Annotated in this window: 116 protein-coding genes, 3 rRNA genes, 2 pseudogenes and 2 other annotated features (1 of these 123 running past the window's edge); of the genes and pseudogenes, 36 read left to right on the top strand and 85 right to left on the bottom strand. The window is 41.1% G+C overall.

The features are described 5' to 3' along the window. The 5 genes in view from bioD to SJY16_RS16820 are tightly spaced (at most 3 nt apart) and all read right to left on the bottom strand, a layout consistent with a single transcriptional unit that may run on beyond the window. A protein-coding gene (gene bioD, locus SJY16_RS16800) for a dethiobiotin synthase (RefSeq protein WP_377890972.1) crosses the window boundary here: on the bottom strand, positions 1 to 566 show its 5' portion. It extends 127 nt beyond the left edge of the window; only the first 566 of its 693 coding nucleotides appear in the window; it begins with the start codon at positions 564 to 566; its stop codon lies off the left edge, out of view. Then, a complete protein-coding gene (bioF, locus tag SJY16_RS16805) occupies positions 567 to 1742 on the bottom strand; it encodes an 8-amino-7-oxononanoate synthase (protein WP_377890974.1) in 1176 nt (391 codons plus the stop codon). Further along, positions 1723 to 3090 (bottom strand): adenosylmethionine--8-amino-7-oxononanoate transaminase, encoded by a 1368-nt coding sequence (gene bioA / locus SJY16_RS16810; RefSeq protein WP_377890976.1) that lies wholly within the window; start codon positions 3088 to 3090, stop codon positions 1723 to 1725. Before bioA ends, bioF begins: the two co-directional genes overlap by 20 nt. A 3-nt stretch (positions 3091 to 3093) precedes the next feature. Next, positions 3094 to 3855: a 6-carboxyhexanoate--CoA ligase gene (locus tag SJY16_RS16815; RefSeq protein WP_377890978.1), complete on the bottom strand. Its 762-nt coding sequence runs from the start codon at positions 3853 to 3855 to the stop codon at positions 3094 to 3096. Further along, positions 3845 to 4333: a hypothetical protein gene (locus tag SJY16_RS16820; RefSeq protein WP_377890980.1), complete on the bottom strand. Its 489-nt coding sequence runs from the start codon at positions 4331 to 4333 to the stop codon at positions 3845 to 3847. Before SJY16_RS16820 ends, SJY16_RS16815 begins: the two co-directional genes overlap by 11 nt. A 229-nt stretch (positions 4334 to 4562) precedes the next feature. Here SJY16_RS16820 and SJY16_RS16825 point away from each other — a divergent pair, with 229 nt between their 5' ends. Then, the gene (locus tag SJY16_RS16825; RefSeq protein ID WP_377890982.1) at positions 4563 to 4838 is read left to right on the top strand and encodes a hypothetical protein; all 276 of its coding nucleotides are present in this window, start codon (positions 4563 to 4565) and stop codon (positions 4836 to 4838) included. Here SJY16_RS16825 and SJY16_RS16830 read toward each other — a convergent pair. Continuing rightward, complete coding sequence (locus SJY16_RS16830) at positions 4800 to 5819, bottom strand: serine hydrolase domain-containing protein (RefSeq protein WP_377890984.1); 1020 nt, start codon at positions 5817 to 5819, stop codon at positions 4800 to 4802. The two genes, SJY16_RS16825 and SJY16_RS16830, sit on opposite strands and share 39 nt — an antisense overlap. Before the next feature lie 136 nt (positions 5820 to 5955). Beyond that, on the bottom strand, positions 5956 to 6426 hold the full coding sequence (locus tag SJY16_RS16835) for a DinB family protein (RefSeq protein WP_377890985.1): 471 nt from the start codon (positions 6424 to 6426) through the stop codon (positions 5956 to 5958). A 230-nt stretch (positions 6427 to 6656) separates the two neighbouring features. On the opposite strand from SJY16_RS16835, the gene SJY16_RS16840 reads away from it, so the two are divergent. Beyond that, the gene (locus tag SJY16_RS16840) at positions 6657 to 7136 is read left to right on the top strand and encodes a site-2 protease family protein (RefSeq protein ID WP_377890987.1); all 480 of its coding nucleotides are present in this window, start codon (positions 6657 to 6659) and stop codon (positions 7134 to 7136) included. A gap of 36 nt (positions 7137 to 7172) precedes the next feature. Here the strand turns inward: SJY16_RS16840 and bioB are convergent, their stop codons facing one another. Next, positions 7173 to 8177, bottom strand: a complete 1005-nt coding sequence (bioB, locus tag SJY16_RS16845; RefSeq protein ID WP_377890989.1) for a biotin synthase BioB — start codon at positions 8175 to 8177, stop codon at positions 7173 to 7175. A 213-nt stretch (positions 8178 to 8390) separates the two neighbouring features. Here bioB and SJY16_RS16850 point away from each other — a divergent pair, with 213 nt between their 5' ends. Continuing rightward, positions 8391 to 9005, top strand: coding sequence for a class D sortase (locus SJY16_RS16850; protein ID WP_377890990.1), 615 nt, complete (start codon positions 8391 to 8393; stop codon positions 9003 to 9005). Positions 9006 to 9131: 126 nt separating this feature from the next. Here the strand turns inward: SJY16_RS16850 and SJY16_RS16855 are convergent, their stop codons facing one another. Next, a complete protein-coding gene (locus SJY16_RS16855; RefSeq protein WP_377890991.1) occupies positions 9132 to 9458 on the bottom strand; it encodes a VOC family protein in 327 nt (108 codons plus the stop codon). 82 nt (positions 9459 to 9540) lie between these two features. Next, on the bottom strand, positions 9541 to 10533 hold the full coding sequence (locus SJY16_RS16860) for a tryptophan--tRNA ligase (protein ID WP_377890993.1): 993 nt from the start codon (positions 10531 to 10533) through the stop codon (positions 9541 to 9543). Between the two features lie 46 nt (positions 10534 to 10579). Further along, positions 10580 to 10828: a binding site (T-box leader), on the bottom strand. A 464-nt stretch (positions 10829 to 11292) separates the two neighbouring features. Between SJY16_RS16860 and desB the strand changes: the two genes are divergently transcribed. After that, a complete protein-coding gene (gene desB, locus SJY16_RS16865; protein ID WP_377890995.1) occupies positions 11293 to 12348 on the top strand; it encodes a Delta(10) desaturase DesB in 1056 nt (351 codons plus the stop codon). Between the two features lie 137 nt (positions 12349 to 12485). Here the strand turns inward: desB and SJY16_RS16870 are convergent, their stop codons facing one another. Then, positions 12486 to 12581: a YjcZ family sporulation protein gene (locus SJY16_RS16870; protein ID WP_377890996.1), complete on the bottom strand. Its 96-nt coding sequence runs from the start codon at positions 12579 to 12581 to the stop codon at positions 12486 to 12488. A gap of 223 nt (positions 12582 to 12804) precedes the next feature. On the opposite strand from SJY16_RS16870, the gene SJY16_RS16875 reads away from it, so the two are divergent. The 3 genes from SJY16_RS16875 to arsC are packed head-to-tail and all read left to right on the top strand — an operon-like array spanning position 12805 to position 14908. Next, positions 12805 to 13149 (top strand): ArsR/SmtB family transcription factor, encoded by a 345-nt coding sequence (locus SJY16_RS16875; protein ID WP_377890998.1) that lies wholly within the window; start codon positions 12805 to 12807, stop codon positions 13147 to 13149. Positions 13150 to 13162: 13 nt separating this feature from the next. Beyond that, complete coding sequence (locus tag SJY16_RS16880) at positions 13163 to 14458, top strand: arsenic transporter (RefSeq protein ID WP_377891000.1); 1296 nt, start codon at positions 13163 to 13165, stop codon at positions 14456 to 14458. 27 nt (positions 14459 to 14485) lie between these two features. After that, a complete protein-coding gene (gene arsC, locus SJY16_RS16885; protein WP_377891002.1) occupies positions 14486 to 14908 on the top strand; it encodes an arsenate reductase (thioredoxin) in 423 nt (140 codons plus the stop codon). A gap of 60 nt (positions 14909 to 14968) precedes the next feature. Here the strand turns inward: arsC and SJY16_RS16890 are convergent, their stop codons facing one another. From SJY16_RS16890 to SJY16_RS16905, 4 genes are all read right to left on the bottom strand, one after another. Next, positions 14969 to 15256 carry a putative quinol monooxygenase gene (locus tag SJY16_RS16890; RefSeq protein WP_377891004.1) on the bottom strand — a complete coding sequence of 96 codons (288 nt, stop codon included), beginning with the start codon at positions 15254 to 15256 and terminating at the stop codon, positions 14969 to 14971. Between the two features lie 105 nt (positions 15257 to 15361). Next, positions 15362 to 16066, bottom strand: coding sequence for a class I SAM-dependent methyltransferase (locus tag SJY16_RS16895; RefSeq protein ID WP_377891006.1), 705 nt, complete (start codon positions 16064 to 16066; stop codon positions 15362 to 15364). Between the two features lie 91 nt (positions 16067 to 16157). Continuing rightward, positions 16158 to 17276 (bottom strand): M14 family metallopeptidase, encoded by a 1119-nt coding sequence (locus SJY16_RS16900; protein ID WP_377891008.1) that lies wholly within the window; start codon positions 17274 to 17276, stop codon positions 16158 to 16160. A gap of 110 nt (positions 17277 to 17386) precedes the next feature. Continuing rightward, positions 17387 to 17554: a hypothetical protein gene (locus SJY16_RS16905; protein WP_377891010.1), complete on the bottom strand. Its 168-nt coding sequence runs from the start codon at positions 17552 to 17554 to the stop codon at positions 17387 to 17389. A gap of 302 nt (positions 17555 to 17856) precedes the next feature. Here SJY16_RS16905 and spxA point away from each other — a divergent pair, with 302 nt between their 5' ends. Both spxA and SJY16_RS16915 read left to right on the top strand, forming a co-directional pair. Then, on the top strand, positions 17857 to 18249 hold the full coding sequence (gene spxA, locus SJY16_RS16910; RefSeq protein WP_377891012.1) for a transcriptional regulator SpxA: 393 nt from the start codon (positions 17857 to 17859) through the stop codon (positions 18247 to 18249). Between the two features lie 118 nt (positions 18250 to 18367). Then, positions 18368 to 18784: a universal stress protein gene (locus tag SJY16_RS16915; protein ID WP_377891013.1), complete on the top strand. Its 417-nt coding sequence runs from the start codon at positions 18368 to 18370 to the stop codon at positions 18782 to 18784. A 288-nt stretch (positions 18785 to 19072) separates the two neighbouring features. Here SJY16_RS16915 and SJY16_RS16920 read toward each other — a convergent pair whose 3' ends face one another. Next, positions 19073 to 19246 carry a hypothetical protein gene (locus SJY16_RS16920; RefSeq protein WP_377891015.1) on the bottom strand — a complete coding sequence of 58 codons (174 nt, stop codon included), beginning with the start codon at positions 19244 to 19246 and terminating at the stop codon, positions 19073 to 19075. Between the two features lie 141 nt (positions 19247 to 19387). On the opposite strand from SJY16_RS16920, the gene SJY16_RS16925 reads away from it, so the two are divergent. Continuing rightward, positions 19388 to 20050, top strand: a complete 663-nt coding sequence (locus tag SJY16_RS16925) for a DUF4396 domain-containing protein (RefSeq protein WP_377891016.1) — start codon at positions 19388 to 19390, stop codon at positions 20048 to 20050. 289 nt (positions 20051 to 20339) lie between these two features. Here the strand turns inward: SJY16_RS16925 and SJY16_RS16930 are convergent, their stop codons facing one another. From SJY16_RS16930 to SJY16_RS16940, 3 genes are all read right to left on the bottom strand, one after another. Further along, entirely contained in the window at positions 20340 to 21092 is a 753-nt protein-coding gene (locus SJY16_RS16930; RefSeq protein WP_377891018.1) for a class I SAM-dependent DNA methyltransferase, read from the bottom strand. Between the two features lie 14 nt (positions 21093 to 21106). Continuing rightward, a complete protein-coding gene (locus SJY16_RS16935) occupies positions 21107 to 21871 on the bottom strand; it encodes a class I SAM-dependent methyltransferase (RefSeq protein WP_377891019.1) in 765 nt (254 codons plus the stop codon). Positions 21872 to 22064: 193 nt separating this feature from the next. After that, positions 22065 to 23450, bottom strand: coding sequence for a DUF2254 domain-containing protein (locus SJY16_RS16940; RefSeq protein ID WP_377891021.1), 1386 nt, complete (start codon positions 23448 to 23450; stop codon positions 22065 to 22067). 393 nt (positions 23451 to 23843) lie between these two features. Here SJY16_RS16940 and SJY16_RS16945 point away from each other — a divergent pair, with 393 nt between their 5' ends. Then, complete coding sequence (locus SJY16_RS16945; RefSeq protein ID WP_377891023.1) at positions 23844 to 25448, top strand: ATP-binding protein; 1605 nt, start codon at positions 23844 to 23846, stop codon at positions 25446 to 25448. Positions 25449 to 25786: 338 nt separating this feature from the next. Here the strand turns inward: SJY16_RS16945 and SJY16_RS16950 are convergent, their stop codons facing one another. The 6 genes from SJY16_RS16950 to SJY16_RS16975 form a co-directional block, all read right to left on the bottom strand. Further along, the gene (locus tag SJY16_RS16950) at positions 25787 to 26578 is read right to left on the bottom strand and encodes an SDR family oxidoreductase (RefSeq protein WP_377891024.1); all 792 of its coding nucleotides are present in this window, start codon (positions 26576 to 26578) and stop codon (positions 25787 to 25789) included. A gap of 15 nt (positions 26579 to 26593) precedes the next feature. Then, positions 26594 to 28738 carry a TRAP transporter permease gene (locus tag SJY16_RS16955; protein ID WP_377891026.1) on the bottom strand — a complete coding sequence of 715 codons (2145 nt, stop codon included), beginning with the start codon at positions 28736 to 28738 and terminating at the stop codon, positions 26594 to 26596. A 15-nt stretch (positions 28739 to 28753) separates the two neighbouring features. After that, positions 28754 to 29257 carry a DUF1850 domain-containing protein gene (locus SJY16_RS16960; protein WP_377891027.1) on the bottom strand — a complete coding sequence of 168 codons (504 nt, stop codon included), beginning with the start codon at positions 29255 to 29257 and terminating at the stop codon, positions 28754 to 28756. Continuing rightward, positions 29250 to 30251, bottom strand: a complete 1002-nt coding sequence (locus SJY16_RS16965; RefSeq protein ID WP_377891029.1) for a TAXI family TRAP transporter solute-binding subunit — start codon at positions 30249 to 30251, stop codon at positions 29250 to 29252. Before SJY16_RS16965 ends, SJY16_RS16960 begins: the two co-directional genes overlap by 8 nt. A gap of 153 nt (positions 30252 to 30404) precedes the next feature. After that, positions 30405 to 31103: a response regulator gene (locus SJY16_RS16970; protein ID WP_377891031.1), complete on the bottom strand. Its 699-nt coding sequence runs from the start codon at positions 31101 to 31103 to the stop codon at positions 30405 to 30407. Beyond that, positions 31090 to 32697 (bottom strand): ATP-binding protein, encoded by a 1608-nt coding sequence (locus tag SJY16_RS16975; protein WP_377891032.1) that lies wholly within the window; start codon positions 32695 to 32697, stop codon positions 31090 to 31092. The genes SJY16_RS16970 and SJY16_RS16975 overlap by 14 nt, the downstream gene beginning before the upstream one ends. Positions 32698 to 32803: 106 nt before the next feature. On the opposite strand from SJY16_RS16975, the gene SJY16_RS16980 reads away from it, so the two are divergent. Together SJY16_RS16980 and SJY16_RS16985 are read left to right on the top strand one after the other, a co-directional pair. Then, entirely contained in the window at positions 32804 to 33865 is a 1062-nt protein-coding gene (locus SJY16_RS16980) for a DctP family TRAP transporter solute-binding subunit (protein WP_377891034.1), read from the top strand. A 13-nt stretch (positions 33866 to 33878) separates the two neighbouring features. Beyond that, a complete protein-coding gene (locus SJY16_RS16985) occupies positions 33879 to 34205 on the top strand; it encodes a DUF3870 domain-containing protein (protein ID WP_377891036.1) in 327 nt (108 codons plus the stop codon). Between the two features lie 16 nt (positions 34206 to 34221). Here SJY16_RS16985 and SJY16_RS16990 read toward each other — a convergent pair whose 3' ends face one another. The 5 genes from SJY16_RS16990 to SJY16_RS17010 form a co-directional block, all read right to left on the bottom strand. After that, positions 34222 to 34632 carry an NUDIX hydrolase gene (locus SJY16_RS16990; protein ID WP_377891037.1) on the bottom strand — a complete coding sequence of 137 codons (411 nt, stop codon included), beginning with the start codon at positions 34630 to 34632 and terminating at the stop codon, positions 34222 to 34224. A 15-nt stretch (positions 34633 to 34647) separates the two neighbouring features. Beyond that, entirely contained in the window at positions 34648 to 35220 is a 573-nt protein-coding gene (locus tag SJY16_RS16995; protein WP_377891039.1) for a M15 family metallopeptidase, read from the bottom strand. A gap of 335 nt (positions 35221 to 35555) precedes the next feature. Continuing rightward, positions 35556 to 36764, bottom strand: coding sequence for an L-2-hydroxyglutarate oxidase (gene lhgO, locus SJY16_RS17000; RefSeq protein WP_377891041.1), 1209 nt, complete (start codon positions 36762 to 36764; stop codon positions 35556 to 35558). Between the two features lie 16 nt (positions 36765 to 36780). Beyond that, positions 36781 to 37707, bottom strand: coding sequence for a glutarate dioxygenase GlaH (gene glaH, locus SJY16_RS17005; RefSeq protein ID WP_377891043.1), 927 nt, complete (start codon positions 37705 to 37707; stop codon positions 36781 to 36783). A gap of 288 nt (positions 37708 to 37995) precedes the next feature. Then, on the bottom strand, positions 37996 to 39408 hold the full coding sequence (locus SJY16_RS17010; RefSeq protein ID WP_377891044.1) for an MBL fold metallo-hydrolase: 1413 nt from the start codon (positions 39406 to 39408) through the stop codon (positions 37996 to 37998). Between the two features lie 533 nt (positions 39409 to 39941). Between SJY16_RS17010 and SJY16_RS17015 the strand changes: the two genes are divergently transcribed. Together SJY16_RS17015 and SJY16_RS17020 are read left to right on the top strand one after the other, a co-directional pair. Then, entirely contained in the window at positions 39942 to 41330 is a 1389-nt protein-coding gene (locus tag SJY16_RS17015) for a sodium:solute symporter family protein (protein WP_377891046.1), read from the top strand. Between the two features lie 33 nt (positions 41331 to 41363). Further along, the gene (locus SJY16_RS17020) at positions 41364 to 42467 is read left to right on the top strand and encodes a M24 family metallopeptidase (protein WP_377891048.1); all 1104 of its coding nucleotides are present in this window, start codon (positions 41364 to 41366) and stop codon (positions 42465 to 42467) included. Positions 42468 to 42524: 57 nt separating this feature from the next. Here the strand turns inward: SJY16_RS17020 and SJY16_RS17025 are convergent, their stop codons facing one another. From SJY16_RS17025 to SJY16_RS17035, 3 genes are all read right to left on the bottom strand, one after another. Further along, positions 42525 to 43082: a class I SAM-dependent methyltransferase gene (locus SJY16_RS17025; protein ID WP_377891050.1), complete on the bottom strand. Its 558-nt coding sequence runs from the start codon at positions 43080 to 43082 to the stop codon at positions 42525 to 42527. Positions 43083 to 43197: 115 nt separating this feature from the next. Continuing rightward, positions 43198 to 43833 carry a YczE/YyaS/YitT family protein gene (locus SJY16_RS17030; protein WP_377891052.1) on the bottom strand — a complete coding sequence of 212 codons (636 nt, stop codon included), beginning with the start codon at positions 43831 to 43833 and terminating at the stop codon, positions 43198 to 43200. Positions 43834 to 43999: 166 nt separating this feature from the next. Beyond that, positions 44000 to 44812: an STAS domain-containing protein gene (locus SJY16_RS17035; RefSeq protein WP_377891054.1), complete on the bottom strand. Its 813-nt coding sequence runs from the start codon at positions 44810 to 44812 to the stop codon at positions 44000 to 44002. Positions 44813 to 45156: 344 nt separating this feature from the next. Here SJY16_RS17035 and SJY16_RS17040 point away from each other — a divergent pair, with 344 nt between their 5' ends. After that, on the top strand, positions 45157 to 45357 hold the full coding sequence (locus SJY16_RS17040; protein ID WP_377891056.1) for a cold-shock protein: 201 nt from the start codon (positions 45157 to 45159) through the stop codon (positions 45355 to 45357). An 85-nt stretch (positions 45358 to 45442) separates the two neighbouring features. Here SJY16_RS17040 and SJY16_RS17045 read toward each other — a convergent pair whose 3' ends face one another. The 5 genes from SJY16_RS17045 to nei all read right to left on the bottom strand — a co-directional run bounded on the left by SJY16_RS17045 (position 45443) and on the right by nei (position 49736). Beyond that, positions 45443 to 46252 (bottom strand): MBL fold metallo-hydrolase, encoded by an 810-nt coding sequence (locus tag SJY16_RS17045; RefSeq protein ID WP_377891058.1) that lies wholly within the window; start codon positions 46250 to 46252, stop codon positions 45443 to 45445. A gap of 341 nt (positions 46253 to 46593) precedes the next feature. Next, positions 46594 to 46785 carry a hypothetical protein gene (locus tag SJY16_RS17050; RefSeq protein ID WP_377891060.1) on the bottom strand — a complete coding sequence of 64 codons (192 nt, stop codon included), beginning with the start codon at positions 46783 to 46785 and terminating at the stop codon, positions 46594 to 46596. A 165-nt stretch (positions 46786 to 46950) separates the two neighbouring features. Then, positions 46951 to 47646 (bottom strand): Na-translocating system protein MpsC family protein, encoded by a 696-nt coding sequence (locus SJY16_RS17055; protein WP_377891062.1) that lies wholly within the window; start codon positions 47644 to 47646, stop codon positions 46951 to 46953. 160 nt (positions 47647 to 47806) lie between these two features. Beyond that, positions 47807 to 48832, bottom strand: a complete 1026-nt coding sequence (locus tag SJY16_RS17060; protein ID WP_377891063.1) for a phosphotransferase enzyme family protein — start codon at positions 48830 to 48832, stop codon at positions 47807 to 47809. Between the two features lie 82 nt (positions 48833 to 48914). Next, positions 48915 to 49736, bottom strand: a complete 822-nt coding sequence (nei, locus tag SJY16_RS17065; RefSeq protein WP_377891064.1) for an endonuclease VIII — start codon at positions 49734 to 49736, stop codon at positions 48915 to 48917. Between the two features lie 237 nt (positions 49737 to 49973). Here nei and SJY16_RS17070 point away from each other — a divergent pair, with 237 nt between their 5' ends. Beyond that, positions 49974 to 50783 (top strand): ZIP family metal transporter, encoded by an 810-nt coding sequence (locus tag SJY16_RS17070; RefSeq protein WP_377891066.1) that lies wholly within the window; start codon positions 49974 to 49976, stop codon positions 50781 to 50783. Positions 50784 to 50830: 47 nt separating this feature from the next. Here the strand turns inward: SJY16_RS17070 and SJY16_RS17075 are convergent, their stop codons facing one another. The 4 genes from SJY16_RS17075 to SJY16_RS17090 all read right to left on the bottom strand — a co-directional run bounded on the left by SJY16_RS17075 (position 50831) and on the right by SJY16_RS17090 (position 54328). Beyond that, positions 50831 to 52441 (bottom strand): BCCT family transporter, encoded by a 1611-nt coding sequence (locus tag SJY16_RS17075; RefSeq protein WP_377891068.1) that lies wholly within the window; start codon positions 52439 to 52441, stop codon positions 50831 to 50833. Positions 52442 to 52526: 85 nt separating this feature from the next. After that, the gene (locus SJY16_RS17080) at positions 52527 to 53279 is read right to left on the bottom strand and encodes a class I SAM-dependent methyltransferase (RefSeq protein ID WP_377891070.1); all 753 of its coding nucleotides are present in this window, start codon (positions 53277 to 53279) and stop codon (positions 52527 to 52529) included. A gap of 160 nt (positions 53280 to 53439) precedes the next feature. After that, a complete protein-coding gene (locus SJY16_RS17085) occupies positions 53440 to 53673 on the bottom strand; it encodes a hypothetical protein (RefSeq protein ID WP_377891072.1) in 234 nt (77 codons plus the stop codon). A 235-nt stretch (positions 53674 to 53908) separates the two neighbouring features. Beyond that, entirely contained in the window at positions 53909 to 54328 is a 420-nt protein-coding gene (locus tag SJY16_RS17090) for an organic hydroperoxide resistance protein (protein ID WP_377891074.1), read from the bottom strand. Between the two features lie 175 nt (positions 54329 to 54503). Here SJY16_RS17090 and SJY16_RS17095 point away from each other — a divergent pair, with 175 nt between their 5' ends. Beyond that, positions 54504 to 55316 carry a GNAT family N-acetyltransferase gene (locus tag SJY16_RS17095; protein ID WP_377891075.1) on the top strand — a complete coding sequence of 271 codons (813 nt, stop codon included), beginning with the start codon at positions 54504 to 54506 and terminating at the stop codon, positions 55314 to 55316. 276 nt (positions 55317 to 55592) lie between these two features. Then, a complete protein-coding gene (locus SJY16_RS17100) occupies positions 55593 to 56342 on the top strand; it encodes a FixH family protein (RefSeq protein ID WP_377891077.1) in 750 nt (249 codons plus the stop codon). Positions 56343 to 56604: 262 nt separating this feature from the next. On the opposite strand, the gene tyrS is transcribed toward SJY16_RS17100, so the two are convergent. From tyrS to SJY16_RS17115, 3 genes are all read right to left on the bottom strand, one after another. After that, the gene (tyrS, locus tag SJY16_RS17105) at positions 56605 to 57846 is read right to left on the bottom strand and encodes a tyrosine--tRNA ligase (RefSeq protein ID WP_377891079.1); all 1242 of its coding nucleotides are present in this window, start codon (positions 57844 to 57846) and stop codon (positions 56605 to 56607) included. A 56-nt stretch (positions 57847 to 57902) separates the two neighbouring features. Then, positions 57903 to 58126 (bottom strand) — a binding site (T-box leader). A gap of 97 nt (positions 58127 to 58223) precedes the next feature. Next, positions 58224 to 59156, bottom strand: coding sequence for a ferrochelatase (hemH, locus tag SJY16_RS17110; RefSeq protein ID WP_377891081.1), 933 nt, complete (start codon positions 59154 to 59156; stop codon positions 58224 to 58226). Positions 59157 to 59339: 183 nt separating this feature from the next. Next, a complete protein-coding gene (locus SJY16_RS17115) occupies positions 59340 to 59687 on the bottom strand; it encodes a hypothetical protein (protein ID WP_377891083.1) in 348 nt (115 codons plus the stop codon). A gap of 540 nt (positions 59688 to 60227) precedes the next feature. On the opposite strand from SJY16_RS17115, the gene SJY16_RS17120 reads away from it, so the two are divergent. From SJY16_RS17120 to SJY16_RS17130, 3 genes are read left to right on the top strand one after another with little or no spacing between them, the layout of a single operon-like run. Continuing rightward, entirely contained in the window at positions 60228 to 61376 is a 1149-nt protein-coding gene (locus SJY16_RS17120) for an NAD-dependent epimerase/dehydratase family protein (RefSeq protein WP_377891085.1), read from the top strand. A 30-nt stretch (positions 61377 to 61406) separates the two neighbouring features. Beyond that, positions 61407 to 62555 (top strand): glycosyltransferase family 4 protein, encoded by a 1149-nt coding sequence (locus SJY16_RS17125; RefSeq protein ID WP_377891086.1) that lies wholly within the window; start codon positions 61407 to 61409, stop codon positions 62553 to 62555. A 14-nt stretch (positions 62556 to 62569) separates the two neighbouring features. After that, positions 62570 to 63037, top strand: a complete 468-nt coding sequence (locus SJY16_RS17130; RefSeq protein ID WP_377891088.1) for a GtrA family protein — start codon at positions 62570 to 62572, stop codon at positions 63035 to 63037. Between the two features lie 181 nt (positions 63038 to 63218). Here SJY16_RS17130 and SJY16_RS17135 read toward each other — a convergent pair whose 3' ends face one another. Both SJY16_RS17135 and SJY16_RS17140 read right to left on the bottom strand, forming a co-directional pair. Further along, the gene (locus tag SJY16_RS17135; protein ID WP_377891090.1) at positions 63219 to 63740 is read right to left on the bottom strand and encodes a GNAT family N-acetyltransferase; all 522 of its coding nucleotides are present in this window, start codon (positions 63738 to 63740) and stop codon (positions 63219 to 63221) included. A gap of 97 nt (positions 63741 to 63837) precedes the next feature. Beyond that, positions 63838 to 64662: a DUF368 domain-containing protein gene (locus SJY16_RS17140; RefSeq protein WP_377891092.1), complete on the bottom strand. Its 825-nt coding sequence runs from the start codon at positions 64660 to 64662 to the stop codon at positions 63838 to 63840. A gap of 237 nt (positions 64663 to 64899) precedes the next feature. On the opposite strand from SJY16_RS17140, the gene SJY16_RS17145 reads away from it, so the two are divergent. Then, positions 64900 to 65784 carry a DMT family transporter gene (locus tag SJY16_RS17145; RefSeq protein WP_377891093.1) on the top strand — a complete coding sequence of 295 codons (885 nt, stop codon included), beginning with the start codon at positions 64900 to 64902 and terminating at the stop codon, positions 65782 to 65784. Positions 65785 to 65802: 18 nt separating this feature from the next. Here SJY16_RS17145 and SJY16_RS17150 read toward each other — a convergent pair whose 3' ends face one another. Beyond that, positions 65803 to 66207, bottom strand: a complete 405-nt coding sequence (locus SJY16_RS17150) for a gamma-glutamylcyclotransferase family protein (protein ID WP_377891095.1) — start codon at positions 66205 to 66207, stop codon at positions 65803 to 65805. Between the two features lie 56 nt (positions 66208 to 66263). Beyond that, the gene (locus SJY16_RS17155; protein WP_377891096.1) at positions 66264 to 67985 is read right to left on the bottom strand and encodes a pyruvate oxidase; all 1722 of its coding nucleotides are present in this window, start codon (positions 67983 to 67985) and stop codon (positions 66264 to 66266) included. A 159-nt stretch (positions 67986 to 68144) separates the two neighbouring features. On the opposite strand from SJY16_RS17155, the gene SJY16_RS17160 reads away from it, so the two are divergent. The 3 genes from SJY16_RS17160 (at position 68145) to SJY16_RS17170 (ending at position 70038) form a co-directional block, all read left to right on the top strand. Beyond that, positions 68145 to 68522 (top strand): thiol-disulfide oxidoreductase DCC family protein, encoded by a 378-nt coding sequence (locus SJY16_RS17160; RefSeq protein ID WP_377891097.1) that lies wholly within the window; start codon positions 68145 to 68147, stop codon positions 68520 to 68522. Between the two features lie 77 nt (positions 68523 to 68599). After that, on the top strand, positions 68600 to 69217 hold the full coding sequence (locus SJY16_RS17165) for an NUDIX hydrolase (RefSeq protein WP_377891098.1): 618 nt from the start codon (positions 68600 to 68602) through the stop codon (positions 69215 to 69217). A gap of 29 nt (positions 69218 to 69246) precedes the next feature. Continuing rightward, the gene (locus SJY16_RS17170) at positions 69247 to 70038 is read left to right on the top strand and encodes an AraC family transcriptional regulator (protein WP_377891100.1); all 792 of its coding nucleotides are present in this window, start codon (positions 69247 to 69249) and stop codon (positions 70036 to 70038) included. Here the strand turns inward: SJY16_RS17170 and SJY16_RS17175 are convergent. The 6 genes from SJY16_RS17175 to SJY16_RS17200 all read right to left on the bottom strand — a co-directional run bounded on the left by SJY16_RS17175 (position 69982) and on the right by SJY16_RS17200 (position 75095). Continuing rightward, positions 69982 to 71211: an MFS transporter gene (locus SJY16_RS17175; RefSeq protein ID WP_377891102.1), complete on the bottom strand. Its 1230-nt coding sequence runs from the start codon at positions 71209 to 71211 to the stop codon at positions 69982 to 69984. The two genes, SJY16_RS17170 and SJY16_RS17175, sit on opposite strands and share 57 nt — an antisense overlap. Before the next feature lie 78 nt (positions 71212 to 71289). Continuing rightward, positions 71290 to 71652 (bottom strand): YdbC family protein, encoded by a 363-nt coding sequence (locus SJY16_RS17180; RefSeq protein WP_377891104.1) that lies wholly within the window; start codon positions 71650 to 71652, stop codon positions 71290 to 71292. A 15-nt stretch (positions 71653 to 71667) separates the two neighbouring features. Beyond that, positions 71668 to 72234, bottom strand: coding sequence for a DNA-3-methyladenine glycosylase I (locus SJY16_RS17185; RefSeq protein ID WP_377891105.1), 567 nt, complete (start codon positions 72232 to 72234; stop codon positions 71668 to 71670). A gap of 129 nt (positions 72235 to 72363) precedes the next feature. Further along, positions 72364 to 72963: an adenylyl-sulfate kinase gene (gene cysC / locus SJY16_RS17190; RefSeq protein WP_377891107.1), complete on the bottom strand. Its 600-nt coding sequence runs from the start codon at positions 72961 to 72963 to the stop codon at positions 72364 to 72366. Positions 72964 to 73024: 61 nt separating this feature from the next. After that, positions 73025 to 74152, bottom strand: a complete 1128-nt coding sequence (gene sat, locus SJY16_RS17195; protein ID WP_377891109.1) for a sulfate adenylyltransferase — start codon at positions 74150 to 74152, stop codon at positions 73025 to 73027. A gap of 160 nt (positions 74153 to 74312) precedes the next feature. After that, complete coding sequence (locus tag SJY16_RS17200; protein WP_377891111.1) at positions 74313 to 75095, bottom strand: hypothetical protein; 783 nt, start codon at positions 75093 to 75095, stop codon at positions 74313 to 74315. A 211-nt stretch (positions 75096 to 75306) separates the two neighbouring features. Here SJY16_RS17200 and uptA point away from each other — a divergent pair, with 211 nt between their 5' ends. Next, complete coding sequence (gene uptA, locus SJY16_RS17205; protein ID WP_377891113.1) at positions 75307 to 75903, top strand: undecaprenyl phosphate transporter UptA; 597 nt, start codon at positions 75307 to 75309, stop codon at positions 75901 to 75903. On the opposite strand, the gene SJY16_RS17210 is transcribed toward uptA, so the two are convergent. From SJY16_RS17210 to SJY16_RS17220, 3 genes and pseudogenes are all read right to left on the bottom strand, one after another. Continuing rightward, positions 75900 to 76424, bottom strand: a complete 525-nt coding sequence (locus SJY16_RS17210; protein WP_377891114.1) for a GNAT family N-acetyltransferase — start codon at positions 76422 to 76424, stop codon at positions 75900 to 75902. The two genes, uptA and SJY16_RS17210, sit on opposite strands and share 4 nt — an antisense overlap. A 13-nt stretch (positions 76425 to 76437) precedes the next feature. Beyond that, a pseudogene (locus tag SJY16_RS17215) lies at positions 76438 to 76845 on the bottom strand (GNAT family N-acetyltransferase). Between the two features lie 16 nt (positions 76846 to 76861). Next, positions 76862 to 77350 (bottom strand): NUDIX domain-containing protein, encoded by a 489-nt coding sequence (locus SJY16_RS17220; protein ID WP_377891116.1) that lies wholly within the window; start codon positions 77348 to 77350, stop codon positions 76862 to 76864. Between the two features lie 125 nt (positions 77351 to 77475). On the opposite strand from SJY16_RS17220, the gene SJY16_RS17225 reads away from it, so the two are divergent. Beyond that, a complete protein-coding gene (locus SJY16_RS17225; RefSeq protein ID WP_377891118.1) occupies positions 77476 to 77760 on the top strand; it encodes a hypothetical protein in 285 nt (94 codons plus the stop codon). 30 nt (positions 77761 to 77790) lie between these two features. Here SJY16_RS17225 and SJY16_RS17230 read toward each other — a convergent pair whose 3' ends face one another. From SJY16_RS17230 to SJY16_RS17240, 3 genes are all read right to left on the bottom strand, one after another. After that, a complete protein-coding gene (locus SJY16_RS17230; RefSeq protein WP_377891120.1) occupies positions 77791 to 79485 on the bottom strand; it encodes a M3 family oligoendopeptidase in 1695 nt (564 codons plus the stop codon). Between the two features lie 226 nt (positions 79486 to 79711). Continuing rightward, the gene (locus SJY16_RS17235; RefSeq protein ID WP_377891122.1) at positions 79712 to 80626 is read right to left on the bottom strand and encodes a DMT family transporter; all 915 of its coding nucleotides are present in this window, start codon (positions 80624 to 80626) and stop codon (positions 79712 to 79714) included. A 37-nt stretch (positions 80627 to 80663) separates the two neighbouring features. Beyond that, positions 80664 to 81386, bottom strand: a complete 723-nt coding sequence (locus SJY16_RS17240; RefSeq protein ID WP_377891124.1) for an MOSC domain-containing protein — start codon at positions 81384 to 81386, stop codon at positions 80664 to 80666. Between the two features lie 148 nt (positions 81387 to 81534). Between SJY16_RS17240 and SJY16_RS17245 the strand changes: the two genes are divergently transcribed. Beyond that, positions 81535 to 81717 carry a hypothetical protein gene (locus tag SJY16_RS17245; RefSeq protein ID WP_377891126.1) on the top strand — a complete coding sequence of 61 codons (183 nt, stop codon included), beginning with the start codon at positions 81535 to 81537 and terminating at the stop codon, positions 81715 to 81717. Here the strand turns inward: SJY16_RS17245 and abc-f (SJY16_RS17250) are convergent. Further along, positions 81678 to 83378, bottom strand: a complete 1701-nt coding sequence (gene abc-f / locus SJY16_RS17250) for a ribosomal protection-like ABC-F family protein (RefSeq protein WP_377891128.1) — start codon at positions 83376 to 83378, stop codon at positions 81678 to 81680. The two genes, SJY16_RS17245 and abc-f (SJY16_RS17250), sit on opposite strands and share 40 nt — an antisense overlap. A gap of 494 nt (positions 83379 to 83872) precedes the next feature. On the opposite strand from abc-f (SJY16_RS17250), the gene SJY16_RS17255 reads away from it, so the two are divergent. Next, a complete protein-coding gene (locus SJY16_RS17255) occupies positions 83873 to 85621 on the top strand; it encodes an N-acetylmuramoyl-L-alanine amidase (protein ID WP_377891129.1) in 1749 nt (582 codons plus the stop codon). A 50-nt stretch (positions 85622 to 85671) separates the two neighbouring features. Here the strand turns inward: SJY16_RS17255 and SJY16_RS17260 are convergent, their stop codons facing one another. Together SJY16_RS17260 and SJY16_RS17265 are read right to left on the bottom strand one after the other, a co-directional pair. After that, positions 85672 to 85911 carry an OsmC family protein gene (locus tag SJY16_RS17260; protein ID WP_377891131.1) on the bottom strand — a complete coding sequence of 80 codons (240 nt, stop codon included), beginning with the start codon at positions 85909 to 85911 and terminating at the stop codon, positions 85672 to 85674. A gap of 26 nt (positions 85912 to 85937) precedes the next feature. After that, positions 85938 to 86438: a carboxymuconolactone decarboxylase family protein gene (locus SJY16_RS17265; protein WP_377891133.1), complete on the bottom strand. Its 501-nt coding sequence runs from the start codon at positions 86436 to 86438 to the stop codon at positions 85938 to 85940. Positions 86439 to 86602: 164 nt separating this feature from the next. Here SJY16_RS17265 and SJY16_RS17270 point away from each other — a divergent pair, with 164 nt between their 5' ends. Next, positions 86603 to 87706, top strand: coding sequence for a diguanylate cyclase (locus tag SJY16_RS17270; protein ID WP_377891135.1), 1104 nt, complete (start codon positions 86603 to 86605; stop codon positions 87704 to 87706). 102 nt (positions 87707 to 87808) lie between these two features. Here the strand turns inward: SJY16_RS17270 and SJY16_RS17275 are convergent, their stop codons facing one another. From SJY16_RS17275 to SJY16_RS17305, 7 genes are all read right to left on the bottom strand, one after another. Further along, the gene (locus SJY16_RS17275) at positions 87809 to 89683 is read right to left on the bottom strand and encodes a PAS domain S-box protein (RefSeq protein WP_377891136.1); all 1875 of its coding nucleotides are present in this window, start codon (positions 89681 to 89683) and stop codon (positions 87809 to 87811) included. Between the two features lie 173 nt (positions 89684 to 89856). Beyond that, the gene (locus SJY16_RS17280) at positions 89857 to 90663 is read right to left on the bottom strand and encodes an AAC(3) family N-acetyltransferase (protein ID WP_377891138.1); all 807 of its coding nucleotides are present in this window, start codon (positions 90661 to 90663) and stop codon (positions 89857 to 89859) included. Next, a complete protein-coding gene (gene abc-f, locus SJY16_RS17285; RefSeq protein WP_377891140.1) occupies positions 90660 to 92519 on the bottom strand; it encodes a ribosomal protection-like ABC-F family protein in 1860 nt (619 codons plus the stop codon). The genes SJY16_RS17280 and abc-f (SJY16_RS17285) overlap by 4 nt, the downstream gene beginning before the upstream one ends. Positions 92520 to 92680: 161 nt before the next feature. Then, on the bottom strand, positions 92681 to 92797 hold the full coding sequence (locus SJY16_RS17290; RefSeq protein WP_377891142.1) for an RAxF-45 family protein: 117 nt from the start codon (positions 92795 to 92797) through the stop codon (positions 92681 to 92683). Between the two features lie 57 nt (positions 92798 to 92854). Further along, on the bottom strand, positions 92855 to 93172 hold the full coding sequence (locus SJY16_RS17295; protein WP_377891143.1) for a DMT family transporter: 318 nt from the start codon (positions 93170 to 93172) through the stop codon (positions 92855 to 92857). A 13-nt stretch (positions 93173 to 93185) separates the two neighbouring features. Further along, complete coding sequence (locus tag SJY16_RS17300) at positions 93186 to 93509, bottom strand: DMT family transporter (protein ID WP_377891145.1); 324 nt, start codon at positions 93507 to 93509, stop codon at positions 93186 to 93188. A 1-nt stretch (position 93510) separates the two neighbouring features. Continuing rightward, positions 93511 to 94095: a TetR/AcrR family transcriptional regulator gene (locus tag SJY16_RS17305; protein WP_377891146.1), complete on the bottom strand. Its 585-nt coding sequence runs from the start codon at positions 94093 to 94095 to the stop codon at positions 93511 to 93513. Positions 94096 to 94564: 469 nt separating this feature from the next. Here SJY16_RS17305 and SJY16_RS17310 point away from each other — a divergent pair, with 469 nt between their 5' ends. Together SJY16_RS17310 and SJY16_RS17315 are read left to right on the top strand one after the other, a co-directional pair. Further along, positions 94565 to 95716 (top strand): zinc ribbon domain-containing protein, encoded by a 1152-nt coding sequence (locus SJY16_RS17310; protein WP_377891148.1) that lies wholly within the window; start codon positions 94565 to 94567, stop codon positions 95714 to 95716. A 22-nt stretch (positions 95717 to 95738) separates the two neighbouring features. Beyond that, positions 95739 to 96899, top strand: a complete 1161-nt coding sequence (locus SJY16_RS17315; protein WP_377891149.1) for a S1C family serine protease — start codon at positions 95739 to 95741, stop codon at positions 96897 to 96899. Positions 96900 to 96941: 42 nt separating this feature from the next. On the opposite strand, the gene SJY16_RS17320 is transcribed toward SJY16_RS17315, so the two are convergent. Then, positions 96942 to 97766 (bottom strand): SPL family radical SAM protein, encoded by an 825-nt coding sequence (locus tag SJY16_RS17320; RefSeq protein ID WP_377891150.1) that lies wholly within the window; start codon positions 97764 to 97766, stop codon positions 96942 to 96944. A 101-nt stretch (positions 97767 to 97867) separates the two neighbouring features. On the opposite strand from SJY16_RS17320, the gene SJY16_RS17325 reads away from it, so the two are divergent. Then, entirely contained in the window at positions 97868 to 98281 is a 414-nt protein-coding gene (locus SJY16_RS17325; RefSeq protein WP_377891152.1) for a hypothetical protein, read from the top strand. 62 nt (positions 98282 to 98343) lie between these two features. Here SJY16_RS17325 and SJY16_RS17330 read toward each other — a convergent pair whose 3' ends face one another. Then, a complete protein-coding gene (locus SJY16_RS17330) occupies positions 98344 to 99225 on the bottom strand; it encodes a LysR family transcriptional regulator (RefSeq protein ID WP_377891153.1) in 882 nt (293 codons plus the stop codon). 112 nt (positions 99226 to 99337) lie between these two features. Here SJY16_RS17330 and SJY16_RS17335 point away from each other — a divergent pair, with 112 nt between their 5' ends. Next, positions 99338 to 100426 carry a citrate synthase/methylcitrate synthase gene (locus SJY16_RS17335; protein WP_377891155.1) on the top strand — a complete coding sequence of 363 codons (1089 nt, stop codon included), beginning with the start codon at positions 99338 to 99340 and terminating at the stop codon, positions 100424 to 100426. Between the two features lie 344 nt (positions 100427 to 100770). Here SJY16_RS17335 and queC read toward each other — a convergent pair whose 3' ends face one another. The 3 genes from queC to queD are packed head-to-tail and all read right to left on the bottom strand — an operon-like array spanning position 100771 to position 102644. Further along, complete coding sequence (queC, locus tag SJY16_RS17340) at positions 100771 to 101445, bottom strand: 7-cyano-7-deazaguanine synthase QueC (RefSeq protein WP_377891156.1); 675 nt, start codon at positions 101443 to 101445, stop codon at positions 100771 to 100773. Between the two features lies 1 nt (position 101446). After that, on the bottom strand, positions 101447 to 102175 hold the full coding sequence (locus SJY16_RS17345) for a 7-carboxy-7-deazaguanine synthase QueE (RefSeq protein ID WP_377891158.1): 729 nt from the start codon (positions 102173 to 102175) through the stop codon (positions 101447 to 101449). Next, entirely contained in the window at positions 102168 to 102644 is a 477-nt protein-coding gene (gene queD / locus SJY16_RS17350) for a 6-carboxytetrahydropterin synthase QueD (RefSeq protein ID WP_377891160.1), read from the bottom strand. Before queD ends, SJY16_RS17345 begins: the two co-directional genes overlap by 8 nt. Positions 102645 to 102920: 276 nt before the next feature. On the opposite strand from queD, the gene SJY16_RS17355 reads away from it, so the two are divergent. Further along, a complete protein-coding gene (locus SJY16_RS17355) occupies positions 102921 to 103154 on the top strand; it encodes a hypothetical protein (RefSeq protein ID WP_377891161.1) in 234 nt (77 codons plus the stop codon). Positions 103155 to 103196: 42 nt separating this feature from the next. Here SJY16_RS17355 and SJY16_RS17360 read toward each other — a convergent pair whose 3' ends face one another. The 9 genes and pseudogenes from SJY16_RS17360 to SJY16_RS17400 form a co-directional block, all read right to left on the bottom strand. After that, complete coding sequence (locus tag SJY16_RS17360) at positions 103197 to 104372, bottom strand: aminotransferase (protein WP_377891163.1); 1176 nt, start codon at positions 104370 to 104372, stop codon at positions 103197 to 103199. Continuing rightward, entirely contained in the window at positions 104369 to 104863 is a 495-nt protein-coding gene (locus SJY16_RS17365; RefSeq protein ID WP_377891165.1) for an Lrp/AsnC family transcriptional regulator, read from the bottom strand. Before SJY16_RS17365 ends, SJY16_RS17360 begins: the two co-directional genes overlap by 4 nt. Before the next feature lie 101 nt (positions 104864 to 104964). Continuing rightward, complete coding sequence (locus tag SJY16_RS17370; RefSeq protein WP_377892311.1) at positions 104965 to 106023, bottom strand: Ger(x)C family spore germination protein; 1059 nt, start codon at positions 106021 to 106023, stop codon at positions 104965 to 104967. 2 nt (positions 106024 to 106025) lie between these two features. Beyond that, complete coding sequence (locus SJY16_RS17375; protein WP_377891166.1) at positions 106026 to 107111, bottom strand: GerAB/ArcD/ProY family transporter; 1086 nt, start codon at positions 107109 to 107111, stop codon at positions 106026 to 106028. 12 nt (positions 107112 to 107123) lie between these two features. Beyond that, entirely contained in the window at positions 107124 to 108608 is a 1485-nt protein-coding gene (locus SJY16_RS17380; RefSeq protein WP_377891168.1) for a spore germination protein, read from the bottom strand. A 94-nt stretch (positions 108609 to 108702) separates the two neighbouring features. Then, a pseudogene (locus SJY16_RS17385) lies at positions 108703 to 109566 on the bottom strand (cryptochrome/photolyase family protein). Positions 109567 to 110103: 537 nt separating this feature from the next. Then, positions 110104 to 110220: ribosomal RNA gene (gene rrf / locus SJY16_RS17390) — 5S ribosomal RNA — on the bottom strand. A 183-nt stretch (positions 110221 to 110403) separates the two neighbouring features. After that, a 23S ribosomal RNA gene (locus SJY16_RS17395) occupies positions 110404 to 113332 on the bottom strand. Between the two features lie 261 nt (positions 113333 to 113593). Next, positions 113594 to 115143, bottom strand: a 16S ribosomal RNA gene (locus SJY16_RS17400). Together the 16S, 23S and 5S rRNA genes form the textbook arrangement of a ribosomal RNA operon. Between the last annotated feature and the right edge of the window lie 200 nt (positions 115144 to 115343).

The following is a 115343-nucleotide window of genomic DNA, read 5'->3' on the forward strand; positions in this document are numbered from 1 at the left end:
TCTGGATTCGTTTCTTCAGCTACTCCTCGATCTTCTTCATTCATATCGTTCACAACAACACCCAGAACATGTAAGCCGCACCTTCTCGCATAGTCGACGGTCAAATAGGTATGATTCAGTGTGCCGAGATTAGGACGTGACACAATAATTATCGGAAATCCTACCTCTTTTGCAACGTCACTAACAAGGTAAGCTTGACCGAAGGGAACGGTGATCCCTCCAGCGCCTTCCACGATAAAAAAATCGTGCCGATCTTTTACATCATTCCAACAACCACTTAGTTCCGAAAAGCTCACCTCACAATTCTGGCGCTTAGCAGCAAGGTAAGGCGCAAGTGGTTCATCAAATTGATACGGAGTAATGTCGATAAGAGGGCTATCATCACCTGAATAACGCTTTAACATCATCGTGTCACTCATCGGATCATTCCTCTTCACACCACTTAACATTGGTTTAAATACCCCGATGTCATGGCCTTTGTTCTTTAATGCCGCTGCAATACCTGACGAAACGATTGTTTTCCCAACATCCGTATCTGTACCCGTTACAAAAACCCCTTTACGCAATCAAATCACCCCAAACTCCTTTCCGACTTTATGAAACGTATGAAGAATGTGATCGACATGTTTTTCCTCGTGCGTGGCCATGAGTGTTAAGCGAATACGACTCTTTCCTTCTGGAACTGTGGGTGGTCTAATAGCTGGAGCGAATACACCTTCCGTTTCAAGCGCTCTTGAAAACTGTACGGCTTTTGTGGCACCTCCAATTAGAACGGGTAGAATTGGCGTCCCTTCACCTAAAACAGAGTACCCTATGTTTCTCAGTCCTTCTCGGCATCGGTTGACCGATCGATGCAATCTCAGTCGAAGGGTTGTGTCATGCTCAATCATTTCGAGTGCACGGATGCTTGCAGCTACAACGCCAGGTGATATTGCAGTCTGAAAGATAAACGACCGAGCTCGATTACGAAGGAGCGTTATCATGTCATGAGATCCGACAACAAACCCTCCTTCCGTACCAACCGCTTTGCTAAACGTTCCAATCGTCAAGTCCACTGAAACATCAACATACGAAGACGTTCCTCTTCCGTATTCTCCGATTACCCCAGTAGCATGAGCATCATCCACAATCACATACGCATCGTACTTTTCAGCTAGGAAAACAATATCTCGGAGTGGGGCAATGTTTCCGTCCATACTGAACACACCATCCGTCACGATAAACCGTCGTCTATACTCCTGACTCTCTTTAAGCTTCTTTTCAAGATCTGACATCTCCACATGACTGTACACCTTTGTTTTCGCTTTACTTAATCGGCAACCATCAATCATGCTCGCGTGGTTCAATGCATCGCTAAGAATGACATCACTTTCACCTGCGATTGAAGAAAGAACACCGATGTTCGCTAAGTAACCACTTGAGAAAAGCAGGGCATCTTCACACTGTTTAAACGCAGCAATCCTTTTTTCAAGCAGTTCATGCAACTTGGTGTTGCCAGTAGTTAACCGCGAGCCCGTACTACCTACCCCAAACGTTTGCATCCCTTCAATCGCGACCCCAACCAAACTCTCATGTGCACTTAAACCGAGATAATTATTTGAAGCAGCCATCACCTTTACTTCTCCATCGATTTGTAGAACAGGAAGATAAGAAGTTTCAACTGTTCTTAAGCCACGGTATAACCCTTGTTCTTTAATACTGTGTAATTCCTCCTGAATCCAATCATTCTTGGTACTGTGCAAGGTGAGCTGCCTCCTTCTCAGTGACATAAGAAATCGCTTCTTTCATGATGAGTATCATCTCTCTCAACTGTGCCTCTGTACTTACGAGAGGTGGCATGAACACAACAACATCTCCTGTTGGCCTCGTAAGTAGCCCGAGTTCTCTCATTTTCAGTGAAGACTTGTATCCAACGCGACTCTCAAACGGGAACGATTCCTTCGTTTCCTTATTCTGAACAAGTTCGATGCCACACATAAACCCTAACTGCCTACTATCCCCTACATGATCGAGGTCTTTAAGCTCTTCATCTAGTATCTTCTTCAAACGATCAGCGCGTCGTGCCACTCCTTCTACGATTCGTTCACTCTCAAATAAGCGAAGATTCTCAATCGCAACCGCACACCCTAACTGATTACCTGTATAAGAATGGCCATGGAAAAACGTTTTCAAATTTTCATAGTCGTCATAGAACGCTTCATAGATTTCTTCCGTTGTGTACGTGATGGCAATCGGTAGATAGCCGCCCGTAATTCCTTTCCCAGCTGCCATTAAGTCTGGCTCGACATCTTCATGGTTACATGCAAACATGGCACCAGTACGTCCGAATCCAGTAGCGACTTCATCGACAATCATAAGGACGTCGTATTTTGTGCATAGTTCACGTACTCCCGATAAAAATCCTTCTGGCATTACAATCATGCCTCCTGCACCTTGAACCATCGATTCGATCGTTAACCCTGCAATCTCATCATGATGCTCTTTTAATACGTCCTCTAGTCCCTGAAGACACTCATCACGACATGCGATCGGATCACCCGTCTCATGACGATAGACGTTCGGGACAGGCATCTTGAACCCTTTGAACATAAGCGGTCCATATACTTGATGGAAGATATCGATCGCCCCTACACTGACCGCACCGATCGTGTCACCATGATACCCATTTTTCACGGAGATAAATTTCTGTTTCTTCTCTCTCCCTTTGTTCTGCCAGTATTGATAAGCCATCTTAACTGCTATTTCAACAGCTTCCGCTCCACTATCTGAATAGAAAACTCTCGTTAACGGAGCAGGCGCAATGGTAACTAGCTTTTCTGCAAGTTCTGTTGCAGGGACATTCGTCATACCGAGCAACGTTGAATGAGCAATCTTATCGAGCTGTTCTCGAATTGCATCATCAAGCTCTTTCTTACGATGACCGTGAACATTAAGCCAGACTGAAGAAAAGGCATCATAATATTCATTACCATCAATATCCTTAACCTTAATGCCTTCTCCACTTTCTATAATCAAAGGATCTTCATCATAATCCTTCATCTGTGTAAACGGTAACCACAAGTGTTTTTTACTTTTCTCAATTAGATTCATAGACTAAACCCCTTTTAGTAAGATTGATGTTTTCTCTAAGTAGTCGATGTATGAAGGCACGTCACACTTCTGATTCACAAAGAATACCCTGCCGCCGTTTTCATCACCGATCGCCTTCATCTGCGAGATTCGCTGATAGCCTATCTTCTTACTAGCAACATAACCTGTTATGTAATCCGGATCATCGCTAAAGCAAAATTCTGCAACAGTATCAGGATGGGATGACACTTTTGTTGCGAGCGTTAAGGCTTCTTTCATCCGCTGGTTGCCTTTGAGATTTGTAGACTTCACCCAGCGTTCATAGTCCTCTCGCTCCCAATCTAGTCGTGACACTCGCACTCCTCTTTTTTGACGAGCATCGATTCGCTCACCCGTCACCGCATCGATTACAATCGCTCCACTTACGTCATAGCATTCTTCTAAACTACCAAGACCTCTCGCAATCACCTCTTCATCTAATCCAGATTGCTTTAATAACTCCAGTGCTACCCTTCTTCCATGTTCTATCGTGTCTACTTTTGAATAGGAAACAGGTAAAGGGGTGAGGTGCTGCACGGTTTCATGAACCTTTTCAACCGAAAGTTGCAGGAAATCAGGCTCTCCTCTCTGATGAGAAAACGCTCTTTCCAATAGATTGGTAGCACGTTCTATCAGCTCATTTTTTGTAGAGAGGTGTTCTCCGCCAGAAATATGCTTTCCACCCTCTTCATGAGTGCCACCAACCGAGGCTCTCATTCGGACACTGAATAATTCCTTATCGCGCATACTGTTTATTCCCCTCAATCTTGGTTCGTTTTAAAAGTTTTGTAACTGGTAGAACGGTTACGGCAGTGAAAATAATTCCTGGAATCGCCGGTATTAACAATGGCCACACACTGACTTGCAACGTTTCGGCAAGGACAAATCTTGCAGCGATTGATCCAAGTGGACCAGCAAGGAATATTACCGGAAGTGAAGGACCTAACAAAGCTACTGCACCGCCAGCTACAATCCTAAAAACCATTGAAATCTCGACGTTCAGAATGGTATGAAACCCTAACATCAACAGAATGGAACTTGCGAGAACCCCAGCTATTATGTATTTTCGAAAACCAAACACTACCGCAATTCCCACTGCAAGCGGGGCAGATAATTGAAAATCCGCCCCCGGAATCGGTGAAGGGATCTTGATCATTCCAGTCACGATGATCAAGCTAGCTAATAAACTAATCGTTGTCATTTCCCTCATTTGATCTGGATTCAACTCCCACCATTCACCTCCCTCACCATATGTTAACCTTATAATATTTTAAGTTAACTTATTTGAGGACATTTTATCATTCTCTAAAAAAGATTCATAGTCTTCTTATGGTGAAACTTGTTCGAGAGTGGGTATCGTGAAACAATTGCAGGAAGAAATCGTATAAATAGGTAAGAGAAATGTGCTTGGAACGTTTCGTAAAGTGAAGGATGTCTTGAAGGAGGAAGTTCCGATGATTAACATCGCTTTTGGGATTGCCTTGATAATCGTTTTCGCACTCGTTCAGTACAGCTGGTTTTTCGATACAAATAATGGACTTGCAATCGATTTTAAATCAAAAAAAATCTTATGTTCTAACGAGCATTGGATTAGTATTGTTCGCAGCATACTTATTAACAACAGGGATAACAAGCACTTTTTAGACAACCGAAACAAAGCCAGTGACGTTGGACGTCACTGGCTTTGTTTGTTATTGAATGCCCCATTCTTGTTCAAGTATCTTCAATAATTTATAAGGACCTCTTTCCTTATTTGACGGAATAGCGATCATTAAATCTGAAGATGGGTAATAAGCAGAATGGAAGCTCACTCCAGGGTCATAGCCCATCACATGGTATTTCGTAATAGCATTCTCATTTTTATCGATCCAAACACCATAGCCATAGTGGGTACTCCCCTTTACGTGCACATGCGGTGTTAACAAATTGAATACGAATGGTTTACTGATCAACCTACCATTAATTAGGCTCTCCCAGAAATTGATCATATCAGGGGCTGTAATATATGCACCGCCATCTGGTCCACCTTTTTTGGGAATGGAATACACATTTGTTTTCCACGTTCCATCTTTGAAATCGATATATCCTTTTGCCGTATTCTTGGGGAGTGCGTCCTGAGGGAAATATCCCGAGTCATGCATACCACTTGGTTCAAAGATGTTGGTCGAAACATAATCAGTAAAAGACTGCTCTGATAGTTGTTCCACGATCAATCCCAAAATGATGTATGCCGCGTTATTATAGTTGAATTTCTCCCCGGGAGGAAATTTCATTTCTCCATCCTGGAACAAAGGTAAGAAATCTTTCGGTTCGTTCATTGTGTAAGACGGTGTTTGGACCCATAAGTCTTCATAGTCCTCCATTGTTTCTTCATCAAAATAATCCTGAATTCCTGACGTATGTGTCAACAGTTGATGTACCGTTATGTTGTTATCAAATTTAGGGAACGGAACCTTAAAGCAATCTTCAATTTTTGATTGAAATGACAATAGACCTCTTTCTACAAGCTGACAGATTGCAACCGCTGTAAATAGCTTACAACCAGATGCAATTCCAAAGCTCGTATGAATATTGTTTTCGATTTCCTCCGCTCGGTTAGCGAAGCCTGATGCCGATTCGAGAATGACATCATTATGATTTCGTGCGTACACCACTCCAGAGAACTTTTCTTCTTTAATTTGTTTCTCAATTTGGTCAATCACTGGCTGCATGTTTCTTCGCCCCTCTCTTTCTTACGCTTACCTTGTATGTTCAATAGCTCCACTTGAAATCCTTTATTACGAAGGTGTAATGAGCTCGCTTGCACTAAAAAAAGAGGCTAACCCAAACGTCAGCCTCTCTCTCTTATTAATTTGCACCTTTAATAGCACGGTGTAGTCCTTTGATACAGCCGCCATGCTCACTTTCATGAAACAGCGCAAAAAGGATCAGTTCACCTACAGTGTTTAATTCTACAGGTCCAGCCTTGAACGTCTCTTCGATTGTTTCATCTAATCGACTTCCGAAGGTATCTTTAAATCGTCCCATTTGTTCAGTTAGTAATTCTTTCAATTCAGCTACATTCGGAGGGTCCACTGTCCAATCTTTCGGGCTAGTTCCTCTTGTAAACAATTCACCATACCCTTCAGGAAGCTTAACCTCTTCTCCTGCCATATGGAAAACAATATATTCGAACGATACTAGCACATGCCCCAGCTGCCAGCGTAACGAATTAGAAAACCCTTTTGGAATGATATCCGCATTTTCTTCTGTAATCTCCTCTGCCCCCATCAACAGAAATGTTCGAGTCATGTCCATTTGTTTCAAAATACTATCCAAAAGAAACACACCTTTCATTATGTAAATTGATGCTTCGATACCCTAAGCAGCTTACTCCTCTATCATACAATACTTCATGTTTCCATAGAAACACTTCCATATTGCACCTGATTACCCTTTATTTAAATACACATTTTTTGAAATTCTTGTTAGTTCCCTAACAAAATCGGGTAACCTCAGTATCATTGCACAAAATAGTTTACAACAAAGATCATTCAGGAGGAATCGTTTTGTTTACGTTAAGTGATATACCGATGTTTTTAATAAATTTCTTCTTAATTCTCCCCATCGTACAACTTGTACATGAGGCTGGTCATGTTTTTACAGCCAGACTTTTTGGAGGGAAAATTAAGTTTTGTATAGGTACCGGCGAAACGCTTTTTCATCTCGGAGCCTTAGAAGTGAAAAAGAAGTATTTCATGGAAGGATGGTGTCAGTACGAGGAACTGACTTACAATAAAACATGGGCACATGTTGCCATTTACGCTGCAGGAAGTATATTCAACTTTGCTGTGATTTTGATTATTAATTTCTTGATCAACTTCGATATCATGCCTGCGACCCTCTTCTTCTATCAATACTCGTATTTCTCCGTTTATTTTATATTCTTTTCACTTATGCCTTATCGAAATGGCTCTGGCAATCCTAGTGATGGCCGCGCTATCTTCGACGTTCTAAGGTATGGAAAAGCAGAAGATCCGATCGATTAAAGACAAAAAAGCTGCCTCAAAGGGCAGCTTTTCACGTTACAATGCACATTCTTCGATTTCAAAGCCAAGGTCTTCGATCATCTGGTGATCAGAAGTTGAGGCAGCTCCATCCGTCGTTAAGTAATCTCCAACAAACACAGAGTTTGCAGCATATAACCCCATCACTTGTAAGGAGCGAAGGTTCACTTCACGACCTCCAGAAATACGGATTTCTTTTGTAGGGTTCATGAACCTAAATAGTGCTAGCACCTTCAGGCAATATCTTGGATTAAGTTCATCCATATTCTCCATCTTCGTACCTGGAACAGAATAAAGGAAGTTAACCGGAATCGAATCAGCGTCGATTCGACGAAGCTCGCTCGCCATATCGTAAACATCTTCATGTGACTCACCCATGCCAACAATCACACCTGAGCATGGAGAAATGCCAGATTCCTTTACATTTTCAACCGTTTTCACACGATGATCATATGTATGAGTTGTTGTTACGTTGTCATGGTGTCCTTTACTTGTATTGATATTATGGTTATAGCGATCGACACCAGCTTCTTTCAGACGATTTGTTTGTTCAGAAGAGAGAATCCCAAGACATGCACAAATCTTTAGAGGCATTTCTGATTTGATTTCCTCTACAGCATCGATTACTTTATCAAGCTCTTTATTCGTCGCTCCACGTCCACTCATTACAATACAGTATGTACCCGCTTTTCGATTCATTGCCTCGCGTGCGCCGTTCACAAGCGTATCTTTCTCTAGAAGAGAATATTTATCAACATTCGTATCCGCATAAGCAGATTGAGCACAATATCCACAGTTCTCTGGACAAAGACCACTCTTCGCATTAATAATCATGTTCAACTTTACCTTTTTACCATAATAATGCTTTCGCACGCGGAATGCGGCGTGAAGCAAAGGCAATAGCTCTTCATCAGATGACGACAGAACTGAAATGGCTTGTTCCTTTGTTAGCGTTTTCCCTTCAAGCGCAAGATCTGCAAACTCTTCCCAATTAGTAGATGTTGTTTCTTCAACTTTTAGCATCAAGTTGCCTCCTGTTTTAATGTTAACTAAAATTATATTTTAGTTAACATTAAAACTACCACCGGTATAAAGGTCTGTCAATCTGGTTATTTCTCAAATTTTTCAAATTATGTGTTTACATACCACCTTATGAGGAAGACAATTAGAAGAGACTGTTTTAGGGGGAGTTAGAATGAGAATAATTCTAGTGAACTTAAAAGGGAACGAATACCTATGAAGAAAGTTGGATTACTTCTTTTATTCACCGGCTTCTTGATTGTGTTGTGGAGTGGCTACTCGTTCTTAAATCAAAGTAAGGCTGTTACACATCACCCTCAGGAGGTACAAGAAAGCCATCCAGGCTGGGATTCCTCCATGAAGGAGAAAACCATTGCTGTAGAAGACAGCAACGAAACGAAGACGTTCGAATATGGGGAAAAAGCTGCGATGCTTTCGATTCCTCGCATCGGTAATACATACAGCGTCTACTATGGTACAGACGAAGATTCTTTAAAAAAAGGTGTCGGTTTACACGAAAGTAAATGGACGGTCACACCAAATAAAGATGGGCACGTTGTTCTTTCTGGTCACCGAGATACCGTTTTTCATAACCTCGATCAAGTAGAGGAAGGTGACCATCTATATGTCGACTTCGAGGGCACCGTGTATGACTACCAGGTCAGAAAAATATGGATTACTGATGAAGACGACCGTTCTGTAATCGTTAAGAAAGACGAGCCTACCTTAACCTTAACGACATGTTATCCATTTGATTACATCGGTTTTGCTCCAGAGCGGTACATCATTCAGTCAGAGCTCGTTTCAACTGAAACACCTCTCCACAAATAAATAGAGCTCAGCGTGTCTTGAAAGTCTTAAGGACCATCGGCCATAGATATAGGCTAGTGATTTCCCGATCCAAACCATGTTTTCCCTACAAACTGAAGAGCTGCCGGCTAGGCAGCTCTTTCGCTGTTACTTTTCCCAAATATTAAACGTCATTCCATAGGGATCCTGCACATAACAATCCTTTCCCTTGCCTTCCCACCGAACAATTTTGCATCCATTCTTCAGCAAATCGTTTCTTGCTTCTTCTAACGATTCTACTTCCAACTCTAAGACAGGCCCGAGATTTTCTTCGCCATCGATCAAGAAGATATGATTGTGAGCACTTTTGAATTCAACTTCGTTTACCGTGCTATGTTCTTGATGCTTCAAACCAAACACTTCTTCATAAAAAGCTTTCGCTTCCGCCACATTTTCCACCTGTAAACCAATATTCTTAGACAGTTCGTACTTCATCGCGACCCCTCACTTCCTTTGTTCATTATTCCCACATAACCACCTTCTCTTTCATTCATGCTATTCCTTTTTCCACAATGCTTTATACATATATCCCAATTTTCCGCTTCACATCAGTAAGAAGAGGCCTTACCTTAGCTCGGGCTTTACCAGCGCCTTCGGCAAGAATTCGATCGATCTCATCAAGGTTTTCGATGTAGTACTTATACTTCCTTCTAGGCTCCTCAAGCACATCATTCATCACATCGAATAGCTCTCGCTTCGCTTCTCCCCAGCCTATCCCTGTTTCATAGCGTTCGCGCATCGCATTAATTTCATCCTCACTTGCAAACTCTCGATAAAGCGCAAACACAATTGATTCATCAGGATCTTTCGCTTCATCAGGCTCTGTTGAGTCTGTTTTAATTCTGTTAATTAGCTTCCTAAGCTTATCAGGCTCCTCAAAAATCGGAATCGTATTGTTATAGCTCTTACTCATTTTCCGACCATCTAGCCCTGGCAATACAGCTGATTCTTCCTCAACAACATACTCTGGAAGTTTAAATGTCTCTCCAAACTGCCTGTTGAATGTTTCTGCAAGATCACGAGCGATTTCAACATGCTGAATTTGATCTTTCCCAACAGGTACAAGATCAGATTGAAATAACAAGATATCAGAGGCCATCAATATTGGATACGTAAAGAGCCCCATGTTCACCCCATCATCTTGTTCTCGCCCTGCTTCTCGGTTTTGGTCTACGATTGCTTTATAAGCATGAGCACGATTCATTAAGCCTTTCGAACTAAAACAAGCAAGAATCCATGATAGTTCAAAGATTTCCGGAACGTCAGATTGTCGATAGAAGATGGATTTGGAAGGGTCTAGACCCAATGCAAGCCACGTTGCCGCGATTCCATATGATAGCTCCTTCATTTGTTCTGCATCTTGTACTTTCGTTAATCCGTGATAATCTGCGACAAAGTATACAGGATTCTCAATTTGCGCAAGCTCTAACGCAGGCTTGATCGCACCGATATAGTTTCCTAAGTGAATCCTTCCCGTTGGCTTAATTCCAGTTAATACCGTTTTCTTCATGATTACTCCCCCATTCTTCTCAACACAAAAAAGGCTCCTCATCCTATAAAAGGACGAGAAACCCGTGGTGCCACCTTCATTCGTTTACGTAAATAAACGCTCTTAACTCCTACAGAAATGAGAAATTTCTATAAGGTGTCTCTTTTATCGGTAAGACACTCACTCCGCCGGTACCTACTCCTCTTTCAGTCCGGAAGCTCCAAAGCCCATTCACCTTTCGCACACACTGATTCACACCAACCATCAGCTCTCTGTCGTGACACTCCAAGCTACTCTTCTTCATCATCGCATGTTTATTTTTTTATTATTCTAAATTCTTTATCCGCTGTAGTCAAGAAGTTTTTTCCAAATAAAACTATGAAGACCTTTAAATTATCTTATTATTCCGATAAGCGTTATAATAATAATAGATATAAGTAAGATTCCACTTGTTTCTTCTTCCTAATATATCCGTATCTTCTATACTTCAGGTAACTTCCCATTCAATAAAAAGGTATATTTAGAAATTTCTACATTTTCATTTTGATGTATGAGCAAAAATATTTCTGCTTAAAATATTTTTACAATCGTTTGGTTTTGGAGGTGTTTCGTCTGGTATGACAAGGTTTATATTCTTTTAATCGGAGATAATTAGTACCAGGTCATAACTTTTGGTCATAAATCCCATTGACATGCCCCTATGGTGCTGTTAGAGTTAACTGCGAATCATACAAAAGATTATTGAAAATTCTGCCCAAATGACAATTGGAAGGTGATTTAATGAAAGATCTACATTCATTTAGTTGGTATGCTGCTCGTGTCAAAAAACACTTGCCGAAAGATGCCTTCAAACCAGTACCAAGCCGACTATTCGGCGGTCTCATTTACTTGTTGATTACAATTGCCAGTTTCTTAATAGTAGGACTTTTTAACCTACATCCACTAATCAATCTAGTTTTCTCTGTTGTAATTGGTTCAAGCTTTGCTGGACTTGGCTTTCTTGGCCATGAAATTCTGCACGGCACAGTTGTCCGGAAGCCTTGGCTCCGCGATACACTCGGAGCAATCGCATTCTTCCCGTTAAGTACTGGTCCGAAGCTATGGAGAAAATGGCACAATATGACTCACCATGTGCATACACAACATGATGAGAATGACCCTGATGCTTGGCCAACACTCGAAAAAATTTCGAAGATGAAAGTTTTTCAGTGGATCTACAAGCTTCCGTTTTTCATCAGAGCATTCTTTAGTTTTGCATCGTTAACTCTACAGTTCACAGCACATTCAATGAAAATGTTCTTTGTTTATATTAAAGATTTCAAATCCGGAAAACAGACTGAAGTTTGGCTTCAAGTTGTCCTTCCTTGGGTAACATGGATCGGTTTACTATTCATCATGGGATTCGAAAAATGGATCTTCGCATTCTTCATCCCGTTATTGATCGCAAACTTTATCGTGATGGCCTATATTTCAACAAACCATCGATTGAATCCATTAACACCTGTGAATGACCCACTTGCAAACAGCTTGACTGTTACGGTTCCGAAATGGGTGGATACGATCCACTTTAACTTCTCTTACCATACAGAGCACCATTTATTCCCTGGTATGAGCCCGAAATACTATCCAATTGTCAAAAAGCATATTAAAGATATGTGGCCTGATCGTTATCACGAAATGCCGATGACTAGAGCGATGATTGCATTATGGAAAACGCCACGTGTTTATTTTCAACACAATGAACTCGTCGATCCAAACAACGGAAACGCATTTGGTTCACTAGGCAACAAGTTGAATCCACATTCGATCTTCCCTCGAAAACTTACTAAGAAATAAATAGGAAAGCAGCCCAAAAGGGCTGCTTTTTCTAGTTATCAGAGAAAACCAGACTACGCTAATCTCCCCTGCAAACTTGTTCTCATTACATGCTTTAGGCAGGATTTCCTGCAGCATGCAGCTTTATGAATCGAGTATTAGCACCCGCCTCCAACAAAAGCTGCACCTACGATGATAAGGAGAATAAACAGCACTACAATTAGAGCGAACCCATTGCCGTAACCATATCCCATGGAGTTGGCCTCCCTTCCATCATGGATTACTATATCCTATGCGACAGTTGCTATGTTGGATGGGCATTCGTTTAGTATGGGGGTTATTCTTTGTTTTAGCCCACTGGATCCTCTAATTTAACCCCTAGACCTTCTTCCATTCAGTTAAAAAAAGAAGGAATTTACGAAAAACCCTTTGCACATATAAGTACATGCTTATATACTAATGACGGGAGGTGATGCAATGAATCGAACAGCCATTGAAATGGAATTAGCTTCTAACGTTCTTAAGCTTTTAGGAGATAAAACAAGGCTAACCATCATCGGTTTGTTAAAAGATGGCGAGTGCTGTGTTTGCGAATTTGTTGACTTACTTAATATGAGCCAACCTTCTATCAGTCAACATCTTCGGAAACTTCGAGATGCTGGACTAGTGAAAGAACGCAGAAATAGCCAATGGATCTTTTACTCGCTTAATAGGGACCATGAAGCTTTTTCTATTATCGAAAGCGTCATTCAGCTCATACCAGATCAAAGAGACAAGCTTCACCAACTAGAAATAAGCGGCCGACGCATTCGCTGTGATTAATGGAGGAATAAATGTGACTTCTGTACTACTTGCAATCATGATTTTTATACTTACACTGATTCTAGTCATCTGGCAGCCGAAAAACCTTGGAATCGGGTGGACGGCTTGTGGTGGTGCGATTCTAGCACTTCTTGTAGGGGTCGTTGATTTTCAAGATGTGATAACAGTAACGGGAATCGTGTGGAACGCCACGTTCGCGTTTATTGCCATCATCTTAATTTCACTTATCCTTGATGAAATTGGGTTCTTCGAATGGGCTGCTCTTCATATGGCAAGAGTAGCTAAAGGGAACGGACTCCGAATGTTCATTTATGTAACACTACTCGGAGCTGTTGTCGCTGCACTATTCGCTAATGATGGCGCAGCTCTTATTCTGACTCCGATCGTACTTGCGATGGTTCGGAACCTTAAGTTCCAAGAAAGAATGATATTCCCGTTTATTATGGCGAGTGGTTTTATCGCAGACACGACTTCATTACCACTCGTTGTGAGTAACCTTGTGAACATCGTATCTGCGGACTTTTTTGATATCGGGTTCGTTGAATATGCTTCAAGAATGATCGTTCCAAACCTCTTCTCACTGGGAGCAAGTATCCTTGTGCTCTTCCTTTTCTTTAGAAAAGATATTCCAGGCAACTATGATCTGAAGATGCTTAGAGCACCTAAAGAAGCAATCCGTGATGAGAAGATGTTCAAACTATCCTGGCTCGTGCTTGCTGTCCTTCTTGTAGGGTATTTTGCAAGTGAATTTATCGGCGTTCCCGTTTCGATCATCGCAGGAATCGTAGCGATCTTCTTCCTTCTGATGGCTAGACAAAGTTCCGCAGTTGAAACGCGTAAAGTCATTAATGGAGCACCTTGGGCGATTGTATTCTTCTCGATCGGTATGTACGTAGTCGTTTACGGACTTCGTAATGTTGGCTTAACGGATGTACTCGCAGACCTCATTCAAGGTGCTGCAGACCAAGGATTGCTAGCCGCGACCGTTTCGATGGGCTTCATCGCTGCGATCTTATCTTCAATTATGAACAATATGCCTACGGTTATGATCGATGCCCTTGCAATTGAAGCAACATCAACTACAGGTACACTAAAAGAAGCCTTGATTTACGCAAATATCATCGGCTCTGACTTAGGTCCAAAGATCACGCCGATCGGTTCACTTGCAACGCTATTATGGCTTCATGTGCTTTCCCTAAAAGGTGTGAAAATTTCATGGGGATACTATTTTAAAATTGGAATCATTTTAACAGTACCAACCCTTTTAATTACGCTCTTTGGCCTCTATCTCTGGCTATTGATCATCTAACTTTCAACAAAGAGGAGACTACTCATTATGTCTAACAAAAAATCAATTTATTTCTTATGTACAGGTAACTCTTGCAGAAGTCAAATGGCTGAAGGATTCGCAAAAAAGCATCTTAGCGATCGCTACGATGTTTATTCAGCTGGTATCGAAGCGCATGGCTTAAACCCTAATGCAGTTAAAGCGATGAAAGAAGTTGACATTGATATCACAAATCAAACTTCTGACACGATTGATTCAGAGCTATTGAACAACGCTGATATGGTCGTTACGCTTTGTGGAGATGCAAATGATAAGTGCCCGATGACGCCTCCACATGTAACGCGTGAGCACTGGGGCTTTGACGATCCAGCAAAAGCTGAAGGGTCAGAAGAAGAGAAATGGGCGTTCTTCCAACGTGTTCGTGATGAGATCGATGCACGCATCGAACGTTTTGCTAAAGAAGGGCAGTAACACACCAAAAAAAGCCATTCTCTCACTTGAGAGGATGGCTTTTTAGCGAAATAACATCGATCATAAGACCTTCTTCATCTTATACACTTCTCTCGTGCTTATAAAATCAGGAATGCTTTCTCGATATTCTTGATAATGCGTCGAGCTTATGTGTGCTTCTACCGCTTGTTCATCCTTCCACACTTCATGAATAATGTAAGTCGAACCTTCTATCGATCGATGCAAATCGTACTGTATACAACCAGGTTCTTTTCGGGATGCGTTCGTTACGCTCCTTAGAACATTGAATACCTCATTTTCATGCCCTTCGATAGGCTTCAGGATAGCCGTAATTACGATTTCCTCCATTGTATGTTCACCTCGTTATTCTTCTCATCTCACTCTATAGAATGAACATAACGTTAGGAAAACATGCGACGAGTTCAAACCTTCCTTCACCAATCTCCATGCTCACTACTTATATGCTTTTATGATGAGAAAATGCGGATTCGTCATCAGGTATTCATAAGACTTCGGTTCTTTCACCTTCATAATTTTATCTGGCTTTGGTTCAATAAGTTCACCAACCGTAAGATGTCTAGTCACAGCATTTACGATATCCTGCATCGCTCGTCTATAAAATGTCACGTTAATCGTAACTTCTGGCTTTTTCCACGTCTCAGAAAGAAGCGTCTTTTGGAAATAATCGTTCGTAGGGAACTTTGTGAAATCCATAAACGGATGATGCACTGAAAAAACAAGCATCCCACCTCGTTTCAACACCCTGTTGAACTCTTTGAGTATGGGATCCCAGTCTTCTAAGTAATGAAGAGTCAAAGAACTTACAATAAGATCGAACGACTGATCTTCAAAAGGAAGGCGATTCGATAAATCATGTTGAATAAACTTGGCTCTGTCTCCCACCCTTCGCTTTGCTGATTCAATCATTTTTCCACTGATGTCGATGCCAGTGACTGATGCTCCCCTCTGAGCAAGCTGTTCAGAATACCAGCCTGCTGAACATCCAGCATCTAGCACCTTCTTCCCGGTAAGGTCTTCTTCGAGCTCACTCATCATAGCAGGACGCTCATAAAAGGCGTTATAAGGTGAGCCCTCATCCGTACTCACTTCATAGGTACGAGCTAATTTGTCGTATGTATCTTCAATAGAATGCTTCAAGTGCTCACTCTCCCTAACATCGTTTGACTATATTGCTTTACCTAACATAGTAGATCCTAAAAAAAGAGCTGGACAAACCAGCCCTTTTCTCTTATTTAAATATCTCTTCTTTCGTTAACACAGATTCGATTCCACCGCTCGCTTCGTTCAATACAGAAGCTAACCACTCTTTCTCCCTTGGGTAAAACATCGCTCGAAATTCTTCCTCGATCCATTTTCGATCTTCCGACTTCTCAGCGCCTTCCCAGTAAAGATGATTTTCTAAAACAATTGTCATAAACTCACGTAATTCCGCCTTCTTCCCAGTACCGAATGTTCCAAATTCAAACAGTGCCGAGAATAAGTAGGTATCCTGATAGTCCTCATTCTTTAGCTTATGAAAATGGTAGGTCGAATCTCCCTTTACTTTCGTAGGAGTGAACTTCTCAATATTATTCATCTTGTAAGCTGCCTCCAAATCCTCTTGTTCACGAGGATCTTGCTCAGAGATAACCATCGTGAGTTCGTTCGTAGGTCCGAGCGCAGTATGCCAGTCCATATGAATAACACGAGGATAGTTTGATAACAGATTACGCTGGAGCTTCTTCAAAAAGGAAGCAGATTCTTCCTCATTCTTACCTCCATAATAAACACCACGCTCAAACTGAAATTGTCCCATCCCTTTTGCTTCTTTAATACCACCATATCCTTCTTTGGCAAGCGCTTTTGCTAACTGTGCGTAAAGCTTCTTCTTTTCATGATCAAGATCTTTGATTTTACCATTCGGAAGGAAAAGGTCACTCTCTTTTTCGAATTTTTCATTTATGTCCTTCGGAACAGAGTCATGTACATAATGTCGATTAAGGTCCACGTTATTCTCAGTTACTCGACGAAAATGTTTCATTCCCCATGGATTCAAAGCGTGAACGAAGCAAATGCCAGTTGTGGTAGGATCGATACGATCAATGTATTCCTCCACAAACATGTGCGTAACAGCTGCCCCTGCATACCCTTCGATTCCATGTTCTCCTGTTGTAAAGAACAGGACTTTATCATTCTTTTCAATTGCTTCTGAATAAATCATATCGATGGTGTTGTCTTCCTCTTCACCTATTTGCTCAACCACTAACTCAGCTGAAGGCCATTTGTGTTTAATTTTATCGAGATGACCACGAAATGTTTCACGGGACTCCTCATAACTTTGCGGAAAATAACGATCGATTTTTTCCATATCTAATCTCCACCTATCCAATATCGTTTTCTTTCTAACACCATTCCACCTCGTGGAAATTTAAAACGCCCCCATAAAATAAAAGAAGGATGGTAGCTTCAAGTAAGCTATCATCCTTTTTGATTACTATATTGAATTTTACGAGACTGCTTATATTGAGCGAGCTCAAATTTCAACCGCTTTTGCGTACGCTTTTTATCAACGTTAAGGAATAACGCTACAAGAGCGATAAAACCTACACTTAATAATAAAATTTGCACTATCATTTCGAATGCCATGATCTAATTAACTCCTTTGTTCGTTTACTAAATAGTGATACCGGGGTGCTGGTAATATGTACATTACCCTTTTCACCCTCCACCTAAACATTACCAGTCATAAAATTGTCAAACCTATTCCTTACCCAACGAAAGGAAAAAGAAAAGGAGAAGCGAATAGTGATAGTGATGAGCGAAAACAACAAATGAAGAGAGCCCCTCTATAAATGTTAGAGGTGTAATGCAGCTTACAGTAATCGAAGCGATGAATATCGTACGCTGTATCCAGATCAATGTATAAATCCATTTTGGAGGTTAATCACATGATCACACTTTACACATCGCCAAGTTGCACATCGTGCAGAAAAGCTAAAGCATGGCTAGAAGAGCACGATCTTCCTTATGAGCAGCGCAACATCTTCTCTAAACCACTCACTGAGGAAGAAATTAAATCGATTATTAGAATGACCGAAAAAGGAACAGAAGAAATCATATCCAAACGTTCCAAAGCTTATGACTCTCTACAACAAGAACTTGATGAGCTTTCTCTTCAGGAACTATACAGTTTAATAAAAGAAAATCCCGGTATTTTAAAACGCCCAATTTTACTCGACAAAAAACGTCTCCAGGTAGGATTTCATGAAGATGAAATCAGAAGTTTCCTTCCACGGAAAATAAGAGCGTTTCAGCTAGAGCAAATTCTTCAACAAGCCTAAACGTATGAGAGGGTCCCCCTCTCATACGTTTTTCTTTATGCACGATGGTTAGTCCTCATTTTAAAAGGGTATAAAGATAAGATGGAATAATACTTTTTATACTGGAGGCAGTATTACTATGTACAATAAGATTATGCTTGCATCCGATGGTTCGGAGGATTCTGTAACAGCGGCAGAGGAAGCGATCAAATTAGCCAAATTAACTGATGCACAGGTCGATGTCGTCTATGTGGTAGACGGTGATACATCCAAACATGATGTTTTACGAAATTGGGATTCTCTTGGTATTAAAGAAGAGCGTAAAGATAAACTTCGTGCTGTCGAACAAAAGGCAGCAGATGCCAATTTAACATATCAAATCAACATGCTTCGTGGAGATCCTTCTGTCACTCTCGTAAAGTATGCAGAAGAACATGGCATCGACCTCATCGTCATGGGAACGAGAGGACTGAACGTCCTTCAGGAAATGGTACTAGGTAGCGTCAGTCATCAGGTTATACAAAAAGCGAATTGTCCAGTACTTGTTGTGAAATAAACGATTATAACCCATTTAAAAGAGCTTGGAGGCAAACGCCATTCCAAGCTCTTCTTTTCTTTTGGGTTTATATGCAGACACTATCGTTCATGTGTTAAAGTACCTCCCATGGCGGGTCGTACAGATCACCTTCATTTTTTCTGGAATCGCGATTATCTTTGGTGTGTTGCTAATGATAATAAAATAGTAAAAAATCGGCATCTCCCTCTTAACTCGGGTTACGCCGATTTTTTATTTTGCCGATGAAAAAAGTTTATTTTCCAATCGTTTCTCTTTATTAATCCATATTCAAACTCCTGGATCATTATGGTTACTAGCTCGATCTAAAATATGAACACTCTCATTCTTTTGATGATTTGATTTACGAGGTCGTTTCATTCCAAATATCTTCTCAAGACTAAATGCTAGTATTACTAAAAATGCGAACGAGCCCCAAAGTATCATTCCAAACATCGTCATCATAACCCCTCCTGTCTAAAACTCTCTACCTATCTATACGATTTCGAAACAATAAAGTTTCACTTCCAGATCACCATTCTGTTTAAGTTCACTTCATTCCGGGAAAAATCTACTAGCTTATTATTTATAGTTGAGGTGATAAACGTGTTTACATGGCAACTTATCGCGATTCTCTCATTAACCTTAGGAATCATTTCTTCCTTCGTTATTCTAGTCGATATCATACGTCATCCACAGAAGATGAAAATCATGAATGTTGTATGGCCAATCAACGGGTTGTTCTTTGGTCCGTTCGCTATATGGGCCTATTATAAATGGGGACTACTAAAAGCAAAAGACCTTGAATACGAGGATAATCGAGGTGAGCACGCAAAAGTATTTATGTCCACAAGTCACTGTTCCGCTGGCTGTACGTTAGGAGACGCTGTGGGTGTCCCTATCGTTGCGTTAACAGGTTTTGCCCTATTTGGTTCGCTATTGTATGGGCATTTCATCGTTGAATTTTTATTAGCGTTTGCCTTTGGGATCCTCTTTCAATTTTATGCACTCTATCCGATGCAGAAGGAACAGGGCAAATGGCATTCGATTAAAGAAGCACTTAAAGCCGATACCTTCTCACTCATTGCATTTGAAGTTGGCATGTTCGGTTGGATGGCAGTCGTTCACTTCGCCCTGTTCACTGAACCACCCAAGCCAGATAGTGCCATGTATTGGTTCATGATGCAGATTGCGATGATTCTAGGATTTGGTACAAGCTATCCTGCAAACTGGATTCTTGTAAGAAAAGGGATTAAAGAAGCAATGTAGAAAAGCTGGCGATTATCCGCCAGCTTTCAGTGTGTAGAGAAACTCTGGTTATTGTGCTCCCTATACCGTAAGAGTGAATATTGCTTGACTCCTACTGGGTTGCAATCAATCACAGCATACTTTCAGATTGACCAAGATTAAGTAGGCAGCTGCTTCATTCTCTTTCCGTTGTTTTAGTAGCTTTGTTTTTTCTCGTAATCATACACTAAAATGCAGATTGGAGCGGAAATCACCACCTTACCTTGGTAGATGGTTTTTAAGATTTTCGCGACACTCTAAAAGCTAGCGGTCATTCGCCAGCTTTGTTCTTTTTCACACAAGAAAACAACAAGAACAATGGAATCTTCCTTCTTCTTTCATACTCTTCTATGTTCGCAAAATTTTCTTTGATCGGCGTTGCTTCTCGAAGGCCTTCTATAACAAAGCCAGCGCTTTGTAAAAGCATAAAATATTCTTCAATCGTCCGATGAAACTTCACAACATTCTCACCGATCCATGGCTCTACTCTTCTTCCACTTACAAAGTAATCATCCACGATCCAATTCGAACGCTTGCCATTCTTCATGCTCTCAGACGATGCTGTTAGTAAAGGATGCTGAACACTAAATACAAACTTCCCATTAGCCTTTAGCGTACTCATTACGTTTTCAAGAATACCTTCTAAATCATCTATGTAGTGAAGAACCAATTGAGACACGACGAGAGCAAAGGAAGCGGCAGGGTAGTGAAACTCCTGAAGATTGGAATGAACCACGCTTCCCTTTCCCTTCGCATCCTGCAAATTTTGGCTAGCTCTTTCGATCATATTAGCTGACCCGTCTACTCCCTGGTACTCCCCACACCCTAAACGCATCAGAAGCTGACCAAGAGAGGCATCTCCACAACCAAGATCTAGTACATGTTTTCCTTTTACAGATCCGAGTAGCTCTAATAATGAAGGTGTCTCGATCAAGTCATTTGGGTTTTCTTCACGATGCCTTCGCTTCATATAATTATCGTAAAACGTCTGATTATCATAAGCTGATGAATTTGTATATTCCATTACACCCTCCGTCATTATCTGGTTATTTTGATCGCTTTTGTTGCGATAAATGTTTTAATATACGTATCGATTAATCTTGTTCCTCCAAAATCATCTTCATAAAACCCTGCGATCATTAACCCTGCATCGACCTGCCCTTGAATTTGATCTTCTAACGTGTGACCGAATTCTAACGTTTCTTTACGTGCACCTTCTTCTCTCATCTCGTCTACCGATGAATAAGGAATCGAATGTTGCACCTCAAGAACACCTTTTTCTTCCTGCTCATCGTCAAATAGGTACAGCACGGGATTTGTAACCCCTGCGATCAACATACCATTTGTTTTCAACACTCTTGCAGCCTCTTTCCAAACAGAAAGTACATCTTCTACAAAAACATTTGAAACGGGGTGTACGATCACATCAAACGTTTCATCTTCAAAGAAATGAAGGTCGGACATATCTCCTTGTATCGTGTTAATCGATAGACCATCTCGCTCTGCTACAAACCGATCTTGCTCAAGCTGCTTCATAGACATGTCGACTACGGTAACATCAGCACCAGCCGCAGCAAGTAATGGCGCTTGTTGCCCTCCACCCCCAGCAAGACAAAGGATCCGTAAACCGTTAATTGTCTCTGGAAACCACTCTCGCGGAACAGGTCTTTCTGTTGTAACCGTTATTGACCATTCACCACGTCGAGCGTTCTCAACTTGATGACTGCTCACGTATTGAGTATACCGACTCCCCTGCTGAACCTTCTCATCCCACGCCTCACTGTTGTGTTGACTTATCTTCATACCCATCATCCCTCACTAATGTTATACGTTTTGCACCCTACTTCTTCGAGATAGTATCGCATAACTCCTCTATTCATTGCTTAGTACAAAAAAAATCGACTCAACTTACATAACGTCATCAATAATCTCAAAACAAAAAAGGAGCTTACCAAATCTGGTTAGCTCCTAATAAGGAAAGTTCTAGAAATCAAAATTAACTCTTCCCATCATTTTCAAGATAGCTCAAAGAAGACACGTTGGCAGCGCTTTTCGAACTAACACGTTGCAACATATATTCAAGGAGGAAGAGATAATCCTTCTGATTACCTGTGTTTTTAGCCACCTCGGATAATTGTTCTAAAATATACAGGCAATCATTTTCATACAGACTATAGTTATCAAACCCTAAAATCGTCTGGCAAGCAAATTCCCATAGATCCTCGTGTACCTCCTGATCCATCGTTTTACTGAGAAGGGCGATCATCGTCAGCAACTCCGTCATAATCGTTGAGTTCTGGTTAGCATACTCACGAATGGAAGCAAATCCCTTGTGAAGGAAATAAGGAAAATTCTTTTGGTTTAAGATAATACGTAGTTCCTGTTCCTGATCAAAAAGATAGGGAGAGAAATTCCTAGATTGGCCAATGCTTTTCAACAAATCAGCAATCTGATGAATCGTATTCGTAGCCGTAAGAGGATCATTATGACCTATCGCTTTGATCGCTACTTCTGCAAGCTTTATTAATCCATATTCAAGGTCTTGAATCTCTGTTTGTTTAACCCCAATCTCAATAGACTTCAGGTAGCGTTCAGGACTAATGGGTTGTCCATATTCCCAATACATAAGTAGGGGCGTTCCTTCGAGCACAAATTCTCCAATTCTGACTTCAAACTTCAAGAGAACCTCGTCTCGATTTGCTTGTTTGATCAACCTTGAAAAATCAGCGACTTGAAGATAACCAGATTGGCTGGCTTTTATTACCTGTCCATCAGCCTCTAAAGGGAGAGATGCCTTATCTACTTCTTTCTCAATATGGTAAGACTCTAATTCTTTCTCTAGAGAAGACTGGACGGATTTCGACTTCTCATTCATATTGGAACTGATATTATGAACCTGCATCCAGGTGGTTGTATGGTTAATAAAATAGATGAACGTTATCGCAGCCGTAATAGCTGTCAATATGGATAAGACCGGTGTCGCGACAATAAACTCCTCTTCTCCATGCGTAACATATAAGAAGTTTAAGAGCACATAAATGAAACTACCGTTAAAAATACCGAGTACGTGCTGTGTCGCTCGATCACTGACAAAGTTCACTAACATTTTGGAAGAAAACTGTCCGCTAAACGTGGTTAGTGCGACGAGCAAGGAGTTAATTGTAAACGCACTTAAGGTTAGTACTCCTCCTACGAGCGCACTTAGAAGCACTTGCAAGGTCTGTCCGCTAAATCCGATTGCAGCTGGTAGATATAAGCTGACATCAATAACATAATCAAGATAAAAGGTGAAAACGGATAACCCGATTGCTCCAAGGATATACCAAAGTGGCATAAACCAAAGTGTTGATTTCAACTCAATTTTTCGTTGACGCCTCGACATTTTAAAGTACTTCTTTAGGTAGTAAAATAACCCCATATGATCACCAATCTATTCTGCAAAGTTTTATCACTCCTATTTCTACCCCCCAAAGAAGGAAGCTAACCTAGTTTTTCATCATTCTGCGAAAAATAGTATCGAAAATTGAAAAGACGATTATCCAACCATTGAATGAAGTACTTCCTATAGTCTGATACATATCTCATCATTTAACCTCCGATTTTATACCCTTTTAAAAAGAAAGTGGGTACCATACCTTTTGATTATTCCGATACTCAGAACCTAATCTTGTAATCTTATAACATCTATCTACCTCCCAGAAATGGAAGGGTTTTTCTTTCACAGTAATTTCCTTTACAATAAGAGTAATACAGTTCGCAAGGAAAGAGGATTATCATGAATCATCCTACACAATACATCGAAACATCTAAATATAAGTGCCGACATGTATACGCACTAGACCCAACAGCGATTCCTCTCCTCACAAGATCTCTTTCTACAGAACAACTCGCAGAAAGACAACAAGAATTCGGACAGTCATTATCGACTATTCGAGAGTTTATGCAGAAGTTGATCAGCTTTTTATCAGGCACGCCTACCTATATCGTGACAACAGATGCAGAGGGACATGTGCTAGATTCTTATGGAGATGAAAGCATACAAAGGATGGTTACTACCCTTGGAATTAAGAACGGAATTCAATTTCACGAAGAAGAAGCGGGAACCAACTCTATTATTCTGGCACTTAAGTATGGGGAACCTATGCAGTTAATAGGTGATGACCATTATCATGATTGTTTCAATAACGTAGCCTGTTTTTCTGTCCCTTTTTCGATTTCTAAAGAAGAAATAGCAGGCACAGTATCATTGATGACAAATAAAGATCATGCTTCTGAGTTTCACCTGGGGCTTCTCTCTTCAGCTGTCGATTCGATCGAAAGGGAAATAAACACTCAGAAACAAAATCAAGAACTACATATAAACAACCAGGTGTTGATGGATACGACTCCACTTGGCATCGTTATTACAAACAAGGACGGAATCATTAGCAGCTTTAACAAAAGTGCGCACGTTATAACCGGTTTGGAGCAAGAACTAGCGATAGGACAGAGCATCAAAATTTTACGTGATATATCTCCTTGCTTCCACCATGTACTCAGGGAGCAGGAACGTGTTGAAAATATAGAGCTCACGTTTCCAGAACAACAAAAGACGTGTTTAATCGATATTCTCCCGTTATTTAATGACGGCGTTCTGATCGGTGCTTTTGGACAATTCAAGGATGTCACCTCTTATATCGAACTTCAGAATCAGGTTGTTCAATCCGAGAAACTGTCTGCCATCGGAAAACTCAGTGCAGGATTTGCACACGAAATACGGAATCCACTTACTTCAATCATTGGACTTACGAAGATTATACAGGTTGATGACACCCAAACAAAGTATATGGAAATCATTAAATCTGAACTTGAACGTATAGACAAGCTCGTCAATGAGTTCGTTATGTACGGGAAACCAGGTGGAACACAGAAGAAGACATGTGAGATTGGCTCCATCATCAGTGACACGGTCAAACTCATGCACTGTACTGCCAAAAAGAAAAACGTTCACCTACACTTTGATCAACCTAAAGACCTCGTAGAACTCTATATCGATAAATCACAGTTTAAACAAGTGTTGATCAACCTCATCAATAATGCCATCGATGCGATGTCAGAAGGTGGCGATGTTACAATCGCCCTAGCCGTCCATGACACTGAAGTTACCATAACGATCAACGACGAAGGAAACGGCATGACACAAGAAGAGATTGAGAATTTCGGGCTCCCTTTCTACAGTACGAAGGATAAAGGTCTTGGAATCGGCCTTTCGATTTGTTCTGACATCGTTAAATCTCATAATGGAAGAATTGGTGTCAATTCTTCTGACGAAAACGGCACAGCGATTCAACTCTCATTTCCTTATGAAGAAAAAAATAAAAGAAGATTCAATATGAGTTGAGTCTTCTCTTATGGTCAAGAAAGTCTTAAGGACCATCTGGCACGGGTATAGTGGTGATTTCTACTCTACACTTTTATGTATGATTTCAAAACAAAAAGCAAAGCTAATTAAAAAACGGATAGAGAATGAAACCAGATGCCTACTTAATCACAATCGGTCGGAAAGTTTCCTACGATTGATTGCAACACAGTAGAAGTGAATACCGCTTGACTCCCTAGAAAACAGTCGTTCGTTCACAGGAGTCTTGCAGGCTTCCCCTACGGCATAGAGAACAAAATACTCACGGTTTCCCTATAAACAGAGAAGACCCAACTTAAGTTGGGTCTTCTCTGTCTTCTCTATAACGCCTTCACTAGTCCACCATCTACAACCAATGACTGTCCTGTAACGTACGTATTTGCTCCTGATCCAAGAAAAACGAGCATCTTTGCAAATTCATCGGGCTCGCCGTAACGCTTGATTGGGATCGATTGTTCCGTTTTTTCTTTTAATTCCTCTACCGTCACACCAAGTTTATCCGCACGTTTCCCGTCAAGTTGCTCAACACGCTCTGTTGCGATTCGGCCTGGGCCAACTGTGTTCACGAGAATGTTATCTTCCGCATATTCCTGCGACAAACTTTTAGCTAATCCTACGATTCCCGCTCGAAATGTGTTGGAGAGGATTAAGTTATCTAGCGATTGTTTAATTGAAGAAGACGCGATGTTCACGATGCGCCCTCCCCCTGCTTCCTTCATATATGGAATAACCGCTCGAGACGTTCTGACAAAGCTTAATAGATTCAGTTCAAACGCACTTTGCCAGTCTTCATCTGTAAATTGTTCAAACCCGCCTGCTGGGGGACCTCCTGCATTATTGATAAGTACATCAATCGTTCCATTCTTATCAACAGCATAGTTCATTAACTCCGTGATATCATCTCCGTTTTTTACATCACATACTTTATATGAAATGTTGTCATTACTAGTTGCTTCAGAGATCTCTTCGCATGCTTTTCGGAGGTCGTCGCTGTTACGACTTGAGATGACCACCTTAGCACCTTCCTTCGCAAAAGCTAATGCAGTTGCTTTTCCAAGTCCTTTACTAGCAGCCGTAACCACAACAGATTTCTCCATCAAACCTAAATCCACCAAATCATTCCTTTCTTAAGCCGATATCGTTTTTTCACTCGCTTTGTTTCCAGTTAGATTCTTAACAAGGATTAAGATAAATACGATCGCTCCAACAGCATCCGTGATAAGCCCTGGGTAGATGAGGAGAATGGCTCCGATTCCTGTAAGAACTCTCATCCAACCAGAAAGTGATGTAAGGAAGTAACCTTCTGCTGTAACAGATAACAGAAACACACCGATCAGTGATGTGATCGCGATTAATAAGATGTTCATCACAGTAGCATCGACCATCAACATCTCATGAGAGAATACGAACATAAACGGTACAATGAATCCAGCGATCGCTAGCTTCATTGCCTGAAAACCAGTTTTATTTGGCTCTCCTCCACTTATACCTGCCCCTGCAAAAGCAGCAAGTGCAACAGGTGGAGTTATGTTTGCAAAGATTCCAAAGTAAAACACAAACATATGCGCTACAAAAATAGCCGTTTCTGGAGAACCTGCGAGCTCTCTGAACAATGGTAGCTGAAGCAAAATCGGTGCCGCCATCGTACTTGTGATGATATAAGTTGGAATACTAGGTAGTCCCATACCAAGAATGATTGATGTTACCATTGCAAGAAGTAGGGTAATAACGAGCTGAATCAATGGACTTTGAACCATCGAACCGATGCTCACGATACTATTCGCAATCTCAAGCGCTACACCCGTGAGTGAAGCAATTCCTACGACGATACCGACAGCACCACAGGCGATTGCAACAGGAACGGTAGTTTTTGCACCTTCTTCTAGTGCTTGAACACTGTCCACAATTCCGATTTCTTCTGCCTGTAAGTTGAGCATGCGTCTCCATAGATTAATAACGAGCGGAATCGCAATGATCAATAATAGTTCCCACCAGTCCCCTCGTAAATTAGGGCTAGTATTTCCTGAAAGAAGCGCTGTGATCTGCGGTTGGAAAATCAAGAATAAACCTAATGTTGTAATAACAGGAAGCATCCGTTTTGATGCAGAAATCACGATTGTTGCAATGATTGCCCAAAAAGCAGCAAAGAAAGGTGTTTTCCCTGAGAAGAGCAAGTATAGCAAGATTAACATCGGAATAATCAAATGCCCTCGCTCAGCGAGTACTTCTTTTACTGTAGGTAATTCCGTTTTCGGTAGCCCTTTTAAGCCACGTTTTGCTGCTCGAAAATGAACTTGCAGTAGGATCCCGATATAGAATAATACTGCAGGGATAATACCCGCTAGAATGATCTTCGTATAAGGAACATTTAAGTTTTCTGCCATGATAAAAGCAGCAGCACCCATGATTGGAGGTAAGATCTGTCCACCAACACTCGCTGCAGATTCTACAGCACCAGCGAAGTTACGGTGATAACCGATCTTCTTCATCAATGGAATCGTAAACGCCCCTGTCGTAACAACGTTCGCAATTGCGGATCCATTAATCGATCCTAAAAAGCCACTCGCAATGACAGCTACCTTTGCAGGACCTCCCTTTGTATGACCTGCAACAGCTAACGCAAGATCGTTAAAAAGCTGCCCCATTCCTGAACGACTTAAAAATGCTCCAAACAAAATAAATAGGATGATATAGCTCGCTGATACGCCTATCGCTGTACCGAGTATTCCCTCTGTAATGAATACAAGTTGAGAAATAATCTGCTTCGATACACTAAAGACGACTTGTTCCGTTAGCTGCGGATAGATGGAGAGCTTTACATAAAAACCATACACTAGAAAAGCCGAACCTAGTAAAGTAAGCCCCCAACCTGTGACTCTTCTCGTTACATCGAACAGAAGAATAACGATCAAGATACCGACAATGAAATCAGTGGTATTGATCTGGCCACCCGATTGGATGATTCTTTCTGCAGTCAACAACATGTATACACCAGCGAACATCGCTAATCCGAACAAGATGTAATCATAGATTGGCGTGCCCTTCCCTGCTTTTTTCCTAAGGAATGGATACATGAGAAACCCGAGCGCCATCAACGTATATAAGTGGATACTTCGTTGTTGAATATCTACGAGTGATCCCGCGTACGCAGTATATAAATGAAACAGCGCAAGTCCAGCTGCTAACACTGTGATGATACCTTTTAAAAGGGAATTATCGAACGATCGCACATTACTCTCGCGGTCGTATTCTTCTACATTCTTCTTTTTCACGATCATGCACCTCACCTAACATGTAAGTTTTACTAGCAAAGCTTTTAGCAGATTAAGTTTTTTAACAGTTATACGATAGGAACTGTTTTCCTTAAGCTTTTCACTTTGTCCAGCTACTGTTAATCGGTGTTTCGTCTCGTCACCGGTACGAATAAAAAGACTATCTTCAATCGACTGATCAATGCCCGTCATGTACACCCAACCATCCTTGATAAACGTCTCTTTACCAGCATGACTAGGTACACCAGCACCAAATGTTTTAAACCGAGTATGAGTTAATATAAGTTCAGAACCTTCTTTTTGAAAATACTCTTCCCATTCTTCCTTCTCTACCGAATGCTCCCACCTAACCGAAAACGTATCAGCAGTAAGGAACACATCGATCACTTTGTCCTCTTCCTCTACCATCAGCACATTTTTCGGAACAGCTAGTAAAAGAGCTAGAACAATCGCGAAAGGGAAGAACCATTTTAGAAAAATGGGAGCACCTTGACGATGCCCCCGATTTGTTCTATTCAAGTATTCCTTGTTCCTCATAGAAAGCTTTTGCACCTGGATGAAGCGGTGCAATAAGACCTTTCGCGATTTCATCTCGGTCTAGCTGCTTTAATGCTCCGACTGCAACTTCATCAGTACCAAGGTAATCGTAGTAACGTTTCGTTAAATCTTTCACCGTCTCTTCATCAAGATCTTTTGAAACCACGATCATATTCTGAATACCAACGGTTGTGACTTCGTTATCAAGGTTATATTTCGCCTCATCCCCTGCAGGAATGGTGTAGTCTTTGTAGAATGGATATTTCTCTTTCAAAGCTTCAGCTGTATCACCTTTAATTTCAACGAAATGAATGTCATTTTGTTGCATAAGATCTGTGATATTGCTGTTTGGAACACCAGAAGTAAAGAAAGCTGCATCAAGGTTTCCATTCTTCATTTCCTGAACGCTATCTGCATAGCCTGTATGTGTGACCTTCGACATATCGTCATACGTTAAGTCCACTGCTTCAAGTACTTTCTGTGCACTTTGTTCTACACCTGAGCCTACCTTACCTACGCCAACTTTTTTCCCTTTCAAATCCTCAATAGATTCGATACCACTATCTTCGGTTGCTACGATTTGGACAACGTTTTGGTACATGCCAGCGAGTGCTTGAACATCTACCTTCTTGCCTTCGAACTGTCCTTTTCCTTCAACAGCATCGTAAGCAACGTCACTCATAACGATCGCCATCTGATTTAATCCATCTTGGATGTTTTGAATGTTAGCAACGGAAGCTCCGGTAGACTCAACCGTAATGTTTCCAATCGAATCACTTTGTTCCAAAACTGGCTTAAGTGCACCACCAATTGGATAATATGTACCAGACGTTCCACCCGTACCAAATACGAGAGATTGAGAAGAGCCACCCGAGCCATCTCCATTATCTCCACCTGCAGAATTACTGCCTCCGCCACAAGCAGAAACAATCATAGCGAGCGCGAGTAACACAATTCCTAAAACCTTTGATTTCAAAACAAACCCCTCCGCTTCTTATTTGCTAGGTTAATGGTAACGGTTACATTATTATTTTTGAATATTTAGAACATATTGGACGTTTTGGTCTTTTTGGTCAACACAAAAATAGCCAAAAAGAATAATATCCTTTTTGACTATTTCCTACGCTCATCATGTTGTGCTCTTAACTAATGTATACCGGTTAAGAGGTCTACCTACACCACCATATTGAATATCGATTTCCACTTGTCCTGACTTTTGCAAGTAGTCTAGATAACGGCGAGCCGTTACTCTCGCGATACCTACCCCATCAGCTGTTTCTTCTGCAGTAAGAGCTTCATCTTGCACGTTTAAGTAGCTCACTATTTGTTTGAGCGTTTGTTTATTTAATCCTTTCGGTAACTCTTCAATGTGAGGCGTCATGCCACTTTTCTTCCCAATCGGTTTAATAAGATCTAGCTCAAGTTGGGATACCGATCCAGTCCCACTTAACTGCTCATGATATTTCTTAAAATCCTTAAGAGCTTGTTGAAACCTCTCAAATTTAAACGGTTTGATAAGGTAATCTCTTGCACCATGATGAAGCATCTTCCGTATTGTTTCTCGGTCATTCGCTGCCGTGATGGCGATGACATCCACATGATTTCCTATAGATCTAAGTGTCTTCAACATGTCTAACCCATTTTGTTCTGGCATGTAGACATCGAGTAAAATGAGATCGGGCTTCAATTCCTGAACAAGTTTCAGGCCTTCTTCCCCTGTACTTGCAACGCCAATAATTTTGAATCCATCGAGTCGTTCAATAAATTGCTTATTCACCTCTTGCACCATCGGATCGTCTTCGATCAATAGAACGCTAGTACTCATCATGTTCACTCCCTTCCGTACTCATCGGAATAATAAGCTCAATATTCGTGCCTTCTCCTACGCGCGAAACGAGCGACATTTTCCCATTTGCTCGTTCAACTGTTCGCTTTATGAGATAAAGTCCAAGTCCATTCCCGTCTTCTCCTTTTGTAGAAAACCCTCTTTCTAGAACCTTTTCTTGTAACTCTTCTTTTATTCCACACCCATTGTCTTCTACCGATAGATAAAGAAAATGATCATCAGAGATGAGGCTAAGATGAACAAGCGGAGCTTCCTGACTCACACGATTAAATGAATAAAAAGCATTTTCGATCAAATTCCCAATAATCAATACGAGGTCATGACTATCGACTAAAGCAGGATTCTTCTTATAAATGCTATTTCGATCAATCATCACCTCTACGCCAAGTTCCTTTCCTCTTCTAACTTTACTTAAGATTAATCCTGAAATACGGAAGTCGTTGATCCGCTTGCTCAAAAAGTTCGAAAGGTCTTCATCTTGTTGCGAAACCTCAAAAACATAGTCGAGTGCTTTTTCTTTTTCATCAAGTTGGATCAAACCAGCAATCGTATGGAGGCGATTTAACGACTCGTGGTTTTGTACACGTAACGCTTCTACAAAGTTTTTCACGCCCGTTAATTCTTCTGCCATCGCTGCCACTTCTGTTCGATCTTGAAACACAGCGACAGCGCCAACCTTTTCACCGTTGACCCTGATCGGTACCTTGCTGATCAACAAAACCCTCTTCCCTACTGTCATTTCTTCATTTTGAAGTCGATGGTCCGTCATTAACACAGATAGCAGTTGTTTGCTCCTTATTACACTGCTCACTTTAAGGCCAGTAACATCTTCTGTAACCTCTAAGATTCGTTTTGCTTTTTCATTGAAAATCATCGTATTTCCATCTAAATCAATAGCAATAACGCCTTCGTTCATCGCCTCAAACGTTGCCGTTCGCTCAACAAGCAACCTCGATATCTCATGAGGCTCAAGATGAAATGTTTCCTCCTTTATCCTCCTTGCAAGAAGCCAGGAACCTCCACTCCCAAACCCAAGTGCAAGTATCGCAATTAGTGCAAGTTCAGATTTAATACTAGAAAGCACCGTTCCAAGCTCAGGCATCATATTCCCTACAATCACGACCCCGATTTGTTCGTGTTCAGCATTCATGATCGGAACGAATGAGCGGATCGACACCCCTATTTCACCTTTCGCTTTTGAAACATAGCTATGTTCAGCAAATGCCGCCCCTTCGTCTTTTCCTGCAGATATCGTTCCAAGTTTTTCTTCAACAGGGTGAGAATATCTGATTCGGTTCGAATTGAGCACGACGATATAATCTGAATCATTTATCGTTCTGACTCGATTTACGATCGGATTGATTTTCTCCCATCCTTCACTTTCACTTAGAGATTGTTGCACTTCGGGTAAATTGGCTACGGTACGTCCAGTAATAAGTCCTCGTTCCCCTAACCTCTCTTCTGTTTGATCATACAATTTCCCCGCTGCGATAATCCCAGCAATGGTTATGGAAAAGAAAACAATTCCGAACGAAAATATCATGATCTTCCATTTTATCGGGATATTCTTTGCCATAATCCGTACGTCCTTCCAAGTCTCTAGCTCAAATACTAGTACCACCTCGTTAGATTCTTGCTATCTATGATAAACTATTGGAAACGCTTGCGAAACAGGAGATGCTATGAAGACAGTTACAATCATCACATCATTTATAGTGGCTGGCATTCTGACCGCTTTTTTTCTTGGCTTCAATCCAGTCGAAAGCACTAGAACATTGGAATATGATGATGAGCAAGAAGGTTTAAAAGAACAGATGGTCATACGATTTAGCCATGTCGCTGCTGAGAATACGCCAAAAGGGATGGCAGCCCGCTATTTCGCGAAACGTATCCAAGCAAAAACTGATAATGAGATTCAGGTGGAAATCTATTCTAATGGAGAGCTTTATCAAGATCAGAATGAGTGGGAAGCCGTTACGAACGGAAACGTAGAAATGATCGCACCTGCTACTACTAAGGTCTCAACTAGATTTCCAGATTGGCAAGTGCTTGACTTACCCTATGCCTTTCAAGGGTACAGTGCTGTTCAAGAAGCTTATGAGGGGAAAATTGGTCAAACATTATTAGAGGATCTAAGAGGCACAAATGTGAAGGGGCTAGATTTCTGGTATAACGGCTTCAAACAATTCACAAACAATAAACTCCCCATTCATACACCTGCTGATATGAATAAACTTCATTTCAGAGTAATGCCTGGCCCCGTAATCAAAGCTCAGTTCCAAGCTCTGAATGCAAGCACGAGTGAGCTCTCTTTTAACAAAACCTACCGAAATCTTGAAGTAGGTTTTGTCGATGGACAGGAAAATACGATATCAAACATTTACTCAAAGAAATTTTATAAGAAACAAGCGTATATGACGCTTAGTAATCACGCATACCTAGGTTATGCAGTCATAATCAATGAGGATTTCTGGGACAGCTTGTCTGAAACCCATCAACATTCGCTTACGGAGGCAATGGAGGAAACAACAGATTGGGTTCGAAGGCATTCCATCGAAATCAATGACTCTCATATACGAAAGATTAAACGATCCTCAGATATGGAGGTCGATGTTCTTACCAAACAAGAGGAAAAAAAGTGGCGGGAAGCGTTTAAACCAGTCTACCTTAAAGCGGAACAAGACATCTCCAAGGACTTATTAAAAGAACTGGAGCGCATTCAAAGCAACTATTCACCACAATAAGGAGGGTATGATAATGAATACAATTTTCGTGGCTGGTCATTCTAAGCTTCCAGGTGGAATGGCAGCTAATAATATCTCAGATACACTAACGCTCACGCTTGAAGTGGATAAACACTATGGGGTGATCGTTGATGCATCATGCACGCTGATGACCGAGCACAGCAAGCAGTTTGTGCGTCAACTTTTGAAAGGTTTCAGCTTGCAAGATGGCGTTGAGGACCCACTAACGCAATTAAGAGAAGGCTATCTTGGCAAAGCAGGAAATGCTCTTGCTGCAGCATTGAAAGATGCACATAAACAGTATGACATGTACCCTGAACAAAACGCACTAAGTAAATAAAGAACAAAGCGGCAGACTAGTTTAATCCACTACCTGCCGCTTTTTTATGCAATAGCCCTGCTACTTCCTGAGGCTTTATGTTGAGTGTAGAGAGTAACTCAATATCGACCCACATCGGTTCGTACGTTCCTCTGCCATTTCCACTGTTCTGAAATTCTTCACCTTCTCCAGTCCCGAATTCCCCTTTTAGAATTTGAGCAAGAAAGTATACCTGTCTTCCGTTATACGCAACCTCTATAAAAGGTGCGATCACTGAAATGACAACGCCTAATTCCTCATATGCTTCTCGAATGGTAGCTTCTTCTGGCGTCTCACCTTGTTCGACTCCTCCACCTGGGAACACATAGTAAACTTCGCTATTTCTCACTCTCTTAATTACTGCTACCTTATCATGTTGGATGATGATAGCTGAGCCTCTCGTTCTCACGACATCACCTCGCTGTCATTCGTTTTTCGCATACGCTTTTTCAGGTCTATGTCCATTCTTCAACTCTCGAATGGTCAAACCGAAATCCATTTGTAGATGGGGATAATCTTTGAAAGATGACCAGTCGCCTCCCCATTCGAAGCCTAAATCTTTCGCGATGCTCACGACTTCCATCCAATCGGATTCGCCGTTTTCATTATCATCTCGCTTCATATCCCAGAGCACATCACCGTTATCTCGTTTCAGTGCAAAGTCTATCGCCAAACCATAGTTGTGATACGAGCCTCCACCGGACACATTTGTCACGACATTTCCTGCATCGGAGCGACCTTTCTCGTACAGCTTATTTTGCTCTTCATTCGATCGATGACCATCTGTAATCACAACCTCAATTCCCTTTTTGGCAGCCTTTGCGAGCAGTTCTTCCTTCGCATCCCTTACTTCAGGGTGTAGTTCATCTGGTAACGGAACATCTTTCTTAACTACTACACTACTAGTACCAAAGTAAGTCGATACGAAATAGTTACCTACTAAACCTATACATAACAACACAAGAAACGTGCTGAAAAGTTTCGTTATGATCTTCATCCTTAACCACTCCCTGCCTGACCAATTCCATACTCCTATTGTATCAGGAAGAAGAGTACAAACAGGAGAGATTGCTCATTCCTAGATGAAGTTTGTCACTTCACCCTCTGTGTTTTCCCAATTTCCTTTATTAACTTGTCAGTCACTATTCACAGTTTATTCCGTTCTCTTCAACTCAATAAAAATGTAACAACACGACAGATTCTCTTACGAAACGCTTCATATGTATGAGTTCCACCCTATTGTTCTATTATTCTATAGCTGTTCTTTAAAGCTGGTACATTTCCTTTTTTATATAGAAAAAAACTGCTGAACTCTACTCAGCAGCTTTCTTCTTACGTATAGAGTTTACTTTTGCGAACACCTGGAACTTTATCAGCAATTACCTTCCCGATTTCAAGGGATGCAGTCGCCGCTGGCGAAGGAGCGTTGCAGACATGGATCGAACGCTTACCTGGAAAAACGAAAAAGTCATCGACAAGTTTCCCATCCTTCAAGAGAGCTTGAGCACGAACACCAGAATGGGTCGGAACCACATCCTCTTCTTGAATATCAGGAACGAGACGCTGTAAGCTTTTCACAAAAGACTTCTTGTGAAACGAGCGCTTCATCTCTTTGACTCCTTCTTTCATATTACTAGCCGCCATTTTCCAAAATCCTTCAAACGTAAGGACATCGACGGTATCTTTCATATTAAAAGAAAGCTTACTATAGCCTTCTCGTTTCAGACTTAGAACCGCGTTCGGGCCTGCGTGAATCCCACCGCTCATCATTCGTGTCAAATGAACGCCGAGGAACGGAAATTCCGGGTTCGGTACAGGATAAATCAAGTTGTTAACAAGATAGCTTTTCTCTTTCTTAATTTCAAAATATTCTCCTCTGAACGGTACGATTTTCACATCCGTATACATACCTGCAAGCTTCGCCATTCGATCACTATGGAGGCCAGCACAATTCACAAGAAAACGAGTTTTGAACGTGCCTCGGGTTGTATCTACCACAACTTCTTGCTCCTCTTCCTCAATATTCGTGACCTTTGTGCTCGAAAGAAGATCGACACCTCGATTTTCTAGTATGTCCGCTAGTTTTTGTGTCACCTCTTTATAATCAACGATGCCTGTTGATGGAACCCGAATACCTTCAACACCATTGACATACGGCTCTATTTCTAATAATTCATCTCTAGATAACCTCGAGACATCCAAATCATTTTGAAGCCCTCGCTCGTAAAGCTTCGATAAATTTTCTTTCTCTGTATCGTCCACGGCAACAATGACTTTTCCACACACATCATGAGCAATTCCATATTCACGACAGAAATGAACCATAGACTGACTGCCTTTTTTCGCAAGTGCTGCTTTCATACTGCCTGGCTTATAATAAATACCAGAATGAATCACACCACTGTTTCTACCCGTCTGATGGCTCGCCCAATTATTTTCTTTCTCGACAACTGCCATCTTCGCTTCTGGATACTTTTTATGAAGAGAAAGGGCTGTCGATAATCCGACGATGCCCCCTCCTATAACAAGATAATCATACATCAGCATGTCCCCTTAATCACGCAAATCTACCACGCTGGCGCAGAAGTTCACGATGAAGTTCAGTATTCTCTTCGAACGCTTCTCTTCCATGCAGCCAGAAATGATTGTTCAACATAACCAGCTTTCCTTCAGGTAGGTCAACTCCCTTTGTTTCTGAAGAATTCTCCATCGAGTATGAAAGATCCTTCAAATAGGTAGCTTCCTCAATCGTTGAAGGATGAACAAATTGGTCGATAAAGCACATGCAAGGCTCATTATTACGTTCATAGAATGTCGTGCGAAAAACTTCTTTTACCACATTCTTGCTAGGCGGTGCTTTATAAACGAGTTTTTGTGTCGCCAATGGATGATTATAGAAGTGGTCAAGGTCTTCCCAGTCATCAAGATGTAGAAATCGCGACCTTCCTCCGACTGCATGATTCTCCCCAAATTTCATCATCAACAACCAATCTGTCGGCTCATCAACATACGTGCCATCCGTATGGACAGTGAACAGCCGATACGCCTGACGCAAATAAGAGTCACTATCATCCGTATGCTTTACAGCAAAGCGAGCATAGTAATTCCCTGACATCGCATCGAAATTGGGAATACCAACAAGATGAGAAAAAGCTGTAGAAAACTTAACGTACTCTTCAGGGTCACTCGTGTAATCGTTTACGCCAACGGTAAAGCCACCGCTCCCTCGATCGTGAAGAATGCCTCTCACGGTTTTCTGGAAGTCCTCATCAAGCAACTGTACAAGTTTATCTGTCATAACAAAACGCATATAAGGAATATAGTCGAGCTGCTGACTGCTGATTGCTTTCACTTCTTCAAAGAAACGTTTTAACACCTCATGATCAAATTCAATTTCATACAAACGGTCGTGGTCCAATGAAGGTTTGATTTCATATCCTTTTCCGATAATCGTCCTTCGCTCTAAGTTCGCTGTGTTTAGCATCGGCATTCTCTCCTTTTTTTAATACATAAAAAAGCCAGCATACGTCTCCCGTCAAATCGAGATCGATACACTGGCTCGTAATCGCGTGTTAGCTCCTGAATGAGCTTGGGCAATCTACACAGTATTGTTCAAATAATGACTGATCCACATCGCATCCGGTTCTTGAAAAGGGATACCTTTCTAGATGGAGGCGTTTGCTTTCTTACTAAGCGTACAACAGTTAGAATTTTCCGTCAACAATCCCAACAAGAAAGCGCAAAGCGAAACACTGCTTTGCGCTTTCCTCCGTTATTCTTTCTCGATCTTGTCGCCTTCGTTTGCCCATGCGGCAAAACCACCGCTATAGTTCAGAATATCTTTAAAGCCTAGAGATTGAAGCAAGCTTGTTCCAATTGCTGATCGTGTTCCTGACTGACAATGAACGACAACAGTTTTGTCTTCTGGAATTTCATCTACCTGATCCTCAAGATAACCAAGCATATGATGATTTGCGCCAGGGATATGTCCTTGGTTAAATTCGTTTTCTTTTCTGATGTCGACTACATATACATCTTCTTTCTCATATACATCCTTCAACTCTTCTGTAGAGATAAACGTGTATCCCTCGAGATCATTCCATTGAGAAAGAAGTTCTGGGCTCGCATATGCCTTAATATGATCGATTCCGATTGAATGAAGTGATTTAACAACATCATCCTTCAGTTCATCTTTTGTAATGAGAACGAGGTCTTTATCATAATCGAGTACCCAACCCGACCAGTTCGTGAATGCCTTGTTGTACGGCAAGTTGATTGCACCTTCAATATGACCTTCTGCAAAGTCTTTTGCAGAACGAGTATCCACAATGGTCGTATTTTCTTGCTCAGCTAGCGCTTTAAATTCATTAGCATTGTTGACCTTCTGAAGCTCCTCACCAGTTAAAACTGCAGGACCTTCTTTATTTACTTTCTTCATCACTGAAAAATAAGTCGGTGGTTCTGGCTGTTCGTTCAATAATTCTTTTTCAAAGGTTTGTTCATTCTCTGCCTTCAATGCCCAATTATTTCGGAGCTCATAGCCAATTGTTGATTGTGGGACGGCACCAAGTGATTTACCACATGCACTTCCTGCACCGTGTCCTGGCCATACCATAAGAAACTCTGGTAGCTCCTTAAACGTTTGAAGTGATTTGAACATATCTTTTGCACCCTTTTCAGCGGTGCCTTCTTGCCCAGCTGATTTCTCAAGCAAATCAGGACGTCCAATATCACCAACGAAGACAAAGTCTCCTGTAAATACACCCATCGGTACATCAGAGCCTCCGCCAAGATCCGTTAACATGAACGAGATACTTTCAGGAGTGTGCCCTGGAGTGTGCATCACTTTTAGTTCAATGTTTCCTACTTTAATAATAGAACCATCATTCACTAGTTCTACATTCAAACCTTCAAGATACTCATATTTTGAGTCTTGATCACCTTCATCTGATAGATATAATTTCACATCATGTTTTTCAGCAAGTTGACGCGCTCCTGAAACAAAATCAGCATGAATGTGCGTTTCAGCTGCAGCCGCTAAGTGAAAACCTTCTTTTTTTGCCACTTCTATATAAGGGGGCACATCTCGTGCTGGGTCGATCACAAGCGCTTCACCTGTGCGTTGACATCCAATCAAATAAGAGTATTGCGCTAACTTTTCATCAAAGAATGTGCGTAGATACATTTCGTAACCCTCCAACATTAATTTTATAAATTACCCCCTCGGGTATGTAGCTCCATCATATCTACTATTTCTCTCTTTATCAACCATAATGCTTAATACCCCATACACTATTCTCGATAACATACTTATCTCCTCCAAAAACCACCTAAAACCTAATAGCTTTAGTCATATTCAGGTTTATTGGATTTATCCACTTAAAAGTATATGGAACTGCGAAACATTGTCGTGTATTTATCATCCCTCTCCCTTCCAAAGTCAAAACAAAGGTAAAATTCGCAATAATAGCTCTTTTATCACCGCTTACACAAAGTGTAAATGAGTACTAAAGTACTTCAATATTTCCATATTAAGATAAAATAATATTTATTTTTCCATATAACCATGCTAATAGTTTTATTTTATTTGTGAATCCTAATGATAATTAGTAATCGTTTCCATACGGCGGTTGGTCCTTTTTTTATAATACGCACTTCTTATGATAGGATAAAAAACGGTGCGCACCGCAGAAAATCACACAACAAGGAAGTGGCATAATGGAAATTACACATAATCCGAACCTCCTCTGGTTTGTCGTCGCGTATGGCGCTCTCATGGTTGGTTTAGGAATTTACTTTTCTAAGAAGGTTTCGAGTAGTGAGGATTTTATTCTTGCTGGAAAAGGACTCGGAGCACTCGTACTTACGGGTACATTATTAGCAACATGGACAGGTAGTGGAAGTATTTCGGGCGGTGAAACGTCTATGGCTTATAGCTATGGAATTATCCCAGCGTTTTTGATGGCGATTCCAACATTGATTGGTATCGGAACGCTTTACCTCATCGCTCCACGTATTCGTGAATTTGGTAAATATACCGTCTCTTCTATCCTCGAAGAAAAGTATGGCCAGTTCGCTCGTATGCTTTCAGGAATCATCATTATTCTTGCCTATGTCGGCATTGTTTCCTATCAAATGAAAGGCTTTGGATTTATTCTTAATTTAACGACAGGAATTTCAGTTGAACTTGGAACAATCGTCGGAGCCGCTCTCATTATTTTTCTTGCTACAATCGGAGGACTACGTTCAGTAGCTCCAACAGATGCAATCAGCGCAATCTTAATGGTAGTTGGTCTTGGTGTTACATTACCGACCATTTTCGTTATTGCTGGTGGTTGGGATGAAATTATTGCAAATGTACCGAGTGACCACCTAACGTTTAGCGGACAGTTATCAAATATTCAATTGCTTGGATATTTACTACCGTCTCTATTCTTATTACTTGCAGACCAGAACATGTATCAACGTCTGGCATCTTCAAGCGGAGATAAATCGTCAAAGCGAGCACAAATCGGCTGGCTTGTTGCGATGTTACTCATTTCACCTACAATTGCATTAATTGCATTCGCTTCACGCTCGATCTTTCCTGACATCGATCCGGGCATGGCCCTCATGGCAACAACCGTTGCTATGCCAACCGTAGTAGGTGGTATTCTTTTAACCGCTGCTACCGCATTTATCATTACAACTGGGAACTCGTATCTATTGTCAGCTGCAACGAACGTAACGTATGATATTGTTGGGAAGTACGTCAAAAAAGACGCTTCAGATCGCCAACTGTTGAATATGACCAAGTGGTTCATCGTTATTCTAGGTGTACTCGCTTATGTCATCATCAGCTTTTTCCCTACAGTATTATCCGTTCAAATGTATGCTTACACTGTATATGGTGCGGGAATCACACCTGCCGTACTAGCCGTCTTCTTCTGGAAACGAGTGAACTACTATGGTGGTATTTCTTCCATGATTGCTGGTGTTGTAACAACACTTGTCTGGGAAATTCCTTTAGCAAGACCATTTGATCTGAACAGCGTTCTATTTGCCGTACCAGTCGCAGTCATCGTACTCATTGTCGTGACGCTTGTGACTTCAAAAAAAGGTAAGTAAGAAACATAATACCCTCAAAAGGTTGTGGTCCGAATGAATCAACGATTAGAAAATTTCTCGAACTGGCTTAAGGAAACAGGACAAACATTCGCATTTGTTCATACTCCTTCAAACGTCTTTTATTTATCAGGCTTCCATACAGACCCTCATGAGCGTTTACTTGGTCTGTTCGTATTCCCTGACCAAGAGCCGTTCCTCGTAACACCTGGCATGGAAGTTTCTCAAGCGAGAGATGCAGGATGGAAGCATGACATTATCGGTCATGGAGATGCTGACAACCCTTGGGAGCTTATCCATACTGCTCTTAAAGAACGTGGCATCACTGAAGCAAATCATGTTGCTATCGAAAAAGTAACGCTCGCTTATGAACGTGCAGAGCAAATCATGCAACGTTACCCTGGGCTAACGTTCACAAGTGCCGAAGAAAAGTTGAACGAGCTTCGCTTAATTAAAGATGAAAGTGAGCTCGAGGTCCTTCGGGACGCAGCTGCGCTTGCTGACTTCGGTGTCGAAACAGGAGTCAAAGCGCTTCGTGAAGGTGTTACAGAAATGGAAGTTCTCGCAACAATCGAATTTGAATTGAAGAAGAAAGGCATTCGTGAAATGTCCTTCTCTACTATGGTTCTTTTCGGTGAAAAGGCTGGACAACCACATGGTAACCCAGGAGACCGTAAGCTAAAAAAAGGTGATCTCGTATTGTTCGACCTTGGCGTTGTACTGAATGGCTACTGCTCTGATATCACGCGTACGGTCGCGTATAAAGAAGTAAATGATAAACAAAAAGAAATCTATGATATCGTCCTAAACGCTCAGCTTGAAACGCTAGCGATCTCGAAACCAGGTACACGCCTCGGTGATCTCGATAAAAAAGCGCGCGATATTATCACAGCCGGTGGCTATGGGGATCACTTCCCACACCGAATCGGTCATGGTATCGGTATTGAAGTTCATGAATACCCTTCAATGAGCGAAAACAACGATAGTCTCTTACAAGAAGGTATGACGTACACGATTGAACCAGGCATCTATGTACCTGAAATCGGCGGTGTGCGTATCGAAGACGATCTTCTTGTTACATCTGATGGATGTGAAACATTAACAAAATACCCGAAAGAACTACAGATTGTAGGTAATTAATTTCAAAAGGAACGGCTCGTAATGAGCCGTTCCTTTTGTTTATTGAAGGTTTTAAATTTATATAATTGCCGATATTCCGTACACGGCTTCATGATAAACATGCACATCGGGCTCTAGCCCATTCGCGATAAACACTTCTTTCATTTCCTCTGAAGACATTCGCTCATGAACAGGAGGCCCCATATCCATCTCAATTTTCTCCCACTCTAACACGAGTAGTCGGTGCCCCGGTTTAATAATCCTTTTAAACTCTGCGAAAGCTTTCGTAAGATCGGGAACTTCATGAATAACAAAGGCTGCGATCGCTTTATCAACAACATGGTCAGGTAAATGAATATTCTCTAGATCACTTACAATATAGTCGATATTGTCCAGTTCTCTTGCACGATTTCTCAGCAAGTCTAACATCTGCTTTTCGATATCTACCGCATACACCTTTTCTCCTGCTTCAGCCAACGGTAACGTAAAGTATCCATTGCCTGCTCCCAAATCAGCGACATGATCCGTTTCTTTTAATTGAAGAGTAGAGATGACCTGCTCTGGTGAAATGATTTCCTTTCGCTTTGGATCAAGCAGTCGGTCTGCCTTCCCTGGTTTAAATCGCTTTCCTGCCATATTCATAAACCTCCTTAGAATTATCTAAATGATGTATTTCAATTCAATTATTATACCACGCCCACTAAAAAAAGCGTTCTCTGCTACACAACAGGAACGCTTGCTTGAGTACAAATTATAAATATTCTTCATGCGGAGCATTTTCTGGTCTAAGCATATAATACATCGGATAAGCTCTTGTATACCACATTTGAATAACTGGTCCAAGAAATAGGACGAGTACGGCTGTACCTATGCCAACAGGTCCTCCGATCAATACAGCAAGAGACGCAACTACTACAGCGACGAGCGTTTGTCCCATTCTAAGACTAAGGTTAAAACGAGCGCTGACTGCTAGAAACAGTTGATCGACTGGTGCTCTTGGGAATTGAGGCAAGATATAAATGGCGACACCAAGTCCAATCGTAAATAATCCCATTCCAAGCGTTAGAGCTTTTATAATCACAGGTGCTGCTGACAAATCAACAGAAGCGAACACAATTTCTAACCAAAAATCGAGAATAAAGCTTTCTAAAAAAACAGGCAATAGTGCCTTGAATTCTGGGTTTTGCTTCATTAACCATCCATTCAAAAAGATGATCAGAAACTGAAATACACCATACCAAAAACCAACAGTTAATCCAAATAGGTCCGACACTCCAATAAAAAAGGATGTCCAGAACCCTGCTCCAATGGTAGCGTGAATAATCAATGCTACACCAAAGAAGTTTATGAACATACCTAGAAGGTAAACCGTAATCCGATAAGCCATTACGATTCCCTCCCTTCCTCTAAGTTTAAAAACTTGATAACAGAGGCTGTTCTTCAAATTTTTCGTTCCCCATTTTATTAGCGATTAATTTACACGTCAATCACTTTAACGAAAATAAAACATGAAAAAAATGCCACCTCATTTGAGGCAGCATCTCTCTTCATTTCTATAAGATATGTTTTGCCAAAGCTTGTTTTAGCGTACTGTGAGTTTGAACACCTTTAAATTCGATCCCTAACGAAACCATTGTCATGGCTACTTCTGGTCTGATTCCAGCCAAAATACCTTTAACTCCAATCAATTCTAATGAATCGATTATTTTGAAAATGTTGTTGGCAACCATCGTATCGACAATATTGACTCCTGAAAGATCAATAAATAAATGGGACAAGTTCTTAGACGTAGCTCCTTCAAGTGACTTTTCAAGTAACAAACTTGCACGGTACGTATCGATGTCACCAATAATAGGCAGAATCGCAACACCTTCAAGAATAGGAACGATCGGAGCAGAAAGCTCAAGGAACGATTCCCTCGCTTTATCGATGTCATCCCTATACGCTTCTACATAAGCAGAACTAAATGCATACACGACCTGATCTAAAAGGGGATCGATAATTCGTGCTACTTCAAATATCGTTTTTAAAGATATACCTTCTTCATTGCTAATTTCTTCGATCTTATTCCAAATCATATTTCTGAATCCAGAAGTACTCTTTAAAGAGGCATCTAACTCTACTTCAAAACGTACTGCTAATTCCCCAGTTTGTTTTCCCCACTGCTCAATACGAGGTCGTGTAGCATCGTACCCAATGATAAAGCCGTCCGCAAATAATTGTAATAACTCTACCCGTAAGCGTAATGCTTCTTCAGTTTCATTCTCTTCAGGGGCCAATTCTTTCGCCATTTCTAACTTTGACTCTTCTAGCTTTCTTCCTATCAACAATACTTCTTCTTTAAGAATCGGTTCGTTTACAGGCATTTTGATTATACCTCCGAATAATAGTTTGAAAAATAATTGATAAAATAACGATATAAGCTTACATTACCACGTTTTTGAAAATAAAGTACTGTAAATATATTCGAGAAAGCTAATCTTTTTTTGATTGCGCGGAGTACGCGCCACCCAATTTTTCATCCCTTTCATCAAAAGCATTTTCACTTTGATACTTGCATTATTATTTACACATGTTATACTAAGGTTAATTATTGTTGTTCGGGTCAATGATTAGTTTAGAATAAGCTCCTTAAGAGACCTTACATCTTGAATCATTATGTAGAGCAGTAATAGTAATATTTGTGCGAATAGCACTGGAGGAATTACACATGAACAAAGGTACAGTAAAATGGTTTAACGCAGAAAAAGGTTTCGGTTTCATCGAGGTTGAAGGTGGAGACGACGTATTCGTACATTTCTCTGCAATTCAAGGCGAAGGTTTCAAAACTCTAGAAGAAGGTCAAACAGTTACTTTCGAAACAGAGCAAGGTAACCGCGGACCTCAAGCTACTAACGTTACTAAAGCGTAACTAGTAGATACAGAAAGCTTTCCCATTCGGGAAAGCTTTTTTTCTGTTTATAATAGAAAAAGCACGGCCTAGGCCGTGCTTTTCTTTATGTATGAAATAACTTTCCTTCTAACGCCATAATAGTTCGTTCCGCTGAACGCTGAACAGCAAGATCTGCATGATTATGAACTTTTTTATGAAAGGCATTATAGATTTGCTTAAACGGTAAGGATTGTACACGTTCAGCCATGTCGCGCACTTTAGTAGCAGGTAAAGGGATCAAATTAGGATAGCTATACATAAAGCTCACCCATTCCTGATCTGCAACAACTTGAATAATGTCACCAGTCAATAGTGTACCAGTGTCCTCACCTTCAAAGTGCAGAACAGCGCCTCCTTTAAAATGCCCACCAAGACGAATGATCTTCGCACCTGAACAAAGCTCCAATTCTTCCCCACTCCAGAATGATAGGTGGTTGCTATCTCTCATCACCCACCCTCGATCATCTTCGTGAAGGTAAATTGGCACATCAAATGCCTCAGCCCATTCAACTTGAGTGGAGTAATAATGTGGATGCGATATTGCAATTGCATCGATTCCCCCTAATTGATGTAACGCATCGATTGTCTGTTGATCTAAATAAGTGATGCAATCCCACAATATATTCAGGCCATTCGCCTGAACGACATATGCTGTTTGTCCAATTGCAAATGAAGGAGAAGTTGTAATGCTATATAGACCAGGTTTCTCTTGAATGATTTGATTTTGATAGTCACCCTCCCTCATGTTTTCAAGAGTGGTCCATTCTTGACCGTTTGGATTTACATACTGTCGTTCTTCCTTACAAATAGTACAGGAATCAGGCTTGTCCTGCGAGTACTGCGTTCCACACGTGGTACAAATAAATCGATCCATTTCATTCTCTCTCCCTTCCATAACTACTAGGGAATTATATACTAATTATTCAAATATTACTAATAAATGATAAATTAATCCTTTTGTTCTAAAAGGCTATTTTCGTAGACATTGTTGCTTTTGAAAAAGTTTTTGTATATAGAAACACATTTAGCTGATTGGAGCGGAAGCTATTCGCCTCCTGCGGGACTGGTGAGACCTTTAAGGCGCAATGTCTATGTGCGCCGAAGAGGATCAGCATCCCCTCACTCATATAGCAACAATATTCACGAAAAGAGCTTTATAAAAAAACACTTTTATGTAAACCTGACGCCTTATAATAAGGCGTCTTCCTTTTACTCTTACTCTTTTATCATACTGCTACTACACACGTCACAAACTTTATACGACTTTTCCGCTACTAACTTCTCCAGATAAGGGCTATCTAGCGTTCCTTCTCGCTTGTCTATGGGAGTTGTATGAAATTCGCATTGATCCCCAGCAAAAGTCGTTCTATGAATCACCTTTTTCGAATGGTCTATTAAATATTTCATTCTTTTTTCTCCTCCTTTGATATCTAGGACTTGTTTCACCACTTCTTCTAGTTGTTAGAAGCTCAAGGATTAGAAAAACCTCACAAAAAAACAAAAAAGCCGAAAGTTCCCCAAACCGGGGTCCTTTCGGCTTATGTCTGGTTCTATTGCCCAGCTCATTTCCACCTATACTTTATATGGTTTCACTATGAAAACAATATAACTTTTATCTTGATTGAAATCCCAGTCTACAAAGATATCCTGGATTTCAGTTGATAAGATAGATTCAAAATTATTGTTATGCATCAGACTTTTTTCAAGTCGTCGTTTGGTTAATTTAAGACTTTCCTCAAGCCCATCTCGGATGAGTTCTTTTTCAATACGTACTAAAATTCCATTTCTAATGACGACAATCGTTCGTTCATTTAAATAACAAGAGTCGATTTGTTCAGGAATTTTTTCTGCTTGCCTACTTATCCGTGCAATTTCTTCATGGATTTTTTCCTTCGTATCATAACCGCCAGGTATATGATCTTCATCACACTGGCTTTGATCCATCACTCCAAGAAACAAACCAGTACGGTTTGTAAGTGACCAATCATGATAGAAAGATTCAATATTTATATCAGCTATAACACTCAATGACGCTTTTATTTCAGGAAACAATTTGATCATTAAAAGATCTCGAGTCTCCTCGACCCTCTTGTGTTCTTTTTGATCAACAAGTACCCGCTCCATCGGTGCTAAAAAGTCACGAAAATAAATCGTGATATAAGGTTCTTCGATCGAAACGAAGACAGATGAGGGGCCTTTCCCGAAATTATCGCGCAGAAGTTTACCTACATAACTTGAAATTTCAGCTTCTTTTGATTTTGGTTCCATTATGTCCATCCTCTTTTGAGACCAGAACATTCTATTCCCAGTCCAATTTTCATTATAGTATTCTTTCCACAAGAATGAAAGGGTATGCTCTTATATGACCGTTTAGAATACAAATGTAGTACTTCAGTCTCATTTCCCTCATTTATATAAAAGTAATCCTCTAATCTCCAAGTGCAAGACGTTCGAGAATTTTTTCATAAGAGGGTTCAGCGATCAGTTCTCCCTCATCTAAGCGATCTTTTATTTGATGTAGCAAACGTTGTTCAGCTTCACTCATGTTAGCGACATCAAACTTTTTATGTAGGACTGTATAAAGACTATAATCTCTCAACCGTAAGAAAAGCGGCATTTTCTTTATCCACTCTGGCTCTAGCTTATTTTCTTTTGCGTACCCTTTTAAAAAGAAATAAAGGAATTCTTCCGCAAACTGTGCCCTTGTCTCTCGATCTTCACCTTGAAACTCTCCCCATACGGTATAGTAGAGGGGAATCGCAATATCACTCACGAAATAATGATACGCGCTATCATCGAAGTCGAATACATGAATGTCTCCTTCATCATAAAAAAAGTTTCCTGCATGGATGTCAGAATGAACGAGTCCATATGACTCTCTCTCTTTTGGGAGCGTCTGAATCTCCTTTACTAATGCTTTTCCTTTACGTATGATCGCTTCATCCCGTTCTTCCGATAAATACATTTCAAATTGTACCAAGTCTTCTTCATCCCAATGCTCACGCAAATGGTCTAAGGGGTGATAATCCTTTGTCACACGATGCATCTGCCCAATCGTTCTTCCCCAAACTTCATAGAGTGCAGGTTGATATAACGTGTCATTTTTCTTCAATTGTCGACCAGGAGCCTTTTCGAATAGAGATACAAAAAAGGATCCATACTCAACGTCGATTGCTTCAACGACATTCCCACCACTCGAGGGTAGGGCTCTTGCTACATTTATGTTATGGGCATACAAAAAGTTAATCCAATGTATTTCAGCTTCTACATCTTGTTTGGAACGGTGTGAAATATGCGTTAATCTTAGGATGTATGGGTCATTCCCAATGAATACTTCAAATACATAGTTCTCAAAATCTCCTAGTTTTCTGAAGCTATTGCTATTCGCACCAAACTTCTCCATCGCGCTTAGTAAGACCGATTCACTAAAACATTTCTCAACACGTGCTTCCATTTGTACACCTCTCCTTCTTTTCTAACCTTTCACCACTCACTAACGCTTTTCCTTCAATAAAACGACGACCTTCTAAGCTCGTTTACTTTGATTGGCATGTAGGACAATAATATAATCTTCTTGATCCTGCCATGATTTTCTTAACTTCAGTTCCATCGATTCGACATGGCTCCCCTTCTCGATTAAAGACCCAATGTCGATATTGACGACGCGTTTCTCCCTTGCTTTTAAGCTTCTTGGCGAGTTCCACGTCATTCGTAATTCCTTTATGTTTATAAGATCGTTCAACTAACGTAATGGTAGCTTCTGCTGCTTTTTCAATCATTTCTTCGGTACAATCAACTGGCCTTAAGTCTGGATGAATACCTGCCACATACATGATTTCACTTCTTAAATAATTTCCAATACCTGCAACAAACGATTGATCTAGCAATAGTGACGACCATTTTTTTCGATAAAAACGTTTTGATGTAAATCGTTCCTTTAGTTCATCAATCGTTACGTCTTCACTCAAGAGATCAGGGCCTACTTTAGAGATAAAGGGATGATGAGCCACTTCTTCATTCCTCAAAACTTCTATATCAGATGCGCTGTATAGTAACGCAGATTTCTTTTCATTATGAATAGCGAGGCGTAACTGTCGATTCGTCTTTGGGTAGTTGTATGCATTTCTTACATACCACTTCCCGTACAACTGGTTATGAGAGTAAATGGTAACGTTATTATTGAAGCGGATCAGCATCGCCTTTCCCTTCGTATCTACTCGCACGACTTCAGCACCTTCAAGCATTGATTCATAATCCTTTAAATGCTCAAAAGCGAATTTCACTTCCATTACTGATCTACTCTTAAGCGCCTTTTCTACCTGATCGGCAGCGCGTCTTATTTCTGGACCTTCTGGCATAATGCGTCCCCTTCTTTCTTTTATCATGTTGTAAAATCTTCCCTCTATCTGAATTAATAAAACGGATTCACTCTCGCATTGGTAGGGAGATGCCAGGTTTCTGTACTGCTTTCTGTAAACTAAGCCTTTATATTGACAATGAGGAAACAAGCCGTTTACACTGTGATGTATAGATTTTTCCTATATGCAAAAAATATGTGGATATGAAAACAATGATTATAAAAGGAGGGCTTAACGATGATTAACTGGTTTATGGATTTAAGCCCAGTTTTCCAAGCGTTAATTTTCACAATATTTACATGGGGAGCGACAGCTCTTGGTGCAGCTGTAGTCTTTTTCACAAAAACAGTGAATCAGAAACTGTTTGATTCGATGCTCGCATTTGCAGGAGGCGTCATGATCGCCGCAAGCTTCTGGTCACTATTGAGCCCAGGAATTGAAATGGCGGAAGAACAGGGAGTCCCTGGTTACATTCCCGCTGTAGTAGGCTTTTTACTAGGCGGCGTATTCCTACTATTAGTCGACCGTATCCTACCTATGATCGATGAGAATTTGTATTTTAAAGACATCAAAGATAAAAAAGCAAAACACCGTACTGCAATGCTTGTATTTTCACTAACATTGCACAACATCCCTGAAGGACTTGCAATCGGCGTAGCTTTCGGTGCACTTGCTGCTAATTTCTCCACAGCATCGCTATCTGGCGCAATCGCACTTGCAATCGGAATTGGTATTCAAAATATCCCCGAAGGAACGGCGGTCTCCTTGCCTCTTAGACGGGATGGAATGTCAAAGAAGAAAAGCTTCTTCTATGGTCAATTCTCAGGGATGGTCGAACCGATGGCTGCTGTGGTCGGAGCGCTTGCTGTCATCGTCATCCAACCTCTTCTCCCTTATGCATTAAGCTTTGCAGCTGGGGCAATGATATTCGTTGTAGCAAAAGAAGTTATTCCTGGTTCACAAGAAAAAGGCCACGTTCAACTCGCTGCGATGTCACTGTTAGTAGGCTTCTCAGTCATGATGGTTCTTGACGTAGCACTAGGATAATAAAAACCCCGTGTAAACAAACGTTTACACGGGGTTTTTGATTCCCGTTACCTATGTGGCGTATCATCATTCGACTGTCTACTTATTTTTGTTTTTTGTTTATTCGATGTAGATTGTAATTTGTTTAGAAGATTTCTTTCTTTTTCTACCTCATAAGACTTTGCATCCCGTCTCAGAGATTTAAAGAGATTAAAACACATAATAATCAAGATTACGGTGAACGGTAAGGCCGAAACAAGTGATGCTGTCTGTAAGCCTTGCAATCCACTACTAATGATCAATACTGCAGAAATTGCAGCAATAAGCGTTCCCCACACGAGCTTTGAGAAAAGCGTTGGATTCAAGTCACCATCTGATGTCATCATACCTAGAACAAATGTTGCTGAGTCAGCAGATGTGACGAGGAAAATACAGATCAAAAAGATTGAAAGAGTTGAAAGGATCGTCGTTAACGGAAACTCTTCCAATGTAACGAAAAGCGCACTCGTAACATCTTCATTTACTGCATCAGCAATTGCTGTTCCTTGGAACAGATCAAGGTGAAACGCTGCTCCACCAAAAACAGCAATCCATACCATCGCGATGAAAGGGGGTACGATCAATACTCCAAAAATCATTTCTCGAATCGATCGTCCTCTCGACACCCTCGCTACAAAGGATCCAATAAACGGAGACCATGCGATGACCCAAGCCCAATAGAATACGGTCCAATCCTTCACCCATGTTCCGCCTTCATATGGAGTCATATAGAAGCTCATCTCAATAAACTTCTGAATGTAGCCCCCAGCTGCAACCGTGAAACTTTCAAGAATAAATACCGTTGGCCCTAGAAATAACACAAAAAGCATCAACCCTAATGCAAGGGCAAGGTTCAAGTTACTTAAGTACTTAATTCCTTTATTCAAGCCCGTTGTAGATGAAGTCATATACAAAACGAGCAATATTAGTGTAATCACGATCTGAATCGTCGCATTTTGCGGAAGATCATACATGTAGTTCAATCCGCCATTAATTTGAAGGATACCGAACCCAAGTGATGTCGCTACCCCCATCACTGTTGCGATAACAGCAAGAATATTGATGATTCCTCTCCAGGATTTCTTCCTCTTATCTGGAGTACCTGTTGAGATCGTTTCACTTATTAAGCTCTTTCGATCCTTACGATATTGAAAATAGGCCATTACGAGTCCAACGACTGTGAATACCGACCATTGGTGAACCCCCCAGTGGAAAAAGGAGTATCTCATCGCAAGCTTTGCCGCCTGTTCCGTTTCTCCTTCCACACCAAAACCAGCTGGAGGATTTGCAAAGTGCGTCATCGGTTCTGCTACTCCCCAGAACACAAGTCCAACACCAAAACCTGCACTAAATAACATTCCAATCCAGGTGAAGAAGGGATATTCCGGACGCTCTCCGTCTTTCCCAAGCCGAATTTTACCGTACTTACTAATTGCTAAATACATACAGAACAAAACAAAGAACACGACAGAAAGTAAGTAAAACCATCCGAACGCATTCGTTGTAAATGAATAAACGCTGTTTGCCACTGAAGCAAACGAATCAGGTACGACTGCACCCCACACAACGAGTAATAAGATTACAACTGCTGAAACCCAGAAAACTGGTCCCTTTTGATATGCTTTTTTTCTATCCATCATCCCGTCCTTTCCAACTGAATCACAACGTTTTTCAGTTAACTTTCAAATTATGTAACAACTTCTCCTAAATATTAGTACCCTTTTACTACATAGAACTAACCACAGTTTTCGAACCATTCAGATTATTCCTTTTCTCTTTCTTAAATAATGCCGTCATTAATCCATTAACACCGAACAATGTCGGATCTTGCGTCTCTCGCATTTCTCTCATCTCAATAGGATCAAACCTATTGAATAGTGAACGTAGTCTTTCTTTTGAATAACCTAACCCACCATTCAAGGTTTGCTTTTCATACACTTCACGATCACTTATAACCGCTCCACCAAGTGGCCCATCTGGGACAAAACATGTTAATCCGAAATACCCCTCAGGCTTCAATGCTTTTTGGATGAAATCGAGGTAACTTATCCTTCGATGAGGTGCAAGGTGATGAAAACACCCCGAATCATAGATGAGGTCATAACGTTCTGGTTCCACTTCGAGATCAAATAAACTGCTATGGATGAAATTCACTTCAACCGCTTCCTCTTTCGCCCTCTCATTCCCCCAATCAATTGCCTTTTGTGCCAAATCGACCGCATCTACTTGAAAGCCCTGCTTAGCAAGATAAATGGCATTCCGACCTGGACCACTGCCAATTTCGAGCACTCGACCATGAGGGATCGCATAGTCACTTATGTATGAAACAAGATTTTCATCGGGTACGTGCTCAAAAAATGGTATCGGCTTTTCTCGATCTTCATAAAACTGATTCCAGAATGTTTCAGGTTCCCTTAACAACGAATCCAGTAGCTTCATAAGATCAGCATTCGTTGTGATATCCTCTGTTTTCTCCATAGACATGCCTCCACTTACATTTCTCTACTAAAACTCATTCGACAAACTTCCATTCTACCCCTTTTAATGAGAAACAAAAAAATCGGCTCATCGGCCGATTTCATTTTTGTGAAATAATTTTATTGTTTGTTAATCCCCCGTCCCTCCAAACGTTTATCTTTCAAACTTGCAAATGGATATTTTGCTTTGGAAGAGATGGCCGATTAAGTTTGAATGAAGGGTCTCCGAATTCCATCGCCTCTAGAATCTGTTCTTCTGAAAAACCAGTCATCTGTGACAGCTTCCGAATATCGACATTCTTCTGTGACATCGTTTTAGACTTTTTTACAGCTGTTTCTGTCTGATAAAGTACCACCGAATACCTGTGGTTGAACGTCCCTACGGATTGCTTCACGACTCCTTTCCCCTTTCAACTAAAATAACCTGAATTCCTGGAGGGAGCAGGGTTTACGGTTTGCATTCCCTTTAGAAAATAAACTAAACTGGAAAAACTGATCTCTAACCCTGAAAATTAAAAATGATTATATACGTTATCCTTAAACTGATTCTTTGTCCTTTACTCCATATTAATGTTGAGATAAAAAATACAGGCTGTCGAGTTCGACAGCCTGTATGATAATCAACTTAATTTAGACGGCGTTCGCTTTAATTTCAACATCTACATTGCCGCGCGTTGCTTTAGAATAAGGACAAACCTGATGTGCTTCCTTTGTTAACATCTCTGCATCTTCTTGGCTAACACCTTTAACTTCAACGTTAAGTGTAACTCCAATTTTAAATCCGTCATCCGTTTCATCTTTTAAGAAGCTAACTTCAGCAGTCGTTTTTGATTCGATTTCTTTCTTCTTCTTCGAAGCTACTAGATTTAGTGCACCATCATAGCAAGCAGAATACGTTGCTGCAAATAGTTGCTCTGGGTTCGTACCCTTTTCATCAGAGTTTTCTGTAGGCATAACAAGATTCATGTCGATCAAACCATCAGAAGATTTTACTGTTCCGTTACGACCGCCTTCAGCAGTTGCCTTTGAAGTGAAAAATACTTTACTCATCGAACATCATCTCCTTAAATAAGTATACACCCTCTCTTTACCTCTAAGGCGCAACTCTTAAACTAATCATTCTGATAAAGCGCTCTCATTTAGGATTTATTTTTTGTGGGAAAAAGATTTACTTTTGAAAAATCTACTGTAAAATAGCTTCTTAAAGAAGGGTAAGGAGGCCATTATGATGATTAGAAGATTAACAGAAGGTGACCATAAGGAGTGCATTTCTTTATTAACGCCATATGCCGCAGAGAATTTATTTATTCTTGGAGATATTGAAGCTTTCGGCTACGATCAACCATTCCAAAAGCTGTGGGGCGACTTTTCTGATGATGGGGAACTACGTGCTGTTCTCATGAAGTATGAAAAGAATTATATTCCTTTTGCTTCGAATGACTTTGATGCTGAAGGCTTGGCCTCAATTATTTCAGAGGACGAGGATTTCCTAATGGTGTCAGGCTTAGAACATGTAACAGAGCAGGTCGAAGCTTATATCAAACATCCATCTAAATCCAAGAGGAAGTTATATTATGCTAAATGCGACAATGTTGAAAAGCTCTCACTCGCGAATTTAGATGAAGTAAAAGTTGCAAAATCTGAAGACATCGCTAGCATTCACGCGCTTCACAATAGCATCGATGAGTTCAACTCTTCCGAAACAGTAGAAGAGAAACAGAGGAATTTAGAAAAAGGGGTTTCTAGAACCTACTTTATTTCACTCGATGGACAAGTCGTTTCGGCCGCTTCAACTGCTGCAGAAAACTCTCAATCTGCTATGGTTGTTGGAGTATGTACGCGCCCTGGTTACGAGCGCAAAGGATATGCAACAAAATGCATGATGAAATTATGTTATGACGTATTAACAGAAGGCAAAGACCTTTGTCTTTTTTATGATAACCCTGAAGCCGGCAACATCTATAAACGTATCGGATTTCGTGATATCGAAAAGTGGACGATGTCTATTTTTGAAACCAATTATGCTATGAGTCTATAAGGAAAGCGGTCCCTTCTGGGGACCGCTTTCTAGCATGTCCTCTTCAAACTAGATTGCTTCGATTCTACCAACCTCTGTCTACCTTCATTTAATTATATTAACATTCCATGATTGCTATATTCTTTGTCATCAAGCTGACACAACTGCTCTTTGTAAGCACTTGAGATGCTCCTTCATCTTTTCTACTATTATTAGTAAGAAGCTTGTTTGCCAACGACCTTGTCTGGCAATAATGAAGCTTTACATACATTTTTTAATAGTGAAAGGATGTCTTATATGAAAAAACTAAGTATTTTCTTATCTATGCTGTGTCTCGCCCTTGTGCTCGCAGCATGTGGACAGAACGATAACAAAGATACAGAAGAAAGCGGCACTTCTGAACCTCAGCCATTAGAAGTTTCTCTCGATGCACCTGAAACTGCCAAAAAAGGCGAGGAACTCACTTTAAGCGCAACAGTTACACAAGGAGACGAAGCGGTTGAAGACGCAAACGAAGTAATGTTTGAAATCTGGAAAGAAGGAGACAAAGATAACAGTGAGATGGTAAAAGCCGAGCATGAAGGTGAAGGCGTCTACTCTATTAAGAAAGCAATCGAAGAAGATGGGACATACATTGTTCAATCGCACGTAACAGCACGAGACCTACACACGATGCCGAAAAACAAAGTAACAGTAGGTTCAGGGTCAGAAGAATCATCTGAGCATAGCGAAGAACACGCCCATCATGGAGACGCTGTTTCTTTCCACTTAATGAAACCAGAATCCATTAAAGCAAGCGAAAAGATTTCTTTAGTCACACACCTACAAAAAGACGATCAACCTTTAGGTGGAGCGTCTGTCCGCTTTGAAATTTCAAAAGCTGGTGAAGAAAAAGCACAATGGATAGACACTGAGGAAACAAAAGATGGCGAGTATGAAGGAACTGCTACATTCGAAGAAGCAGGAAAATACACCGTCACCATCCATGCCGAAAACGACAATGGCTTACATGAACACACTGAAGAAACAGTGACAGTCACAGAATAAAACAAATCCCCCATTTACTTTGAATGGGGGATTTCGCTTGTAGAGAAGCCTCGTTTCTTGTGCTCCCTATACAGTAGAAAATTATTATTAATATAAAGAAACTTCGTTGAGGTTCTGATTTAATGACGTCATTAATAATCTGCGGGACAGGTGAGACCCCACAGGCGAAGCCAAGGCTCACCGCCCGCCCCGCGGAAAGCGAGCATCCTGGAGCGGAAATCACCACCCAGTTGATTTCGAAACTTTATTAACAGATTGAATTTTATATCCTGATTTTCTTCACTTTACGTTTACCAACTTGAACAACCATACCATCTACAATTTCAATCACAGTAGAACTGTCCGTAACTTTTTCTTGATCAATTTTGATTCCACCATTTTTGACCATGCGTCTTGCCTCACTAGTAGAAGGCAACATTCCTAAAGCCACGACTAGAGCTGGCACACTTACTTTCTGTTCTCCACTCCACTTAAATTCCTCGATATCAGAGGGTAGCTGATTCTGCTGAAATACATTTCGGAATTGCTCTTCCGCAGTAGTAGCTGCATCCTCGCCATGAAACATTCGTACAACCGTTCTTGCTAAGTTCATTTTTGCTTCTTTAGGATGAACGGACCCTTCTTTAAGCTTCTTTCGAATCGCTACTTTTTCTTCTAGTTGTAAATCCGTAATCAGTTCGAAGTATTTCGAAATTAACTCATCAGGGATCGACATCGCTTTTCCATACATCTCTGTTGGTTTTTCTGCAATTCCAATGTAATTCCCTTTTGACTTCGACATTTTGTCTACGCCATCTAATCCTTCGAGAAGAGGCATCGTTAAGACAACTTGCTTTTCTTTTCCAAACTGTTCTTGTAAATGTCTTCCCATTAAGACGTTAAAATATTGATCGGTCCCTCCGAGCTCGATGTCACTTTCTAGATGAACGGAATCGTACCCTTGCATAAGGGGGTAAAAGAACTCATGCAGTGAAACCGGCTTACCATTCGTAATCCGTTTCTCAAAATCATCACGCTCGATTAACCGAGCGACAGTAATCTTACCTGCTAGCTCGATTACGTCTTGAAACTTCAATTCTGAAAGCCAAGCTGCATTGTAGAATAGTTCTACTTTATGACGATCGATCACTTTCCCAAATTGATCAAGATACGTTTGAGCGTTTTTCTCAACTTCTTCATCCGTAAGTTGAACTCTTGCTGAAGATTTACCTGTCGGATCACCGATCTTACCTGTGAAGTCTCCAATGATCAGCTGTACAATATGCCCATTTTCCTGAAACTGTCGCAGCTTATTTAATACGACAGTATGCCCGATATGAACATCCGGTGCTGTTGGATCAAGTCCAAGCTTAACCTTCAATGGACGTCCTGTGATGATCGACTTTGCAATCTTACGTTTCAATTCGTCTCCAGGAATGACTTCGCTCGTTCCATGAGTATAAACCGCATACTGCCTTTCCATTTCCTTTCGTTGTTCACTCGTTAACTTTTCGATCATGGTCATTCCTTTCGACCCCCTAATTTAAAATAATATAAAAAAAAGCCACGCCTCTACTTATATGTAGGGACGTGGCTAGTCACGCGGTACCACCCTGATTGAAGACAATCCTGTCTTCCGGCTCAAATACGATAACGGAATTTACCGTTTCAGACTACTAGAGAATCCGTTCGTCAGAAAAGCTCTGAGGGGTAATTCACGATTGCGCTGTACCAGTTCTCACCCACCACTGGTTCTCTGACACTACAACTCGCATGCGCTACTGTTTCCTCTTCTTCGCCTATTTTCATTGATTTTCACTAACTTTAGCTTTAAAAGAAGGGATTGTCAATTCTTTTTTTGTCACCAAATAACAAAACAGCGGTCCAAGACCGCTGTTAACATTAATTATTCAATTGCTTCAACACGACCGTTGCCATCGCATCGATAAATTCTTCTTTTGCGTTTGGCATTTCTGGCCTGTAGTAGTTTGCTCCAATATCATCTGTTACGACTTTACATTCATAGTCATTGTCAAAAAGAACCTCAAGATGATCCGCTACAAATCCAACAGGTGCATAGACAAATGATGTGTAACCATGATTTTCATGTAAATCTCTCGTTAGATCTTGAACATCAGGACCAATCCATGGATCTGGTGTATTTCCTTCACTCTGCCATCCAATCGCAACATTTTTTACTCCAGATTCCTCAACAATAAGGTCAGCCGTTTCTTTTAGCTGATCAGGATATGGATCTCCATTTGCGATGATTTTCTCTGGAAGACTGTGTGCAGAAACAATTAATACCGCTTTTTCACTTTCTTGTTCAGTCATTCCATCAAATATTGCTTTTACGCGCTTAGCCCAATAGGAAATAAACTTCGGCTCATCGTACCAGCTCTCTACAGATGTAATCGTTGGTCCACCAATTTTCTCTGCTTCTTCCTTAGCACGTCCATTATATGATTTGATACTGAACGTAGAGAAATGAGGTGCTAGTACAATGCTTACAGCTTCTTCAATTCCATCTTCATGCATTTGTTGAACGGCATCTTCAACGAATGGTTCAATATGCTTCAGGCCGATATACACTTTAAATTCAATCTCATCTTGCACTTCATTTAGATGAGCACCTAATCCATATGCTTGATCTTCAGTAATTTTTGCAAGAGGTGAAATACCACCGATCGCCTTATAGCGATCTTTTAAATCTTGAAGTTGCTCTTCAGCTGGTTTTCTTCCTCTACGAATATGTGTGTAATAACGTTCGATATCTTCTTCCTTGTATGGCGTACCGTATGCCATCACAAGTAAACCCATTGTTTTCTTTGCCATGAGTGTGTTCCCCTCTCAAATAATACGAATTAAATTCAATATCTAGTTATAATCATTATCGTCTAGTTTGAAGTATACCCTTTTTCATCAATCGATTCAAAGGGTAAACAACAATATAAATCGTAACGTTTTGTGTCGTTCATTACAAAAGGGGTCAGGCACTTGCCTGACCCCCTACATTAATTATTTTTCCATCGCTCCATTATGCTTTGTTACGATTTCACGGAGCTCTGTATCGTCTTCTTCAGTTGTTTCGAATGAAAGCATATAGCTGTAATGCTTATCATTTTGTTCAGGATCAGCGTTTTCTTCCTGCTTACCTGTTGGGGTTTCATTTGAGAAGAACAAATCGTTGTTTGCACCAGCCTCTGTATTTGACCCTTGACCAGAATCAGGGGTATCAACTGATAGGTTCTTTTCCTCATTTACTTCTTCAACTGAAACGTTATTTACAGAATAATTTTTGAGGTCTGCCTTTGCACTTTCTGCTTCATTCTCTGTTGGAAAGTAGGCTTGTAATGTTTTACTCATATCTATCGACTCCTTTTCGTTTGGCTCACTTTAATCTGATTCCCTTTTCTAAGAACAATTAATCATAGAAAAGTAAGCTAACCTATGCTTACGGTGATGGTTAATCTTGCGCACAACAACATAAACTACCGCTAGCGTTTATCCAAAGGAGGAAGATGTATGAGCAAAAACAAATTTAAGCGTCCAATAACTGAAGAACTTGGCAGGAAGACGAACATCTAATCATAGATGCCGTAATTAACAAAGACTTTTATTTGAACGTCCCGAAGAATGACTTCACCCCCAACTCCCTATCTTTCTAACAACACAGCAGCCATCGATGTAACAGGCAATAAGGATGACGATCGTTCATTCATTTCAACTCCTTTTCAAGTTTACCTTCAACATAAATTTGATTCCTACAGGGAATTAACTGATTATCTTAAAATTTTCGTAAATTAGGGGTCCTTAGTTGAATCAGCCCATGATGAGTGCTATCGTAAATTGTGATATAGCAAGCGATTTAGTACAAATTTGACCATTGTGATGGAGGTAGAATCTATGAGAATAATTGTTGCAGGTGGAGATGGTTTTTGCGGTTGGCCAACAGCGCTTTATTTATCGAAACAGGGACACGACGTGACGATTTTAGATAACATGGTTCGTCGAAAATGGGACGAAGAACTTCGCTCTAACTCACTAACCCCGATTCTGTCCTTAGAAGAACGCGTAAAACTCTGGGAAGAAAAGAGTGGCAAAAGCATTCAAATCTACGACTGCGATTTGATGCACTATGATTTTCTTAAAGAGATCTTCAAACAAGTTGCGCCTGAAGCATTCGTTCACTTTGCTGAGCAACGCTCTGCTCCATACTCTATGATCGACAGAGAACACGCTGTTTTCACTCAAACCAATAACGTCGTTGGCAATTTGAACGTACTATATGCCATCAAAGAAGTAACACCTGATTGCCATTTAATAAAATTGGGCACAATGGGCGAATACGGCCAGCCTAATATTGATATAGAAGAAGGATACATAAAGATCGAACATAAAGGACGCGAAGACGTTCTACCATTTCCAAAGCAACCAGGCTCGTTCTACCATTTATCAAAAGTCCATGATAGCCATAATATTCAATTCGCATGTAAGATTTGGGGTATTCGAGCAACTGATCTGAATCAGGGGATTGTTTATGGACTTCATACAGATGAAGCGGATATGGATGAAGGCTTAGTTAACCGCCTTGACTACGATGGCGTCTTTGGAACAGCTTTAAATCGTTTCATCATACAAGCAGCCATCGGACATAATTTAACTGTTTACGGTTCTGGCAAGCAAACAAGAGCCTTTCTTAATATACAGGATACGATTCGCTGTGTTGAAATCGCTGCTGAGAACCCTGCCGACAAAGGAGAGTTCCGTGTTTTCAATCAATTTACAGAAGAATTTTCTGTTCTTGAATTAGCCGAGAAAGTTCAACGAGTAGCAGAGTCTAAGGGGCTTGATATTTCGATCGACCATATAGAAAACCCACGTGTTGAAAAAGAAGAACACTATTATCATGCCGTAAACACAAACTTGATCGACCTGGGCCTTGAACCTTGCTTATTAACTGATGAACATATAGCGAATACACTTGAAACAGCTCTTAAATACAAAGATAGAGTTCTAAAAGAAAACGTACTTCCAAACGTTACCTGGAAGTAAGACGATGTCAAAACAAGGAGAGGTGTAACTATGAAAATTTCCATCGTAACTGAAACATTCCTCCCCTCCACAGATGGAGTCGTAACGCGATTGCGTGCTTCCATCGATTATTTAATCGATCAAGGACATGAGATCCAGGTTATTGCTCCAGATTTAGGGGTACGAAGCTATAGGAATATTCGTTTCGATGGGGTTCAGCCTCGTACCTTTTTCCTGTATAAACACCGTAAATTTGGAATGCCAACAAAACAAATCAAAACATATCTAGAAGACTTCAACCCTGATCTCGTACACGTTGTAAACCCTGCATTTATGGGGTATTCAGGAATTAAATATGGAAAAAAGCTAGGGGTACCCCTCATTGCTTCTTATCATACGCATGCTCCAAAATACGCGGATTATTACAACGTTCCATGGGCAGAGCCTCTTCTATGGTGGCATTTCCGAAGAATGCACAACAAAGCAGACTTGAACCTGTGCACGTCTCAAGCTATTTTAGAAGAACTTAATGAGCAAGACTTTTATAACGTTCATTTATGGAAGCGTGGCGTCGATACAGAACGCTTTAACCCTGAGCTACGCGAAGAGTCGATGAGGGAACGATTAACGGAAGGAAATCCTCACAAAACACTACTTTTATTTGTTGGACGTCTTGCATTCGAGAAAGAAATCGACACACTCCTCCCTATGTTAGAAGAGAAGCAAGATGCTCATCTCGCAATCGTTGGGGACGGGCCATACCGAGAGCAACTTGAAAAGAACTTCTCACACCTTACGAATGTGACGTTCACAGGGTTTATGCATGGAGAAGAACTAGCGACCGCTTATGCTTCAGCAGATGCATTCATGTTCCCTTCAACTACTGAAACACTAGGGCTTGTCATTCTAGAAGCAATGGCAAGTGGACTTCCCGTTGTCGCAGCAGAATCTGGACCGACGAACGAACAAGTGGAAGATGGTTCGACAGGTCTCCTCTACCGTTCAGGTAAAGAGGGAAACTTAACCGAAACCATTGCTCGACTTGAAAATGAGGACCTACTTCATCGAATGTCAGAACAAGCCTTTTCGCATTCACGAGCTTTCGGCTGGCATGGTCCAGCACAACAGCTTCTCGATATTTATGAGTCCTCTTTAGAACTTAAGCAAGATCATGAAGAAGGACAGCAGGCGGTCCAATAGATAGAGGTAAAAACATGAAACAGAGTCAAAAAGCCAAAGGTTCAAAGCAGGTTATAAGCTTTAGTGCGATTGGTATCATGAATGCACTTGTAGACATAGGAGCTCTTAACCTCCTCATGCTGTTATTTCCAACAGATGACCGAATCCAGCTCATTATCTACAATTCAATTGCGTATACACTGGCGATCACGAACAGTTATTTTTGGAATGCTAAGCTCACCTTTCCTTCCAAAGCTATCTACGATCGAAGACAGGTCATCTTGTTTCTGGTGCAGGCCGTTATTGCACTTGGCGTCAGCAACCTCGTTTTCTACGGCGCTCTGTTTCTGTTTGACCTTGAATGGTTGTCGATTCCAAATTATATCGAACGAAATATAGCGAAGGGATTAGCAATGTTTTTATCTTCTGCATCAAGTTTCTTTATGATGAAACATATTGTATTCCCTCGAACCCACCGTTCGCAAGAAAAACGAAGTCGCTAAGCAAACAAGCGAATCCATCAATGGATTTGCTTGTTTTTTTATTATCTACGAGAACTAGTAACAGAAGATTATACGTTTGCTACCGTCGATGAACTCAAGAAACTTCAATCCAACGAAGCCCACAACGAGAAACGCTGAGGATGATCCCCAGCGTTTTTACGAATCATTTAAAAGTGACGATTCAAACGTACTTCTCCATACGAATATCTGCCCACATCTTCCCGTCCCAATATGTAAAATCTTCTAATCGTCCAATCTCCTTATACCCTAACCGTTTATATAATTTCTGTGCCCTTGTGTTGAACTCAAACACGCCAAGTTCAATTCTCTTTAGTTCGTCTTTCTTTATTTCCTCTTCTAAATAGCTCATAGCATCAAAGCCTATGCCGTGACCACGAGCCTCATCTTCCCCAATCGTTATCCCGACCCACGCTGTTTTCGGTTCTTTCTTAAGAAGATGACCCGGGTCGACCATATAATTCATTTCACCTACCAGCTTATTATTGAAGTAAATCAAATATATATGTAGGTGATTTAAACGCTCGGTTAAATCGATCATCGTGATTTTCCTTCGTCGTTCATATTCCTCCACATTCTTATTCGGCCGTATTAACGGTACTAAAGATCGATCGTTTTCCCATCTATTATACATATCAACAAGAGCGGTTGTTGGATGTTCGATTTTACTAAACTGTATGTTCATTAGTGTCTCCTTCCTCTACATCACAAAGCTTCTTCAACTGATTCCATATCTGCTAAAGACTTTCCTGCTCAAAAAAACAGACAGCTTTCACTGCCTGTTACCTTTGTTTATGCTCAATTCTACCTAATAAGAAAGCTGCTCCAATACCGAGGAGGAATGTCATGATGCTTGCAGTCGCAATTCCAGGATCAGATTTAAACCCTGGGTAAAGAACTACGACCGAACCTGTGACAAGCCCAATCATCACCGCGTACGTTGATACCGTGTATTTATTCAACAATACTGAAATAGCTTTACCAGTTAAACTTAATCCTACTATGATCCCTGCTCCTACCGTCAAAATTAGGGGGATTTGAAATGACGATAATCCATGTATAACGGTTTGATAGGAACCGAGCAGTAACAATACGAATGAACCACTTACACCAGGCAGAATCATAGCCGTACTAGCTAACCATCCTGAAAAGAATAGGACTACATAATCCTTCAACTCCAACGTTTCTTTAACAGTCCCTGAGTCTCCTCCTTTGAAAACAATCGTAGAAGCAATCAATATCGCTGCAACTACAAGGAGCACGTAGTGAACCGGTTTAAATGACTCTTTGAACTCTACCTTTTTCAGTAGGAACGGAATAACACCAATGATCAACCCAATAAAAAAGTAAAAGGTAGGCTGTGGATAGTTATTTAAAAGCTTCTCCATCACCTTACTTACTAGAATAATTGCAAGTGCCACTCCGATCAACAAAGGAATAAAGAAACCAAGTTCCTTCTTCCAGTTCTTACTCATCAGTCCATTGATTCCGTTGATCAACCGTCTATAAATTCCAAGTACCATCGCGATTGTTCCGCCACTAACACCAGGAATCAAATCGCTGATTCCCATTAATAGCCCTCTATATATATTCTTCCATCTAAACATCTCATGGTTCTCCTTTGTGTATCTGTGTAATAGTTCCTTACCCTCCTAGCAGGCAATTGTAACCCTCACTAAGAGCAAGCTTTGGTTTTTCCTCACCATAATCGGATATCCTACACGTATCCATTCGAAATACCACACCTTTTTCTGCCTATCCCAATTGTCATGAGTTGATTAACCACCACCACATACAGTAAAGTGATAGAGGTGATTTTTGAATCTATACACTGGAGGAATTTGATGAGTGATCGAAATAAAGGCATCCTTTTGTTACTCGTTTCATCGTTCGGTTTTGCGATGATGGCAGCTTTTGTAAAGCTTTCAGGAGATCTACCAACGGTACAAAAGACGATGTTTCGAAACGCAGTCTCTGCTGTAATATCATTTGGTTTTGTGATGTTCTACAAAGAACGGTTATTTGGTAAGAAAGAAAACCAGAAATTCTTACTCCTCCGTTCAGCACTTGGGACGTTAGGAATCCTTTTCTATTTTTATGCGATCGACCATCTCGTTCTATCTGACGCAGATATGCTGAACAAGCTTAGTCCCTTTCTGCTCATAATTTTTTCTGCATTATTCCTAAAAGAGCGTGCTAGAACGTTTCAGGTCGTGGCGATTATCATTGCATTCATTGGTACCTTATTAATTATTAAACCGCAGTTTTCTATTGAAACGATTCCGTATATCTCGGGCTTATTATCTGCGATATTTGCTGCAGGAGCGTATACTGTGCTTCGCGTCCTCGGGCAAAAGGAAAAGTTTTATACAGTTGTCTTTTACTTTTCATTCTTCTCAACGGTTGTATTACTCCCGTTTGTCATTATGTTCTATGAACCGATGGCAACGAAGCAGCTCATCTACCTACTTCTTGCAGGAGTCTTTGCAACACTAGGTCAGTTCGGAATCACGATGGCATATAAATTTGCCCCAGCACGGGAGATCTCGATCTTCTTTTATTCCACCGTCGTTTATTCAGCACTGATCAGTATCATCCTATTTGGACAAGTTCCTGGTCTTCTAAGTATACTTGGATATATTATTATCTTCTCAGCTTCGTTCTACATGTTTTTACGAAATAATCATGAAGCAAAAATCGAAAAAAAAGCATCACGAACCTCCAATTAAAGAAATGGCAGCGTCTTTTCAGACGCTGCCATTTTTGCTGTCATTATCTAACTTATCTTCTCCCCAATTTCCGCTATCGATTCGTTGAAACGAGGATGGCCTGGTTTTCATGATATAGGTGATCGCATCGTACTGATTTCCTTTGGACTGAACGGTTTGAATGACTCTCTCATAAAGATTAGCTGTCCTCCCTACTTGAAACCCTTCAAGCACATCAATACGTGAAAGAATCGTATCGTTCACTTTATAGATTTCTCCATATACAACACTTTCACTTGATTCAAACATCGCAGGGTAACCTGCGCCAGTGTCATACAATTCTCCGCTCGTCCAACTATACTCTTCAAGTAACGTGGCTCCTTCAATTACATGATGATTGCTTTCACCTTTTCTTAACGTTCCATACACAAAAACAACATGCATGAAAATCCCCCTCCTATAAATAAAGCCCGCCTAACGAGGGCGGACTTTGGACCTTATTAGAAAATACGCTTCAACGCTTTCTTCAGCGGCGGCATGTCGATTTCCTGCTCCTTAAAAGCTTTCTTCAACATGTATTTTGAATAACTTGATATTTGCTCATACGTTACTTTCCCAGGAAGAGGTGCTTGATCTTCTATCACGATATCTACAATAGCAGGCTTAGTAGATTTAGCCGCTCTTTCAAGAGCTGGTAACAGTTCCTCATGTTTCTCAACACGGTATCCTTCTCCTCCTGCTGTATGCGCGAAGGCCGCGAAATCAAAGTCTTTTAATTCTGTTTCATAATCAAGGTTTCCTATTGCTTGCTGCTCGTATTTAATCATACCGAGTCGTTCATTGTTGAAAATAACGACCATCATGGGCAACTGATATTTTACAGCAGTTAAGAAGTCCTGCATAACCATGGAGAAGCCTCCATCCCCACAAATCGCTACGGCCTGACGCTCAGGATGAGCAATTTTTGCTGCAATCGCACCAGGCAAACCGCATCCCATCGTTGCCATCCACGAGGAGAGAATGAACTTCTGATTCGTTACCCGGAAGTGTCTCGCTGTCCAAACCGTGACATTACCTACATCCACTGATAAGACAGCATCGTCATCAACAACTTTCTGTAGTTCGGGCATAATTTCTTGAGGTTTAATCGGTGTTGATCGCTCGGCTTCAATTTTTTCTAAATGAGACCACCAGTTCTTCATATTCTCCTGACACTTTTCAATAAAGTCTCTATCTTCTTGGTACTGACTATGTTCAGCTAAATAAGAAAGCGTCCACTTCGCATCCCCAATCAATCCTACCGTCACAGGATATCGTTTTCCAATTTGCGTCGGCTCGATATCAAGCTGGATGGCCTTCGCATCATCCGGTAGATAATCGCGGTATGGGAACGAAGTACCGACCATAATGAGAAGGTCTGTTTCTTCCATCGCTTCATACGCTGGTTTTGTCCCAATCTGACCGAGCTGTCCTAAGTTGTATGGATGAACATCTGGAATTGTCCCCTTCCCTGGCAGGCTAAGGATAACCGGAGCAGCTACTTTCTCAGCGAACTGTAAAAGTTCTTCTCTCGAATGCTTCGCACCTTTACCTGCTAAGATTACAGGCCTTTTTGCATCGTTTACTAGCTGCAGTGCTTCTTGCAAATTCGAAGTATCGGGATGAACCACCGCTTTCGATCGAATAAGTGACGTATTCTTAACCTTTTGTTTCACCTTTTCAGCTGCAAGGTCATCTGGAATTGTAAGGACGGCTACCCCTTTCTTTTCAACTGCTGTACGAATCGCCTGATTTGTTAAATCAGGTAATGATTCTGCTGATTGAACGCGCTTATTAAAAACAGACACATCGTCAAACATCCGCTCAAGATTCACTTCCTGAAACTGATCTGTACCTACTTGTGTACTGTCGACTTGCCCCGCGATTACAAGAACGGGCACTCCATCAGCTTTCGCATCATAAAGACCATTAAGAAGATGGATCGCACCTGGTCCTGCAATCGATAAGCAAACGCCTATCTTACCAGTTATTTTGGCATATGAAGCAGCTGATAGCGCTCCAACTTCTTCATGACGAACCTGAATGAATTTCATTCGATCCTCTGAAGATCGAAGATTATCTACAAAATGGTTGATCGAATCACCCGGAAGTCCATAAACATGATCGACTCCCCAATCGGATAGTGTATCGACAAGGATCTCTCCTGTACTTTTATCAAACATTTCTCTTCCTCCTCCGTATCATTTCATAAAGTCTCATCTTCCCTTTCACTGCTCATACGAAACTTTTTTACTACATAAGATGGTTCTATTGTTTAATATCCCTCAATAAAGTGAATTGTATAGAATAGGATACGAAATTTCTTATTGGGAGGCTCCCGTATGAAACATCTCGTTTTTTATGACGCTGAATGTCCTTTTTGTTTTAATGTGAAGAAGATTCTTCAAAAGCTTGACTGGAGAGGACAAGTTGAATGGATTGCTGTACAAGAAGTAGAAAACAATCCAGAAGCTTATCCTTACATGCAATATCGCCACGATCTTATGTATGATGAAATACATATGCTGACGGCATCTGGCCGACTATACTCAGGCTTTTCTACAGTCAGAAGGCTATTTCTTGCATTGCCGATTACCATTCCATTGAGCTTGTTTCTCTATTTACCTTTTCTCGATCGAATCGGCTCCCCATTATATAAATGGTTTTCAACTCATCGCTACGAATGGTTTGGTCGTTATCCTGAACCTGTTTATGATTGATTTCATAAGCAGGTTTTTTTCTATTGTTCTCGAAGTAGTTTGATGAACGATGAAAATCTTCACAAAGGAGAACCTTCATGAGCGAGAAATGGTTAGAATGGGCAAAGGAATTACAATCGATTGCTCAAGCAGGATTAACGTATACGAAAGATCCATACGATTACGAGCGCTACTTGGAACTGCGTAAACTAAGTACAGAAATTATGAACACCTACACAGAATATGACATGCATACGATTGAGAACTTATTCGCGAACGAGACAGGCTATCAGACGCCGAAAGTCGACATTCGTGCTGCAGTCTTTCAACACGGTGAACTTTTACTCGTTCAAGAAAAAGAAGATGGGAAATGGTCACTCCCTGGAGGCTGGGGTGATGTAGGGTATACACCAGCAGAAGTAGCGGTGAAAGAGGTTCAGGAAGAAACAGGCTATATCGTGAAGGTAGTAAGGCTTCTTGCTGTTCTCGATAAGTCAAAGCATCCTCATCCCCCTTCTCCATACCATACATACAAAATTATTTTTCAATGCGAAATCGTTGGTGGAAATCCATCTACCAGCATCGAAACAAGCGCAAGTGGATTTTTCAATAGAACTAATCTTCCGCCCCTCTCAACAGGCAGAACGACAACATCTCAGATTGCCCTTTTATTCGATTTCCTGCATGAACCATCAAAACCTGTCGTCTACGATTAACGAGTTCATTTACAAAAAGGAGTATAACAATGATCACGCCATACGAGCACGGAATTCTACTACTACGAAACAAGTTACTTCACGAAAGAAACTGGCGCAGTGATAACTGTTATAAGTTTATCTATTCGCATAAAGGAAAAGGTCGCTATGCGACTCAAAGAGGCGACATTTCGATCAATAAAGGACAATTCTACCTCTTTAATCCTAACGAATCCCATCAGCAGTTAGAGGTCACAAACGAGAAGTTCTTAATCGAGCTTGATGTTTCGCTTTTTCGAAACGTAATACAGGATCTATACACGGAGAAAAAACTACCTGAATTTGCGGGCATAAACTATTATCATCCTCAAATTGAACGGTGGGCTTCGTTTGTAAGAGAGACGATACAGGATGCTACTTCAGAAGAAGCAACATATTTCCTAGAACACAGTGTTCCTCAACTTGTGCTTTTACTAATGAAACACGGCCCAGGTTCACATCAAACACAGCTTTCCTATCACTCTTCTCCTTCTCTTGATCGAGCAATCGAAGCGATCAGAGACGATTATTCAGCGAATTGGACTCTAGATGAACTCGCCACACTATGCGGTTTATCAAAATATCAGTTTGCCCACGCTTTTAAGGAAGCCTATGGCATTGCACCTTATTCTTGGTTACAGCTATATCGAATCATGCGGAGTCAGGAAGCGCTCTATTTTTCAGATCGCTCGATCTTACAGATTGCCTTAGAATCAGGCTTTACGAACCTTTCTTCCTATAATAAGCTATTTAAGAAACTCTATGGTCGAACGCCGTCTCAATTTCGCCTTAACCGTTACTAAGTAACCAACACTCGCAGTAACCATAAGACAGCCACTTCCTATCATTAGCGATTGAATCGGCACAAAAGCTGCGAGAGCTCCAAACAATACAAGTGACAGCGTGTTAGCAAGATAAAGAAGGACGGCATTCGTACTAAATCCTCTCCCTAGCATCTCTTCTGGCACAATCGTTTGAAGGATGTAGACCCTAGCTAACCCGGCGATTGGAATACCGATTCCAACTAGAATCGCTCCGATTACGAAATGCTCCACTTCATATAAAATTCCATAGTAGAGAACTCCACCTCCCCATAATAATGAACCGATCATATAAGTAACTAAACTCATCCGTTTAAAGAGAAAGGGAATAAAAACATTAGCAGTAATGACAGTTGCACCGAACACACCCTGAATCAAACTAAATACTTCTTCACTCTTTGGCGTTAACTCTGATAATGCAAGTAGCAGTCCCACTTCCCAAACCCATGTATTCAGAAAAACAATCATAAAGGTAAACAAAAACAAGTTTCGAATAGACGCATGCGTGCCTGCCCACTTACTAAAAACACCAATCGCACGTAGTGCCTTTTTAACTGATTTCTCACTAGACTTCTTCGCTTCCTTTACATTCACTTTCATTAAACAAAATGAGCTAATAGCATATGTTAGTGCATCAATCGTAAAGAAATGCACAGCTCCATAAGAAGTAAGAAGCCATATCGCAATAAACGGACTAAGTACAGTAACGCCTCTCCCGAGAGTATCATTTAAACTATTAACGACCGTCCTCTGATCCTCTGCTGTAATAAGAGGTAGAAGTGCCCGATGAGCTGGGTTAAAAAAACACCCGGTCGTTTGAATCAGAAAACTGATCGAAAGTAAGTAGAAGTAATGCAATCCGTCCAGGTAGTAAAGAAGAACAACTGATCCCACAAGGGGCACCCTCAGTAAATCTAGCGCGATCACCATCTTTTTCTTCTGCACCCAATCAGCAATTACTCCCCCAACTAAACCGAAAATAAGATATGGTACTGTTTCAGCTATGGCCATTCCTGTCGTTAACGCTTTCGAACCAGTTAAGTCATAGGCAAGGAACAAGAAAGCCATTCCCGATAACACATCACCTAATTTCGAAACCCCTCCTCCTAGTAAATAAAAACGAATCGTCTTATTTTGAAAAACAGCTTTATACAAACAAACACCCCCTTCTTCAGCATAGTGAATAGGGGGTGTTCTTTCTTATCTTATCTTGCTATCATTCACAGCAAGATTTTATTTAACAATGGACCACTTTTCTTCCAAACTCACGTTTTGAGATGTGAGCCAGTCTTTCAATGCCCTATCTTCTTCACGAACAACGACTTCTTCCAATTGAACGTCGATATTCTCTATTGAACCTTGCTGCTCTGTGCGTTCATAAATGCCGTCGTGGGTATTGGTCATAAATTCTTCATATGACGCAAGGTCCTCCCAAGCAGCAGCAATCATTGCCACGTTCTCACGCCCCTGCATCCAACCTCCAATTTGAGCGATGAACCCCGTACAGTTCGCTAGAGCTTTCCATTGTTCCTGACCAGCTGAAAATACTTCTTCTCGCCCATCCTTAACGGTGCATACTATTTTTTTCACAAGCATAGCTTTTAACCCTCTCTAATTCTTCATATGTTCCGGATGTCTAAAACAATTCATTGTATGATCATTCAATATCCCTACAGCCTGCATGAAACTATAAATAATAACTGGACCTACAAATGTAAACCCTCGTTTCTTCAAATCTTTGCTGACCTTTTTACTTAACTCTGACTGCGCAGGAACCTCTTCATCAGAACGCCACCTGTTAATGATCGGCTCACCTTCTACGTATTTCCATATGTAAGACGAGAAGCTTCCAAATTCCTCTTGAATACGAAGAAATGCATTAGCATTTTTTACTGCACCTCGAACTTTAAGCTTGTTTCGAATAATCCCGTCGTTAGATAACAACTCTTGAATTTTGTCTTCACTATAGGAGGCAACTGCTTTTACATCGAAATTGTCAAAAGCTTCTCGGTAGCTTTCCCTCCGCTTCAAAATCGTGATCCAGCTCAATCCGGCCTGAGCGCCTTCCAATATCAGCATTTCGAAAAGTTTATCATCATCAAAAACCGGAATTCCCCACTCAAAATCATGGTAATCGATATAGATCTTCTCATCTGACACCCATCCACATCTACTCATTCTCTCTCTCCTTTCCATCTACCTCGTACCTATACTTTACCTTATAGCTCATACAAACAAAACTAACACCCAAAACAACAAAAACGCATGATACCATGCGTCTTCAGTAGTTAATATCATTTCGTTCGATCATTGCGCTAATAAACCCTTTGTGCGTAAGTAGTTCACTAATTGATGGACACAGTCTGGAACGCTATGGAGTGCTGTGTATAGCGTGAGGTCTGGTGATTGCGGCGCTTCATATGGAGCACTTATACCCGTGAACTCTTTTATTTCTCCTGTTCGTACCTTTTCATAAAGACCTTTTGGGTCTCTTTTCTCACATTCTTCTATCGGGCAATCGATATACACTTCAATAAATTCATCTGCTCCAACAAGATTTTTGACCATTTCTCGGTCAGTTTGATAAGGAGAAATGAATGCGGTTAGAACGACAGTGCCGCTTTCAACAAAAAGTTTCGCAACTTCACCAACTCGTCTTATGTTCTCTTTACGATCTTTCTCTTGAAAACCTAAATCAGCATTTAAACCGTGCCGTAAGTTATCGCCATCCAACAGGAATGTAGAAAGCCCTCTTGAATGCAATGCCTTTTCGAGTTCATTAGCGATCGTTGACTTTCCGGATCCTGAAAGCCCAGTGAACCATACAATATAGCTTTTATGTTCATGCAAAAGCTGACGATCTTTCTTTTGTATGGAATGACTTTGCCAATGGATATTTTTATCCATCCTTACCCTCCTTTCTAGTGACAAATCGGAAGCACTTGCCCACCAGATGTCATTATCATAATCAAGACTCCTTCATTCCTTCTATCAATACATCAATAACTTCTCTCCTACTAAACTCAGCAGGAGGCGTAATCCCTTTTCGTAACATTTCTCTTACTTTTGTACCTGAAAGAATGAGCTTGTCGCCTTCATCATGTGGGCATGTTTTGTAGGTTGCAATCGCACAACAAACGTTACAATAAAAGGCATGTTCAAAGAAAAGCAGCTCGATCCCAATTTCTTCTTTTGTGAAGTTACCAAAGATCTCTTGTGCTTCATATGTTCCGTAATAGTCACCCACTCCAGCATGGTCCCGACCTACGATGAAATGTGAGCAGCCATAATTTTTGCGTACAATCGCATGAAAGACAGCTTCTTTTGGTCCTGCGTATCGCATGGCCGCAGGAAAACAAGAGAGAAGCGTTCGATTGGTTGGATAGTATTTCTTAAGAAGAACTTCATAGCTCTGCATACGCAAATCAGCCGGCACGTCGCCCGCCTTGGTTTCCCCAACCAATGGATGAAGAAGTAATCCATCTACCATCTCCAGTGCGCATTTCTGAATATACTCATGCGCGCGATGAACAGGATTTCTTGTTTGAAATCCTACAACCGTCTTCCAGCCTAGCTCCGTGATCTTCGATCGAACTTCAGCTGGTGTTAGTTGATAATCCATGAATTGAAGCTCCGGCAATTTGATCAGAGTAACTGGTCCACTTACGTAAATGTTTGATTGTTTCATAAGTCGAGCTACGCCAGGATGTTTTTCATCACGAGTGTTATAGACCGCTTGCGCTTCATTTTCAAGGTTTATCTCATACGTCTCCTCAACTTCCAACACCCCGTAAATGTCTTCGTTATGAATAAGCTTTACTTTCGTTCCACTAGAAAGCTCTGCTCTTAATTCTTTCTTTATTGGAAGAACAATTGGTAGACTCCACACTGTGCCGTCTTTCAATTTCATCGTTTCTAACACACTCATGTAATCATCACGGCTCATAAACCCCTGCAGAGGACTGAACGCGCCGATGCCAATACAGTACAAGTTGGAAAGAGACACGCCGTCTAGTTCTACTTCTAGCGAAATCGAACGATGATCAAAATCTGGTTCATACCGGCTTATCAATTTACCTCCATGTGGTTCAATCATCTTTTTTCACGCCCTTGCTTTTAATCAATATAGTTTACTGTATGTAATGAGCAAGAATATGAAAGGGACAAACTCCTATGAAAAGAGGTGTATTTTAAAATTGATCGGTTTTTTTCTCCGAACGATTAAAAACGATAACGAAAACAAAAAAACCTGCCCATTATTGGACAGGTTTCTCATCATTTATTTGATACTTTGTTTTTTTCTCGAGTTTCCTTACTTCCTTCATAAGCTCTTTATAACCTAATCTTGTTAATTCAAAATCTTCGTTAACCATTGCATGCTCTTTCAGTGTTTCTCTCTTTTGCTCAGGAATATCTTGAGAGACCTCTTGTAACCTTGCATTTAACTCAAGGAAAGAACTAGATTCGATTTCATGTACCCCAATCAATTCAGCAACAAGCTTCATATCGGGCGTTTCTTTAATAAACAAGTTCTTCTTTTCATTCACAACTTGCTGAATTTTGTCTTTCAGGACAAGAAGCTCCTGTTTAATACGGTTGCTGTCTGTTTCTTTTTGTCTCAATTGTTCACGGTACGTAGCTTTTTCTAGCTCATCTAAATCAGCTTTTGTGAGAAGTTCTTCGAAAAGCTGCGTTTTGTCACTATTAATTCTTTCTAATTCACGTTCCTTCTCCGCCTCCACTGTCTCATCACGCTTAGGGCGATCCCATTCGAAAGATAGCTGAGCTTCTGAATCAACTTCTTCCTTTTTATCGATTTCTTTCCCTTTAAGTACGCGATCAAAATCTTGAATCTTTTTCACAACATATAACGACACACCTACGCTAAGGCATGTGAGGAAAAGTCTAAACAAAAATGGAGAAAAAGCCACTGTGTATAAAAGTAGAATAAATCCTATTATCGAGAGTACGGTTAGTGCTTTTTCCTTGCCTGTTTTTGCTTCAAGGGGTTGATCTAACGTACTGAGAAAATTCTTCATGGATGTTAACATCCTTACATTTCACCTCTCTACTCTTTTGTCATTCTCTTTGAGAACGAAAAGTACCCGGATTGCATAGATTCCGGGTATAAAACTATTCGAGCGATACTTATTCTTTATGAGGATCATTGCTAATTTAGTAGAATAACTGTGGTTCTTTTTAAATACACATAAGGACAAGGGTAGCATAGATGGAAGGGAGATAATTCTATTGGAATCGTTTATCGTTCAATGTTTGAGTTGGTTGCTTACGCTTGGCTATCCTGGTATCGCAATTGCTTTGATGGTAGAAGTAATTCCTAGCGAACTTGTTCTTGCATACGGCGGATATATGGTTTCTAAAGGACATATTCATTTTACCGGAGCAGTTGTTGCAGGAATCATTGGTGGAACGATCGCTCAGCTTTTCTTATACTGGCTAGGAAGATACGGCGGACGTTCTTTTCTCGAAAAGTACGGAAAATACATAATGATTTCAAAGAAACATATGGACCTTGCAGAGAAATGGTTTGAACACAACGGTGTAAGCGTGATCTTCACCGCTCGGTTCATACCTATTGTGAGGCACGCGATTTCCATACCAGCAGGCATTGCAAAAATGTCGCTCATTCGTTTCACACTTTATACGATGCTCGCAATGATTCCGTGGTCCATTTTGTTTCTATATATCGGATTGAAGCTCGGAAAGAACTGGCAACATATTCACACTGCTGCGAAAATTTATACGCTACCGCTTAGTATAGGTGCTGGCTTTTTCCTAGTTTGTTATTGTCTTTTATTAGTTTGGAAGAAACGAAACCACGCTTAATGTTCACGCACCCATTCATCAACTGAAATAGCGTAAATAAGGGAGTTTCTCCATCCATCTTGAATAAGAAGGTGGTTTTCTATCTCACCTTCAAGGTTCATCCCGATCTTTTCTAGCACTCTACTTGAACCTATATTCCTCTCGTCACATGTACCTGTCACACGATGGAGACCAAGGTCTTTGAATGAGAAAGAAAGAAGCATGCTTGCTACTTCGGTAGCAACCCCTTTCCCCCACCATTCGGGATTAATAATGTAAGAGATTTCACCTGTGCGCATAAGAGGATCGCGAATATTCACTTCACATGCACCGATAACTTTATTAGTGTTCGTAATGGCATAGGCAAATCGCGTTCTTGGGGTTTTCTTCGATGCAAGGATGATGTCATCTACATATGCTTTCGAATCAGCAACAGAATTAGGTCCCCACGGCTGAAACTTGCACACTTCCTCAAGAGAGGCATATTCATGAACTGCTTCCCAATCCTCTGAACGGAATTCTCTTAGTCTAATAGATCTCATATCCCTACTCCTCTTACGTCAGTCTTTTAAGTAAATAATACAAGGTGTGACCTTCTGGGTGATCGTCTACTTTTCCGCATACTTCATACCCTTCGCTTAAATAAAAACCTGGAGCTTGAAAGCTAAATGTATCTAATAACATTAAAAGGCAGCCTTTCTCCTTCGCATAGGATTCGATTTTTCGTAATAGCTCGCGCCCAAGACCGCTCCCTCTTACCTCTTCATCCACCCACTAAAAATCGATGTGAAGATTACGCCAGAACATCGTTCCGGTTATTCCTCCAATGAGGTCATTCCCTTTACGACTAACAAACGTCACCGATTCTAGTGGTGTCTTCACAGAATCAGGAAGTTTAGACATGTTATATTGAATCAGTTTATCCTTCACTTCTTTACTCGCTTCATCTTGTCTGATAATCATATTGTCTGCCCTTCCGTCATTTAAGATTTCGTATTGTTTCTTTTAATGGCGTTTTATTATCCTTCTCATATTCCACAGAGACCTCAAACGTCCCTTCCTCAAAAAACTTTGGTAGCCTCCGTTTAAACCAACTTTGCATAGGAAAATCCATTACCTTTTGACGGGAGACCCATTTTAATTCTCCTTCTGGAGGATGTGCTAATAACTCACCCGTGTACGTTCTTACTAAATAATTAAATACGATGTACCGGTACTTATCTTCTCGGATAATGAATTCGTCTATCCCTTTAAAAATCAGGTCAGATTCGTTAACGACCAAACCAGTTTCTTCAAACAGCTCCCTTGCCGCACCTTCAGCGAAGCTTTCGGTCATCTCGATCTTTCCACCTGCTCCAATATAACCTGGAAACCCCGCTTCTTCAGGACGATTTAATAAAAGGATCTTATCAGTTTTCTCATTATGCACAACTACCATAGACAACAACGTCGCTTGTATCGTCTCCATCAAACTCTCCTATCTTTCTCTATTATGCTGTCAGTATATACCAAACTAGATATGGAACCTATAGATTAGAAGATTTTTTTTGAATGATTTAGGGTATCACTGTAATAGAAGAAGGAGGCGTTCGAATGTTAAAAGAAAAAGACTACAAAAAACGTAAGGTGACGGATACTAGATTAATGAACTGGTCTGTAAAAAACACGAAAGAAGAAGAGTTTCAAGATTCACAAGTGGCTATTGTAGAATGCACATGTACAAATTCCGATGGCGATGAACTTCAAACGGTTAAAACCTTAGAAATCAATCCAGAACATGAATCATGGGAAGATTGGATGAATGAATTGAAAGAAGAGAGGTTCGAAATCATTCAATGTCCAACATGCAAAATCTGGACGATCGATTCTAAGGCATAAAAAAGCCCCTCGATTGAGGGGCCTGGACAATTATGCTTTTAGATTCGTTAATTCATTTGACACAAACTCCATTAACCCTTTTATCGTGGATTCTGAGAAGTCGAAGCGAATGCCAGCTGCTTCATAGACTGCTGAAAGGGAAACAGAACTACCAAGAGATAACGCACGATTGTAGTTCTTTAACGTTTGCTCTGGATTCTCTCGGTATTGACGGTACATCTGAATAGCCCCGAGCTGTGCAATCACATATTCGATATAATAGAATGGCACTTCGAAAATATGAAGCGTCATCAGCCATTTATTTTTGATCCACTCTTCTTGATCACTTCGATCAACATATGAAGAATCATAAGTCTCTGAAATCTCCATAAACTTTTCGTTGCGCTCTTCGCTTGTATGATTAGGGTTTTCATACATCCAGTGTTGGAACTGATCAATAACTATTCCACTTGGTAAAAAGTGTATGATTCCTTCTAATTGTTCCTTTTTTGCGCGATATAAATCGTCGCTATCTTTATACATGATATCCCAATAATCCATCGTGAGGAGTTCCATCGTCATACTCGCAAGCTCAGATGACTCCATCGGCGTATCACGGTAATTTGATAGCATTTGATTACGCTTAAAGTCATTGTGAATACAGTGCCCCATCTCATGAAGAAGGGTTACAAAGTCATCCTGAGAGCTCGTGATATTCATGAAGATGAAAGAGAGTTCAGACACAGGAAGGTATTCACAGAATCCTCCTTGAGCTTTTCCTTTCCGGCTTTCCAAATCTAGTGCGCTTTTCTCATTCATCTCTAACAACAGGTCAGAAAAACGGTTGGAAAGCTTCATAAAGATTTCTGACGTTCCTTTTACGAGTTCATCTGTATTATCAAAAGGCTTTAAAGGTTTCTTTCCCGCTGGCACTGCTTTAAGATCCCATGGCTTGTAATCACTAATTCCAAGCTCATTTTGATGCGCTTTTTGCAGCTCTTCTTTTAATGGTACAACGTGCTTTCTGACAGCTTCAGCTAAATCCTTACAGTCCTCTGGCGTATAATCGAAGCGCTCGTATCTCTTAAACATATAATCGCGGTAGTTCTCTACATTCACATTGTCTGCTTTACGTTGACGAAGCTGAATCAACTGATCCATAATGTCTTGCAGATCGTTCTTCTTTGTTAGGAGTGTTGTAAAAACCTCGTTCATAGCTGTCTTACGGACTTCTCTATCCGATTCTTGCATGAGAAGCCCCATCTCACTCAGCGTCTTTTCTTCGCCCTGATACATGAAAGAAAGTGAGCCTGTGTGTTCAAAGTACTTGTTAACAAGCTTATCTTCTTCTATTTCAAGATCAATATTCTTTTCGTTGAAGAGCTCGATTGCATTTTCCTTACTCAATAAAAACTGCTTATAATAATCGTGATCAAGCTCTAACCGATAAGGGGAGTCTTGAAACTTCTTATCGAAAAGCCCTTCATAACGTTTGATGATCGGTTCTATGTATTCTTGATCATATTCAATCTTCTTTTTCGCTTCTTCACTGCTACTATAGCATTGGAAATCAATATAATGGCCGTTTAATCCCTCAGCTATTTCATCCATCAACGTTGACAGACGCAATACCCATTTCTCAAGCTCATCTACTGACGCAATATTTTCTTGTAACAGCTTATCAAAACGTTCTTCTAATTGGTCGGGCTTTGTAAAATCAAACCGTTCTACATAAAAAGTACTCAATCTGTCTCCCCCTCTGCAATTCCGTATTATCGCACCTACTAGTTTACCACAGAAAATTCTGACAGTATATGACAGCCTTAGGCAAAAAAAACGGGACCCCATCCCATGGATGGGTTCCCTCCTGTGTGGAAATCGAAGCTGCCCATCCAGGGACGGGGCTTCATTAATGCTCGTACCCGGATAATCGTGAGACCTAACGTCCAATTCACTAGAAATATTATCCTTTTTAACTAGAATACGTCTCCTCTTTTCTCCTCATGACATAGTGAACCGTTCCATTCCCTAGCATGACGCCACATACAATGAGTACAAAACCTAATACTTGTGGAAGACCGATCTTCTCACCTAGGAAAATCGCTGAACCGATTAAAGCAAAAAACGGTGTTAAATTATTAAACATCGCTACTTCGCCCGGACCTATATGAGAAATCGCTTTGTTATAAAACATATGACCTAATCCTGTAGCAAAGATTGCTGATGCAGCGAAAACACTCCATATTGGCCACTGCGATTGTGAAAGACTGTTCATACCACTTGGCTCAATGACGTAGCCTATCAAAAATAACGTGGAAGAACCTATTAGAAGCATCCATCCTGTCATGAGGCGTGAACCCAATGTTTCCGTGCCTTTCTTGATAAAAATGAAGCTGATCGCCTGAGCAACTACCGATAAGAAGACAAGTAAGTCACCTCCCGACACGGCCCCTGTCCCCGAATAACCGCTTAGAACCACAAACGAAACACCGACAAGGGCGAGAAAGATACCTGCACCCTTTGAGAATGTCATTTTGTCTTTTAAGAACAGCACTGCAAACAGGGCCGTCATTAATGGGACAAGCCCCAAGATTAGCCCTGCATTTGAAGCGGTTGTGCGCGTGAGACCTACCGCAAGAAAGGAATGGTGACAAACGACTCCCGTAATCGCTCCTCCACCTATATATGCTGCTTCTTTTCGAGAGATCTTTCTACTATCTTTTCCAATGAGAACGACAGCGAGAACGACTAAGCCAGCAGCGAAAATTCGTATCGACTGAATCATTACCGGTGTAAACGTATTAACCAGCAACTTGATCGCAACAACATTAAATCCCCATATAACCATGAGTAAAAGCAGCCCACCGTATAATACGAAATTCTTCAAGTTATTCCTTCTTTCTACTATCAATTACCTCCAGGTATTAGCAATCGATCAAATGAATATCGTCCCCAACTTTAATTATTCCCGTCTCTACAACACGTAAATAGATGCCAAACTGATTGCGGTGGTGTTTCACAACTCTTTTCAGCAAATCGGGTTGCCTTGAGCCACTTTCAGGGTCCACCGTAATAATCATGCATCGTTCACATGGACCTGTAACGTCAACTTTGACATTTTCTCCAATTTGAAGCGTTTTACCTATCCATTCCTGTTCTACAAACGCTTCTTGATTCGTTAACGCAATCTGCAAATTAGGGCGAAACCTTCGATCGTCGACTTCTCTTCCCCACGCTTCCGCTAAGGCATTAAGGGAAGCGTCAGTAACCAATAAGAGGTTTGCCTCTTCAATTGCTCCAACAGGCACATGCTCTGGATGATAAGAGATGCGTTTAAGCTTTTTGCCAGAACGTTCTTCGATTTCTTCAAGCCACTCTTCATCAGACCAATTAGAGGTTCCTCCTGACATCGTTGTCACGATCGGCTCTGGAAAAGACTCCAGCGAATCAGGCCCACTAAAGACAGCGGTATATGTGACCATATCAGGAAATTGCGTAATCGTTAAGAAAGATTCGTTCTCATCAAGAAGAGCGTGGCTTCGGTCACCATACAACCCGTAGTTCATCACTTTCGTTTCATTCACTCTTTGCCCGCGCATCGACTTGACCGGATGCCGAGTTATCTCTGAAATCATACCTACGTGCATTGTGATATCCTCCTTGGACTTTTCCTTTTCTACTTTGTTCTTCAGTATACCCATCTCGATGAACGATGATCGTTTACTATTTAATTAGTATAAACATTACTAGATTTGAATAAAACTAGTAATAACGAATAGGAAGGAGATGAGGAAGATGGAAATAAAAGAATATTATTCTATTACGTTATACAATGAACATCGTAGAGAAATTTACAGATCTGAGGATGAATATGATAATTTCGAAGAAGCTCACCGGGAAGGCTTCCTGCTTCTCCGAGACAATCCTAAAGCAGACCTTTACTCAATCGATCGCTTCTTTGCTTTGGAAGATGCCTGAATCTCTCTTTTTTGTTTCAACAATTTCGCTAATGAAGCATCTAACTCTTTTATTTTCGGATGATCGTGAGGTAATACACTGATTTCACTAATAATAGCCGATATACTATTTTCGACTAGCATTTTCTGGTCCTCAGTTGTAGGATCAGTCGTGCTTTTTTTCTTTGTTTCGTATTCCGATAACCCCATTTCAACTCTTTGAAACCTTTTCTTATTATGAACGATTAGACGATCGCATACTTTGTCCATGAAATAGTAATCATGAGATACGATGATTACTGTACCTGCAAATTGCATTAACGTTTCCTCAAGTTGTTCTCTTGAAGGTAAATCCAGATGATTAGTCGGCTCATCTAAAACTAAAACATCATGTTTGTTCATCAAAATACCAGTTAGCTTTATTTTTGTTCTCTCTCCAAGACTCAGCATTCGAATAGGGATAACTTGCCTCGTGCGCTCAAGCCCCATCGTTGCTAGTATCGTTTTCGCCTGATAAATGTCGTCCCTTGTGGTATAGCCAAGAGCTTCAATCGCGTTCTCTTCTTCAGGTAAATCATGCACGTCCTGAGAAAGATAACCAACTGATAACGTAGGACTCCGCCATAACTCTCCCTCTACACAATCGTTCTCCCCTACAAAGAGCCGTAACAAAGTTGTTTTCCCACTTCCATTTTCACCAATGACTCCAACTCTTTCTCCTTTTTTTATATAAAAAGAAGTTCTTTCAAAAAGCGTACGGGAGCTAAACCTCATTGCTATTTCGTTCGCTTCAATAATTCTTTTCCCGTGTCCTGCATCCTCCTGCAATTGAAAGCGCACCTTCTTCTCATCTTGTGGTCGCTCAACTCCACTTTCTTCTAGCTTCTTTTGAAGCCTGTTACGAGTAGATTTCACTTGTTTGTCCATCTTCTTAGCTTTCTTACGATAGTATTCTTTCTTTCCTTCTTGTTTTGTAGATTGATTATGTGCTTTTGCCGACCAATTCTCCAACGATTCTAAATGCTTCTCGATTCTTCTACGCTCATTTTCTTGAACTTGATAATGATGCAGTCTCGCCTCGTACCGGCGCTTCTTTTCAGCTCGATAGTCAGAATAATTCCCAACATATTCATGAATCTCTTTATCTTCTATTTCTAGAATTCGATCTACAATTTGATCCAAAAAATAACGATCATGTGAGATGATTAGTACCGCCCCTTTAAATAATGATAGCTCACTTATCAGCCAATCGATCCCTTTTAAATCCAAGTGATTTGTCGGTTCATCCAACAAGAGAATGTCAGGTTGTGATGTCCATATTTTTGCAAGAGAGATTTTCAGCTTTTCTCCACCACTCAAATAGCTTTCACTTCCTGTGCAGTCAGTCAGTATGCCTAATTCTTTCGTTCTCTTCAGAAATTCTCCCTCAACCTCAATCGTTTCACCTGCTCTATTTATCTCAGTTGACTGTTGCAAATACCCAACTGAACCCATTACATCGGCTGACCCAGCATCCTGATTGGTATACCCAGTCAGTATATTCGCAAGAGAAGTTTTCCCTGTTCCATTCGCTCCAACGATTCCAATTCTTTCACCATGTTGTATATCCAAGTTTACTCCCTCGAATAAAACCTTTTCCTCATACGCTTTCTTCAAATTCCTTACTGATATTACATTTGTCATCCTATCGCCCCCTAATTTATAAGGGAATTAAAAAAACTCCCCAATTCCTGGAGAGGCATGTCAGACCTATTCACATACGTTCAATAAATGGTTAAGCATTGCTAAATAAGCATGCCAAAGCCAAACGAATGGTCAAAAGGGCAGACTAATCCTATTCTCCAGATTATCAATTTCAATATTTGAAAGTTGATCTAGATAAATAAGATTAGTTCTTCATCGCTCTTTAACCATTCCCTTCGTTAGGTATTGAACTTAGTTTAAAGAATTAGAAATATTTAGTCAATACTTCAAACCCATTTTACTACAAACAAAATTCGATAAAAAACTCGTAATTAGTACAATGGTCTACTAAAAACCCTTAAATCTCCCACCGATATAAACATTATGGCAATTATTCGCTAAGAGATTAACGAAGATAAGGAGGATCGCTTTACATACTGTCATCGTTATCGTCACAGGGTCAAAATGGTAAAAGGTATAAATTAGGGGGAATTATGTTGCAAAAGCGTATTATTCTGTTTCTAGCGGTCGTCGCACTGCTCGTTGGTATTTCGCTACCAAGTGAAACATCAGCTAGTGGTAACTTGGATCGAATTAGCGGTCAAGATCGTATAAGTACAGCTATCGAGGTATCAAAAGAATCCTGGCCAACTCAACTTTCTACAACAGAAAAGGCAGTTATTCTTACACGAGCAGATATGCCATATGACGCACTGGCAAGCTCTGGATTAGTAGGAGTAAAACAAGCTCCAATCCTACTCACCAATCCAACAGATCTGGACGATCGAGTAAAAGAAGAAATGGATCGTCTGAATGCAAAGAAAGTTTATATTCTTGGTGGAACTGGTGCAATCAGCGCTGGGGTAGAGAATAAATTGAAGCAACACTATACCGTCGTTCGCTTGGAAGGTGCGAATCGTTACAGTACTGCAGAAGCGATCAATAAAGCAGCAGGACTTGATAAGTCCACTACAGCCATCGTTGTAAACGGAGAAACGGTTGCGGATTCCTTATCAGCTTCTAGTGTAGCTGCAATCAAACAGTATCCGATCTACTTAACGTCTAAAACAAAAGCACCATCTCTTCCATCTAACATCAAAAAAGTTTATTTGGTCGGTGGAGAATCAGTCCTAACAAATTCTGTAAAGTCTTCATTAGAAAATAGAGGCTTAAGTGTTACTCGTCTACATGGAGATGATCGATTTCAAACGAATCTTGCTATTAATAAAGCATTCTTTTCATCAAACTCTTCCTACATTGTAGTAAGAGGAACATCAACTCAAAATGATAAAGAAGATTATCCTGATGCTGTTGCGGCAGCTGGATTATCCAAGAAACTATCCGCTCCTATCGTTTTATCTCACCATACTACTGTCGTCTCAGAAGTAGAATCATATTTAAAGAGCAACGCAAAATCTATTAAAGTATTAGGTGGCGAAGGAGCCCTTCCTTCAAAGGTTGTTAGTTCTTACGAAAGTAAGCAAACGACTGAAGAAGTTGTTCTCGGCACTGCGGTTGTAACAGCATCAAGCTTGAATGTTAGAACGGCGCCTACTACGTCCGGCACTAGAATCGGATCTCTTCTGAGAAATTCTGAAGTTGCCATTTATGGCTTCGAAGGTGACTGGGTGAAAATCAAATACAGTGGTCAATATGCTTATGTTCACGGTGACTATCTGCTTATGAAAACAAGTGATCTTTTGAACGGTCTTACCATCGTTGTTGATGCAGGACACGGAGATCATGATCCAGGGGCTAGCAGAGGGAACCTTCTAGAGAAAGACATTAACCTCGACGTCTCCACTTACTTAGAGAAGCAGTTAAAGCAAGCGGGAGCAAACGTGGTTATGACTAGAGATGACGATACGTTCATTGAGCTTGAAGATCGTTCGAAAATGGCAAATAACATTGATGCTGATTCTTTCATCAGTGTTCATACAAATTCTGGCCCTGAAGCTGCACACGGTATAGAGACATACTGGTACAGTAAGCATAGTTCTGCTGAAAGTAAAGCTCTTGCACAAAGCATTCAAAAACGATTAATCGAAGTTACGAACGCTAGAGATCGCGGTGTAAAACATGCAAGCTTCTCTGTAATTCGTGAATCCAAAATGGCGAGTGTTCTTGTAGAGGTTGGGTTCTTATCGAATAATGAAGAATACAAACTACTATTAAGTCAGTCCTACAGAGAAAAACTTGCTGATGGCATTTACCAGGGCGTTATCGATTACTACAAAAACTAATAAAAAAACGTACATCCCAGTTTATCTGGAATGTACGTTTTTTTTAATGCTTACGCTTTTGTCCAATTAGCAGTGATCTCAACATCAGCAGCTTCAAGTGTTGTATAAACTGGGCAACGAGAATCTACGATGCGCTGAAGTTCTTGAACACGCTCTTCGCTTTCAGAAGTTTTCACCTGTGCATCTACGTTGATTTTTTGGAAATAAGGACGCACTCCTTCTTTCCCCATCATGCCGTTCGGGTTAAGTTCCCCCCCCCTTGGATAACATGTGCCAAATAAAACGCTCAAGTAAAATTTACTTGAGCGCTTCTTTCCTATAGCCCTAGCCCGATCGACGTTTGATTGGTGTAGGAGGTATAGGCGATCAACTGATTGATCTCTACGATATTTTTCTCTGTATAGCCATGTTCACGTAACTTCTCCAAATCTTCCTTTCGTAATTCACTCGGACAGGTCACGAGCTTTTCTGCATAGTTCAAAATAGCCTTCACATGATCAGGAATAGCATCGGAAGTACTGTACGACACTAATTCGTCTACAATAGCGTCATTTCCACTAACCTTTTGTAGAAGAGTGCGATGACCTTCATAACAAAAGTTGCATCCATTCAATTTTGATACGAATACAACTACGGCTTCTGTTTCAAATTCATCCAACACTCCGTTTTTCACAGCTTTAGCAAGTGGCATAAATGCTGAAAAGATCTCGGGGCTCTTCGCAATAAGACGGTTGAATACTGGTACGGGTTGTTCTAGTTCATGATAGATTTTCATTTCTTTTAAGTCAGATTGTTTTGCTGGTTTAATCCACGGCATCGTATGACCTCACTTTCATCAAGAGTTACAAATGCTATCATACCAAACTTTACGTAAATCTCGAAAAAGGGTGGAAGACCGTTCCTTTAAAGAAGATTTTCCCATCATTTGATTATCATGGTAAACTATAACTATCTACTTACTGCTTTATGAGGTGGTTACACATGCAATTGGTTCAGGACTATTTCTGCAACATGATGATCATGCTCGCACTTTTATTTATCTATTATCAGCACTATAAAGACGAGAACCTCGTCGATACATCCTCGTTGAAACGAAAAGTTACAAGTGGTTTTTTTGCCGGACTAGCAGGCAGCCTACTCATGATCTTCGGAATCGAAGTCGGCACCAATACCATTATTGACATGAGGCATGTGCCTTTTCTACTTGTCACCCTGTATGGTGGCTTTCTACCAGGCGGAGTTTCCCTATTAGTTATTCAAATCGTGCGCTTCACCTTTGGAGTATCAGTTTCTTCTTATGCTTCTCTCGTGTTAATCATTAGCTTATTCATTGGTTACTTACTGTTCCGAAGATGGAAAGTTGAGACTAAACTCAAGGTGTTCATCATGCTCATCTATTCCAATATTATGTTCACACTAGTGACAACCATTATGATCGATATAGAACCACTCTTTAAAATTAACCTCCTCTTCTGGATTACCTCTTTGGTTTCCGGAATGATGGCAATCTATACATCAGAATATCTAAGAAGGATCAACCATTTATTCAAACAATACCAGCTTAGTTCAACGATTGATGCTCTTACTGGCTTAAACAATGTAAGGAGTTTCGATGAAGCATTGAATACAGCCATTCAAGAAAGCAATATAAAAAGAAAGCCGTTATCATTCTTAATCATCGATATCGATTACTTCAAGCATGTAAATGACACATATGGCCATACTGCAGGAGATGCTGTGTTACAACAATTTGGAACAACGCTCCGAAAATCGGTCAGAACAGAAGATATCGTCTCGAGGAACGGTGGAGAAGAATTCACCATTCTTCTCAAAAACACTTTGCACCAGGAAGAATTAACTATTGCCGAACATGTACGCTCTTCAATAGAGGAGCAGCCTTTCAAGGCTACTCATATGGAGACAATTCACATTACTGCGTCTCTAGGTGTTGCCACTTATCCAGACACTGTAACCTCCAGTGATGAGCTATACAGCAAAGCAGACCAGGCTCTCTATACCGCAAAACGCAAAGGGCGAAATCGAGTATGCTCGACCAAAGAGTTGAGTGAATTGATCACAAAATAAACCAACAACCTACCTTAAAAGACTATCAGAGAAACCTGGCAGTCTTTTTGTCTCTTCAATTTTGTATGTACTTTCTTCTTTCAACCCAAAAACCCGTTGTACTCACCAACGGGTTTCAGCTTCTCTCCTTTTCATCGTAGGCAAAAAAATGGTGACACACGTACCTTTGTCCTTTTTGCTATCAATTTCTATGTGACCAAAATGCTCTGAAATAATTTTATTGCTGACTGTCATACCCAGCCCTACTCCTTTCTCTTTATTTGTATAAAAAGGAGTGCCTATATGCGGGATACGCTCTTGATCGATGCCTTTTCCATTATCCTTAATCGCGACGGAAACTTCCTCATTTGCTACATGTATAGATATGATGATTTCTCCATCATCATGCTCGATCGCATCGATCGCATTTTGTAAAATATTAATAAATACTTGTTTGATCTGATCACTTCTACATTTTGTGAATATCGGCTTCTTAATATGGTTCCTCAAGGTTATATTCCTTCTATTTGTATCTAATTGAACTTCCGAAATCGCGTTTTCCATCACCATTTTGAGATTAACTTCAAATGTATTGATCGCTTCAGGTTTTCCAAGAGTTAGAAACCCATTCACAACCTCTTCTAGCTTTTGAAGTTCATCATTTATAATGCGATGAAACTCATTTTCTCGATCATCGTTGTCTTTCGAAAGCAAGCTAAGAAATCCTTTGATCGAAGTTAATGGCGTTCGAATTTCATGTGCGAAACCAGCAGCTAACTCACCAACGACAGACAGCTTTTCAATATTCTTTTTATACTGATCGATTTTTATTTTTTCAGTTATATCTCTTGAAATAACAACAAAGCGATTAACATCGCCGCACTCTCCAATGACCGGCATTCCTTTCGCTTCAAATGTTAACACTTCACCAGAAGCATGGAGTTTTCGATAGGTTACTGTTACTGGCTCTCTGAAGTTACGAAGTTTCATAAGCACGTCCATACACAAATCGTAATCATCAGGATGGATATGGGCCAAAATATCTTTTCCTACAACATCTTCAGGGCGATAGTCTAAGAGGGATTGGTAGGAAGGTGAAGCATAGACGATAACCCCATTGAGGTCTAGCAAGCAGATTAAATCACTGCTATGCTCTACAATCATGCGATGTTTTTGTTCACTCACACTCAACTTCTTCTCAGCTAGCTTCTGTTTTGTTATATCCCTTGAGATCACTATATAATGATATCGTTCCTCATTTTGTACGCAGATCGCTCTTGATTCAAACCACCGGTATTGACCATCGATGCGTAATAACCTGTAGTTCACGGATACAGGTTTTTTGTATTTAAGAAGTTGATGAAATTCCTCTTTTACGCCAGCAACATCTTCAGGATGAACATATTTAAATGAGCTAGCACCAATTTCATTCTGGATGCCATCTCTTGAATAATCACGATAAGAAGGAGACACATATAAAAAGTTCCCATCATGATCTAGTAAGCTCACAATCTCACTCATGTTTTCTGTAATCAGCTTATAGTGATAGAGCGTTTCCTCAACTAGTTTTTCTTCACATCCTTTTTCTTCTATTAAAGCAACAGACTGACCAAGTTCATTTGCTACCGGGACCCCCATTACTTCTACAAAAACATATGATCCATCTTGTCGTATCCATTTCTGGGTCGAAGGTCCTGTATTTATACCATTTTGCAACGATTGAATTCTGCTTACTACTGCTGTTCTTTGAGATTCATCGATCGTTTCCCATATTGATTTTCCTTCTAGTTCAGATAGTGTATAGTATCCTAGTAGCTTTAATGCTGATCCGTTCAGATATACCCATTTCCAATTCTTCTGGATCACCACTGCAGATGAAGATCTATTATAGTAATCAATAATATCTCCCAAAGCTTTCCGTTCATCCATTGGTTTAGACTTCGTTTGAGGAGGTCGCTGAGCATCATGGTCAATTGGGTAGTGTTTCACTCTAGTCATATTGCCTCCTGTTATGCATTTAGATTTTTCAGGACTTTTGAAGGAGAAAACATATACAATACTTTCTTCTTTGAACGGGTTTTTCCTGCTAAATAATAAAGAAAAAAGATGAAACTCCATAAACAATTATTCACAAAAAGGAGCCCTAGTAGGGCCCCTTGATCAGGTTAACTTCACATTGATTGTTTTTGATACCACTCTCGACCAAAGTCAACGATCTTTCTCTGTTCGAGCAGCTTACACGTAGCCTTACCTATTTTCATACAGTAATAGCCACCGTTTTTTTCGAACTCGTTACCGATCTGTTCAAATACATCTGAGTCATAGTCGATTTCCTCATACGTTTTCCAATTACGCTCCCCATTCTCTATAAGTGCTGCTGATTTCTTTTGTAAATGAGGTTTCGGAATATCGTGCTCAGCGTAATGAAGGGATGTATTGCTTTCATGCCCCACTCCAAGCATAAGAACCATACCATCCAGTTCATAGATTTTCGCAAGGGGCGATCGATCACCAAAACCCGCTTCAAGAGGCTGTTCCTGTAGAATATAGTCCCTATGTTTTCCTAAAGCTGTGAACGAATACGTCGGGTGACTACTTCTTTTCACGCCTGGCATCGTCCGAAACAACTCTGCTATCGCCCCCATCCCTCGTGTTGGCGTCGTATCTTTGCAATATGCAGGCATGTTCGCTCTAATTATTGGCCACCAGGATTCAGGAACTGGAGGGTTCATCCAGCTCGAGGGATCTGAATTTCCTGCGGATTGTGCTGGCATGACGATCGTACCTTCATCACCAATCGTTTCGATCAAAGCTCGAATAACTGCTTCAGCTCCTCCGCACACCCAACCCAGTGAACTGAGAGAAGAATGAACTAGGAGTGTCATCCCCTCCTTTACACCCAGACTTCTTAAATCATCAACTAGACTACTAATTGTATGTGGTTCGATCATGCTTTCTGTCGTTTTTTTCTCTGTCATTCTATTTCCCCCTCTAACAACTCATATAAGTGATTTCTTTTCTCTTCCATTTCTTCTTTCTCTTTATACAAAGATTCCAGTATAGTTTGATTACTGCTCTTTACCAGTTCTTGTTCAATATGAAATAATTCTTCTTCAATTCGTTCGACCTTTTCCTCAAGTGAAACGGATGGCTCTCTTGTTTCCTTTCTTGATTTTGGAATCTCTTTTTCTTCTGTAACTTCAAGACTATTATCTTCAACCCGAGATTCAATATGCTTTTCTCTTGCAAAACTGTACGACTCTAAGTAGTGATGTAATTGCCCACCCTCGAGCCAGTACGTAATTGGGAAACACTTATTCAATAAATAGCGATCGTGAGAAACACAAATAATCGTACCAGGAAATCGATCGATCGCATCTTCTAATACTTCTCTAGAGTCGATATCTAGATGGTTCGTAGGTTCATCTAATACAAGGAGATTTATGTCCTTACTCATTAGCTGAGCAAGACGAAGTCTCATTTTCTCTCCCCCGCTTAGAGAGGAGATTTTTGAAAAGACGCTGTACCCATAAAACAAGAATCGAGCCAGTTCTTGACGGGCTTCACCTTCAGCAACTTTCGCAGTTTCACGATACACATCGATCACTCGTTCACCCTTAAGATCTTCAAATACATGCTGAGATAGATAGCCAATCTTAAGACTAGAACCTTGCACAATCTTTCCATGGTCTGGTTCATGCTGACCTAACAACACTTTCAAAAGGGTTGTCTTACCACTTCCATTTTTGCCCACGATTGCAGCTCTTTCCTTATAGCGGATGTTCCAATCGATGTTTTTTAACAACGGTGTTTCAGTAAAACCAGCTGTTACATTTTCGAATGTGATGACATCTTTTCCACTCCGATTAGACATATCAAATTCTAGCCCCATTTTTCTCCTCTCTAAAATAGGGCGTTTTACTTTGTTCATTCGTTCTAGTGCTCTTTCCATGTTACGTGCTCGTTTATGAAGAGCGGCATTCGGGGGATTCGCCTGATTTGCCCACTCTTTAAGTCGCTTAATCGCTTCTTTCATTTTCTTAATCTTCTTCTGCTGCTCTTGGTATGCTGCAAATTCTGTTAACAGCAGCTCCTCTTTTTGCTTTACAAAGGAGCTATAAGAACCGCTATATACCGTCAATTCGCCATCTTCAAGGTCCATTACTTTTGTTATCACTTCATCTAGGAAGTAGCGGTCATGGGAAACGATTAGGACTGTTCCTTTGTATCCTCTCAAGAATTCCTCCAACCACTCGACCGCATCAATATCAAGATGATTTGTCGGCTCATCTAATAATAGAAGGTCTGGTTCTCTTAGCAAGATAAGTCCGAGACATACCTTTGTTTGCTCACCACCGCTCAGTTTGGAGAAACAAGTTTCCAGTAAATGCTGTATTCCGAGACCATTTGCTACATTTTGTACTTTTGAGTCTGTTTCATAACCACCTTTCCTTGTATATTCATCGAGAATATGACCATATTCTTTCAGCGCTTTTTCACTAGCTCCAATCGCCATTTCACTCTCTAGCTTCTTCATTCTCTCTGCTAAATCTTCTAGCTCACGAAACGCTTCATTTAAAACATCGAGTGCCGACAGTCCTTCATAATCAGGAATCTGAGCAAGGTATCCGATTGTGGTTCCTTTCTTGTAATGAATTTCACCTTCATCAGAGCTTTCAAAACCGGCAAGTAGTTTAAACAAAGTCGTTTTACCACTTCCGTTTCTTCCTACGATACCAACTCGGTCCCCTTCATTTATTTCAAAAGTTATATTTTCAAACACGGTGTTCCCACCGAGCATTTTGCTTATCGATTGTGCAGTACATACCATCATTCTAATCCCATCCTTTTAGGTAATAAAAAAAGCCACAGATAAGGATACACCTCACCTGTGGCTACTTCTTGCATAAAAAAAAGAGCGGCATACTGCGCCGCTCTTTCCACTTATTTCATTTCCGTTTGAAGTAGGGTAAGAGCGCCTTACGCGATCGTCAATCATATGAAGTTGCTAAAAAAAGGCATACGTGTCCCGTTAGCAGCTCCATCATGAATAATCGCACGGCAACAACTAGCATAATCTTCAAATTCCGTACGAACGACAGCGTTTAACATCTCTTACCTCACCTCCTCCATTTAATACTTTAACTTTATCTAAAGTTTCTGAAAAAATCAACCCTCAGTTAAACGAAGGCCTACAACAGAAAGCACGATGCATGAAATCAGCACTAATTGCATCCTATTTCTAGGCTCTTTAAACCAGTACATTCCGATCAACACACTTCCTGCTGAACCGATCCCTGTCCATATCGCATAAGCTGTTCCTACAGGTAATGCTTTTAGTGAAACGGAAAGCATAAAAAAGCTTAATCCCCCAAAAATGATCGTCATAATTGATGGTTTAAGTTTCTTAAACCCATTAGATAACTTTAGACTAATTACTCCACCAACTTCAGCTAGACCAGCTACCAACAACGCAATCCACGCCATATTTCATCCCCTCCTAAGCTTCTGAAGATGTTAACTTCAACCCAACGATCGAACATATGAGTAAAAGCACAAAAAACATCTTCAACAAACTGACTGTTTCATTCAAGTAAATCATTCCTACGATAGCTGTTCCTGCTGCCCCAAGACCTGTGAATATTGCGTACGCTGTTCCGATCGGTAAATACTTAATCGCCTTCCCAAAAAGAAAGAAGCTTAACCCGATACCTACCACGGTCAACAAGCTGATGACTGGATTAGTGAACCCATCAGAATACTTCAGCCCAATAGCCCATCCTACTTCCATTAATCCGCCGATCAAAAGAAAGATCCAAGCCATCTTAATCACCCACTCTCATGTAGTTGATACCATTAATAAATAATGTCCAAGAATTTTCTACGCGCTTACTATGCTCTTCTTTTGAATAATAGAATTGTTGTTCAAATACTCCATCTAACAAACATAAGTAAGCATCGAATATCTGATCCCAATCAAGCTGAACATCCATTTTTTCAAGAATAGAATACACTACACTTTTCATGACTTCTTCCGTTGATTGAAACATTTCATAGATTTCACTTCTAAGCGACTCTGGAGGAAATAACATCATTCGTTTGAAAATAAGTCCAAGTTCATGATTCTGTAAGTAAGCTGTGTTTTTAACCAATAACGTATATAACTGTTTCTCTGGTTGCACAGTTTCTATATCTTTTGCTGTTTGTTCAAAGAATGTATTATAGTCGATCGTCACTTTATTAATAACCCCTAAAAAGAGATCTTCTTTATTTTTGAAATGAGCATAAAGAGAAGGTTTTTTTATCCCTACTTCATCTGCAATATCATTAAGAGAGGTCCCTTCAAATCCTTTTTGAGCAAATAATATTAATGCCTTTTCTTTTATTACTTTCTGAGTTTCTTGTCCCATTCAATCAACCTCCCTACCAATCGTTAGGTAATAACCAAAACAAAAGACGGTTACCTACCGTCCGTTAGTTAGTGTACCATATGATGATTTCCTTTGCAATTTCGCTTCAAACAAAAAAAAGGACCGGCATATAGCCGGTCTTCCTGGTAACGGAATATTTGAAAGGGGGTCTAGTAATAGACTATCAAAGCCTTTCTAACCTGAACAGTGACATAAAACCCATTCTATTTGAACCTGTATCCCCTTAAAACAAGGTATTCAAAACTAATTATCTAGGACTATTAGAACACTTTCTATGTAATGATAAATAAATAAGACTATTGATTCATCGAAAAAGAAAAGGGAAAATTTTCATGTAAACTTCTTTATATTTCAATTTACCAACAACCTCTGAAAACTTATTTCCCTCCTGTAGCTTTTATGTCAAAATAGTTATTGTAAAGAGATTGAAAGCAGGTGGAGATTAAACATGTATTGTCCACATTGTGGAAAAAAAAGAGACAAAAACGACCAATTTTGTATCTCCTGTGGAAAAGAGCTCGTCTCAGAACCAAAGGGGATTCGTTCTTTTATCATTCGTTGGTTGCCAGTTATGATTTTCTTCATTATCGGTAGCAGCCTTACAGGTTACTATTATTATGAAGAGTCAGTGACGAACGCAGCCATTCGTTCATTTGAACAAGGAGAAAAACTAGCAGAAAAAGGCGACTATAAAAAAGCTCGAAATAAATTTGAGGAAGCGAAAACACAACGTGCTCAATTTCCTGCCGCAGCAATAAATCAGAACCTGATGAAAACCGCAATAACAATCGAGGATACTCTTAATTCAGCTGAGAAAGCTCGTAAGAAAGATGACTACCCAGGCGCATTAAAACTCGTTGAGGAGGCCGAGAAAGAATTAAACCAATACAAAGGGCCTTTAGTAACCGATTTACAAAATGACATAGCATCCGTTAGGACGACAGTTATGGTTGCTGAGTTGAAATTTGATATGAAAGGCAAGAAATCGATCGAAGAACTTCAGCCTGTTTTAACAAGAGCAGAAACTCTTGAAGTAGAGGAAGCGAAGGACGTTGCGAATCAAATTCGAAATCAAATCATTGAGTTCTCGATGAATGAAGCAAACAAACATCTTAAAGACAATCAATTTTCTAAAGCACTATATGCTGTAGAAGATGGTTTACAGTTCAATAGCCAAAACGAAAAACTATTAAACTTAAAAACCGTTATAGAAAAGCGTAAAAACGCATTCGAAGAAGAACAACAAAAGCGTATTGAGCAGGCAATGGTAGCAGCTGCAAAAGAAGAAGAAATGAACCGTACCAACGCCATCGAATTAGTAGATGCAAAAACATCCGTAACTGATTACAACGAGCTTAAGATTACAGGAAGCGTTAAAAGTAAAGCTACCGTGCAAGTTTCCTCGATCGGCGCATCGTATCAAGTGCTTGATAGTAAGGGGAAAGTATTCCGAAAGGGTGAAGTATACATAAATCCTGAAACACTCTACCCTGAAGATACAGGAAAGTTTGACTTTACAATCTATGACATTGATAAGGAAGTCAAAAATCTTGATGAATATACCGTAAAGATCGACCACTTCACATGGTACGTAGAATAGCAGAAAGGAGTTTCACAACTAGATGATAAATAAGTCTGCTATTATCTCCCTAGTTGCCTCTTTTTTATTAGTAGCAGGAGGCAGCGTGGGCTTTTATTATTTATATGACCATTATGACAGTACAACTGTTAACGCCACTTCTTCACTCGGTGAAGCAAAAGAAGCGCCAACTTCTGACGAGGACAGTGAAGATTTAAAGTCCATTATTCATGACACCCAAAAAAGTGTGGTGCAAATCAACGTACAATTAAAGGATGGCACCTCTTCTGGGTCTGGCTTTTTGTATAACAACAAAGGTGATGTGATTACAAATGCACATGTTGTTGAAGAAGCTCAGAAAATCATCGTTAAAACGTCCGATGCCAAACAATTCGAAGCACAAGTTATAGGTATGGGTGAGACAATTGATATCGCTTTATTAAGAGTTCCTGGTTTGAAGGATACTGCTCCATTACCAGTTGCAGAAAAAAGAATTGCTGAAGTGGGTGACAATATCATCGCTCTCGGAAGCCCACTCGGCTTACAGAATACCGTTACGACCGGTATTATTAGCGGATTGGATCGAGAATTTATTCTAGAACCTTATCGTTATGAAAACATCTATCAGATTTCTGCACCCATTACAGATGGGAACAGCGGCGGTCCTCTTATCGATGCGAAAACTGGTGAAGCGATTGCCATCAATTCGGCGGGTACAGAATCCGGCGCAATTGGTTTTAGCATTCCAATGAAGAACGTTATTGAACAACTCAAAACCTGGTCAAGCGATCCTGTAGAGCTTACAGTAGACGATGAGAGCAAGGAGTCGGTCTCTACTCCCCAAGGACTGACCGGTGAAGATTTTGAAGAAAACGCAACATACTTAATCGGCTACTTTTATGAAAGTCTTGCCACGCAGGACTATGTGACAGCCTACTCTCTTCTCGGCAGTCGATGGCAAAATGAAATGAACTACGAAAAATTCAGAAGTGGTTATATTCGTACTCTTGATGTAGAAGTATCGAATATGGCAGGGACATTGAATGAAAACAATGAGGAAGTCAAAGTAACAGCAACGATCGAAGCACAGGAGCGTACAGAGGAACATAAAACGAAAACTTCTATGTACAACGTCACGTATCAAGTTGGTTATGAAAATGATCATCTAAAGATCTTTAGTGGCAAAGCGAAGAAACTGAAATAACTATCTTGAAAAAAGCTTGAGGTAACGTTACCTCAAGCTTTTTTATTCGGGTGGGTAGAATCCTTCTTGAGAAATAAAGATATTTCCTTCGCTATATTTCTCCAACAACCTTTTCTTTATTTTTAAATAGGCCTTTCTATCGTACCAATCTGAAAGCCCATGTTCTTCAAACTGTTTACGAATGCCGAGCTGCTCCGTTCTTTTTCCACCACTTCCGTCCCCCATAAAGAAATCATCGAGAGTCACCCGATTTACAGTCTGATGCAGTTTCTCTGGGAACTCCTCAGAACAAGGAAGTAATGGTGCAATAGCTGCTTGAACGGGTATCCCAGCATCTCTTAATTCCTTAAGCGCCTTTAAACGTGCTGGAATTGGTGGGGCTTGTGGAGCAAAGATCTTTCGAACAGACTCAAGATCCGTTTCCACCGTCATACTGACCAGTACGTTGTTTCCAAGCTTTTTCAACAAATCGATGTCCCTTGTTACAAGAGGTGACCTCGTTTGTAGAAATAGAAAATCTGGCGTCTCTTCTATCATTGCTTCAAGAAGATTTCTTGTTAACTCTGTCTTATATTCAATCGGTTGATAAGGATCCGTGGAAGAAGACATAAAGATTGAAACCTTGCCTTTTTTCTTAGCTTTCGGTACTTCTTTCTTCAATAAAGCTACACCGTTTTCTTTAATATCCACCCATTCTCCCCAATCTTCCTCTCGAAACAGAGCGATGGGCATTCTCCTTACATAGCAATAGGAACACCCAAACGCACAGCCTGCGTAAGGGTTCAATGTATGACTGTATCCATTTAGAAAACCGCTCCCTTTCGTTAAAATCGTCCGGGACGTGCGGCTTTGTATCGAAGGCTTCATTCTACTCTCCCTCCTTCATTTAGCGAGAACGTAGGTTCTTTTACCTATACATAAAAATCCCCCAAATTGAAGAATATAAACATAGAAAGGTGGTTACGATTATGAAAATGTTGTTGCTCCCCTTGCTCCTCATCTGTTTTATTCTATCTCCAAATGAAACGCAAGCTGCACTGCCTGTTAAATTACTTCAAGAAAAATGCCCAGAGCTTCAGAAAATCAATAAGCCAAGCTCTCTCCAAGAACTGCAAGCAAAATTACAAGTAGTCGTCCCCTCTATGATGGCACAAGACCCTACTTCGAAGAATTGGCGAGTGGTATCCACAACAAAACTTAATCACTCTTCCCCTTACTATAAATCGGCAGTCAAAGCATGCAACAAAGAAACGGCTGATCATAGCTATCTTGTCGATGTTCTTGTTACAAAGAAGTCGACTAACTTTCCCATTCACATCCACTTGCTCGCAACGAACAGAGTAAGCAAAGGATGGCTCATCTGGGGCCTTACCACCTATTAAGTTTCTAGCGCGATAAGGAGCACCACCATTAACACCTCCCGATCAGAACCTGGTCGGGTTTTTCAATGCATATATTTCTCAATAAATTCTTTGAATATTTTCGCCTCACGTGAGATATGATGATACACCATATAAGTGTATACAGTCGGCAGCCTAATTTCATCGGTCTCGACCTCAATCATTCTTCCTTCTAGCAATTCTCTTTGAACTGCTGACCTTGGTAGAAATGAGAACCCAAGTCCTTCTTCAATAAACCGCTTTGTCACATGCACCTGTGACACCACCATGGTTCGTATCCCTTCATATTTTGCACGTAATTCGATCAATAGCTCGTCCCAATACCCTGGGTGTGAATAGGTAAGCAACGTTGTATTGTGACAATATTCCTCAAGACTTAACGGCAAACTTGATTCAGCATCTCCGCCGTCGTGTTGTACGACGAACACAATGGGGTCAGGACCCATCTTTTCTGAAGTAAGATGTTGCTGTATCGCAGCCATTCGTGACAATCCTAAATCAGCTGAACCTTCTGCAACACTTTCTCCAATATCATGCGATTCACTGACCTTCACAACAACCTCAATTGAAGGATGTTGCTTCATAAATTGATGCAGTACGTACGGTAGCAAAGTAGCTGCTAGCAATGGGGATACAGCGATCGTTAACTTCTTGTAGTACCCCTGATTCCAACCTATCATATGTTGTAAGCTACTATCATAATGTTCCACCATGGTTTTTGCGTAAGGGAGGAACTGTCTTCCTGCTTCAGATAAAATGACTCTTCTTCCACTCTTTACAAAAAGCTTACTATTAAGAGACTTTTCTAACTGTTGGATATGCACGGTGACCGTTGGTTGTGCCAAATACAATTTTTCTGAAGCTTCACGGAAATTTTCATAAGTAGCTGCTGCTACAAACGTTCGGAGCCAGTTCAAATTCATCATTTCTCATTCCGATCAATAAGGATTTCCTATCAATTTAGCACTAATTATTTATTAGTCATAATGATAGTGGAACGATACACTGAAAACAAGAAGAATGATTGGAGTTGATGATATGGTTCATGCTGGTTTAAAAGGAATTATTGCTGCTGAGTCAGAAATCAGTCTTGTTGACGGTGAAAAAGGCCAGCTTGTGTATCGTGGAGAATGGGCTGCCACCCTTGCAAAAGAAAAGTCATTTGAAGAAGTTGTTTATTTTCTATGGAATCGTACTTTTCCTGATAAAAAGCTTTTAGAAAAATTCTCTACAAGTCTCACAGAAGCTAGATTCTTAAAATCCTATCAAAAAGAAATTCTAGATCAGTTGCCAAGAAATATGGACATGATGTCGGTCATCCGTACCGTGATTTCATCGATGGGAGACAAAGAAACTACTTTCCCTTCCACACAACAGCAAGGAATTCGTATAGTAGGACTCGTTCCCACGATCATCGCGTATCGCTACAGATTATTGAATGATGATTCATTTGTCGAACCAGATGCTTCCCTCTCTCATGTTGCAAACTTCTTGTACATGTTAAAAGGAATTGTCCCTGAAGAAAATCATGTTAGAGCGTTATCAGCGTATTTCATTTTAACAATGGAACATGGGCTGAACGCCTCAACATTTGCTGCCCGTGTTATTGCTTCAACAGAAAGTGACCTTGTCTCAGCAATAACAGGTGCTATTGGTGCCATGAAAGGTCCGTTACATGGCGGAGCACCAACAGGAGTGATCGACTTACTTGACGAGATAAAGCGTGAGGGAAGTGCTGATCGCGTTTTACGACGAAAGTTAGAGAACAAAGAGAAATTGATGGGATTCGGACATCGCATCTATAAAACCCGCGACCCTCGAGCGTCTGCCCTAAGTGACATCACTTCAGAATTCTATGATGATGAAGAATTCAAACTTGCGCACGAAGTAGAAAACAAAGCTGTTGAACTACTGAAAGAACTCAAGCCTGGAAGAAATCTATATGCGAATGTCGAATACTATGCAGCAGCTATTCTTCGCTCGATTGAACTCCCAACAGAATTATTCACACCAGCATTTACCGCTGCAAGATGTGCCGGCTGGATCGCACACGTCTTTGAACAAAATGAAAACAACCGCATCATTCGTCCATCTTCTACCTACATAGGAGACATCCCTGCGGAGTGACAGGCACCACCCGTTTTGTGTCACATAGTGTCGAAGTTAAAAACAGAAGAAGCGCCAAATCGGCGCTTCTGAGTGTGTAGAGAAATCCTGGTTATTGTGCTCCCTATACTCCCTATACTCCCTATACCGTAGAAGAACACCGCAAGACTCCTGTGGATGATCTAAGTAGATCTTTGCTTTCATTCTCTACCTGTTTTTTAAGCTTTGGTTTTTCTCGTAATCATACATTTAATGTTGATTGGAGCATCCTGGAGCGGAAATCATCTCCATATCCGTGCAGATGATTCTTAAGACTTTCTCGACAATCTGAAAAGAAGCGCCAATCCGGCGCTTCTTTTCATCTATTAGCCTTTATAAGGGATCGGATCTGTTGATCCAGCTTCTTCAAATCCTTTTAGTCGAAGACGGCAGCTATCACATTCTCCACATGCTTCTTCTTCCCCGTTGTAGCATGAGGTAGTCAACTCATATGGAACATCTAACCTTAACCCTTCTTCAACTGTTTCTGCTTTCGTAAGTCCAATCAATGGCGTTTCAATCGCCAGATGACTTCCCGTTGCCCCTGCTTTTGTTGCAAGATTAACCGTTTCATTCATGCTTTCAATAAACTCAGGACGACAATCTGGATAACCACTATAATCTACCGCTGATACCCCGATATAGATTGCCTCTGCTCCGATCACTTCAGCATATGCTGATGCTAACGAAAGGAAAATCATATTTCTAGCAGGTACATATGTTGCAGGTATCTCATCTTCATCCATATCAGTCGGAACATCGATTGACTGGTCAGTAAGAGCACTTCCCCCAATTTGGTTTAGAAAGCTAATATTCACGATGCGATGGTCAGGTGCTTCATAGTACTCCGCCACCTTCTTCGCCTGCTCTACTTCACGATTATGTTTTTGGCCATAGTGAAAGGTAATCGGATAAAGCTCATATCCTTTTTCTTTCGCCATCCCCATACAAGTGGTGCTATCAAGACCACCACTCAACACGATGACTGCTTTTTCACTCATGCTACACACCCCTTTTATTAGGATCCCAAATGATTTTATGAAGCTGCATGCTGAGCTTCACTTTACTTAATCCAGCTTCGAGAATTTTTTGGACCAATTTGTTTGGAGGCATCGTTTCCCACACTGGGCTATAAAGAACTTGCCCTTTACCATGGTTCTCTGCCACAACCTCAGTCGCTACTTCAAAGTCTTCATCAGAACCAATCACAAACTTAATCTCGTCTTGATCATCAAGAAGTGAGAAATTCTCATGAAGCATGCGATGTTGTTCACCGGAATCTGGTAGCTTATAGTCCATCACAAAACGCACTTTGCTTTGCCACTCTTCATCTTCGCGTCTCACTTCTTCGTATGGTGCTAAGTCGATCGCGCCATTTGTTTCAATGTGGATATCCTCAATATGCTCGAGGTCTACCATCGCTTGAAGAAGAGCATATGATTTTTCTCGGTGGATCAACGGCTCGCCGCCCGTGAAGCAAATATGTCTGCTCTTATACTGTTTGATCTGGTCAATAATGTGTGAAATTGTCGCTGTATACTCAGCTTTGTCTGGCGCATAGCTATAAGGCGTATCACACCAGCTACAGCGTAGATTACAATGAAACACTCTTACAAATACGGTAGGGAACCCCGCACGCGTGCCCTCTCCTTCTACCGTTTCAAAAACTTCAACCATCGGAAGGTTCCAATTCATATATTCTGCTTGTTCAGGTAATGTCCACTTATTCATTTGACTCCATCCATTCTCGCTTCAAAGTCGCGTAGCTTGTCGGTGTTTCATATAGGACAAGCTCTTCTAGACGTTGCCCATTATCTCTCATTTTTCTGCTATCCAGCGCCAGATCAAGCTGTTCCCAGATCCAGACAATCATGTTTTCAGCAGTTGTGTTCATGTTTGGTAGTACTTCATTCAAATAATGGTGATCAAGCTTAGAATCGATGACGTCTTTGAACAATGATTTGATTTCACCAAAGTCAACAGAAATACCGATCTCATTCACATATCCGCTTATCGTGATAACTAGTTTATACGTATGACCATGCATACTTTTACACTTACCCTCGTAACAATGCAAATGGTGTGCAGCATCAAATGTAAATTCTTTTGTTACAGCCACACGTTTATTGTGATATTTTAATTCGCTTTTTTGAATATCTTCTCCAAGCAATTCAACTTTTTTTGGAATCATAAAAGACATAAAAAAAGCTCCCTTCTTTATTCTTTAGAGGGAGACGCATGAAAAAACCTTCTTTCATAGAGAAGGCATCGTCCATTTCATCGTCCCTAGTTTTGTTTTACGAGAGGAGGGAATTCCGAACTCTCCAACCTGATAATAATATCATAACATGTTTTGCGAGAAAAGCTTCTGGTAAATCTCTCCCTATAAGAAGATTGTAGTTGAATGCTTGGGCATTACATTTGATTTTCAATCATGTAAACTTGTATATGTATTCGCAAATAGGAGGTGACACAATTGATGGAACAGAACCAAGGAATGATGGAAGGAATGGGGATACTCTTCGGATTATTCGGCTTCCTTTACATGGCAATCATGTTATTTATCGTGATTTTATCAATCGTATTTATTTTTAAAACTATGGGTTTCATGAAGCGAAAGACTGCTTCTGATCAAGAGCAAAATGAACTTCTTCGTCAGCTGGTTTCAAAGCAAACGAAATCATACGATAATGATTCCACAAATTATTAAAGCAAACAAAGCCGTCCTGAATGCAGGACGGCTTTGTTCTATTTATTCGGTGTTTTTGTTTACGAACCGCTCGATTCGTTTCACTGCTTCCTGAAGGGATTCAAGGGAAGTGGCATATGAACAGCGTACATACCCTTCTCCTCCTGCTCCAAAAACGTGGCCAGGCACAACGGCTACGCGTTCTTCATGTAATAGCTTTTCCGCAAATTCATCCGATGACATGCCAGTAGATTGAATTGATGGAAAAGCATAAAAAGCGCCACCAGGCATGCGACATGACAGTCCCATTCGATTAAAGGATTTTACGATAAAATTCCTTCTTTGGCGGTAGCTGCGCTTCATCCTCTCTAAATCTTCACGACCGTTACGAAGGGCCTCTAAAGCACCATGTTGAGCTATAGTAGGAGCGCACATCATTGTATATTGATGAATCGTAAGCATTACACTCAAAATCTCTTTAGGACCCGTAACATAACCAAGTCTCCACCCAGTCATCGCAAACGCTTTTGAAAATCCGGAGATAAGAATCGTTCTTTCTCTCATTCCTGGAATACGAGCAATGCTGTAATGAGTTTCATCATATGTAAGCTCTGCATAAATTTCATCAGACAGAACTAATAAATCATGATCTTTAATGACTTGTGCAACATCTTTCAATTCCTCTTCTGTCATTGTTGCCCCTGTAGGATTACTAGGAAAACAGATTAGAACTGCCTTTGTTTTTTCTGTAATAGCCGATTTCAATTTCTCAGAAGTGAGTTTAAACTCATCTTCTTCCACCGTTTTAAGAGATACAGGTGTGCCACCAGCAAGTGTGACAGCAGGTGAATAAGCGACAAATCCAGGCTCGACAATAATTACCTCATCACCGGTATCAAGAATCGAACGGAATGCTAAATCGATTGCCTGACTTGCACCAACCGTACAAACGATTTCTGATTCTGGTGAATAAGACAGTGCAAACTGTTCATTAAGATAAGAGGAGATCTCCTTACGTAATTCTAATAAACCTGCATTGGGCGTATAAGCCGTATAGCCGTTTTCTAACGATGCATACCCCGCTTCACAGACGTTCCAGGGCGTTACGAAATCAGGCTCACCCACACCTAGAGAAATAACATTATCCATTTGAGATGCTAAATCAAAGAACTTTCGAATGCCTGAAGGTTTTAATTTCGCAGCATTTTTTGAAACATATTCACTTTGAACCTGCCTCATGGTGACACCACGATCCGTTTATCTTTCTGCTCTGGTTCAAATATCACACCATCATGTTTATATTTCTTCAATAGAAAATGAGTCGTTGTCGAAAGGACAGAATCAAGGGTAGACAGTTTGTTTGAAACAAAGAACGCTACTTCTTTCATCGTTTTCCCTTCAATCTGAACAGAAAGATCGTAAGCACCAGACATCAAATAAACAGTTTTCACTTCAGGAAAACGATAAATACGTTCAGCTACATCATCAAAACCAACATCACGTTTTGGTGTCACTTTTACATCGATCATAGCAACCACACCATCTTTTCCCTCTGCTTTATCCCAATTTATTACGGAAGAATAATTCAAGATGATGTTTTGCTCTTCAAGGGAATGTATTGTTTTTTCTACTTCTTCTACTGATAGTTCAACCATATCAGCGAGCACATCCATCGGTATACGCGCATTATCTTCTAATATTTCTAGGATTTCGATCTCTTTGTCATTCATTTCAGTTCCCCCAGTTAACTGCATTTTTTCTACTATATCATGGTTATGCCTTTATTTCATTGATGAGGCGATGCGTTAAATCTTGAAATTCAACGCCTTTCCTAATCAATTATACCTGATTCTAATATAGCAACATCCGCCTTAACGGATATATTTAAATCAGGATAGTGATTTTTCCAATTGGAGAAATCAAATTGTCTCGTCTGACTCCTTGCTCGATCCCCTAGTGCTAGAGGATCAATTTTCAAGTCTTGAAATTTCTTCATCAATTTCTGACTGTCTTTTTCAATTTTCTCTTCAAACTCCTTTGCAATTTTGTTCTTAATTCTTTCATCAAGCTTATCCCCAGTATACTGGGCAATATTCGCTTTGATATCCAGTTCGATCTGAACCTTAGGAGACGTGTTTCCGTTTCTAATTTTATAAGTAACATCTGATTTAACTTGATGAAGCGATACATAGTTTTGGTCGGAGAGAGAGATTTCGAATAAACCTGATTTGTGTTTTTTATTAATTAACGCAAACATAAACATCTCCTCTAAATCTAGCTTTCCAACCATTTTTTCGCCTTTAAACAGTGCCAAACCAGTAATCTCTATTTCATTTTTTGTTTTTTTTAGAAGTGGCATATAGGGGTCCATGCCTTTTCCATAATATTTGTAATCGAATAAATGTAGGTTGTTTTGAGGCATATTCCCATATTCGATCGACTGACGGATTAATATTTGGAGAAAAGGGCCAATTCCCTGAAGGTATTGAAACTCTTCTTTAATTAAATCTCCTGCGCTCCCTTCAACTACTCCAACGTAAGTCAAACGCCCCGATGCAGGATCACGAAGAAAACTATCCAAAACCCTCAATACACCGTGTTCCGCTTCTTCTTCACCAAACAGAATAACAGCCATCTTTCCTATCGTTATCGGTTTTGGCACACCACTCAAATGATTTCTCAGCCCTTTTGCAGTTCTGGCTTCAGCTTGAAAGGTTCTTGTTTCAACCTCCTGATTCGGTTTGAACCTTTGAAGAGAAATGGTACCTTTAATCTGATCGTCGGTTCCTTTATCATAACCTGCAATAAAAACGACCGGAACTTCATCGATAACCTCAGTCGATACACATCCTGTCATGACTAGACACATGATGAATAGTAGGATTTTCATTCTCACCTCTTCACTCTCCTTCGAATGAAACAATATAAGAAGATAATCGGAATATAAACATAGAAAAAGTACGTACCGATCGAAGCTGTGAACGAGTTTATAAAGTCCACTTGCTCACGAGTGGATATGAAAATACAGGATATGAAAACGATCGCCAGGACCACTACTGAAAAATGTTTTTGCTTTATATGTAACGTTTTTTTCCCAATTCTTGTAGCTGCCCAAATATATAAACACACGTTAGGAAAAATAACAAAACACCAAAACGTAATCCCTATATATTCGAAACGTTCCACAAAAGGAAGCTCAACCATTTTCCATGAAATTAACGTTGACCAGATGGTTTGCTGAAGTTGTTCGCCACTATAGAACGCAATCGATATGATTGCTACGATCAGGTAAATCATAGTTGTCGCAACAATACCGATGTGAGCCCATACCTTAGATGTTTTCGGGTTTTTAAGAAAAGGATACGCAAAAAGTAAAATTTCAGCTCCAAGAAAACTCAATGTCATTTGTTTTGTCCCCATCGCAAATTCCTTTAATGAGTGATCAAATACTGGGAGTAAATTTGTATAGGACGAAAATTTTGCTGGTGACACGGCAGTAATCAGTAACCAAATAGGGAAGATCACACCGAAAAACGAGACTCCGACTACCGTTCGAAAGCCCCCTGCCAACACGTAATAGGTTAGCAACAGATACATTAAAGCTGGAATCCAAGTTTGTAGCTCCGGAAACATCCAGGCCTGTATCACTTCGATAAACGTTCTAAGTACCACAACAGCACCTAGTAAGAGATAGACCATCAATAGGAGATTAAGGAAACCTCCAATCCAGCTACCAAACCACTTTTTCTGTAAATCGATAATATCCGCGTTATCATCACCAAGTATGCCGTACATCATCCAAACAAACACATGAAAAATAAGTCCTGTTATGATTACCACAATCCATGCATCTTGGTCAGTGTATTGGGTGATATACCTTGGAAAGCCAAGAATACCGACTCCAACCTGATTGCTATGAATGATAAACATGACTAGAAAAGAAGAAACAAGGATATCCTTCCTTCTACTGTGTTCCAATAACATCACCCTCTACTGCTCATCGAAATCAAGTGAATTAGGCTTTTTTTCTTTTTTATCAAAGAATCGAGAGACTTTTTCTGCTCGAAAGAAATGAGACCTCTTTTTTTGCATGACATACGGTAAGCGAAAAAACGAGTCATACCAATCCTTTACTCTTGGTGGATAAAGTGGTGCTAAATATGGACTTCCTAATGATGTAAGCCTTATTAAATGAACCATTACAAACAATCCGAAAAGAGCAATTCCAATCAAGCCCAGAAACTGAGCAAATAATATTAATGGATACCTTAAGAACCTGATCGTATTGGTCATCCGGTAAACTGGAGTAGTAAATGAAGCAAGCGCAGATAACGCAACGATTATCAATAAAATATTGCTTGTAAGAGAGGCTTCTACAGCAGCCGTACCAATTACGATACCTCCTACGATACCTAGAGTCTGTCCAACTTTAGAAGGCATTCTCGCTCCAGCCTCACGCAAAAGATCGATGGTTATCTCAAGAAATAATACTTCGATAACTGGAATAAACGGAATGTCACTCCTTGAAGAGATTAATGTTGCAAGGAGTTTGGATGGAAACAATTCAAAGTGGTACGTTAAAACGGCTACATACAGTGGTGTAGCAACGATCGACATTAAGATCGACATCATTCTGATGATGCGAAAGAATGATGCAATATTCCAGCCTAGATAATAATCTTCATATGAAACAAGAAGTTGACCAAAGTTAATCGGACCAATCAAAGCATTTGAAGATCCCTCCACAAGAATCGCCACTGCTCCATAATTTAAGTGCCCCGTTATACGATCAGTCCGTTCCGTGTCAATCATCTGGGGGAAAACTGAGAAAGAGTTGTCTTCCAACATCTGCCCTATAACAGACGAGTCAGCAATCAAGTCAAAATCCAAGTCTTCTAACCTTTGTATAACAGTATTAACATTTTGTTCTGCCGCTATATCTTCAATATACGTAACGATTACCTTCGTTTTTGAAACTGTTCCAATCGTTATCTTTTTCATCCTTAACTTTGGGTGCGGAATGCGTCTTCTTATTAAGTTCATGTTTGTTTGAAGGTCTTCAATCAAGCCTTCTTTTGGTCCCATTACACTGAATTCAATTTCTGGGGCTGATAGATCCCTTGATTTTCTTAGGCTTAGATCCATTAACAATACGTTTTTACTTTTGTTCAATCGTACAGCTAGATAGCCAGACATCAACCGTTCTTGAATTTTCTTAGCATCAGAGGTTATTTCAAGATTTTCTATCGGAATAAGGCCCTCAAGTTCTTCAAGAGATTTCATTTCACTTTCATTGAGCTTAGTCAGCACAACACGATGAAGTTGCGCAGGATCGATGATCGAAGCAAAATAAATAACGGTATAGGGAATCACACTTGCTTTGTTTTGGTAAGTCACAAAATCTGTAGACTGACTCAGATCCTCTAATACTTCATCTAACGTCATCTCTTTTTCTGTTTTCTGAAACCACTTCACATCAATCAGCTCCGCTGCCAAATTCTCTTTTTCGTAGCATGTGCATTTCTACTTTCGTTATCCAATACAAAAACCAGGCACCTCGGCACCTGGTTTAAGAATGTTCTTTATAGATAGCTATTACTTTCTTTCTTTGTTCTTTATGATTAACCGTTGGATGTGGATAGTCACTCCCAATTATGCAATTACTTTCAACTTGTTCCTCATCATTCATGTTAGAGGGAGTGTGTATGAAAGTAGAAGGGACACTTTTCAACTCTTCCACATACTTCTTACTAAACGTGCCATCTGGGTCGAAACGCTCGCCTTGAATGGTAGGATTAAATACTCTGAAATACGGTACAGCACCTGTTCCTGTAGAAGCCGCCCACTGCCATCCCCCTGCATTCGATGATTCATCGTGGTCGATTAACTTCTGCTCAAAATACTTGTCCCCGAGTCTCCAATCGATCATGTAATCCTTAATAAGGAAAGATGCTGTAATCATTCTAAGCCGATTATGCATCTACCCTTCCTTGTTTAATTGCCTCATCCCACCGTCCACTATTGGAAAGCCTGTTTGGCCATCTTTCCATCTCTGTAACCATTCTTCACCGTTACGATTCCATGGAAGGTCACGATAGTTTGAATGAAACTCCTCTTCTCTTAACGTTGGAAAATAATAATGGACCATTCCATAAAAATCTCTCCAGGCAAGCTCTTGTATAAAAGCTTCCACACCTGAATCATCTTGCTCCACAACAAGGTGATATAAAGTTCTGACCGATAGACACCCTGTTTTCAAATAGGGCGAAAGCCTACTCGTCCCTATCACATATGGTAAATCACGATTGCCTCCATAGTCCTTTAAACGATTACTTACAAAATCATTTGCACGATTTCGCGCATGTTCTTCCCCAATTCCTTGCCATGTTCGTCCGCATCGACTCAATACTGATGCAAATTCTTCAGCTGACATTTCATCAATATCCTCATTAAATGAACGCGCAAACGCCGTTAATTTCGCTTTATCAATTTGTAAATGAGAGTTTTGCTAGGATGGGGCCTCTTCTGCTTTGAGGGGGATATTTCGTGATTTCCTCGAAACTGAAGTTCTGATCTTTGATGACTCAAAACCAAATTCATACAACACAAAAAAAGCCAGAGACCACAATGATCTCTGACTTCTCACTTGCCTAGCGACGTCCTGCTCAGGGGGAGATCCCCCAACTACCATCGGCGCTGAAGAGCTTAACTTCCGTGTTCTCATACGGGGCGCGATAAGCTACGAACTCGCCAGCTGCGCGATCCTGGATCCTCATAGATCTCCGACTATCTACTCCGGTCCAAACTCACTTGCTTCCTCGAATTTCTTGTTTCTCCCACCCCTACGAAGCTTTCGGGGATGTTTTTGCACGTTCCTTCAATGAAGATGCTAACCTTACGGTTCAGCTCTAGGAACCTAAAAACTCACACAAAAAAGCCAGAGATCATAATGACCTCCGACTTCTCATTTGCCTAGCGACGTCCTACTCTTGCAGGGGGAGATCCCCCAACTACCATCGGCGCTGAAGAGCTTAACTTCCGTGTTCGGCATGGGAACGGGTGTGACCTCTTCGCCTTCATCACTAGACTATTCAGGTATTCCCTGAAAACTAGATAGCATGCAACAACGTATTCCAATATTTTTTCGCGATGTCTAGTGCCGCAGGCTATATTCTTGCCCATTTCACTCTTTCACTTCAGGCGAAAAACGCCTTCTGTTCAAGAGCTCCAATGGTCTGCGAATATGACCAAGCCTGCTTTACTTTTCGTTTTGGTTAAGCCCTCGATCGATTAGTATTCGTCAGCTCCACGTGTCGCCACGCTTCCACCCCGAACCTATCAACCTCATCATCTCTGAGGGATCTTACCAGCTTGACGCTGTGGGAAATCTCATCTCGAGGGGGGCTTCATGCTTAGATGCTTTCAGCACTTATCCCTTCCACACGTAGCTACCCAGCTATGCTCCTGGCGGAACAACTGGTACACCAGCGGTGTGTCCATCCCGGTCCTCTCGTACTAAGGACAGCTCCTCTCAAATTTCCTGCGCCCGCGACGGATAGGGACCGAACTGTCTCACGACGTTCTGAACCCAGCTCGCGTACCGCTTTAATGGGCGAACAGCCCAACCCTTGGGACCTACTTCAGCCCCAGGATGCGATGAGCCGACATCGAGGTGCCAAACCTCCCCGTCGATGTGGACTCTTGGGGGAGATAAGCCTGTTATCCCCAGGGTAGCTTTTATCCGTTGAGCGATGGCCCTTCCATGCGGAACCACCGGATCACTAAGCCCGACTTTCGTCCCTGCTCGACTTGTAGGTCTCGCAGTCAAGCTCCCTTGTGCCTTTACACTCTGCGAATGATTTCCAACCATTCTGAGGGAACCTTTGGGCGCCTCCGTTACTCTTTAGGAGGCGACCGCCCCAGTCAAACTGCCCACCTGACACTGTCTCCGCACCGGATTACGGTGCTGGGTTAGAATGTCAGTACAGCCAGGGTAGTATCCCACCGACGCCTCCACCGAACCTAGCGGTCCGGCTTCTATGGCTCCTACCTATCCTGTACAAGCTGTACCAAAATCCAATATCAGGCTACAGTAAAGCTCCATGGGGTCTTTCCGTCCTGTCGCGGGTAACCTGCATCTTCACAGGTACTATAATTTCACCGGGTCTCTCGTTGAGACAGTATCCAAGTCGTTGCACCTTTCGTGCGGGTCGGAACTTACCCGACAAGGAATTTCGCTACCTTAGGACCGTTATAGTTACGGCCGCCGTTTACTGGGGCTTCGATTCAGAGCTTCTCCCGTAAGGGATAACCCCTCCTCTTAACCTTCCAGCACCGGGCAGGTGTCAGCCCCTATACATCGCCTTGCGGCTTGGCAGAGACCTGTGTTTTTGCTAAACAGTCGCTTGGATCTTTTCACTGCGGCTCCCCTGGGCTATTCACCCGAGGAAGCACCCCTTCTCCCGAAGTTACGGGGTCATTTTGCCGAGTTCCTTAACGAGAGTTCTCCCGATCGTCTTAGGATTCTCTCCTCGCCTACCTGTGTCGGTTTGCGGTACGGGCACCTCTTTCCTCACTAGAGGCTTTTCTTGGCAGTGTAGAATCAGGGACTTCGGTACTTAATTCCCTCGCCATCACGACTCAGCCTTCGCGGTGAACGGATTTGCCTATTCACCAGCCTAATCGCTTGGACGCGCATTTCCAGCAGCGCGCTCTCCCTATCTTTCTGCGTCCCCCCGTCGTTCAAACGGAAAGGAGGTGGTACAGGAATATCAACCTGTTATCCATCGCCTACGCCTTTCGGCCTCGGCTTAGGTCCCGACTAACCCTGAGCGGACGAGCCTTCCTCAGGAAACCTTGGGCTTTCGACGGACAAGATTCTCACTTGTCTTTCGCTACTCATACCGGCATTCTCACTTCTAAGCGCTCCACCAGTCCTTTCGGTCTGACTTCGCAGCCCTTAGAACGCTCTCCTACCATTGTCGTAAGACAATCCACAGCTTCGGTGATACGTTTAGCCCCGGTACATTTTCGGCGCAGCGTCACTCGACCAGTGAGCTATTACGCACTCTTTAAATGATGGCTGCTTCTAAGCCAACATCCTGGTTGTCTAAGCAACGCCACATCCTTTTCCACTTAACGTATACTTTGGGACCTTAGCTGGTGGTCTGGGCTGTTTCCCTCTCGACTACGGATCTTATCACTCGCAGTCTGACTCCCGCGGATAAATCGTTGGCATTCGGAGTTTGACTGGATTCGGTAATCCGGTAGGGACCCCTAGTCCAATCAGTGCTCTACCTCCAAGATTCTTGCCGCGAGGCTAGCCCTAAAGCTATTTCGGAGAGAACCAGCTATCTCCGGGTTCGATTGGCATTTCACCGCTACCCACACCTCATCCCCGCATTTTTCAACATGCGTGGGTTCGGGCCTCCATTCAGTGTTACCTGAACTTCACCCTGGACATGGGTAGATCACCCGGTTTCGGGTCTACGACCACGTACTATTTCGCCCTATTCAGACTCGCTTTCGCTGCGGCTCCGCCTTCTCGGCTTAACCTTGCACGGGATCGTAACTCGCCGGTTCATTCTACAAAAGGCACGCTGTCACCCATTAACGGGCTCCAACTAGTTGTAGGCACACGGTTTCAGGTTCTCTTTCACTCCCCTTCCGGGGTGCTTTTCACCTTTCCCTCACGGTACTGGTTCACTATCGGTCACTAGAGAGTATTTAGCCTTGGGAGATGGTCCTCCCGGATTCCGACGGGGTTTCACGTGTCCCGCCGTACTCAGGATCCGTCTCGGAGGGCAGCGGATTTTGACTACAGGATTGTTACCTTCTCTGATGGACCTTTCCAGGTCGCTTCGTCTATCCGTGCCTTTGTAACTCCAATGAGACGTCCTACAACCCCAGAGGGCAAGCCCTCTGGTTTGGGCTGATTCCGTTTCGCTCGCCGCTACTCAGGAAATCGCGATTGCTTTCTCTTCCTCCGGGTACTGAGATGTTTCAGTTCCCCGGGTATGCCTTCTATCTCCTATGTATTCAGAAATAGATACCATCCCATTACGGATGGTGGGTTCCCCCATTCGGAAATCTCCGGATCAAAGCGTACTTACTGCTCCCCGAAGCATATCGGTGTTCGTCCCGTCCTTCATCGGCTTCTAGTGCCAAGGCATCCACCGTGCGCCCTTAGTAGCTTAACCTTAGATTTCATTAGAAACAAAGTCTCTAACTCCATCGATGCACATCGTAAGATGTGACTAACTAAGAAATAACGCAAAAAATAATTCTTTATTGGATGTCGTTGTTTATGCTATCTAGTTTTCAAGGAACGTGGCTACTTCTTGAATCCGCTAATGCTTCATCAAATCAGCCTGTTTTGAAAGAATACAATCATTCTTTCAAAACTAAACGAAACGCTCATGCAAGTTTGGCAACCAATGTTGCCTCGTAATTCTCCATAGAAAGGAGGTGATCCAGCCGCACCTTCCGATACGGCTACCTTGTTACGACTTCACCCCAATCATTTGTCCCACCTTCGGCGGCTGGCTCCAAAAGGTTACCTCACCGACTTCGGGTGTTACAAACTCTCGTGGTGTGACGGGCGGTGTGTACAAGGCCCGGGAACGTATTCACCGCGGCATGCTGATCCGCGATTACTAGCAATTCCGGCTTCATGCAGGCGAGTTGCAGCCTACAATCCGAACTGAGAACGGCTTTATGGGATTCGCTTCACCTCGCGGTGTCGCAGCCCTTTGTACCGTCCATTGTAGCACGTGTGTAGCCCAGGTCATAAGGGGCATGATGATTTGACGTCGTCCCCACCTTCCTCCGGTTTGTCACCGGCAGTCACCTTAGAGTGCCCAACTGAATGCTGGCAACTAAGATCAAGGGTTGCGCTCGTTGCGGGACTTAACCCAACATCTCACGACACGAGCTGACGACAACCATGCACCACCTGTCACTCTGTCCCCCGAAGGGGAACGTCCTATCTCTAGGAGTGGCAGAGGATGTCAAGACCTGGTAAGGTTCTTCGCGTTGCTTCGAATTAAACCACATGCTCCACTGCTTGTGCGGGCCCCCGTCAATTCCTTTGAGTTTCAACCTTGCGGTCGTACTCCCCAGGCGGAGTGCTTAATGTGTTAACTTCAGCACTGAGGGTGGAACCCCCCAACACCTAGCACTCATCGTTTACGGCGTGGACTACCAGGGTATCTAATCCTGTTCGCTCCCCACGCTTTCGCGCCTCAGCGTCAGTTACAGACCAGAGAGCCGCCTTCGCCACTGGTGTTCCTCCACATATCTACGCATTTCACCGCTACACGTGGAATTCCACTCTCCTCTTCTGCACTCAAGTCCCCCAGTTTCCAATGGCCCTCCACGGTTGAGCCGTGGGCTTTCACATCAGACTTAAGAGACCGCCTGCGCGCGCTTTACGCCCAATAATTCCGGACAACGCTTGCCACCTACGTATTACCGCGGCTGCTGGCACGTAGTTAGCCGTGGCTTTCTGGTTAGGTACCGTCAAGGTACCGCCCTATTCGAACGGTACTTGTTCTTCCCTAACAACAGAGCTTTACGACCCGAAAGCCTTCGTCACTCACGCGGCGTTGCTCCGTCAGACTTTCGTCCATTGCGGAAGATTCCCTACTGCTGCCTCCCGTAGGAGTCTGGGCCGTGTCTCAGTCCCAGTGTGGCCGATCACCCTCTCAGGTCGGCTACGCATCGTTGCCTTGGTAAGCCATTACCTTACCAACTAGCTAATGCGCCGCGGGCCCATCCTACAGTGTTAGCCAAAGGCCAACTTTCAACGTTGCATCATGCGATGCTATGTATTACCCGGTATTAGCTCCGGTTTCCCGGAGTTATCCCAGTCTGTAGGGCAGGTTGCCCACGTGTTACTCACCCGTCCGCCGCTGAGAAATAGGAGCAAGCTCCTATTTCTCCGCTCGACTTGCATGTATTAGGCACGCCGCCAGCGTTCGTCCTGAGCCAGGATCAAACTCTCCGATAGAAAGTCTAATCTAGCTTTAAAACTTGTTGTTTCCGTAGAAACAATTTCTTGCATGGCGTTTCGTTCAGTTTTCAAAGATCAATTGTAATTCTATTAAACTACCATTTCGTCTAACTCGTTTGTTTTTCCGAGTGACAACTTCTACTTTAACAGCAACGTTGTAATGTGTCAACACTTTTTTATAATTTATAAAATCGGTT

This window comes from Alkalihalobacillus sp. R86527 (genome assembly GCF_042466185.1).
Classification (GTDB): domain Bacteria; phylum Bacillota; class Bacilli; order Bacillales; family Guptibacillaceae; genus Guptibacillus.

Bases quoted from the DNA above. Each gene is read 5' to 3' on its own strand.
- SJY16_RS16855 (WP_377890991.1), bottom strand. From the start codon at position 9,458: ATGAAGTACGAACTGTCTAAGAATATTGGTTTACAGGTGGAAAATGTG.
- SJY16_RS17170 (WP_377891100.1), top strand. From the start codon at position 69,247: ATGATCACGCCATACGAGCACGGAATTCTACTACTACGAAACAAGTTA.
- SJY16_RS16850 (WP_377890990.1), top strand. From the start codon at position 8,391: ATGAAGAAAGTTGGATTACTTCTTTTATTCACCGGCTTCTTGATTGTG.
- arsC (WP_377891002.1), top strand. From the start codon at position 14,486: ATGTCTAACAAAAAATCAATTTATTTCTTATGTACAGGTAACTCTTGC.
- SJY16_RS16985 (WP_377891036.1), top strand. From the start codon at position 33,879: ATGAATACAATTTTCGTGGCTGGTCATTCTAAGCTTCCAGGTGGAATG.
- SJY16_RS17040 (WP_377891056.1), top strand. From the start codon at position 45,157: ATGAACAAAGGTACAGTAAAATGGTTTAACGCAGAAAAAGGTTTCGGT.
- SJY16_RS17130 (WP_377891088.1), top strand. From the start codon at position 62,570: ATGAAACAGAGTCAAAAAGCCAAAGGTTCAAAGCAGGTTATAAGCTTT.
- SJY16_RS16970 (WP_377891031.1), bottom strand. From the start codon at position 31,103: ATGATGAGTACTAGCGTTCTATTGATCGAAGACGATCCGATGGTGCAA.
- SJY16_RS17140 (WP_377891092.1), bottom strand. From the start codon at position 64,662: ATGTTTAGATGGAAGAATATATATAGAGGGCTATTAATGGGAATCAGC.
- SJY16_RS17120 (WP_377891085.1), top strand. From the start codon at position 60,228: ATGAGAATAATTGTTGCAGGTGGAGATGGTTTTTGCGGTTGGCCAACA.
- SJY16_RS17275 (WP_377891136.1), bottom strand. From the start codon at position 89,683: ATGACTAGAGTGAAACACTACCCAATTGACCATGATGCTCAGCGACCT.
- SJY16_RS17145 (WP_377891093.1), top strand. From the start codon at position 64,900: ATGAGTGATCGAAATAAAGGCATCCTTTTGTTACTCGTTTCATCGTTC.
- SJY16_RS16945 (WP_377891023.1), top strand. From the start codon at position 23,844: ATGAATCATCCTACACAATACATCGAAACATCTAAATATAAGTGCCGA.
- SJY16_RS17300 (WP_377891145.1), bottom strand. From the start codon at position 93,509: ATGGCTTGGATCTTTCTTTTGATCGGCGGATTAATGGAAGTAGGATGG.
- SJY16_RS17050 (WP_377891060.1), bottom strand. From the start codon at position 46,785: ATGAAATATTTAATAGACCATTCGAAAAAGGTGATTCATAGAACGACT.
- SJY16_RS17070 (WP_377891066.1), top strand. From the start codon at position 49,974: ATGATTAACTGGTTTATGGATTTAAGCCCAGTTTTCCAAGCGTTAATT.
- SJY16_RS17010 (WP_377891044.1), bottom strand. From the start codon at position 39,408: ATGTATCTACGCACATTCTTTGATGAAAAGTTAGCGCAATACTCTTAT.
- SJY16_RS17245 (WP_377891126.1), top strand. From the start codon at position 81,535: ATGGAAATAAAAGAATATTATTCTATTACGTTATACAATGAACATCGT.
- SJY16_RS17370 (WP_377892311.1), bottom strand. From the start codon at position 106,023: ATGAAAATCCTACTATTCATCATGTGTCTAGTCATGACAGGATGTGTA.
- SJY16_RS17025 (WP_377891050.1), bottom strand. From the start codon at position 43,082: ATGGCAGGAAAGCGATTTAAACCAGGGAAGGCAGACCGACTGCTTGAT.
- SJY16_RS17330 (WP_377891153.1), bottom strand. From the start codon at position 99,225: ATGATGAATTTGAACTGGCTCCGAACGTTTGTAGCAGCAGCTACTTAT.
- nei (WP_377891064.1), bottom strand. From the start codon at position 49,736: ATGCCAGAAGGTCCAGAAATAAGACGCGCTGCCGATCAGGTAGAAAAG.
- lhgO (WP_377891041.1), bottom strand. From the start codon at position 36,764: ATGTATGATTATCTTGTTATAGGAGGGGGCATCGTCGGATTATCGACA.
- SJY16_RS16825 (WP_377890982.1), top strand. From the start codon at position 4,563: ATGATTAACATCGCTTTTGGGATTGCCTTGATAATCGTTTTCGCACTC.
- SJY16_RS16975 (WP_377891032.1), bottom strand. From the start codon at position 32,697: ATGGCAAAGAATATCCCGATAAAATGGAAGATCATGATATTTTCGTTC.
- SJY16_RS17270 (WP_377891135.1), top strand. From the start codon at position 86,603: ATGCAATTGGTTCAGGACTATTTCTGCAACATGATGATCATGCTCGCA.
- SJY16_RS17365 (WP_377891165.1), bottom strand. From the start codon at position 104,863: ATGAATGACAAAGAGATCGAAATCCTAGAAATATTAGAAGATAATGCG.
- SJY16_RS17220 (WP_377891116.1), bottom strand. From the start codon at position 77,350: ATGGAGACGATACAAGCGACGTTGTTGTCTATGGTAGTTGTGCATAAT.
- SJY16_RS16940 (WP_377891021.1), bottom strand. From the start codon at position 23,450: ATGTCGAGGCGTCAACGAAAAATTGAGTTGAAATCAACACTTTGGTTT.
- SJY16_RS16830 (WP_377890984.1), bottom strand. From the start codon at position 5,819: ATGCAGCCAGTGATTGACCAAATTGAGAAACAAATTAAAGAAGAAAAG.
- SJY16_RS17295 (WP_377891143.1), bottom strand. From the start codon at position 93,172: ATGGCGTGGATTGCGTTGTTGGTAGCTGGTCTAGCTGAAGTTGGTGGA.
- queC (WP_377891156.1), bottom strand. From the start codon at position 101,445: ATGAGTGAAAAAGCAGTCATCGTGTTGAGTGGTGGTCTTGATAGCACC.
- SJY16_RS17240 (WP_377891124.1), bottom strand. From the start codon at position 81,386: ATGCACGTAGGTATGATTTCAGAGATAACTCGGCATCCGGTCAAGTCG.
- SJY16_RS17080 (WP_377891070.1), bottom strand. From the start codon at position 53,279: ATGGAGAAAACAGAGGATATCACAACGAATGCTGATCTTATGAAGCTA.
- SJY16_RS17165 (WP_377891098.1), top strand. From the start codon at position 68,600: ATGAGCGAGAAATGGTTAGAATGGGCAAAGGAATTACAATCGATTGCT.
- SJY16_RS17035 (WP_377891054.1), bottom strand. From the start codon at position 44,812: ATGCCTGTAAACGAACCGATTCTTAAAGAAGAAGTATTGTTGATAGGA.
- SJY16_RS17265 (WP_377891133.1), bottom strand. From the start codon at position 86,438: ATGCCGTGGATTAAACCAGCAAAACAATCTGACTTAAAAGAAATGAAA.
- SJY16_RS16900 (WP_377891008.1), bottom strand. From the start codon at position 17,276: ATGGAAAAAATCGATCGTTATTTTCCGCAAAGTTATGAGGAGTCCCGT.
- SJY16_RS17155 (WP_377891096.1), bottom strand. From the start codon at position 67,985: ATGTTTGATAAAAGTACAGGAGAGATCCTTGTCGATACACTATCCGAT.
- SJY16_RS17090 (WP_377891074.1), bottom strand. From the start codon at position 54,328: ATGAGTAAAGTATTTTTCACTTCAAAGGCAACTGCTGAAGGCGGTCGT.
- cysC (WP_377891107.1), bottom strand. From the start codon at position 72,963: ATGGATAAAAATATCCATTGGCAAAGTCATTCCATACAAAAGAAAGAT.
- SJY16_RS16995 (WP_377891039.1), bottom strand. From the start codon at position 35,220: ATGAAGATCATAACGAAACTTTTCAGCACGTTTCTTGTGTTGTTATGT.
- SJY16_RS16890 (WP_377891004.1), bottom strand. From the start codon at position 15,256: ATGGAGGAAATCGTAATTACGGCTATCCTGAAGCCTATCGAAGGGCAT.
- SJY16_RS17290 (WP_377891142.1), bottom strand. From the start codon at position 92,797: ATGTTAAACGCTGTCGTTCGTACGGAATTTGAAGATTATGCTAGTTGT.
- SJY16_RS16920 (WP_377891015.1), bottom strand. From the start codon at position 19,246: ATGATGACGATGTTTGGAATGATACTTTGGGGCTCGTTCGCATTTTTA.
- SJY16_RS16980 (WP_377891034.1), top strand. From the start codon at position 32,804: ATGAAGACAGTTACAATCATCACATCATTTATAGTGGCTGGCATTCTG.
- SJY16_RS16915 (WP_377891013.1), top strand. From the start codon at position 18,368: ATGTACAATAAGATTATGCTTGCATCCGATGGTTCGGAGGATTCTGTA.
- SJY16_RS17200 (WP_377891111.1), bottom strand. From the start codon at position 75,095: ATGAAGAATTTTCTCAGTACGTTAGATCAACCCCTTGAAGCAAAAACA.
- SJY16_RS17180 (WP_377891104.1), bottom strand. From the start codon at position 71,652: ATGCTTGTGAAAAAAATAGTATGCACCGTTAAGGATGGGCGAGAAGAA.
- SJY16_RS17135 (WP_377891090.1), bottom strand. From the start codon at position 63,740: ATGAACATACAGTTTAGTAAAATCGAACATCCAACAACCGCTCTTGTT.
- SJY16_RS16815 (WP_377890978.1), bottom strand. From the start codon at position 3,855: ATGCGCGATAAGGAATTATTCAGTGTCCGAATGAGAGCCTCGGTTGGT.
- SJY16_RS17320 (WP_377891150.1), bottom strand. From the start codon at position 97,766: ATGAAGCCTTCGATACAAAGCCGCACGTCCCGGACGATTTTAACGAAA.
- SJY16_RS17095 (WP_377891075.1), top strand. From the start codon at position 54,504: ATGATGATTAGAAGATTAACAGAAGGTGACCATAAGGAGTGCATTTCT.
- SJY16_RS17305 (WP_377891146.1), bottom strand. From the start codon at position 94,095: ATGGGACAAGAAACTCAGAAAGTAATAAAAGAAAAGGCATTAATATTA.
- SJY16_RS17045 (WP_377891058.1), bottom strand. From the start codon at position 46,252: ATGGATCGATTTATTTGTACCACGTGTGGAACGCAGTACTCGCAGGAC.
- SJY16_RS17125 (WP_377891086.1), top strand. From the start codon at position 61,407: ATGAAAATTTCCATCGTAACTGAAACATTCCTCCCCTCCACAGATGGA.
- desB (WP_377890995.1), top strand. From the start codon at position 11,293: ATGAAAGATCTACATTCATTTAGTTGGTATGCTGCTCGTGTCAAAAAA.
- bioA (WP_377890976.1), bottom strand. From the start codon at position 3,090: ATGAATCTAATTGAGAAAAGTAAAAAACACTTGTGGTTACCGTTTACA.
- SJY16_RS17315 (WP_377891149.1), top strand. From the start codon at position 95,739: ATGATAAATAAGTCTGCTATTATCTCCCTAGTTGCCTCTTTTTTATTA.
- SJY16_RS17115 (WP_377891083.1), bottom strand. From the start codon at position 59,687: ATGAGTAAAACATTACAAGCCTACTTTCCAACAGAGAATGAAGCAGAA.
- SJY16_RS17345 (WP_377891158.1), bottom strand. From the start codon at position 102,175: ATGAATAAGTGGACATTACCTGAACAAGCAGAATATATGAATTGGAAC.
- SJY16_RS17060 (WP_377891063.1), bottom strand. From the start codon at position 48,832: ATGGAAGCACGTGTTGAGAAATGTTTTAGTGAATCGGTCTTACTAAGC.
- SJY16_RS16935 (WP_377891019.1), bottom strand. From the start codon at position 21,871: ATGAAGATAAGTCAACACAACAGTGAGGCGTGGGATGAGAAGGTTCAG.
- SJY16_RS17055 (WP_377891062.1), bottom strand. From the start codon at position 47,646: ATGGAACCAAAATCAAAAGAAGCTGAAATTTCAAGTTATGTAGGTAAA.
- queD (WP_377891160.1), bottom strand. From the start codon at position 102,644: ATGTCTTTTATGATTCCAAAAAAAGTTGAATTGCTTGGAGAAGATATT.
- SJY16_RS17075 (WP_377891068.1), bottom strand. From the start codon at position 52,441: ATGATGGATAGAAAAAAAGCATATCAAAAGGGACCAGTTTTCTGGGTT.
- SJY16_RS16870 (WP_377890996.1), bottom strand. From the start codon at position 12,581: ATGGGATATGGTTACGGCAATGGGTTCGCTCTAATTGTAGTGCTGTTT.
- SJY16_RS17325 (WP_377891152.1), top strand. From the start codon at position 97,868: ATGAAAATGTTGTTGCTCCCCTTGCTCCTCATCTGTTTTATTCTATCT.
- spxA (WP_377891012.1), top strand. From the start codon at position 17,857: ATGATCACACTTTACACATCGCCAAGTTGCACATCGTGCAGAAAAGCT.
- SJY16_RS17185 (WP_377891105.1), bottom strand. From the start codon at position 72,234: ATGAGTAGATGTGGATGGGTGTCAGATGAGAAGATCTATATCGATTAC.
- sat (WP_377891109.1), bottom strand. From the start codon at position 74,152: ATGATTGAACCACATGGAGGTAAATTGATAAGCCGGTATGAACCAGAT.
- SJY16_RS17015 (WP_377891046.1), top strand. From the start codon at position 39,942: ATGGAAATTACACATAATCCGAACCTCCTCTGGTTTGTCGTCGCGTAT.
- tyrS (WP_377891079.1), bottom strand. From the start codon at position 57,846: ATGACCATGATCGAAAAGTTAACGAGTGAACAACGAAAGGAAATGGAA.
- SJY16_RS16905 (WP_377891010.1), bottom strand. From the start codon at position 17,554: ATGGCATTCGAAATGATAGTGCAAATTTTATTATTAAGTGTAGGTTTT.
- SJY16_RS17020 (WP_377891048.1), top strand. From the start codon at position 41,364: ATGAATCAACGATTAGAAAATTTCTCGAACTGGCTTAAGGAAACAGGA.
- abc-f (WP_377891140.1), bottom strand. From the start codon at position 92,519: ATGATGGTATGTACTGCACAATCGATAAGCAAAATGCTCGGTGGGAAC.
- SJY16_RS17360 (WP_377891163.1), bottom strand. From the start codon at position 104,372: ATGAGGCAGGTTCAAAGTGAATATGTTTCAAAAAATGCTGCGAAATTA.
- abc-f (WP_377891128.1), bottom strand. From the start codon at position 83,378: ATGACAAATGTAATATCAGTAAGGAATTTGAAGAAAGCGTATGAGGAA.
- SJY16_RS17225 (WP_377891118.1), top strand. From the start codon at position 77,476: ATGTTAAAAGAAAAAGACTACAAAAAACGTAAGGTGACGGATACTAGA.
- SJY16_RS17335 (WP_377891155.1), top strand. From the start codon at position 99,338: ATGGTTCATGCTGGTTTAAAAGGAATTATTGCTGCTGAGTCAGAAATC.
- SJY16_RS17160 (WP_377891097.1), top strand. From the start codon at position 68,145: ATGAAACATCTCGTTTTTTATGACGCTGAATGTCCTTTTTGTTTTAAT.
- SJY16_RS17280 (WP_377891138.1), bottom strand. From the start codon at position 90,663: ATGACAGAGAAAAAAACGACAGAAAGCATGATCGAACCACATACAATT.
- SJY16_RS16875 (WP_377890998.1), top strand. From the start codon at position 12,805: ATGAATCGAACAGCCATTGAAATGGAATTAGCTTCTAACGTTCTTAAG.
- SJY16_RS17150 (WP_377891095.1), bottom strand. From the start codon at position 66,207: ATGCATGTTGTTTTTGTGTATGGAACGTTAAGAAAAGGTGAAAGCAAT.
- SJY16_RS17210 (WP_377891114.1), bottom strand. From the start codon at position 76,424: ATGAGATCTATTAGACTAAGAGAATTCCGTTCAGAGGATTGGGAAGCA.
- SJY16_RS16860 (WP_377890993.1), bottom strand. From the start codon at position 10,533: ATGAAGAAAACGGTATTAACTGGAATTAAGCCAACGGGAAGGATTCAC.
- hemH (WP_377891081.1), bottom strand. From the start codon at position 59,156: ATGGCAAAGAAAACAATGGGTTTACTTGTGATGGCATACGGTACGCCA.
- SJY16_RS17100 (WP_377891077.1), top strand. From the start codon at position 55,593: ATGAAAAAACTAAGTATTTTCTTATCTATGCTGTGTCTCGCCCTTGTG.
- SJY16_RS16930 (WP_377891018.1), bottom strand. From the start codon at position 21,092: ATGGAATATACAAATTCATCAGCTTATGATAATCAGACGTTTTACGAT.
- glaH (WP_377891043.1), bottom strand. From the start codon at position 37,707: ATGCTAAACACAGCGAACTTAGAGCGAAGGACGATTATCGGAAAAGGA.
- SJY16_RS17255 (WP_377891129.1), top strand. From the start codon at position 83,873: ATGTTGCAAAAGCGTATTATTCTGTTTCTAGCGGTCGTCGCACTGCTC.
- SJY16_RS17030 (WP_377891052.1), bottom strand. From the start codon at position 43,833: ATGGCTTATCGGATTACGGTTTACCTTCTAGGTATGTTCATAAACTTC.
- bioB (WP_377890989.1), bottom strand. From the start codon at position 8,177: ATGCTAAAAGTTGAAGAAACAACATCTACTAATTGGGAAGAGTTTGCA.
- SJY16_RS17310 (WP_377891148.1), top strand. From the start codon at position 94,565: ATGTATTGTCCACATTGTGGAAAAAAAAGAGACAAAAACGACCAATTT.